A 115,343-nucleotide genomic window follows, 5' to 3' on the forward strand; every position below is an offset into this window, starting at 1 on the left:
TTCGTTTTGTAGCGGGGACAGGATTTGAACCTGCGACCTCTGGGTTATGAGCCCAGCGAGCTACCGAGCTGCTCCACCCCGCGTCGGTGTGAACCCAACATTACACACAGGTCGCCGTGGGCGCCAAATCGTGAGGTCACACGGCGTTTTCGCCTCGAACTCCACGCGCCGAGCATCAACCGTAGATCAGTGCATGTGACAGTGATCACAGCAGATGGCGACATGCCGAAGCGGTTCCGTTATTCCGTGAGCGCCATCACTATCACCCAGTGATCCCGAACACATAACGGACCAATAACAGACCGATGGTTATCTAGACATTCCCACTGGCTATGCGGTGTAAACCTCGATAAGACGGCTATTTCATTCATAGAATCTGCTCGTTATCAAGATGTGATCGGCATCGATTCATTGGTTAGCGTTCCCCCCATGACTGAGACCCGGAAATTCCGCACCCGTGCCCTTGGCGTCGCCGCCATCACCGGCGCCCTGGTTGCCGTTCCGTTCAGCCTCTCCACCGGCACTGCCGCCGCCGCCAACTACAACTGGGACGGCGTAGCCCAGTGTGAGAGCGGCGGTAACTGGGGCATCAACACCGGCAACGGCTACTACGGCGGCCTGCAGTTCTCGCAGAGCACCTGGGCGGCCAACGGCGGCCAGGGTTCGGCCCACAACGCCAGCAAGGAAGAGCAGATCCGCGTCGCGGAGAACGTGCTCGCCAGCCAGGGCGTCGGCGCGTGGCCGCACTGCGGCCAGTACCTGCAGGCAGGCGCCTCCACGCCCGAGCCCGCGCCGGTCGTGGTCGAGGAGCCCGCCGTGGAACTGCCCGTCGAGGTGCCCGCCGTGGCCAAGACCGAGGTCCAGCAGGCCGTGGAGCAGGCCAAGGCCGCGGGCCGTTCGCTCGCCGAGCAGTACGGTGTCGCGGGCCAGTACCAGGACCTGCTCGACGCCAACGCCCCGCTGATCGCCTCGATCGGCGGCTGATCCACCCGTTCCCCCTGCACGAGAAAGGCCCCGCCTCGGCGGGGCCTTTCTTGCTGTCCGAGCGGGGACCGACTACCGGCCGCCCGCGTCCTGGTACGCCTTCACCGCGGCGTCGAGCTCCTCGAGCGCCTTGCCGAAATCGGTGAAGTTGCCCGTGCGCATCGCCGTGCGCACCGCGTCGATCTTGCGCTCGAGCTCGGCCGCTGCGGCATCCTGGCCGGTCGAACCCGTGGGCGGGGTGGTCGGCGGCGGCGTGGTGCCGTCACCGGGCGGGGTGGCGGTGCCCTGATCCACCGGCGGGGTCGCCCCCGGTTTCGGCTTCACCGCCGGATCGCCACCGAACGGCGTGGCCAGCGCGCCGGCACCTGGCATCACCTGGTTCAGCGCCCCGGCCAACGTCGAGTCGTAGCCGACCTTCACGCTGCCCGCCGCGTCGCGGTAGCTCACCAGCACGCGCAGCAGCTGCGGGAACGTCGACGAACCGGTGTTGCGTTCGTTGTAGAACGGTTCGACGTAGAGGATGCCGCCGTCGGCGACCGGCAGGGTGAGCAGGTTGCCGTAGCGAATCTTGTTCGAGTTCGACAGCAGGGTCTTCTCGCGCGAGACCGCGTCGGCGGTGGTCATCGAGTTCTGGGTCTGCTGCGGACCCTGGGTTTGCGAGTCCGTCGGCAACTGCAGAATCGTGAACTTGCCGTACCCGTCGGGATCGGAGCGCACCGAGATGTAGGCCGAGAGGAACTGGCGGTTGTAGCCCACCATCGCCGAGGTCAGGTTGAACACCGGCTTGGTGGTCTTCGGATCGCCCAGCAGCACGTAGTACGGCGGCTGGTTGAACGTGCCGCCCTCGATCGTGGGATCGCTGGGCACCGACCAGAACGCGTTGTTGGTGAAGAACTCACGCGGGTTGTCCACGTGGTACTTGGTCAACATGTCGCGCTGGACCTTGAACAGGTCCTCCGGGTAGCGGAAGTGCGCGCGCAGTTCGGGCGAGATCTCGCTCTCCGGCTTCACCGCGTCGGGGAACACCCCACGCCAGGCCTTGAGGACCGGGTCCACGGAGTCGGTCTCGTACAGGGTGACGGTGCCGTCGTAGGCGTCGACGGTGGCCTTCACCGAGTTGCGGATGTAGCTGACCTCCTTGCGCGGGATCACCCGGCCGGTCTTCTTGTCGATGCTGTCCTCGACCGCGCCGTCGAGCGAGGTCGGCTGGGCGTAGGGGTACTTGTCCAGCGTGGTGTAGGCGTCGACGATCCAGATGATCCGGCCGTCGATGACCGCCGGGTAGGCGTTGCCGTCGGTGGTCAACCAGGGTGCGACCTTCTGCACCCGGTCGCGCGGACCACGGTTGAACAGGATCTTGGAGTCCTCACTGATCGCCGAGGAGAACAGGATGTTGCGCTCGGCGTACTTGGCCGCGAAGGCCAAGCGGTTGAACCAGTTGCCGATCGGCACGCCGCCGCTGCCGCTGTAGGTGTACTGGGCGGTATCGGAGTCGTACTCGCGCGGGGCCTGGCCCTCGGCGGTGCCGACGATGGCGTAGTCGGGATCGGTCTGGGCGATCAGTTCGCCGTAGTAGATGCGCGGCTGGTCGACCTTGATCTGCTGATCCTCGACCTTGGTGAACAGGTCGCTCACCATGAACAGCGGGTAGCCCGAATCCGAGCCGCCCGCCGCGCTCTGTGCCTCCGACTGCGGCTTGTTCACCCGGTTGGCGGGCGCGGCGACGAAGCCGTTGCCGTGGGTGTAGACGGTGTGCTGGTTGATCCAGTCCTTCTGGTTGCCCGACAGCGCGGCCGGGTGCAGCTCACGCGCGGCGACGATGTAGTCCTGCATGTCGCCGTTGAGGGTGTAGCGGTCGATGTCGAGCGACTCCGGGAAGCCGTAGAAGTTCTTGCGCTGCTGCAACTGGGTGAAGGTGGGCGAGAGGATGTTCGGGTCGAGCAGGCGCGCGTTGCCGATCGTCGCCGCGTCGGCGGGAACGTCGAGCGGGCTCTTGTTCGAACTGCCCCGGTAGTCCTGATACTCGACCTTGTCGTCGGTGATGCCGTATGCCTCGCGCGTGGCCATGATGTTGCGCTCGATGTACGGACTTTCCTTGTCGGCGGCGTTGGGACGCACCGAGAACTGCTCGACGACCATCGGCCACACCGCGCCGACCAGAATCGACGACAGGACGAGCAGCGCGGCCGCCATCGCGGGAACCCGCAGGTCGCGCAACACGATTCCGGCGAAGAACGCGAGCGCGCAGATCACCGCGATCGAGAGCAGGATCAGTTTGGCAGGCAGCACCGCGTTGATATCGGTGAACGAGGGACCACCGAAGGTCGGTTCCTTGCGCGTACTCGACAACAGGTCGTACCGGTCGAACCAGTACGCCACCGCCTTGAGCAGCACGAAGATGCCGGCGATCACCGCCAGCTGCACACGCGCGGCCCTGGTGAGGGTGCCCTCGCGCCCGGCCAGGCGCAGGCCGCCGAACACGTAGTGGGTCACCAGGTTCGCGAAGAACGCGATCACCACGGCCACGAACAGCCAGTTCAACACCATCCGATAGAACGGCAGATCGAAGGTGTAGAAGCCGATGTCGAGACCGAACTGCGGGTCCTGCTGGCCGAACTCGCCGCCGTGCAGGAACAACTGCACCGTGGCCCAATTCGATTGCGCCACCAGGCCGGAGAGCACGCCCAGCAGCACCGGGATGCCGATGCCGAACAGGCGCAGCTTGCTCATGACGGTGGTGCGGTAGCGCGCGATCGGGTCGTTGGGACCGGCGACCGGGACGAACACCGGCCGCGAGCGGTAGGCCAGCAGCAACGCCGCCCAGACCACCAACCCGACGAACAGTGCGACAACCAAGAACAGCAGCACCCGCGTGCGCAACACGCCGAGATACACACTGCGATAACCGACCTCACCGAACCACAACCAATTGGTATAGGCGTCGGTGAAGCGGGGCCCGAGCAACAGCAGCGCCGCGAGGACGACTGCTGTCACAAGCAGCACACGGCTGCGTCGGGACAACGAAGGTAAGCCGGTGGGGGGCCGCATGCCCACGGTGCCACTCTCCATGCTCCGGCGGCTCCGCACCGAGATCGGCGCAGACACCGCAGTCCGAATGTTGCGGGGTGATCCGGAGTCTTGCCACTCACTCGAGGAGCACCTACCGCCGGACCGTTGGCGCCCACTCTACGGAAATCGGACACTGTGCAAGCGGCTGGGCCGAAAATGATTGGATGTGCGGGTGACCGATGACGAGCACGCCGAAGTTCTCCTCGCCCGCTGTGTGCGCGAGGTCGTGGAGTTCGCCGACGCCGAGGGCTGGGGAAATCCGCCGCAGATGTTCGCGTTGGTGCCGACCGCCGACCTGGCCGCGGCCGAACCCGATCTGCAGGATCAACTCGACGACGGCAGCGAACTGACCCCCGTCGCGCAGGAAGCCTTCCCCGACGACATCACCGGCGGGTCGATGGCGCTCGACGAATTCCTGGCCACCACCACCTGGCCGCCCGCGGTGCAGGGGTGCGTGCTGGTGCAGGAGATCGTGGTGCTGCCGCCCGACGCCGAGAACGACCTCGACGAGGCCCTGGTCCCGCTGCTGGCCGACGACGAAGCCGCCGACGCGGCCGGGCGCGCCGCGGCCCTGGCCCACCCCGGCCGCCGCGACGCCCGCCTCATCGCAGGCGTCCTCCGCGAGGGCGCCGCCCTGTGCCTACTCCAAATCCGCCCCGAAGACGACGACGGCTTCGGCGACCTCGACCTACGCACCTACCCCAACCTGGCGCCTGGCCTGGTAGAGGCCTTGCACCACACCCTCGAGTAGCCCCATGCCCCCATGAACCAACCCAGTTCAAGTACCTGAGCCAGGCACACCTGGGTGTTCTCGGCGCGCCTCCGCCTCTGGACTGAGCGGAGGGTGCGACGAAGGAGTACCCGGAGCGAGGGAAGAGGCGGAGTTAAGCGCCGAGAACCGCGGCGCCAGCCGCCAAAAAACACAGCAAGTTAAGCGCCGAGAACCGCAGCGCCAGCCGTCAACATGTCACCGTCTCGCGGCCGGCGTTGATGTCGGCGAGCGAGGAGACCGCGCCGTCGAGGTTCTCGACCTTCACCAACCGCAGCCCCTCGGGAATGCGCTGGCGGGCCTCGTTGCAGTTGGCGGCGGGGACCAGGAAGGTCTCCGCGCCCGCCTCCCGTGCGGCGATCATCTTGTAGCCGATGCCGCCGATCGGGCCGACCTTGCCGTCCTCGTCGATGGTGCCGGTGCCGGCGACGAACCGGCCGCCGTTGAGTTCGCCGGGCGAGAGCTTGTCGATCAGCGCGAGGCTGAACATCAGCCCGGCCGACGGTCCGCCGATGTCGGCGAGGTTGAACTCGACGCGCAGCGGCGGGCGGCTGCCTTCGGTGGGGGTGATGCCGAGGTAGCCCTTGGCCTCGTCGTCGGGGCGGGGTCCCAGGGTGATCGGGCTGGTCTGTTCGGCATCGCCGCGACGGTAGACGACGGTGATCGTGTCGCCGGGGGCCTTGGTGCCGACGTAGTCGATCACGTCCTTCGGCTCGGTGATGGGGGTGTCGTCGATGCGGACCAACTCGTCGCCGACCTCGAGCACCTCGGCGGCGGGGGCGTCCTCGCCGATGCCGCGCACCAGCACCACCGTCGGCATCTTCAGGTAGTGCAGCGCGGCGATCTCGGCGTCGCTCTCGGAGTCCTTGAAGTCCTGCTGGTTGGACTTGTCGACTTCCTCGCGCGACACACCGGGCGGGTACACCTCGGCGCGCGGGACGAGTCCGTGGTCGCCGCTGACCCAGAAACCGAACGCCTCGAACAGATTCAGTCCGTCGCGTACCGACACCGTCGTCATATTGAGGTGCCCGGTCGTGGGATCCAGTGGCGCGCCGGTGACATCGACCACGGGCTTGTCGTCGACCTTGCCGAGGGTGTCGAAGGTCGGGCCGGGGCCGAGCGCGACGAACGGCACGGTGACCACGCTGCCGGTCACGCCGAGCACGAGAACGGGGGCGAGGGCGACGATCAGGGTGAGGATCCGACGATTCACTCCGACCACAGTAGTGATCGGCGGCCGTGACCGGCGGCAGTGGCACGCTTTTGTGGCGCGGACGATCCCGTCGCGATTTCGCGACGCGCGAACACCGGTGCCCGGGTGGTCCCGCGTAACGTAAGAGGTATGAGCGATCTCCCCTTCGGCTTCTCGACCGGCGACGACGACGAGTCCGGCAAGCGTCGCGACGAGGCGAACAGTTCCGGCGGAAACGATCCGTTCGGTTTCGGAGCGATGGGCGGGGCAGGCGGGTTCGATCCGTCCCAGTTGGGCCAGATGTTGAGCCAGCTCGGCCAGATGATCAGCGGCATGGGCCAGGGCATGGGCCCCGGCGGCGCGCAAGCGGGCCCGGTCAACTACGACGTGGCCAAGCGGCTGGCCCGCCAGCAACTCGGTTCCACGATCGCGCCGATCTCGCCGGGCACGACCACCGCGATCACCGACGCCGCCCACCTGGCCGAACTGTGGCTCGACGGCGCCACGGTGCTGCCCGCGGGCGCGACCAGGACCGTCGCGTGGACTCCCAACGACTGGATCGAGGAGACCCTGCCCACCTGGAAGCGCCTGTGCGATCCGGTGGCCGAGCAGATCTCGGGCATGTGGACCGCGCAGTTGCCCGAGGAGGCCAAGCAGTTCGCCGGTCCGATGGTCGGAATGTTGAGCCAGATGGGCGGGTTGGCGTTCGGTTCCCAGCTCGGTCAGGCGCTCGGCCAGCTGGCCAAGGAGGTGCTGACCTCCACCGATATCGGGCTGCCGCTCGGCCCGGCCGGTACCGCGGCGCTGCTGCCCACCGCGATCTCGGCGTTCAGCGCCGGACTCGAGCAGCCCGAGAGCGAGATCATCGTCTTCCTGGCCGCGCGGGAGGCCGCCCACCAGCGGCTCTTCGCGCATGTGCCGTGGTTGCGCCACCAGGTGCTCGGCGCGGTCGAGGACTACGCGCGCGGCATCAAGATGGACTTCTCCGCGATCGAGGAGGCCGCCCAGGGCATCGACCCGATGTCGCTGAGCGACCCGTCCAAGCTCGAGGAACTGCTCTCCCAGGGCACCTTCGAACCGCAGACCACGCCCGAGCAGAAGCAGGCGCTCGAGCGCTTGGAGACCCTGCTCGCGCTGATCGAGGGCTGGGTCGACGTCGTGGTCACCGATGCCGTGGGTGAGCGGCTGCCGGGCGCGAGCGCGCTGTCGGAGACGCTGCGTCGGCGGCGGGCCACCGGTGGTCCGGCCGAGCAGACCTTCGCCACGCTGGTCGGCTTGGAGTTGCGCCCGCGCAAGGTCCGTGAGGCCGCGGCGCTGTGGCGGCGGCTGACCACCGACGCGGGCATGGAGCGGCGCGACAAGGTGTGGGAGCACCCCGATCTGCTGCCCGATTCCACCGATCTGGACTCCCCCGCCGGGTTCATCGACTCCATCATCGGCGGCGGCACCGGCGCTTTCGACGACCCGCTGGCCCAGCTCGCCGAAACCGAAGCGCGCGAACGTGATGCGGCCGCGCGGGAGCACAAGGGCACCGACGAGCCGGAGACCGACCCGGATTCCGGCACCGACAAGTCCTGATCCCCACCGCCGCAAGGGGTCGCGCGAGAAATTTCGTGATCCCGGTGGCGCGACACGGACACGCGGCTGACGATCGCTCGAACACGCCGCGACGACCGGTGGAAACCGAGTTGTTCACAGTTCGAGATTCCGATTCCGACACGCCGAAAGCCTGTGGATAACCAGGCTTTCGGCACGGGTCGAGGTGGGGCCGTTGGTCGATACTTCGAACCATGACGTCCACTTCCCCGCTGCGCGGCCCGATGCTGCACCCGCGCGTGACGACCCTGGTTCGCCCGTCCGGCACGGTCCAACTCGGCTGGGACCCCGAACGCGCGCTGCTGCTCGAGACCACCGAGCACGACACCGGCACCGTGCTCGCCTTCCTTCGCCTCCTCGACGGCATGCAGTCGCGACCCCAGATCATTTGGCGCGCAGGTGAATTCGGCATCACGCCCGACCACACGATGAGTCTGCTCGCCGCGATCGACCAGGCGGGCCTGCTGCTGGAACCCGAGCGCAAACAGGGCCGGGTCCGCGGCATCACCGTGCACGGGCTCGGCCCGCTGTCGGACGCGGTGGCACTCGGGTTGCGGCGCATGGGTTTACGGCCGATCCGTTCGCGCGAATACCGGGCGGGCAAGCCGCTGGGCGCCGAGGCGGGCAGTCTGGTGGTGCTCACCGACGCCCTGATGATCGATCCCGGGTTGTCGGTCGATCTGGTACTGCGCCGGGTACCGCACCTGCAGGTGCGCGTGCGCGACGGGATCGGGGTGGTGGGTCCGCTCGTTCTGCCGGGCGAGACGAGTTGTCTGCACTGCGCCGATCTGACCCGCGTCGGCTTCGACACCGACTGGCCGCACCTGGCCGCGCAGCTGCTCGGGCGCACCGGGCACGCGTCCCCGGCCGGGATCGCGGCGACGACGGCGCTGGCGCTGGGCGAACTGGAGGCGATCGTCGCGTGCTCGCCGCGCCGCGCGCCGCGCACCCTCGACGCCACCGTGGAACTCGACCTCGACACCCACGAGCTCCAGCGTCGCCCGTGGTTGCCACACCCGGATTGTGGCTGTCGCGCCATGACCGCGCCCGCACCGGAGGCCTCGCTGTGAGAGTTCGCATCGGCCGGTGTGAGCATTCCCATGACACGGGGCCCGTGGGTTCGGCCATGATGGAGAGTGTGTCCGAGATCGTGCGCCGCAGTTCCAGCCGCAATGCCAAGCTGGCCAAGATTCCACTCGGCATCGCCGGACGAGCCGCCGTCGGTTTCGGCAAGAAGCTCGTCGGCGGTGACAAGAAGCAGATCAACGCCTCGCTGAACCAGAAGGCCGCCGAGCAGCTGTTCGCCGTGCTCGGTGAGCTCAAGGGCGGCGCGATGAAGTTCGGGCAGGCGCTGAGCGTGATGGAGGCCGCCGTCCCCGAGGAATTCGGCGAGCACTACCGCGAGGCGCTGACCAAACTGCAGGCCGCCGCGCCCCCGATGCCCACCGCCACGGTGCATCGGGTGCTCGATCAGCAGCTGGGCACCAAGTGGCGCGAGCGGTTCCAGTCCTTCGACGACACCCCGGCGGCGTCGGCCAGCATCGGCCAGGTGCACCGGGCCGTGTGGTCCGACGGCCGCGCGGTGGCGGTGAAGGTGCAGTACCCCGGCGCCGACGACGCGCTGCGCGCCGACCTGAAGACCCTCTCGCGGATGACCGGTCTGCTCGCCTCGGTGATTCCCGGCGCCGATGTGAAGCCGCTGCTCGCCGAGATCACCGAGCGCACCGAGGAAGAACTCGACTACCGCATCGAGGCCGCCAACCAGCGCCGCTTCGCCGCCGCGTTCGACGGGCACCCCACCATCACGGTGCCCAAGGTGGTGGCGGGCGCGCCGAAGGTGATCGTCACCGAATGGCTCGAGGGCACTCCGGTCTCGGCGCTGATCAAGGCAGGCGCCGAGGATCCCGAGGGGACGCGCGAGCAGCGCAACCGGATCGCCGAACTGATGGGCAGCTTCCACTTCAGCTCCCCCGAACTGGTGGGCCTGCTGCACGGCGACCCGCACCCCGGCAATTTCCTGATCCGCCCCGACGGCACCCTGGCGGTGCTCGACTTCGGCGCCTGCGCCCCCATGCCCGACGGTTTCCCCGAGGTCCTCGGCCGGATGCTGGCACTGGCCGTGGCCGACGAGCACGCGGCGCTCACCGAGCTGCTCTACGAGCACGGCTGGGTGATTCCGGGCCGCACGGTGACCCACGAGGAGATCGAGGCGTACCTGCGCCCGTTCAGCGATCCCATCCGCACCGATTCGTTCCACTTCACCCGCGCGTGGATGCAGCAGGTGGCGGGCACGGCCTCGGAGTTCTCCAGCCCGGAGATGAAAACCGCGCGCGCCCTACAGCTTCCGGCCGAGTACCTGACGGTGTTCCGGGTGCTCGGCGGGTCCGTCGGCATTCTGGCCCAGCTCGACGCCGAGCTCGGCTTCATGAAACTGGTCCGCACCTGGGTACCCGGCTTCCGCGCCGAACAGGCCTCGTGAGCACCTGAGCAGACAAAACGAACCGCTCACCAGCACGAGGTGAGCGGTTCGCTTGCGGTACAACCCTTTTCCCGGGTTCATGCCATGATCGCGACCTTGCGCGGGCGGCCACGGGGACGCTTGCGGGCGATCACGACCCCCTGGTCGAAGATCTCACCGCCCCATACGCCCCACGGCTCGGCCCGATCGATGGCCGCGGTCAGGCAGCCCTTGCGGATGGGGCAGGCCGCGCACAGTTCCTTGGCCTGCTCGAGATCGGTGGGGCTCTCGGCGAACCACAGATCGGGGTTTCCGGCGCGACAGGGCAGCGTCGAGGTGGCCTGCGCCACGGGTCGGCATGTCACGTCAGCAGTGGCCGTGGGCCAGTCCTGGGCGGTGAACACGTCGTTCTCCTTCATTTCGTATGCAGCGGTGGAATGTTCGGTGTGCGAACCCGGTGCCTACGGCTGAGGAGCCGAAACAAATATGGCCACGGGTTCGCTTCTCGCGATCCGTGGCCAGGAGGTCTGGGGAGGGAGATCCCTACCTAGCTCGACTTCTGTGTCGAGACCTGATCACGGTCGCTGGGCGGACGCGAATGCGGGTTGCGCCGAGGAATGCCGGTGCGTATCCGGCTTCATCGGCGGTTGCTGCCGGTGCCGAGACGGCGGCCGACTGCCAACCCGCGGTGGGCTTGTCCTGGAAACGGGTCGGATGTACGACGCCGACGGACAGACCGGTCCCCTGCTGAGCGAGGACCCCCCGGGAGGCGGACATGACGACAACGTTCACCAGGGCGTGATTGCTCATCGCGCCGAACATGGTGTTCGTGAACGTGGTGTTCGTGTTCATGTGACTGCCTCCCTCCTGAACTCGTATGTGAACAATGACCGCGCACCGCGATCACTCTCGGTGCGTGATGTCCACCATAGGCAATGATCGAGAACCTGCCAACCTATTTTCTACCTGGGGTTTTGTGCCGTGGCTCGCACTCGTGAGGCGACGATGGCCAAGACGTCCGCGCCGTACTGTTCGATTTTCTTCGCGCCGATCCCGGCGATGGCGGCCAGTCCGGTGTCGTCGGTGGGCAGTTGTTCGGCGATGGCGGTCAGGGTGGTGTCGGTGAACACCACGAAGTCGCGCACCCGCAGGGCCTCGGCTTTCTCGGCCCGCCACTCCTTCAGTGCGTCGAGCAGTACCGGGTCGGCTTCGCCGGGACAGCGCCTGCATCGACCGAGCATGGTGGCGTAGGTGCCGATCAGCGGCTTGAGGCAGACCCGGCACAGCGGCCGTGGCGTCTCGGCCCTACCCGGCACCTCGACCGCGATCCGCGAGGCCGCCGATTCGTCGGGAATCAGCCCGTTGAGGAACCGCGACCGGGTGACCGGGCGGTAGTCGCCACCGGCCTGGAGTCGGCGCTGGGTCCACGACAGGCTCAGATGCGTGCGGGCCCGGGTCACGCCCACGTAGAGCAGGCGCCGCTCCTCTTCCAGACCCGCTTCGTCGACCGGCGCGTTCTTGCGGCCGAGGACGTGGAAGATCGGCAGGCTGCCGTCGGTGAGCCCGGCCAGGAACACCGCGTCCCACTCGAGGCCCTTCGCGGCGTGCAGCGAGGCCAGGGTGACGCCGTCGACGGTCGGCGGGTGTTTGGCCTCGGCCCGCGTCGCCAGCTCGCGCAGCAGGGCGCTGAGGTCGAGCTCGTCGTCGTGGCTGACCAGTTCCTCGGTGAGCTGCACCAGGGCCAGCAGCGAGGACCAGCGTTCCTTGGCCTGCGCGCCTGCGGGTTCCTCGGCGGTGAGTCCGACCGGGGCCAGCACGGCGCGCACCAGCGAGATCAGCGAGGCGCCGCTGCGCGCCTCGTCGGGCAGGTCGTCGCGCGCGTCGGCCTTGCGCAGTTCCACGACGGCCTGGCGCACCTCCTGCCGCTGGAAGAAGCCCTCGCCCCCGCGCACCTGGAACGGGATCGCCCGCTCGGTCAGCACCTGTTCGAAGGGTTCCGACAGCGCGTTGGTCCGGTACAGCACCGCGATCTCGGCGGCGGGTGTGCCCTCGGCGATCAGTGTCTGGATCCGTCCCGCGACCGCGACCGCCTCCGCGTGCGCGTCGGCGTACTCGGCGAATTCCGGTTCGGGCCCGTCGGGGCGTTGGCCGATCAGGGCCAGCCGCGTGCCGGCGATCCGCCCGCGCGCCGCGCCGATCACCTGGTTGGCCAGCGCGACCACCTGCGGGGTGGAGCGGTAGTCGCGTTCGAGCCGCACCACGGTCGCGTCGGGGAAGCGTCGGGAGAAATCGAGCAGGTAGGAGGGGGTGGCGCCGGTGAACGAGTAGATGGTCTGGTTCGCGTCGCCGACCACGGTGAGATCGTCGCGATCGCCCAGCCACGCGTTGAGCACCCGCTGCTGCAGGGGCGTGACGTCCTGGTATTCGTCGACGACGAAGCTGCGATAGCGACCACGGAACTCGTCGGCGACGGAAGGGTAGTCCTCGAGCGCGGCCGCGGTGTGCAGCAGCAGATCGTCGAAGTCGAGCAGCAGCCCGTCGGCGGAGGCTTTCGCGGACTCGTAGCCCGCGTAGACCTGGGCGACCTTGTCCACCTCGCACGGCGCGTCACGGTGGTGGCGGGCCGCGGCGGCCGGATAGTCCTCCGGGGCGATCAGCGAGGCCTTGGCCCATTCGATCTCGCTGAGCAGGTCACGCACCATTTCCGTGGACGCGCGCAACCCCGCGCGCTGCGCGGCCTGCGACACCACCGGGAACTTGCTGTCGAGCAGTCGCCACGGCACATCGCCCACCACCTGCGGCCAGAAATACCGCAGCTGACGCAGCGCGGCGGCGTGGAACGTGCGCGCCTGCACCTGCCCCGCGTCGCCGCCGAGCCCCATCGAGCGCAACCGGTTGCGCATCTCCCCCGCCGCCCGCGCGGTGAACGTGACCGCGAGGACCTGGTCGGGCTTGACGTGCCCGCCGGCGATCAGATGCGCGATCCGGTGCGTGATGGTCCTGGTCTTGCCCGTTCCCGCACCGGCGAGCACGCACACCGGCCCCCGTGGTGCCCGCACCGCGGCGGCCTGTTCCGGGTCGAGGTCGGTGAGATCGAGTACTGGCACGCGCACCATCATGACAGCGCGCACCGACAAGCACCGGTGACGCCGCCCGCGCGGAACACCACGGGCCGCCGAGACGTTGCACATCGCGTGACTGACACAACCCCAGACCTGACGATGTACTCGACCACCTGGTGCGGCTACTGCCGACGCCTGCGGACCCAGCTCGACGAAGCGGGCATCACCTACTCGGTGATCGATATCGAAGACGATCCCGCCTCGGCCGAGTTCGTCGGCAGCGTCAACAACGGCAACCACGTGGTGCCCACGATCAAGTACCGCGACGGCTCGACCGCGACCAACCCGTCGCTGGCCGCGGTGAAGAAGGCATTGGCCGCCCAGCAGGTCTGATCAGGCCTCGGCCCAGGACTCGATGATCGATCGCGCGATCGAGATCGATCCTGGGACGAGCAGTCGGGCGCCGGACTGCGTCGCGGTCCAGTCGCCCGCCCCCAGGGCCGCGCGGACCTCCGCGCGGGTGAACCAGTGCGCCTCGGCGATCTCGCCGTCGGAGAACACCAGTTCCTGCTCGGGGTTGCCGATCGCGGCGAAACCGACCATCAGCGAACGCGGGAACGGCCACGGCTGGCTGCCCAGGTAGTGGATATCGCGCAGCTCCACGCCGACTTCCTCGAGCACCTCGCGTTCCACGCACCGCTCGAGCGACTCGCCCACCTCGACGAACCCGGCCAGCAGCGAGAACATCGTCTCCGGCCAGCTCTGCTGACGCGCCAGCAGCACCCGGTCGGCGCCGTCGTGCACCAGGCAGATCACCGCCGGATCGATCCGGGGGAATTCCTCCTCGCCGGCGGCGGTCAGGCGCGACCAGCCCCCGCGCGCCAACGCGGTCACCGTCCCGTCGCCACCGTGAAAGGCGGCGCGGTCGTGCCAGTTGAGCAGCGCGTACGCGGTGGAGAGCAGCTCGGCGGTGAAATCGTCCACGCCGCCGAGACCGCGCAGATCCTTCAGGGTGCCGTCGAGTTCGGCCACACGCACCGCCCACAGGTGGCTGCCGTCGACCACGCCGAGGAACACCGCCGCCTCGCCGGGCCCGTCGGCCACCGACGCGGCCGTGTCCAGGACGAGCTCGGTGCCCTCGACGCGCACCTTGCCGCGCCGGTCGACACGCAGGATCTTCGCCTTGCCCCACCCCTCGCGCAGGGCCTCGGGATCGAGGCGCACGTGCTCGGCCCGATCGATGGTGGAACGCGACAGCAGCGGAACGTCTTTCAGCCGGAATGACACATCCGCGAGCCTAGCTGGCGGTACCGACTACTTCCCGGTACGACGGATATACAGCAGCTTGTCGCCCGACTCGAGCGCGTCGACCTCGGCCTCACCGACCCGGATCAGCACACCGTCGCGCACCACCCCGAGCACGATGTCGCTCAGGTGGCGCGGCGAACCGCCCACCTCGCTGGGCTCCACTTCCCGCTCGGCCACCGCGAAACCCTGCTCGGGGGTGAGCAGGTCCTCCATCATCTCCACGACCGTGGGCGTGGTGGTGGCGATGCCGAGCAGCCGGCCCGCGGTCTCGGAGGACACCACCACGGAGTCGGCGCCGGACTGGCGCACCAGATGGGTGTTCTCGGCCTCGCGGATGGCGACCGAGATCTTGGCCGTCTTGTTCAGTTCCCGCGCGGTGAGGGTGACCAGCACGGCGGTGTCGTCGCGGTTGGTCGCCACGACCACCGCGGCGGCGCGCTGCACCCCGGCCAGGCGCTGCACATCGGACTTGGTCGCCGACCCGTGCACCGTCACCAACCCCCCGGCGGCGGCCGCCTCCAAGGCGACCGGGTCGGTGTCGACGACGACGATGTCGGACACCGAGATACCGTCACCGACCATCGCATCGATCGCGGTACGACCCTTGGTGCCGTAACCGACGACGACGGTGTGATTGCGCACGGTGTGCCTCCATCGCTGAATCTTGAACGCCTGCCGCGACCGTTCGGTCAACACACCGAGGGTCGTACCGACCAACACGATGAGGAACAGGACGCGCAGTGGGGTGATGACGATGATGTTGACCAACCGCGCCGACGGCGTCACCGGGGCGATATCGCCATAACCGGTGGTCGACAGGGACACGGTGGCGTAATACATCGCGTCGAGGAACGACAGCTCGTCGCCGGTGGTATCCCGATAACCGTCGCGGCCGAAGTAGACCACCGTCGCCGCGGTGAACAGCAGGAAGATGGCGAACAGGACGCGCCGGGTGAGCGAGGCCCACGGACTCGACTGCGCCGCCGGAATCCGCAACAGACCGACAAGGGCATAGTCGGGACTGCTGCTCAACCCAGCCGGGTTGCGCGTGTCACCGAACAAATCACCCTCCTGTGTTTATTTGCGGCTGGTGCCGCGTGTTTTCGGCCTGGGTCCCTTGATCTTCCCTCCCGCCGGGCACTCCTTCGTCGCACCCTCTGGTCAGTCCAGATCAAGGCGGCCGAAAACCGACGACTGGTGCCGCGTGTTCTCGGCCAGGTTCCCATGATCTTCCCTCCCGCCGGGCACTCCTTCGTCGCACCCTCTGGTCAGTCCAGATCAAGGCGGCCGAAAACCGACGACTGGCGCCGCGTGTTCTCGGCCTGGGGCAGCCGAAACCGGCGGCGCTCGTCAGCGTATCGGCTCAGGGGGGTTGGGGTGGATCGGTGTCGGTGTTTTCGGGGGCGGCGTCGCGGATGAGGCGTTCGAGTTCGGTGGGGCCGAGGAGGTCGGCCGGGGCGATGGTGCGGCCGGAGCGGATGTAATGGAATGCGGCGCTGATGCGTTGGAGCATGTGGGCTTCGGTGTGGCCGGTGCGGGCGGCCATGAGCCGAGCCCAGGCGAGGCGGTAGACGGCGAGCTGGACGGCGACGGCGGGTTCGTCGGCGGGGCCGGGTTCGGCGCCGGTCTTCCAGTCCACGACGAGCCAGCGGTCGCCGGGTTCGGCGAAGACGGCGTCCATGCGGCCACGAATCACGGTGCCCGCGATGGTCGTTTCGAAGGGCACCTCCACGTCTACGGGGTTGCGGTGCGCCCAGGGCGAGCGACGGAACGACGCCTGCATGGCGGCGAGTTCCTGGTCGGCGCGGCCCATTTCGGTGGTGCTGTCGGCGGCGCCGGGCAGTTCGTCGAGGCCGAGCAGCTGTTCGGTACCGAACCAGGACTGCACCCACGCGTGAAACGCCGTGCCGCGCCGGGCCATCGGGTTCGGCGGATAGGGCAGGGGGCGGCGCAGACGAGCCGCGAGTCGGGTGGGGTCGGCGCGCAGTTCGACCAGGGCGGTGGCGGGAAGTTGACCGGGCAGTTCCACCTGCTGTTCGGCGAGTTCGGCGGCGGTGAATTCGGCCAGGAGCGCGTCGACATCGTTGGCCCAGCCCTCGGGGTCGTCATCGGTCACCTCGTCAGCAGCCGCCTCGTCTGCGAGCGACTCCTCGGAATCGGTTGTGCCGCTGTGTAATTTGTCGAGGGCGGCGCGGACGAGGGCGGCGCCCTGTTCGATGGGGTCGCGGCGGTTGCCGAGGGGGTCGCGTGGCCACTGGGCGGTGGGTGGGTTGTCGGCGAAGGGGTTCACCGCGTCGGGGGCGGGGGCGTCGTCCCAGCGGGCGATGGTGGCGACACCGTAGGCGTCACTGTCGGGGTTCTCGTTGGCTTCTTTGAGTTCGAGCAGGAAGTCCGAGGGTCCCTTCTGCGAGGTGCCGGTCTCGGGCCAGTAGTAGGCCGAAACCAGCAGTACCCGTTCGGTTCTGGTGAGCGCGACGTAGAACAGGCGGCGTTCCTCGTCGAGGCGGCGGCTCTTGAGCGCGGCCTTGTGTCCGGCGATGGCGCGCTCGAGTTCGGAGCGGTCGCTCGCGGTGCTCAGGTCGAGCACGGGTACGCCTTCGGAAGCGTCCGGTTGGGCGCGGTCACCGCGCAGGGTGGTGGGCAGTTCGGTGAGGGCGCCGAGCCAGGTGCTCAGGGCGGTGGTCGACGGGAACACCGTCGCGCTCACGTGCGGCACCGCGACGACTTCCCATTCCAGCCCCTTGGCGGCGTGCACGGTGAGCACCTGCACGCGGTCACGCGCGACCTCCACTTCGCCCGGCTCCAAACCGTTTTCGACCGACTCGGCCGCGGTGAAGAAGGCGAGCAACCCGCTCAGCGAGGCACGCGAGTCGGCGGCGTACCCGGCGACGACCTCGGCGAAGGCGTCGAGGTGCTCGCGGCCGGCGCCGCCGCCGACGATGGCGCGCCGAGCCTGGGTCTCGACGCCGACCCCGATGGTGCGTTCCACATCGGCGACGAGCTCGATCAACGGTTGCCCGCTGCGTTCACGCAGTGCGGTCAGTTCCGCGCTCAGGGCGGCGATGCGCGCGTAGCCGGCGTCCGAATAGTTCTCCGGCGCACCGGGATCGGCGATGGCATCGGCCAGCCCGGCGCGCTCGGTCGGCTCCGGCGCCACCTCCCGCAGCGCCGTCGCCAGTCCCGCCGCGTCGGTGATCTCGCTCGCGTCCGGGCCCGAGGCACTGCTGATGGACAGCATCCGCGCCCGCTGCGCCAACGCCGCCAGGTCCGCCACCCCGATCCGCCACCGCGCCCCCGTGAGGATCCGCACCGCCGCACTCCCGGTCCCCGGCTCCGCGATCAACCGCAGCGTGGCGACGATATCGGCCACCTCCGGCGTCGCCAACAGCCCACCGAGCCCGACGATCTCCACCGGCAACCCCTGCTCCCGCAACGCCTCGGCCAGCGGCGCCGCGTCGGCATTACGCCGAATCAACACCGCCGAGGTCGGCGGCGGCTGATCGTTCTCCCGCGCCGCCACCCACTCCCGCGCGATCCGCTCGGCGATCCACTCCCGTTCCTGCGCAATGGTTTCGGTCACCGCGAGCTCCACCACTCCCGCACTCGCCGCGGGCTTGGCCCGCAACGCGTCCACCGTCGCCCCACCGGCGGCCCGCGCCACCCGGCGCAACGGATCGGCGACCAGGTTCGCCAACGCCAATGCCTCGGGCGGATTCCGCCAACTGGTCAGCAACGGCAGCACCGGCGCCGGAACCCCCGGCGCGACAGGGAAATCCGTCGCGAACCGAGGAAGATTCGCCGCCGATGCCCCCCGCCACCCGTAGATGGACTGCATCGGATCACCCACCGCCGTCACGGCGAGCGCCCGCGCATCAGAGCCCCCACCGCCGTCCCCCTCGGCATCGCGACCAGCAGCGGACAACGCCGCGCGCCGCCCACTTCCGGTTCCGCCGTCATCGCCGCCAGGTCTGCCGACTCGTGACCCCCCTGCCAACCCCGCGGCGTTCGCTCCGACCTCGCCCGCCGACAGTCCTTCGACCCCTTCACCGTCGACGAACGCACCAGGTCCCGCCCCGGAGCCCACTCCACCGCTACTACCGCGCGACCCATCACCCGACAGCTCCGCACCCCGGACACCGCCGAACGAATCATCTTCGAGCCCAGCACTATCCGGCACGGCACCGGTCACGGCAGCACCCGCGCCGCGCCACGACTCCCGGTCGTCCACCGCGAACAACGCATCCACCTCAGCCACCGGCGCCACCCCTCGAATCCGCACCGGCTCCCGAGGTCGATCCTGTTGCACCGCTTCCGCATTGCCGAACAGCGCCGACAACAGCACCCGCTGGGCATGTCCGGTGTCCTGATATTCGTCGAGCAGAACCAGTTTGAAGCGAGCGCGTTCGGCGGCGGCGACCTCGGGATGGTCGACGGCCAGCTGGGCGGCAAGCGACATCTGGGAGCCGAAATCCAGTGCGCCACGCCGGTTCAGGGACTCGGCGAGGCGCTGGACCAGGGGCAGCAGGGCGACGCGTTCACGTTGGGCGTTGAGCACATTGAGCAGAGCCTGACTGGGGCCGCCGCGTTGGCGGGGGCCTGGGGGCAGGGTGTAGACCAGTTTTTCCAGCTCGGCGTGGGCCTCGGCCAGCTGTTCGGGTTCCACGAGGTGTTCGGCGAGTTGGCCGGACAGGGCGAGGACCGCCTCGGTCACCGAGATGGGGGTGCGGTCGGTGTCGAGGTCGCCGTCCCACGAGCGCACCACCTCGTGCGCGAGCTGCCACAGCTGCGTCTGGGTGAGCAGCGCCGCGGACGGTTCCACGGGCAGCAGCAGCCCGTGCGCGGTGAGCAGTCGGCCCGCGTAGGAGTGGTAAGTGCTGATCTCCGGTTCGGCCCCGGCCACGATCGTGCGCAGCGCGCCACTGGGGTCGATCTCGCGCAGCAGCGGCGCGCCCGCGAGCCGGGCCAGTCGGGTGCGGATGCGAGAGGTCAACTGCTGCGCGGCTTTTCGGGTGAAGGTCAACCCGAGTACTTCGTCGGGGGCGACCAACTGGTTGGCCACCATCCACACCACGCGCGAGGCCATCGTCTCGGTCTTGCCCGCCCCGGCCCCGGCGACGACCAGGGTCGGTCCGGGTGGGGCGGCGATGACCGCGGACTGTTCCTCGGTCGGTGGGGGCAGGCCGAGCGCGTCGGCCAACCGCTGCGGGGTGACGCGCGCGGGGCTCACTCGTCGGTCACCTGCCGTCCAGTGTCCTGCACCGGACAACTGCCCGCCACCGGGCAGTGCCTGCACCCGTCGTTGCGTACCGCCAGGTACCCGGGCCCGCGCGTGGCGTCGGCCGCGTCGTGGATGGTCTCGCGCCACTGCTCGAGTCCGTCGCCGTCGAGCGCCTCCTGTGCCCGTTCGGCCGCGCCGGTCTTGGTGCTCGATTTGGCGACGTAGACCAGTCGCGCCCCGCCCGGCTCGCCGGTCTGCTCGTCCTCGTCGAGCGCGCCGTGCGCGGCCGCCACCTGGTAGGTGGCCAATTGCGCGTGCTCGGCGACCGCCTTCGCGCTGACCGGCGTCTTCCCGGTCTTCACGTCGACGATCACGAAGCGCCCCTGCGCATCTCGTTCGAGCCGGTCGATCCGACCCCGGATGCGCACGGCCCGCGCGGTGTCGGTGCGCGCGGGCAGCACGCAGTCCACCGGCACCTCGACCCCCACCTGGGTGAGTTCGCCGCGGGTGGCGCGCACCCAGGCGAGGAAGGTTTCCAGCATGGTTTCGGTGCGGCGCAGTTCCTGGCGTGAGTGCCAGCCCTCGGCCGGGTCGATCGACCGCCACGCCTGGTCCAGCGCGGCCCGCACCTGCGCCTCCGGCACCTCGCCTGCCAGGGCCTGCACGAGCGTGTGCACGAGGTTGCCCTTGACCGCGTGCGGGTTGTCGCCGTCGGTGCCGCCGTGGCGTTCCAGCGCCCACCGCAGCGGGCAGGTGCGCAGCAGTTCGACCGTCGAGGGGGACAGCCCGATCGGCGTGTCCTCGTCGTCGAAGAGTTCGCGCTCGGAGCTGAGCGCGGCGGTGCCGTACCAGTCGCCGGGGTCGGTGCCGGGCACGCCCGCGTCGGCCAGTCGCGCCAACTGGTGCGCGGCCCGTTCCCGCCGTTCGGGCGCGGTCGCCGGATCACACACCACCCCGCGCAATTCCGCGACCAGCGCGTGCATCACCAGCGCGCGTCCGGGATCGGCGACCGGCAGCGCACCGGGCTCACCGTCATCGGCCTCGGCGACGAGCTCGGTGAGAAACCGCGACGGCACCAGATCCTGTTCTCCCGCAGCCGATTCCACGGCGGTGACCAGCAGCGACCGCCGCGCCCGACTGCACGCGACCAGCAGCAGTCTGCGTTCCTCGGCCAGGATCGGCGCGGCCCGGCTCACCGTCGCCCCCGGATCGAGCCCGGCGACCAGATCGACCAGATCCTCGGTGTGCAGCAGCGTGCCCCGCGAGCGCGGGTTGGGCCAGATGCCTTCCTGCACAGCGGCAACCGCCACCACGTCCCATTCCCGACCGGCGGCGGCGTGGGCGCTGAGCAGGGTCACCGCCTCGCCCTCGACGGTCAGCGGTCGGCCCTGCTGCGGAATCTGCTGGTGCAGCAGGTATTCGACGAACCCCTCGATGCTGGCCTTGGGTAGTCGGTCCACGTAAGCCGCTGCGGCATCGAACAATTCGACGGCGGCGTCGAGGTCACGATCGGCCTGCATCCCGGACGCACCGCCGCGCCGCGACTGCCGGAACCAGCGACGTTCCAGCCGCGAACTCGTCCACAGCGTCCACAGCACGTCTTCGAGGCCCTGGCCCCTGGCCTGGGTGAGTTTCGCCTTCTCGATCGCCCGCAGCACCCGGTGCAGCGGTGCCGCTTCGACTTCGGTGAGCCCGTCGAGGAGCCGCGTCTCGCCGACGCCGACGATGAGGTCGCGCAGCACCTCGGCCGAGGACTGGTCGATCAGCGGCACCGCGGGGGTGGGCGGGCGCGCGGGTTCGACGATCGCGCTCACGGCGGGCGGGGTCTCGCTGTCGAGCAGGTCGATGTCGTCGGGCAGCCGCTCGGCGATATCCCAGTCGGATTCGGGTTCCGGGCGCAGCGGATCGTCCGGGTCCGGCGGGGGCAACCACTCGTCGTCGATCGGCTCCGGTTCGGGCTCGACGAATTCCGGTGCAGGCTCGACCTCACCCCAGAGCAGGAACTGATCGTCGCCCCCGACCGCCGGATCCCCCAGTGCCCCGGTGCGTTCCAGCTCGAGCACACTGCGCCGCACGCCACGACGCAACCGCCGCAGCGCGATCTGATCGGCCCCGCCCAGCGGACCCGACAGCAGATCCATCGCGTCGTCGGGCGAGAACATCGCGTCGATCGCCCGCCGCGACCCCGGCCGTGCCGAATCCGCCGCCGACACCACCCGCAGGGCCCCCACCATCCACGCCGCACCGCGCCGCCGCGCCAACGGCTCCGAGACCGCAGGCCGCCGCACCGGCACCCCGGCGGCGAGCAAGGCCCGCCGCAACGGCGCCAACGACAGCGGCACCGACCGCACGATCACCGCCATCCCCGACCACGGCACCCCGTCGGTGAGGTGCGCGCGCCGCAGATGATCCGCGATCAGCGCCGCTTCCTTCGCGGGCGTGGACAGCACCCGCACCCGCACACTCGACTCGTCCCCGACCGGGTCTGCCAGTGGATCCTCGGCCGAGTCCGGCAACCCGGGTGCCTGCCCGGTCGAACCGGGCGCGTGCTCCGGGATTTCGGGAGTAGGCCCCTCGCCTATCCGATGACGCGCACTACCCGGCAACCGCGCCGCGATCCGCGCGGCCGCCACCCGAATCGGCGCCCCACTGCGGTAGTTGTGCCGCAGGGTGATTCGCCGCCGCGCGTCGGTCTCGAGCTCGGTGAGGAAGTGCGAATCCGCACCGCGAAAGGTGAACACCGCCTGGTCGGGATCACCGGTGATCACCGTGCTCGCCCCACCGCCGCCGATCGCGCGCACCAGCGTGGCCGCTTGCGGATCCAGGTGCTGGGCGTCGTCGACGAGCAGGTAGCGGATCCGATCCCGTTCGGCGGCAAGCAGATTCCGGTCACCGGCCAGCGCGTCCAACGCCGCACCGACCAACTCGGCCGCGTCGAGGGCGGGCGCGGTGGCTTCCGGGGCCGCCACACCCACCGACCACCGCAGCATCGACGCCTGCTCGTAGCGCTGGAAGAACCGCCCGGCCGCCACCCACGCGTCGTTGTCGTGCTCGCGCCCGAGCGCCATCAGATCCTCGGGACCGAGCCCGCGTTCGGTGGCGCGCAGCATCAGGTCGCGCAGCTGTTCGGCGAACCCGCCCAGTGCCAGCGCGGGCTGTAGTCGCGGCGGCCACAATCCGCCCGCCCCGTTCTCGATGTCCTCGAGATCGCCGTGCAGCATCTCCCGCAGCACCGCGTCCTGCTCGGCGCCGGTGAGCAGCCGGGGCGGCGGGTTGCCGTGCAGTTCGGCGTGCCGACGCAGCACCGAGAACGCGTAGGAGTGCACCGTCCGCACCATCGGCTCGCGACTCGCGCCGGGAATCCCGCCGACCTCGGGCCCCAGCTGGTGGGTGATCGCGTCGCGCAGCGCGGCGGCGGCCTGTTTGGTGTGGGTCAGCACCAGCACCGAGCCCGCGTCGGCCCCGTCGGTGATGCGGGCGGTCACCAGGTCGATCAGCAGCGAGGTCTTACCGGTGCCGGGCCCGCCGAGGACCTGCCACGGCACCCAACCCGGCCGCGACGGCCCGAGCTGGGCCTGCTCGGCGAACAGCGCGGCGACGGGCGCACCCCAGGCCCGCGGCCGGGGCGCCCGCGTCCTGCGGCGCACGAGTCGCACCGCGGCATCCGATCGCACCACATCGGCTATTGCAACAGACCAGTACGACACTCCGCGCGCCCCCACCGCGCACCCGGGCTGCGCGAGCGCGCGCGACCGGCCAGAATGGCAGTCGTGTCCTCGCTTCATGTGCACCGGTTCGGCCCCGCCGACGGTCCCGTCGTCCTCGCCCTGCACGGTCTCACCGGTCACGGCAACCGCTGGGAAACCCTCGCCACCGAGCACCTGCCCCAGGCCCGGATCGTCGCCCCCGACCTGCGCGGACACGGCCGCTCCACCTCGCTGCCGCCGTGGGACTTCGACACGATCGTCGCCGATCTCGCGCAGCTGCTGCGCGCCGAGACCGACGCGCCCGCGGTGGTGGTCGGCCACTCGTTCGGCGGCGCGGTCGGCGTCCATCTGGCCCGGCGCCATCCCGAACTCGTGCGCGCGCTGGTCCTGCTCGATCCGGCCATCGGCCTCGACGCGACGCTGATGGAACAGATCGCGGCGGCCAATCTCGCCTCGCCCGATTACACCGATGTCGCCGAGGCCAGGTCCGACAAGCAGGCCAGCGCGTGGAGTCCCGACGAGGTCGACCCGGCCGTGCTGGAACGCGAACTGGTCGAACACCTGGTGCCCACCGAGGGCGGCCGGGTGGGTTGGCGGCTGTTCCAGCCCGCGATCACCTCGTACTGGGGTCAGCTCGCGCGCGAGTTCGTGCTGCCGCCCGCCGACCTGCCGACCGTGCTGGTCCGCGCGGCCAAGGTGAGTCCGCCGTATGTGACCCCCGAGTTCCTGGCCGCGCTCACCGCGCACCTGGCCGACCTCACCGTCGAGGTGTGGGATTGCGATCATATGGTCGCCCAGGCCCGTCCCGCCGAGACCGCCGCCTTGATCGCCGGGGTGCTGTAGCCGGTGGCCGCGACGACGGAGGAGCAGGTGGAGCGGGTCCGCGAGCTCGTCGCCGCGATTCCGCCCGGGCGGGTCAGTACCTATGGCGATATCGCCGCCGCGGCCGGGTTGTCCTCGGCGCGCACGGTGGGCTGGATCATGCGCACCGATTCCGCGGACCTGCCCTGGCATCGGGTGCTCGGTGCGAGCGGTCGCCCGGCCGCGCATCTGGCCGCCCGCCAACTGCGGTTGCTCGGCGAGGAGGGCGTGCCGATCGTCGACGGTCGGGTCGATCTGCGCGCCGCCCGACTTCGCTGACCCGCACCTGCGGCGCTCGGCCGCTGTCGGCGCGCCGCCAACTAGCATGACGCTCGTGCCGAATCCGATACCGCGCGAGCTGTTACGCACCGCCGACGCGATCGTGCTCGCCGGTGGGCGCGCCAGTCGACTGGGCGGCGTGGACAAACCGGCGATCGTGATCGGTGGTCGGTCCATGCTCGACGCGGCGCTGGACTCGGTGCGCGGGTGCGCCGAGGTGGTCGTGGTCGGCCCGCACCGCCCCGATCTCGATGCCCGGTTCGGTCAGGTCCGCGAGACTCCGCCCGGTGCCGGCCCGGTCGCCGCGATCGGCGCCGGCCTCGACGCCCTCGACACGACCAACCCGTGGGTGGTGGTCCTCGCCGCCGACATGCCCTTCCTCACCGAGAACTCGGTGGCCGAATTGCTCAGTCGCGCCACCGAATCCGATGCCGTCTTCGCGATCGACGAGTCGGGCCGCCCGCAGTATCTGGTCGGCGTCTGGCGGCGCGAGGCGCTGAAAGCCGCACTGGCGAGCCTGGATTCGCTGGTGAACCAGCCGATGAAGGCGATCGTGCCCACCGAAACAGCCCTGCTGGCACTGCCCGATATCGCCGATTGCGACACCGAGGAGGAGGTCCGGCGCGCCCGCGAAACCCTGGCGACAGACCGTGATTCGGCCCGCCTCGATCTCACCGAAGCCCGCGCGCGCATCTACGCCGGCCTGTCTCCCTTGCCCCCGCACGACGCCGCGCTGAACGAGGTCGCCGGTGCCGCGCTGGCCGCCCCGATCCTCGCCGAGGGCGCCCTGCCCCGCTTCGACGTCTCCGCGATGGACGGGTACGCGATCTGCGGTGAGGGTCCGTGGCGACTGCGCCGCGATATCGGATTCGCCGGTGGCGCAAGGCCGGTCGGCCTGCTGCCGGGCGAGGCGGTGCGCATCGCCACCGGCGCCCACGTCCCCGACGGCACCACCTCGGTCCTGCGTGACGAGTTCGCCTCGCTCGCCGACGACGAACTGTTCCGCCTGCCCGACACGCCATTACGTGGCGATGTACGAAAGCAGGGCGAGGACAGCAACGTCGGCGATCTCGTGGCCCCGGCCGGCACCAGGGTCAGCACCGCCCTGCGCTCGGCCGCCGCCTCGGTCGAGGTCACCACCGCCTCGGTGCGCGGCCCCGTGCGCGCGCGAATCGTCATGACCGGCGACGAGATTCGCAGCACCGGCCCCCTCCAGTCCGGCCAGACCCGCGATTCGATCGGCCCGGTTCTCCCGGACCTGCTCGCGGGCTGCGGTGTTCGCGTCGCCGACAGCGTGCACCTGCGCGACACGGCCAACAGCTTCGACGACATGCTCACCGACACCACCCGTTTCGACCTGCTCGTCGTGGTCGGCGCCACCGGCGGCGGGGCCGCGGACCAACTCCGCACGGCACTGGCCCGAGCCGAGGCCACGATCGTGGTCCCCCGCCTCGCCCTTCGTCCCGGCGGTTCCACGATCGTCGCCGAACTTCCCACCGGCGCAACGGTTCTCGGCCTGCCCGGCAACCCCTTCGCCGCGATCGCGGTCCTGCTGGCGCTGACCCCCACCATCGTGGCCGCCCGCACCGCCACCGCCGCCCCGCGCCGCATCCTCGGCCCGCTGCACAACGCCACCGAGATCGCCGCTCCGGTCCACCGGATCACCCCCGCCCGCTACGCCCCCGAGGGCGGTTTCCTCGGCGACGCCAGCGTGCGCACCGCGCATCTGGCCGGCCTGATCGGCCGGGACGGCCTGGTCGTCGTCGCCCCGAACACCGGCGACGGCGGCACCGTCGAATTCCTGCCCCTCGCGCACTGACACGCCGTGTTCGTGCCGGTAGAGCACCTATTTTGGGTTCAGCTCTACCGCCCCGCCGTTGGGGTGCCTATGGTTGGTCGAGTCAGGCGTGGAACGCCCCGCACGCGAGGTGGATTGCGTCGGACAGTGCGTTGAAGGCTTTTTCCTCTATCCCTCGGAAAGGACCGTGCGGAGATGGCAGAGAAGTCGAAAAAGGCGCCGAAGAAGATGCCCAAGCAGATGCCGCGTCAGCAGCAGGAACAGCGGCAGGAGCAGGGGCAGCAGGACTCGCAGGGCATGACGCGAGCAGGTCAGGACGATCGGCGCGAGCAGCAGCGCCGCCCCGGCCATCACTGATATACGTGTGTCGACGAGCCGCCGGTGTGCGCACCGGCGGCTCGTCCACGTCATGCCCCGATCGGCTGCGGCGCGCCTGCCGCGGATCCGGCCCGCCCACGACGCGCCGTCGCGGGATCGGGTGCGGGCACCGCGTCGAGCAGGCGGCGGGTGTACTCCTGAGCCGGTGCGGCGAATACCGCGCGCACCTCGCCGGTTTCGACGATCCGGCCCTGCCGCAGCACCACAACCCGGTCGGCGACCTGGTGCACCACGGCCAGATCGTGACTGATGAACAGGCTCGCGAACCCGTACTCCGCGCGCAGATCGGCGAAGAGTTCGAGCACCTGGGCCTGCACCGACACATCGAGCGCACTGGTCGGCTCGTCGGCCACCAGTAGGCGCGGGGCCAGGGCCAGCGCCCGTGCCAACGCCACCCGCTGACGCTGTCCGCCCGACAGTTCCGAGGGCCGCCGCTGCGCGTAATCCCGTGGCAGCCGCACGGATTCGAGCAGGGTCTCGACCTTGGCCCGCGCCAGCGCACCGGTGGCGACCCGATGCACCTCGAGCGGTTCGGCGATCGCGTCACCCACGCTGCGCCGCGGATCGAGCGAGGCACTCACGTCCTGATGCACCAGCGCGACATGCTTGCGCAGTCCACGCAGTTCGCGACGCGACAGCCCCTCGAGCACCACACCCTGCAATTCGACCCGACCCGTGGTGGCGGGCACGAGCCCGAGCGCGGTGCGTCCCAGCGTGCTCTTCCCGGACCCGGATTCCCCGACCAACCCGAGCACTTCGCGCGGGCCGAGGGTGAGCGAAATATCGTGCAGCGCTGGGAAAGACGCGCCGCCGTTACGTCCGGGGTACACCACCGACAGATCGTCGATGCGCAACACGTCGCGGTAGGTGGGCTCGGCCGAACCGCCGCCCTTCTCCGCCACCACGGCGGGCCCGCGCACGACCACCCGCCGCAGAATCCGCCGCACGGCGGGCTCCGAGGACGGTTCGTCCGCGTCCGCGACACCGGGCTCCACGGCGTCATCGCCACCGGCCGCCGTCGCCGAAGCGTCCGTCGTCGGGTCCGCTGTCGCCGCGGCCGCCCCTGAATCGGCGTCAGCGCGCGCACCCGCTTCCGGGGGCGTGGCGGCGTCGGAGCGATCGCCGACGCTCGCGTCCCCGTCGCGAGCGTGCTCGGCCTCGCCACGTTCGGCACCGTCGACATTCCAACCGGCACTGTCGACGCCATGGGCCCGGTCGATCTCGTCGCGTTCTCCGACCGAACGCACCCCCGCCGTCACCACGGGCAACCTGGGTACCGCCGCCAGCAGTGTCCGCGTGTACTCCGCCGACGGTTCGGCGAACAACCCGAACACCGACTGCTCCTCCACCACCTCCCCCGCCCGCATCACCACGACCCGGTCCGCGATCTCCGCGACCACCCCGAGGTTGTGGGTGATGAACAGAATGGCCGTGCCCCGCTCCCGCTGCAACGAGCGCAGCAGGTCGAGGATCTCGGCCTGGACGGTCACGTCCAGGGCCGTGGTCGGCTCGTCGGCGATGAGCAGTTCGGGCTCCCCCGACAGGGCCAGCGCGATGACCACGCGCTGTTTCTGCCCGCCGGAGAGCTGATGCGGGTACCAGTCGAGTCGTTTCGCCGGCTCGGGAATGTCCACGGCCGTGAGCAGCTCGATCGCCCTGGCCCGCGCCACCGCCTTGTCGGTGATCCCGTGCGCCCGCAGTGCCTGCGCGATCTGGGTGCCGATCTTCTGCACCGGGTTCAGCGCGGTCTGCGGTTCCTGGAACACCATCGCGGCCCTGGTGCCGCGCAACTCCCGCAACCGCGACTCGCCGGCCCCGATCACCTGCGTGCCCGTGAGCTGAATCGACCCCCGCGCCCGCGCGGTGTCGGGCAGCAGCCCGAGCACCGCGCGCGCCGTGAGCGATTTGCCCGAGCCGGATTCGCCGACCAGCGCGACGACCTCACCGCGCCGCACCTGGAAACTCACCCGGTCGACCACCGTCTTGTCCCCGAACCCGACAACCAGGTCGGCGACGTCGAGCACCGTACTCATACCGACCTCCTTGCCCGGCCCAGTGCCTGAGCGATCAACAGAAATCCGAGGGTCAGCCCGGCGACGACGACCAGCGGACCGACCGCCATGAACGGGTTGTGCTCGAGGTTGGCGATCGAATCACCGATCAGCGACCCGAGCGACGGATCCGGCGGCCGCACCCCGATGCCGATGAAACTCATCGCCGCCTCGATGAACACACCCACCGACAGCGACAGCGCGAATTGCACCACCAGCGGTTCGACCACATTGGGCAGCACGTGCTTGCGCAAGGTCCACCAGGTGTCGGCGCCGATCACCTCGGCGGCCTCCACGAACGGCTGTTCGCGCACGGCCAGCACGGCGGTGCGGATCTGGCGTCCGAAGATCGGGATCTCGGCGGCGACGATGACGATCACCACCGCGTGCCAGCCCGGCCCGGTGATCGCGGCCAGCGCGATCGCGAAGATCAGCGTCGGGAAGGCCAGGATCAGGTCGAACACCCGCTGCGCGGTCACATCCGCGATCGGATTCACCGTGGCCGCCAAGCCGACCAGCGACCCGATCAGCGCGCCCAGCGGCACCGCCGCGAACACGATCAGCAGGTTGATCCGGATGCCGGTAAGCACCCGCGAGGCCACATCGCGATTGATGTGGTCGGTGCCCAGCCAGTGGTCGGCGCTCGGCCCGACCAGGTTGGCGCCGGGAATCTGGACCAGCGGGTCGTAGGCGCTGAGCACCCCCGCGAACACCCCGGCCAGGGCGATGACACCGATCAGGATCACCCCGGCCAGGCCCTGTCCACGGCGCAATGCCTGGAGCGCACCGGCACGCGACGGCGGCACGGCGACCGGCGTTGTCGTCACCTCGAGTGTCATGACCGGCCGCCGATCCTGATCCGCGGGTCCAACCACGCGTGGGCGATATCGGTGATCAGCTGGATCACCACGAACACCGCCACCGACAGCAGGAGCAGCACCTGCACGACGGGATAGTCGCGGCGGCTGATGCCCTGTTCGATGAGCTGACCGATGCCGGGCCACACGAACGCGGCCTCCACCAGCACCGCGCCGCCGAGCAGCTGCCCGGTCTGGATGCCGAGCACGGTGAGCATGGTCGGCAGGGCATTGCGCAGCGCACCACGGGTGACGATCTCGCGATGGCTCACGCCGAGCGAACGTGCCGTCAGCACATACTGTTTCGTCAGTTCGGTGCGCAGCGACTCGGTGAGGAACCGGGTCAGCGCCGCCGCCACCGGCAGCGCCAGGCAGATCGCGGGCAGCAGCAGGTACTGCACGGCGATATCGGGGCGCGCGATGAACCCGTCCGGCGGCACGCCACCCGAGGGCAGTACCGGAATCGCGATCGCGAACACGAGCACCAGCAGCGGCCCGACCACGAAGGTCGGCAACGCCACCGCCACCGTATTCGCCGCCGCGACAACGGTATTGAGCCACTTGCTCGGCCACAGCACCGACGCCACCGAGACCAGCAGACTCAGCACCACGGCCAACACCAGCGCCGACGCGGTGAGTACCAGCGTGTTGGTCAGCCCGCGCCCGACCAGCTCGGTGATCTCACCGCCGAGGATGTAGGACCGACCCAGGTCCAGGGTGAACAGGTCGCCCAGCCAGCTCAGGTACTGCACCGGAATCGCGCGGTCCAGCCCCAATTGGTGGCGGATGGCCGCGATCGATTCCGGTGTCGCGTCGTTGCCCGCCAGGATGGTCGCCGGGTCGCCCGGTACCAGCCGCAGCAGCAGGAAGATCAGCACCGACGCCCCGAACAGCACCAGCAGCGCCGAGGGGAGCCGGTGCAGCAGGTAGCGCGTCATGACAGGAAGGTGTCGGTGAACAGGGTTTCCCTGCGCTTAGTCCAGGCCGCGCCGTGCACCTTGTTCGAGCTGGCGTACTGCTGGAACCGCACGGCGATCTCGATCAGGAACAGGCCATCGAGCAGCTGGTCGCTGAGTTCGTGGTAGGCGCGCACCGCGTCGGGGCCGGTGGTCTGCGGCAGCTTCCACGCGGTGTCGGCGGCGGCGGTGTAGGCGGGTGATTCGTAGCGCGAGGCGTTGCGGCGGGCGTTGAACGGGTAGGCGCTCACCGTCAGCGTCGAGGGCACGAACTGCGCCCACGAGTGATCGGTGACCCACAGGCCGCGGAACTGCTGGCCGGTGAGCTGCTTGACGAAGGTGGCGGGATCGACCGGGTCGAGCTCGACCTCGATGCCGACCTCGGCCAGGTTGGCCTGCACGACCTGGGCCAGTTCCTGGTGCGGGGTGGCGAAGGTCAGCGGCAGCTTCGGCGGCTTGCCCTGCTCGAGCAGCTGCTTGGCCTTGGCGATATCGCGGGTGTAGCGGGTGTTGCGCTGCTCGTCGTAGGCCGGGGAGGTCTTGGGCCACGGCACATTGAGCGGGTAGCCGGCGCCGCGCAGGACCTCGTCGACGATGCGTTCGCGGTCGATGGCGTAGGCGATGGCCTGGCGCACGCGCACATCGGCCAGCGCGGGCTCGGTGACATTGACGCCGACGTAGAACTGGAGCTCGGCGCCCTCGACATTGCGCACCTGGTAGCCGCCGGACTTGCCCAGGCTCTCGGTGTCGCGGTAGGCGAGGTCGATCGCCAGGTTGACCTGGCCGGACTTGAGCGCGTTGAGCCGCGCCTGGTTGTCGGGGATGATCGCGACCTCGACCCGGTCGAGGTAGGGCCGGTCGGGCACCCGGTAGTCGGGGTTCTTCTCGAACACGATCTGCGAGTTGGGAACTCGCTGGGTGAACCGGAACGGGCCGGTGCCGATGTAGGTTTCGCCGGTGCCGAGCTTGTCGGCGGTCTCGCTGTCGAGGATCGGCACGGTGTCGAGCAGGTCGAAGATATTGGCCAGCGGGTGCGCGAACTTCAGCACGATCCGGGTGGGCGAGACGATGTCGAAGCCGGTCACCGCCGCCGCGGTGCTGCGCAGCTGGGCCGACCACTTGGCGTCGGCGTAGGTGCGGATCGCGAATTCGACGTCCTTGGCGGTGAACTGGCGACCGGAGTGGAACTTCACGTCCGCGCGCAGGTCGAGGGTCAGCGAGGTGCCGTCGGCGGCGAGCTGCCACGACTCGGCCAGCGCGGGCTGGGGTTCGAGCTTGTCGTTCGGGTAGCGGGTCAGGGTCTCGTAGACCAGGCCGATGAGCACCGGTGCGGCGCCGGTGTTGGTGAGCAGGTTCGCGGGGACCAGGTCCTGGCTGAAGCCGACCTTCAGGGTGCCGCCCTGCACGGGAGTGGCGTCGCCGCCGCCCTCCTTCTGCTCCGAGACCGCCGAGGTGCAGGCGGCCAGCGCCGCGCCACCGAGGATAGCCGCCGCGGCGATGCCGCTGGTGCGCAGGAAGTTACGGCGATCGAAGCCGCCGGGGGTAGAGCTCATCGTGAAGATCCTCGAGGACGCGTCGACCCGCTCGGGGCCGAGAAGGGTGCCACGGCACCGCAGGGGAAGGGAACATCGGCGCGGCCGGAACGTCGGGGCGTTCGTCAGCCGCGCGGGGCGCGACACGAACGACAGCAGGGCTGATTCGTGGGCATGGGCAAGGACGCTAACAAGTTGCGGGTGCTCGGTCACCGATTCCACGCACCCTGCACATAACCCTGGTGACCAGGCGATACGTGGCCTTTACTCCGAGAATGTCTGTTCCACCCGCTGCGCGCGGTTACGAATCCTTCGGCGGCTCGGTCGGCCGCACCTCCACCGACTCCACCCCCGAATGGACCTACCGACCGACCGCGCCCGCGGACGCGCCCAACATCGTGGTCGTGCTCGTCGACGACATGGGCTACAGCGATATCGGGCCGTTCGGTTCCGAGATCGAAACACCGACCTTGGATCGCCTTGCCGCGCAGGGTGTTCGGCTGTCGAACTACCACACCACCCCGCTGTGCTCGCCCTCGCGCGCGGCGCTGCTGACCGGAATCAATTCCCACCGTGCGGGTTACGGCTTCGTCGCCAACGCCGACCCCGGCTACCCCGGCCTGCGCCTGGAACTGGCCGACGACGTCCTGACCCTGCCGGAGATCCTGCGCGACAACGGCTACGCGACCTACGCCGTGGGCAAGTGGCACCTGGTGCGCGACGCCACGATGAACCCGTCGGCCCACCGCGATTCCTGGCCGACCCAGCGCGGCTTCGACCGCTACTACGGTTCGCTCGAGGGCCTGAACTCCTTCTACTACCCGAATCAGCTGGTCTCGGACAGCTCGGTGGTCGACTTCGAGGAGTACCCGCCGGACTACTACCTGACCGACGACCTCACCGACAAGGCCCTGACCTACATCAAGGACCTGCGCGCCCACGACGCGGACAAGCCGTTCTTCCTCTACTTCGCCCACGTGGCGATGCACGGACCGCTCCAGGCCAAGGCCGAGGATCAGGCCAAATACCGGGGCCGCTACGCCGAGGGCTGGGACGAACTGCGCCGCCGTCGCTTCGCCGAGCAGTTGGCCCATGGCCTGTTCCCACCCGGCACCGAGCAAAAGCCGCGCAATACCGAGCCCGGTTACGAAGCGGCGGAGTGGGATTCGCTGTCGGCCGACGAGCAGCGCCGCTACGCCAAGTACATGGAGGTGTACGCGGGCATGGTCGACAGCATCGACCAGAGCCTGGGACGCATCGTCGATCTGCTCGAAGACCTCGGCGAACTCGACAACACCATCATCGTGTTCACCTCCGACAACGGCGGCACCGCCGAGGGCGGACCGGAGGGCACCCGCTCGTACTTCGCCGAGTTCGCCCAGATCGACGACCCGGACTGGATCGGTGACATCCCGCACGACGAGGACCTGATCGGCACCGCGAAGCTGGGCGTGCACTACCCGCGCGGGTGGGGTCAGGCCTCGAACACGCCGTTCCGGTTCTACAAGGGGCAGACCTTCGCCGGCGGGGTGCGGGTGCCGCTGGTGGTCTCGTGGCCGAAGGGGTTGCCGCGCGGGGCAGACGATTCCGGTATCCGCCACGAGTACGCCTACGTCACCGATCTCGCGCCGACGCTGCTCGAGCTGGCGGGGCTGGCGCGGCCGTCGGTGCGTAACGGGCTGCCCGCCAAGGACTTCGACGGTGTCTCGGCGGCGGAGCTGCTCCGCGATCCGGCCGCGCCGACCCGGCACACCGAGCAGTATTCGGAGATGACCGGGCATCGCGGCTTCTACCGCGACGGCTGGAAACTGTTGTCGCTGCACGAGGCCGGGACCGATCTCGACGCCCCGGACTGGCAGCTGTTCGACGTGCGCACCGATCCCACCGAGCTGCACGACCTTTCGGCACGGTATCCGGACAAGGCCGCCGAACTCGCCGCCGCCTGGGACGAATCCGCCTGGAACAACACCGTTTTCCCGCTCCTCACCCGCGCCGACCTGTTCCGCCGCCGCCCGGAGGAAGCCCGCTTCGCCGCCCCCGTGCGCCTGCTCCCCGGCACCCCCACCCTCGAGCGCTACCGCTCCCAGCGCCTGATCGCCTTCCGCGACTTCACCATCACCGCCGATCTGACGGGACCTCGCCCGGCGCGTTCGTCGGACCGGGTGGCCGACCCGTCGACCACCACGGGCGGTGCCGACTCGGCCCCCTTCGAGGAGGGCTATCGCCCCGGCGACGAGGGCGTGCTCGTCGCGCACGGCGACCCGCTGGGCGGATACCTGCTCTACATCGAGGACGGTGAGGTCGTGCTCGGCGTGAACAGCTACGGCCGCTACGCCTCGGTCGGGGTGCCGCTGCCGACGGGGACGCGCGAGATCACCGTGCGCGCCACCATCCAGCCGCACCTGCGCTGGGACTTCACCATCGAGTTCGACGGCACCCCGCTCGCCGAACTCACCGACCAGGTGCAGCTCGTCGGCATGGCGCCGTGGACCGGGATCTCGGTGGGCATCGACGCGCGCGGCCCCGTCGCGTGGGACCTGCGCGAGCGGCGCGGACCGTTCCGCTACACCGGCGGCCTGCGCGCGATCACCTACACCCCCGGCCCGGTCCAGGTCCCCCAGCGCACCATCGACGCGGTGGAGCGGGAGGCCGAGTACGCGGCCGAGTGAGCGTCGGGCGCGGGCCCCCGGGTCCGCGCCCCGACCAGGTCGGATACCGTTTACCAGCCAGAAATGCCGCGCAGACAGGACACACACCCGATGGACGACAGCTCCCTGATCTGGGACGACGGCGCGCTCGTCACCATCGACCAGCGCGGACTGCCGCACGAGGTGCGCGAACTGCGCCTGCGCACCGTGGACCAGATCATCGACGCCATCACCACCCTCGCCATCCGCGGCGCCCCCGCCATCGGCATCGCGGGGGCATTCGGCGTAGTCATCGCGACGCGAGCGCACACGCGCGGGCACGACGCTGCCGCCGCCCCGTCGAGCGAGGCCCTCGGAGAATCCGTCTCGGGCGGCGCTGCCCATGACGGTGCGACGCGGGACGCGTCCGGCTTGGTGGCCGACGAATCAGGTGGTCGCGGGCTCGTCGATGTCGCGGCGGTGCAGGCCGAGGCGGACCGGATCGCGGCGGCGCGGCCCACGGCGGTCAATCTCGCCTGGGCGGTCGAGCGGGTGCGCGGGCGGGTGGCCGAGGGCGCCGACGCGGTGTTGGCCGAGACCCTCGACATGCTCGCCGAGGACGGTCGGGTCAACCTCGCCGCCGCCACTCACGCCGCCGACCTGGTCCAGCGGCTGTGCGGGGACCGGCCGTTGCGGCTGCTCACCCACTGCAATACCGGCCGGCTGGCGACCAGCGCGGTCGGCACCGCGATCGGCGCGCTGCGGGTGCTGCACGAGCGCGGGGTGGTCGAGGACGTGATCGTCGACGAGACCCGCCCGCTGCTCCAGGGCGCCCGACTCACCGCCTGGGAGCTTGCCGAGGCCGGTATCCCGCATCGGCTGACCATCGATTCGGCCGCGGCCTGGGCGATGGCGACCGGGCAGGTCGACGCCGTGCTGGTGGGCGCCGACCGGATCACCGCCAACGGCGATGTCGCCAACAAGATCGGCACCTTCACCCTGGCCCTGGCCGCCCGCCACCACGGCATCCCCTTCATCGTGGTCGCCCCCGAGTCCACCCGCGACACCGCGATGGCCACGGGTGCCGAGATCGTGGTCGAACAGCGCGCGGCCGCCGAGGTCACCGGCTTCGGCGGCGTCGCCACCGCCCCCACCGACACCGCCGTCTTCAACCCCGCCTTCGATGTCACCCCCACCGACCTGGTCACCGCCGTGGTCACGGAAAACGGTGTCGTCTACCGCAATTCGGACTCCTTCCCCCGGCAGTCCGCCTTCGCCGCACAGGGTCGCGCCGTCGCCGACATCGCCCGCCAGCTCTACGGGCGCGGGTGGATGCCGGGCACGGCGGGCAACATCTCGGTGCGCGTGGACGCGAGCACGGGACAGGCCACCACCGCAGGCGCGGACGCGCTGATCACCGCCAGCGGACTGTCCAAAGGCGAACTGGCCGAAGGCGATACCGTCCTCGTCGCCATCGCCGACACCACCGCACGTCCCGGCCAGAGCCGTACACCGTCCGCCGAGACCAGCATTCACACCGCCGTCTACCGCACCCGGCCCGCCGGCGCGGTCGTGCACGTGCACTCGCCGTTCGCCACCGCCCTGGCCACCACCGCCGCGAAACCCGGTGACGCCCTGCGGATCAGCGGCTACGAACTCCTCAAGGGCTTCGGCCTGGCCGACCCGTCCACCGTCGACGTGCCGGTCTTCGCGAACTGGCCCGAGGTCGCCCGCATCGGCGCCGACATCGAGACCTATCTGCGCGACAACCCCGGCACCCCACCGATTCTGTTCATCGCCGCCCACGGCATCACCACCTGGGGCGACACTCTTGCTCAGGCGCGCGATCGCGCCGAATGCCTGGAAGCCCTGTGCGAGTTGATCTCTCGCACCGGAAGCACCGACGCCACCTCTCTCGAGATCGGACCGACATGACCCTGCTGCAAGTGATGGCCGCCGACAACGCCGCCGATGTCCGGGTGCGCACCACCGACCCCGCCGAGATCGGCGCGGAGCTGGCCCAGCACGGCATCGCCTACTCCCACTGGGACACCCTGGCCGGGGCGACCGCCACCGACTCCGACACCCTGCTGGCCCACTACGCCCCGCAGATCGCCGAACTCAACGCGTCGGGCCGCTACGAGCACATCGACGTCGCCCGCATCCACCCCGACGACACCAACCCCGACTGGCCCGCCACGGCCGCGGGCGCGCGCGCGAAGTTCCTCGACGAGCACCGCCACGCCGAGGACGAGGTGCGCTTCTTCGCCGCCGGCCAGGGCTGCTTCTACCTGCACGTGGGCGACGCCGTGCTCGCGACCGTGTGCGAGGCGGGCGATCTGCTCTCGGTCCCCGCGGGCACCCTGCACTGGTTCGACATGGGCACCCGCCCCGACTTCATCGCCATCCGCTTCTTCGAGGAGGCCGACGGCTGGGTCGGCGACTTCACCGGCGACAAGATCAGCGCGAACTTCCCCACCCTCGACGAACTGCTCGCATGATCCGCGCGATCGTCCTCGACATCGAAGGCACCACCAGCCCCACCGACTCGGTCCGCACCGACCTCTACGGCTACACCGAGCAGCACCTGCCGCAATGGCTGGCCGACAACGCCGCCGGCGCCGCCGAATCGGTGATCGCCCAGACCCGCGAACTCGCCGACGAACCAACCGCCGACACCGCCCGTATCGCCGACATCCTCACCGGCTGGCTGCGTTCGGACGTCAAGGCCGAACCCCTCAAGGCCGCCCAGGGCGCCATCTGCGCCGAGGGTTTCCGCGCGGGCGAACTACACGGCCGCTTCTTCGACGACGTGGTCCCCGCCCTGCGCACCTGGCACGCCGAGGGTCTGCCCCTCTACATCTACTCCTCGGGTTCGGAACGCAACCAGCGCGACTGGTTCACCTACGCCGCCCCCGGCAACCTGGCCCCCCTGATCACCGCCCACTTCGACCTCGTCACCGCGGGCCCCAAACGCGACCCGAAGTCCTACGCCCTCATCGCCGACCGCATCGCCGTCCCGCCCGAGCAGATCCTGTTCCTCTCCGACCACCCCGACGAACTCGACGCCGCCGTCACCGCGGGCTGGCAGGTCGTCGGCGTCCGTCGCCCCGACGAACCCAACCCCGCTCGACCGCCCCACCACTGGGTGAGCACCTTCGCCGACATCGAGGTCACCAACACTGCCCACCGGCCGTCCCGGGCGCGGAGTCAGTCGTCGGACCCGCGTACCCCCAGGTAGTACTGGATGCGCCCCGGGTAGGCGACCGAGTCGAGGCGGAACAGTTGCACGTCGACGGTGTAGTACTCGCCGGTGTGCAGATCGCACAGCCGCATGGCCGTGTGGTCGCGTCCGTAGGCGGTGTCGCCGTCGTCCCAGATGCGGCGGAAGTCGCGGTAGTCGGCGAGTTCGTCGAGCAGTTCGGCGGCCCAGTCGGCGCCGCCCTGCTGGCCGATCAGGCCGCGTAACCAGTGCACGGTCAGGGTGGACTCCTTCTCCCACTCGACCATCACCTTGCGTGAGAGCGGATTGCTGAAGAACCAGCGCAGGATGTTGACGTCCTCGACCAGGCCGGGGAAGGCCCGGTCGTAGCTCTCGTTTCCGGCGAGCACGTTCCAGCGGGTGTCGACATAGGCGGCCAGATTCGGTTCCTGGAGCGCGATGGTGCGGCGCATCTCGGCGGTGATCTCGGCGCGCAGATCCTCGATGGTCGGGTTGTCGACGGGGGTGAGCCCGGCCAGATCGAGCAGGTGTCGCCGTTCGATATCGGTGACCGGCGAGATCCGGTCGAGATAGCGCACGAGCGCGTCGACCACCGCGCGCGTGGGGTGATCGCGGTCGCCGCTCTCGAGGTGGGTGATGTAACTCGAGCTCACCCCGGCCGCGAAAGCGAGTTTTTCTCGGGATAACCGGCGCTCGTCACGCAGGCGCCGTAGCAAACCACCGAGCGTCGGCGCTCGCGGCGGTGCGTCCGGCCCGTCCGAGGATGTCTTCGATGTCACCAGAGCCCTCCCTACCTGCACGGGCCCATCCTGAATGACGTTCCAACCAGGTACCGACAACCGAACGGAAAAGATGCCGATTCTTTATCTTGCCGCCGGTAAATTCGGGTAGCTACCAAGGGGCAATTCGCGCACGAACCTGACCGGTGCGGCCGTGACCGCCCGTCGTGAGACCACCATAGTTGTGCCGGGGGTCACATTCGCGCTGTTCAGCGGTCGCGCCGAGTGTGTAAACAAATGTAAACCGCGGGAGAACCGGTCGTTTCCGAAGCATCACCGCCGACCGGCCGACACACCCCCCGATCACCGCATCGGGCCTGTTCGGGATCGATTCACCCTGGTGAGCCCCTGATCGCCGAGCCCGCCGCGCCCACCCCGGGTGACCACGACATTGCGCCGACCTCACAGCTCACCGAGCCCCGAAACCGGATGTGAAAAGTTCGTTTTGCCGATGGCTGCGGCCTCCCTACAGTTCCCCGCAACAGCCCGTTTTCACCTGCTCGAAGGGGGCGTCGTGGTTAATTCGCGCACGCAAGGTCCGTCGCCCGCCGATTTCGGCGACACATTGCTGAACCTCGGCAAATATTTCCAGAAGGGCGAAGTTTCACCCGACAACCGCTCGATCTACAAGGTCGGTGGTCGCGATGCCGACGAGTTCTACCGGGACCGTTGGTCGCACGACAAGGTGGTGCGCTCCACCCACGGCGTGAACTGCACCGGCTCGTGCTCCTGGAAGATCTACGTCAAGGACGGCGTGATCACCTGGGAGTCGCAGCAGACCGATTACCCGAGCGTGGGGTCGGACAAGCCCGAGTACGAGCCGCGCGGCTGCCCCCGCGGCGCCTCGTTCTCCTGGTACACCTACTCCCCCGCCCGCGTGCGCTACCCGTATGTGCGCGGCACGCTGCTGGATCTGTACCGCAAGGCCAAGGCCGAGCTCAAGGATCCGGTGCTGGCCTGGGAGTCCATCGTCGAGGACCCGGCCAAGGCCAAGGCCTACAAGCGGGCACGCGGCAAGGGCGGCTTCGTTCGGGCCGAGTGGTGGGAAGCGGCCGAGATCGCCGCTGCCGCACACGTTTACACGATCAAGCAGTACGGCCCCGACCGGGTGGCCGGCTTCTCGCCGATTCCGGCGATGTCGATGGTCAGCCATGCCACCGGCGCGCGGTTCGTGTCGCTGATCGGCGGCTACATGCTCTCGTTCTACGACTGGTACGCCGACCTGCCGGTGGCCTCGCCGCAGGTGTTCGGCGACCAGACCGACGTGCCGGAATCGGCCGACTGGTTCGACGCGGGCTACCTGATCATGTGGGGCTCCAACGTCCCGGTGACGCGAACCCCCGACGCGCACTACATGACCGAGGCGCGCTATCGCGGCCAGAAGGTCGTGGTGGTCTCCCCCGACTACGCCGACAACACCAAGTTCGCCGACGAGTGGGTGGCCGCGCGGCCGGGAACCGATGCGGCACTGGCGATGTCGATGGGGCACGTGGTGCTCAAGGAGTTCTTCATCGAGAAGCAGACTCCGATGTTCACCGACTACATCAAGTCCTACACCGACCTGCCGTACCTGATCTGCCTCGACGACAACGACGGTCAGGCCACCCCCGGCAAGTTCCTCACCGCCGCCGACCTCGGCCACACCGGCGAGGGCGTCGAGCACAAGCCGGTGCTGCTGGATCAGGCCGGAAACCCGGTGGTGCCCAACGGATCTCTGGGTCACCGCTTCGGCGAGGACGGCACCGGCAAGTGGAACCTCGACCTCGAGGGTGTCGACCCGCTGCTCACCCTGCTCGGCCACTGCGCCGACGCGCCCGCGACCATCGCCCTGCCGCGCTTCGACACCGATGTCGCCGGAACCATCACGCGCGGCGTACCCACCACAGTCATTGCGGGCAAACGTGTCACGACGGTTTTCGACCTGCTGCTCGCGCAGTACGGCGTCGGCCGCGACGGCCTGCCGGGCGAGTGGGCCACCGGCTACGACGACGCCTCCTCGCCCTACACCCCGGCTTGGCAGGAAGCCATCACCGGCGTGCCTGCCGTGCAGGCCGCGCGCATCGGTCGCGAATTCGCCGACAACGCAGAGCGTTCCGGCGGTCGCTCGATGATCCTGATGGGCGCGGGCACCAACCACTGGTTCCACTCCGACCAGATCTACCGTGCCTTCTTCACCCTCACGCTGCTCACCGGCTGCCAGGGCAAGAACGGCGGCGGCTGGGCCCACTACGTCGGCCAGGAGAAGTGCCGTCCCGTCACCGGTTGGGCCACACTGGCTTCGGCGAGCGACTGGCAGCGCCCGCCGCGCCAGATGCAGGGCACCGTGTTCTGGTACCTCACCAACGACCAGTGGCGCTACGACCCCTTCACCTCGGACTCGTTCGCGTCGCCCCTCGGTAAGGGCACCTTCGCCGGTCGCACCGCCGCCGACAACATCGCCCTGGCCAGCCGGCTGGGCTGGATGCCCAGCTACCCGACGTTCAACCGCAACCCCCTCGACCTCGCCGACGAGGCCGCCGAAGCCGGCAAGACCCCGGCCGAGCACGTCGTCGACGGGTTGAAGTCCGGTGACCTGCGGTTCGCCTGCGAGGACCCCGACGCCCCGGAGAACTTCCCGCGCGTGCTCACCGTGTGGCGCGCGAACCTGCTCGGTTCCTCGGGCAAGGGCAACGAGTACTTCCAGAAGCACCTGCTGGGCTGCGGCTCCAATCTCCAGACCACCGACGCCACCGGGGTGCGCCCGCAGGAACTGGAATGGCGCGAGGACGGTGCCGAGGGCAAGCTGGATCTGCTTCTCGCACTGGACTTCCGGATGACCAGCACCACCCTGTTCGCCGACATCGTGCTGCCCGCCGCGACCTGGTACGAGAAGCACGACCTGTCCTCCACCGACATGCACCCCTTCGTGCACGCCTTCTCCCCCGCCATCTCCCCGCCGTGGGAGGCCAAGACCGACTTCGAGGCGTTCCACCGGATCGCGCGCGGTTTCTCCTGGTTGGCCGAAAAGCACCTGGGCACCCGAAAAGACATCGTCGCGGTGCCGTTGCAGCACGACTCCCCCGATGCGCTGGCGCAGGCCGGCGGCAAGGTGCTGGACTGGAAATACGGTGAGTGCGAACCGATTCCGGGCAAGACCATGCCCAAGATCGTGGAGATCGAACGCGACTACACCCAGATCGCGGACAAGCTCGCCGCACTCGGCCCACTGGTGGAGAAGCTGGGCCTGACCACCAAGGGCATCACCACCTTCCCCGATGAGGAAGTGGCCTACCTGGCCGGACAGAACGGCACCATCGTCTCCGGCGTCGCCGCGGGTCGACCGTCGCTGGCCAAGGACACCCACTCGGCCGAGGCCATCCTGTCGCTGTCGGGCACCACCAACGGCCGTCTCGCGGTCGAGGGGTTCGAGGCGCTCGAGCGACGGACCGGCACCGAACTGGCCGACCTCGCGAAAGAGGCCGAGGGCAAACGGATTACGTTCGCCGACACCCAGGCGCGGCCGGTGCCGGTGATCACCTCGCCGGAGTGGTCGGGCAGCGAGTCCGGTGGCCGCCGGTACAGCCCGTTCACCATCAATGTCGAGCGGCTCAAGCCCTGGCACACCCTCACCGGTCGCCAGCACTTCTACCTCGACCACGACTGGATGATCGAACTCGGCGAGCAACTGCCGATCTTCCGTCCGCCCCTTGATATGTCGGCGCTGTTCGCGGAGCCGAGCATCGGCAATGTGAGCGGCAACGGGCTGACCGTGCGCTACCTGACCCCGCACTCCAAGTGGTCGATCCACTCCGCCTACCAGGACAACCTGCACATGCTCACGCTCTCGCGTGGCGGTCAGACGATCTGGATGTCGGATGTCGACGCGAAGAAAATCGGTGTGGCGGACAACGATTGGATCGAGGCCATCAACCGCAACGGTGTGGTCGTGGCCCGCGCGATCGTGTCGCACCGCATGCCCGAGGGCACGGTCTTCATGTACCACGCCCAGGACCGCGCGGTCGACGTGCCGCGCATCGAAGGCGCCGAGGACACGACCTCCGAAGCCAAGGGCAAGCGCGGCGGTATCCACAACGCGCTCACCCGGGTGCTGATCAAGCCCTCGCACCTCATCGGCGGCTACGCCCAGCAGTCCTTCGCCCTGAACTACCACGGCCCCACCGGAAACCAGCGTGACGAAGTCACGACGATCCGCCGACGCAACCAGAACGTGGAGTACTAACCATGCGCGTAATGGCTCAACTTGCGATGGTCATGAACCTGGACAAGTGCATCGGCTGCCACACCTGCTCGGTCACCTGCAAGCAGGCCTGGACCAACCGTGGCGGCACCGAGTACGTGTGGTTCAACAACGTGGAAACCCGTCCCGGACAGGGGTATCCGCGCCAGTACGAGGACCAGGAGAAGTGGAAGGGTGGCTGGACGCTCAACAAGCGCGGCAAGCTCACCCTGAAGTCCGGCTCGCGGTTCAAGCGCCTGATGAACATCTTCGCCAACCCCGACCTGCCCACGGTCGACGACTACTACGAGCCGTGGAGCTACGACTACGACAACCTGCTGTCGTCGCCGCCCATGGACACCACCCCGGTCGCGCGGCCCAAGTCGCTGATCACCGGCGAGGACACCAAGGTCACCTGGGGTGCGAACTGGGACGACGACCTGGGTTCGGGCCCGGAGCAGGTCGGCAAGGACCCGATCCTCGGCAAGCTCGAGACCAAGGTGAAGCTGGAGTTCGAAGAGACCTTCATGTTCTACCTGCCGCGCATCTGCGAGCACTGCCTGAACCCCTCGTGCGCCGCCTCGTGCCCCTCCGGCGCGATCTACAAGCGCGAGGAAGACGGCATCGTGCTCGTCGACCAGGACAAATGCCGTGGTTGGCGCCAGTGCATCACCGGTTGCCCGTACAAGAAGATCTACTTCAACCACAAGACGGGCAAGGCGGAGAAGTGCACGTTCTGCTACCCGCGCGTCGAGGTCGGTATTCCGACCGTGTGCTCGGAGACCTGTGTCGGGCGGCTGCGCTACATCGGTGTGATGCTCTACGACGCCGACGCGGTACAGGAAGCTGCCCAGGTCACCGACCCGCAGGACCTCTACACCTCGCAGCTGGGCGTGTTCCTCAACCCGCACGACCCGCGCGTGATCGCCGAAGCCGAGAAGGCGGGCATCTCCTCGGATTGGATTCAGGCCGCCCAGGATTCGCCGGTCTACAAGCTGATCGTCGACTACCAGCTGGCGCTGCCGCTGCACCCGGAATACCGCACGATGCCGATGGTCTGGTACGTGCCGCCGCTGTCGCCGGTGGTCGATGTGCTGACCGAGACCGGGCACGACGGCGAGGACGTGCGCAACCTGTTCGGCGCCATCGACGCGCTGCGCATTCCCCTGGAATATCTGGCCGAGCTGTTCACGGCCGGTGAGATCGGGCCGGTGCGCTCGTCGTTGCAGCGGCTGGCCGGGATGCGCTCGTTCATGCGCTCGGTCAACCTGGGTGAGGAGCCGGAGCCGCACATCGCGCCGTCGATCGGGCTCGAGCCCGAGGAGATCGAGGCGATGTACCGGCTGCTCGCCATCGCCAAGTACGAGCACCGCTACGTGATCCCGATGGGCGCGACTTCCAAAGCGCACGAACTCGATTCGCTGGCCACCGGGTGCAGTCTCGACACCGACGGCGGACCCGGCATGACCGCGTTCGACCAGGTCGTCGAGAAGTTCTCGCTCTCCGATGTGAATCAGGCCGCGCCCGAGGAGAAGTCGGGCCGGATCAACCTGCTCAACTGGGACGGGCGCAGCACCAGCGGACTCCTGCCGAACACCAACGGCGACAAGACCGGCAACGGCGCCGGTCACGGTAACGGCAGCAACGGCGCTGCCGTTACCGACACACCCGTCAGCGGTGTCGCGCCATGAGCCTGCTCTCCATTCGCAAACGGCCCCAACCGGTTACCGAGATGCCCGAGCGCGATCGCCTGGTCGTGTGGCGGCTGGCGGCGTTCCTGCTCGACTACCCGGGCGAGCAGACCCTGGCCATGCTCGACCAATTGTCCGACGCCGCAGCGCGATTGCCCGACGACGTGCGGGCGCACTTCGCCGAGATCCTCGCCTACCTGCGCGACACCCCGGCGATCGAGGTGGCCCAGAGCTACGTCGAAACCTTCGACATGCGCCGCCGCGCCAGCCTGCACCTGACCTTCTACGCCTTCGGCGACACCCGCAAACGCGGCATGGCGCTGCTGCGGTTCAAGCACGCCTACCGCCAGGGCGGCGTCGAACTCGGCGACGAGGAACTGCCCGACCACCTGCCCGTCCTGCTGGAATTCGCCGCCACCATCGATCCCATCGGCGGCGAACGCCTGCTCGGCGAACACGTGCCGGTGATGGAGCTGCTGCGACTGTCGCTGGGCGACAACAACTCTCCCTACAGCGGCGTGCTGGCCGCGGTGCTCACCACGCTGCCCCCGGTGACCACCGCCGACCGCCGTCGCATCGCCGAACTCGCCGCCCAGGGTCCGCCCGAGGAAGAAGTCGGCCTCGAGCCCTACGCCATGGACCCCGCCCTCTTCGAAGCAACAGAAGGCCGCCGATGAACGCAACCATCCCCCTGCCCGAAGGCCTGTGGCTGATCCTGCCCTACATCGCGGCGACTTCCTTTGTGCTGGGCCATGTCTGGCGCTACCGCTTCGACCAGTTCGGCTGGACCACCCGCTCCTCGCAGATCTACGAATCCAAGCTGCTGCAACTGGGCAGCCCGCTGTTCCACTTCGGCATGCTCGGGGTGTTCTTCGGGCACGTGATGGGCCTGCTGATCCCCGAATCCTGGACTGCCGCGGTCGGTATCTCCGAACACGCCTACCACCTGGTCGCCGTCGGCGCGGGCTCGATCGCCGGCCTGATGGTCGTCGCGGGCGTAGCGATCCTGTGCTACCGCCGCATCGTCATCCCCGCCGTGCGCAAGAACACCAGCCGCAACGACATCATGATGTACACCCTGCTCACCCTGGCCCTGGTCACCGGCCTGCTCAACACCTGGGGCTCCAACCTGCTGTGGGGCACCTACAACTACCGCACCACCGTCTCCCCCTGGTTCCGCAGCCTGTTCTCCATCAACCCCGAACCCGGCCTCATGGTCGGCGTCCCCTGGACCTTCCAACTCCACGGCCTGGTAGTCCTCGCCCTGGTCTTCGCCTGGCCCTACACCCGCCTGGTCCACATGTTCAGCGCCCCCATCGGCTACCTCACCCGCCCCTACATCGTCTACCGCCGCAAGGAAGTAGACACCAAGGACAAAACCCGCTTCGCCAAAGCCTGGGACGCCCCGGTCACCCCGGATCGGTGGTAGTGCGGACAGCTGGGCTACCGACACCGGATCGGTGTCGAAGCGCATCAGCTCGTTGCGCACGCTAGCGACCTCCGTCGCCAAGTCGATGACGAGTTCCGTAGCTGGGCGGCGCTGTGGGCACGTGGGATGCGAGAAAGCGGGCCGCCGGAGCGTGGTGATCAGCTGTCCAAGGCTGTGCGGATGGTGGTGAACCAGGCTTGGGTGGCGGGGAGGCCTGCTTCGATGTCTTTGCGGGACTTGGTGAAGCCGAAGAGGTCGGCGGCGTAGCGGGTGAGGACGGTGCCTTCGGTTTCGTCGAGTTCGGTCAGGACGGCGGTGTCGCCCAGGACGTAGGCAACCACGGCGATCTGGCCGGGCGACCACTCGGTGCGGTGGTCGGCCCAGCCGTCGGCGCGGACCGCGCGAGCTCGGGTGAGCAGGTCCTCGCGCAGGGCGGCGCGGTCGGTGTCGGTGGGGTGGCGTGGGGCGCCCCAGGTGATCCGTTTCGCGTCCGACATGTCGAGTCCTCTCGCTGGTGTGGTCCTATTCGGCGCGCAGGAACTCCCCCACCCGCTCGGTGCCGAGCGCAGGGTCGGCCTCGCCCTCGCCGAAGACGTAGCGGCCGTTGACGAAGACCGCGGTGACGGTGGCGTCGTTGCGGTTGACCATGCGCGAGAGGTTACCGAACGACTCGATCGGGTTCTCGGCGTAGGCGTCGAGCGTCTCGTCCAGGTGGGCCGGGTCGATCACGACGGCGTCGGCGCGGTCACCGACGCGGAGGTGGCCGGTGTCGAGGCCGTACCAGTCGGCGAGTTCGCCGGTGAGCCGGTGGATCGCGTGTTCGACTGTCATGAACGGCTTTTCGGTACCCGCGGCGTCATTGACCCGGCGCAGCAGGCGAAGGCCGAAGTTGTAGAAGGCCATATTGCGCAGGTGCGCGCCCGCGTCGGAGAAGCCGAGCTGCACCGACGGGTCGGCGGCCAGCACGTCGGCCACCTCGGGGCGATGGTTGGAAATGGTGGTGCGCCACCGCAACTTGTCGCCGTGCTCGACGACCAGGTCGAGGAAGGCGTCGACCGGGTGCAGCCCACCACGGTCGACCCCCACCTCACCGAAGGTCTTGCCGAGCACGCTCTCGTCGGGGCAGGCCACGATGTCGGCGTCGAAGAAGTCGCGGTGCCAGGCGCGCGGCCCGTACTTGTTGTCGTAGTCCTTGCGGAACGAGCGACGGTATTCCTCGTCCTGGAGCAGATGGCGCTGCTCCTCGATCTGATCCGCCAGGTGCAGCGCCGCCGCGCCGGACCCGAATTCCTCGAACACCGGCAGCGAGATGCCGTCGGAGTAGACCTCGAACGGCACCGGCAGATGCTGCCAGCGGAAATTGCCGTTGAGCCCGTTGATGATCTTGCCGACCACCGGGAACATCTTCGACGCCCCCGGCACCGCCTTCACATCGGCGGCCGAGAGCAGACTCACCTTGAGCGGCTTGCGCAGCACACCGATGCCCGACACCGCCATCGACACCAGACTCGTCGGACTCCCGATATCGGGACCACCCTGCAACGCGCGACGGCGCTTGCGCAGGATCTTGTTGAGCCGGTGGCGCTCCTTGCTCGGAGCGTAGGTCGAGGGCAGCGTGCGCGAACGGCAGGTCACCCCGTCGAGCTTGTCGAAAAGCAGCTGCTGGGAAGACATTCCGACGAAGCCGGCGTCGAGGGCCTCGGTGAGCAGGCGCTCGATCTCGGCGAGCTCCTCACGGGTCGGCTTGACCTCCTTGCGGGTGGCGCGGTCCAGACCCATCACCGCGGCGCGGATATCGGAGTGCCCGATGAACCCGGCCACGTTCGGACCCAGCGGCAACCGCTCGAGCGCGTCGATGTATTCGCTTGCCGCACTCCACGTTCGGTCCGCGTTCAGCGCGCTGACCACGTACTCGCGCGGGATCGCCTCGACGCGCCCGAACAGGTCACCGGCGGTCTCACCGTCGACGTGCACGGTCGACAGCGAGCAGGACCCGACCAGGATGGTGGTGACGCCGTGGCGCACCGACTCCGACAGCGCGGGCTCGAGCAGCACCTCCACGTCGTAATGGGTGTGGATGTCGATCATGCCGGGCATGACCCACTTGCCCTCGGCGTCGACCACACGGGCACACCCGGTTTCGTCGAGCGGGGTCTCCGAGACCTCGGCGATCTTCCCGTCGCGGATGCCGAGATGGCGAACGGCGGACGGGGCGCCGGTGCCGTCGAACCACCGGCCGCCCTTGATGATGCTGTCGAACATTGACTGACTCCTCTTACATCACGAGCTCGCGCCGTGTGACCTTACCGGTTGCGTTGCGTGGCAGCTCGTCGGAAGTGATCCGCCACCGGGTGGGAACTTTGAAATAGGCGAGCCGGGCCGCGACGAACGCGCGCAGCTCCTCGATGTCGAGGGTGTCGGGCTCGGCGACGACCAGCGCCGCCACCTCCTGACCGAGGTCGGCGTGGGCGACCCCGAACACCGCGCAGTCGGCGACCGCCGGGTGGGTGGCCAGGACGTTCTCGATCTCGGTGGGGTACACGTTCTCGCCCCCGCGCAGGATCAGATCGGTGCGCCTACCGGACACGGTCAGCCTACCCTCGCGGACCGTGCCGAAATCGCCGGAGCGCAACCACCTTTCGTCATCGATCGCGGCCGTGGTCGCCGCCGGGTCGTCCCAGTAGCCGAGCATCACATACGGGCTGCGGATACAGATCTCGCCCTCCTCGCCGTCGGGGACCACCTTGCCCTCGGCATCGCGGATCCGCACCTCCGCCGCGAGGATCGGCCGCCCGACCGAGGCGTCGTCGACCGCGAGGTCGAGCGGGGTGGCCACGGTCGCGGCGGTACCACTCTCGGTCAGCCCGTAGCTGGTGGTCAGCGAGAACTGGAGCGCCGGGATCTTCGCGCGCAGGGCGGCGAGCAGCGCGGGCGAGGTGGGCGCGGAGTTCAGCGACAGCGCGGTCAGCGAGGACAGATCATGCTGTGCCACATCGTGTTCCAGAAGTCGGGCCGCCATGGTCGGCACCGCCGCCCAGTTGGTCACCTTCTCGCGTTCGACCAGGCTCAACACCCGGCCCACCTCGAAGGCGCCGTGCGGGAACACCGCCGCCGCCCCGGTCGCCAACCGGGGGATGACCAGGTTGTGCAGGCTGGCGATGTGGAACAGCGGCGCGGTGACCAGGTAGCGGCGGTCACTGGGGGCGTCACCGACCTCCTGCCCGAGGAAGGTGGCGAGCATGGCATCGGTGAAGCGGTGATAGTCGCTGATGGCCACCAGGTTCCGCTGGGAGTGGACGACGCCCTTGGGCCTGCCGCTGGTGCCGCTGGTGTAGAGGATGACGGCCGGGTCGTCTTCGGCGATCGGCGTGCTGGGGATCTCGCCGCCCCCGAACTCGGCGATCAGGGCGGGCAGCTCCGCGGTGGTGAGCACGGGCAGCTCGGTGCCCGTTTCCGCCAGCAGCGCAGCTCTTTTCGCGTCCGCGATCACCACGGTCGGGGTGGTGTGCGCCAGGCCGTAGGCGATCTCCGGGGGCGCCCACCAGGCGTTGTAGCCGACCGGGATCGCGCCGAGACACTGCGCGGCCCAGAACGCGATCACCCAGTCCGGGCCGTTGGCGGCCAGGATGCCCACGCGGTCGCCCTTGCGCACGCCGTAGTCGGCGGCCAGCGCGGTGGCCAGCGCGCCCGCGGCGGCGGCGTGTTCGGCGAAGGAGATCCGGCGGTCCTCGGTGACGAGGTAATCCCGATCGCCCCACTTGCGCGAGTCCTCCAGCAGTTCACGCAGGGTGGTACGACGGCGCGCGAGCACCGGAATGGGCACGCCCAGAACGGGTTCGACGGTCAGCTCGAACGGTGCGCCGGGCGCGGTGAGGCCCGCGGCGACCTTGGCCACGAATTCCTGGGGGTCTACAGCTTCGGTCATGTTCTTCTCCATCAGGGAATGAGGACGGCGCGTCCGCGGATCGCGCCGGAGTCGAGTCGGTCGAAGGCGGTGCGGGCGTCGGCGAGGTCGAACAGTTCGACCTCGGCGCGGACCTTGCCCGCGGCGGCGAGCGCCACCACATCGATCAGGTCGGTTCTGGTGCCGCCGTAGGACTTTCGCACCGTCGCACCCCACGGCAGGCCGGGTCCACCGGCCGGGCCGGAGTCGATGCCGGGGTGTCCGCCCGCGAGCCCGACCATCCGGTAGGCGCCGTTCGGGGCGACGGTCTCGACGGCCAGCTGCGCGGTGGCGTCGGCGCCGACGAAGTCGAACACCGCCTCCGCGCCGCGTCCGCCGGTGAGTTCCAGCAGGGTGGCCGCGATGTTCTCGTCGACCTTCAGCGCGAGATCGGCGCCGCATTCGGTGGCGAGGGCGAGCTTGTCGGGGTCCACGTCGACCGCGATCACCGTGGTGTCGGTGAGCGCCTTCAACAGTTGGATCGCGACGTGGCCGAGTCCGCCGATGCCGATGGCGACCGCGGTGGCGCCGGGCCACAGCTGGTCCATCGCGCCACGGATGGCGTGCATGGGCGTCAGGGCCGCGTCGGCCAGCGGTGCGGCGTGCGCGAAGTCCAGGTCGTCGGCGATCGGCACGAACGAGCGCGCCGTGATGCGCACGTACTCGGCCATCCCGCCGTCGGGCCCGAGGCCGGGACACGGCGGCATCGCGGTGCGACCGGCGGCCAGACACACATTCTCGTTGCCGCGCAAGCACTCTCGGCATGCACCGCACGACCAGCAGAGATACACGATGCCCCGCTCACCGACCCGACGGCCGTCCACCGCCGCGCCGAGCGCCTCGACGGTGCCGGCGATCTCGTGGCCCAGCGTGAGCGGCCGCTCGCTCAGCGGGAACGGCAGGGCGAGCACGAACGAATCCGAATGGCAGATCCCGGCCGCGCCGACCCGCAGCAGCAGATCGTCGGGCCCGAGCTCGGGGATGGGCACGGTGCGCACCTCGAGGGTGCCGGGAGCGGTCAACTGCACCGCACGCATGGTCATCGAACCTGCCCTACCGTGTCGAAGGTGGCCGCGAGATAGCTGTCGCACCGATCGGAGCCGATCAGGCCGGTGGCCATCCGATTCATGGTGTAGGCGAAGGTGATTCGACGATCGAGGTCGTTGACCACCATCGAGCCGCCGTACCCGGCCCACCAGCAGACCCGCCCCTGCGGAATGTGCGGGAAGGTCGACGGGCGCGGCAAGCCGTAGCCGATGCCGAAGCGCAGCGGGACGAGCAGGGCCAGGTCGAGACCGTCGGCCTGTTCGCGGAAGATCAGCTCGATCGTGGCGGGCGAGAGGAACCGCCTGCCGCCCAGTTCGCCCCCGTTGGCGATCAGCGACTGCACGCGGGCCACCGAGCGGGCGTTGCCGTGCCCGTTGATGGCGCCGATCTCGGCGGCTCGCCAGGCAGGCGTGACCGTTTCGGAAACCTCGAGCCAGGGGCTGGTGAGGGTCTTGATCAGCACGCTGTCCTGGTCGAGAGCCGACAGATCGAAGTCGGGCAGCTCCGGCGCGACCAGGGTGGCGATCCGGTCGGCGTGCTCCGGGCCGGTGCCGATGTGGAAATCGGCGCCGAGCGGTCCGGCCAGTTCGTCGGCGAAGAACCGGCCGAGCGACCGGCCGGTGATGCGGCGCACCAGCTCACCGATGAGGTGGCCGTAGTTGATGGCGTGATAGCCCGAGGCGGTGCCGGGCTCCCACCATGGCGCCTGCGTGGCCAGGCGGGCCGCGGCGGCTTCGGTGTCGTAGATGTCGGCCAGCTCGATCGGCTTGTCCCAGCCCGACACACCCGAGGTGTGCGAGAGCAGGTGCCGGACTTCGATGTCGGCCTTGCCGTTCGCCGCGAACTCGGGCCAGTAGTGGGCGACCCGGCGGTCGAGGTCGAGTTCACCGCGGTCGACCAGCAGCAGGGCACACAGCGCCGTCATCGTCTTGGTGACCGAGAAGACGTTGACCAGGGTGTCGGCCGCCCACGGAATCGTCTGCGCGGGGTCGGCGTAACCACCCCACAGATCGAGAACGGGGTCGCCGTCGACGGTCACGCACAGGGCCGCGCCCAGTTCCGCGCCGGAAGCGAAGTGTTCGTCGAAGACCGCACGCACACCGGCGAATTCGTCCCGACAGAATCCCGAGGAGGTGCTCATCGCGCCACCCCCGCCTTCGCCCGCGCGGGGACCGGCAGGGTATTGCCTACGGCCGCAGCTCGTTTCGCCCCGCGCGCCAGCTCCTTGGTCAGCTCGCGCACGTACGGCTCGAACTCGGTCTGAATCGTGTGGCGGGGCGAATCGTAATAGCGCCCAGCACGTTCGGCCTCCTGCGCCGCCAGCACCTCGTCGATCCGCGTGCGCGACGGCAGGTGGTAGCGGCCGGTCAGATACGCGGCGACGAGCTTGCTCTGCTGCTCGGCGAAGTTCACCAGTGTCGGCATCGGCTGCGCCAGACCCAGATAGAACAGGTTGTCCACCCCGGGCTTCACCATCAGCTGGAACAGCGGGAACCGGTTGGCCGCGTCCGGCACGAGTTCGGAGTCGGTGAAGAACGGGAAGCTGATGTGATAGCCGGTGGCACAGACGATCACGTCGATCCGCTCGCTGCTGCCGTCGGCGAAATGCACTGTCTCACCGTCGAGTCGGGTGATCGCGGGCTTGAACGCGATATCGCCGCAGCCCGCGCGGTGCAGGAACTCCTCGCTGGCCGACGGGTGCGCCTCGAACGGTTCGTGATCGGGTTTCGGCAGGCCGTAGTTCGTCATCTCGCCCCGGTTCTTGCGCACGAACCGCTGCTTGAGCTTGAGCGCCAGCTTGGCAGGCATCCAGGACGGCACCGACTGACGGTCGCCCACTTGGCCGTTCACGTACTTGGGCAGCACCCACACGCCCCGTCGCGCCGAGACGAACAGCTTCTCGGCGATGAACCGCTGCGACAGTTCCGAGGCGATATCGAGGCCCGAGTTGCCCATCCCGACCACGACGATCCGCTTGCCGCGCAGGTCGATCGGATCGAACGGGTCGTTGTAGGTGTGGCTGTGCAGGAGCACGCCGTCGAATTCGCCCGGGTAGTCGGGGAATCGGGGATTCCAGTGGTGGCCGTTGCAGACGATGAGCGCGTCGTAGACCTCGGTGCGGCCGGTGTCGGTGCGCACCCGCCACAGTCCGTCGGCGTCGCGGTCGGCACCGATCACCATGGTGTTGAACGTGATTCGATCGCGCAGGCCGAAGTGGTCGACGTAGTCCTTGAAGTACCGCAGCAGCTGGGAGTGATGCGGGAAATCCGGCCAGTCCGCAGGCGCCGGGAAGTCCTCGAATTGCAGGCGATACTTCGAGGTGTCGATATGCAGGCTCTGATAGCAGGCCGACATACCGTTGGGATTCTTGTAGTACCAGTTGCCGCCCACCTCGTCGGAGGCTTCATAGCAATCGAACGGGATTCCGTTCTCGGCCAGCCGTTTCGCGGCGGTGATACCCGATGGTCCGGCGCCGATGACGCACACCCTGGGCAATTCCGGTGTATCCATGCACAACTCCTGAGCGGCCCGATCGTCGATGACCGGAACCAGGTGACGTAGGACACAGCGTAGCGGCTCGCTAGACATCATGTCTAGTGAATGAGCGGATCGTCTAAACTGAGCCCATGACGACCGAACCCGCCCGCCGCGGATCGCTGCGCGAGGAACAGAAGCGCCTGACGAAGGCGCGGATCGTCGAGACCGCGCGCACCCTGTTCGAGACCCAGGGCTACTCAGATGTCCGCGTCGACGACATCGCCGCCGCCGTCGGGTGCAGCCGCGCCACCTTCTACCTGCACTTCACGAGCAAGGGCGAGGTGCTGCGCGCCATCGCCGAGGAAGGCACCCTCGCCAGCGTGCGTGACTTCTACGCCGACCTGGACCGAGTCCTCACCATCGGCTCGCGAGAAGCGTTCGCGGACTGGATGTCTCGCGCGATCGACTGGTTCTTCGCCAACAAGGACATGCTCCCGGCCTGGGACGAGGCCACCGCGCTCGAACCCGAATTCCGCGCCGTCGCCCGCGAGGGCATCATGACCCTGGCCGACAGCATGCCCGCGTTCCTGGCGCGCTGGCCCGAGGATCGCCGCGACGAGGGCAGGCTGCGGATCGAACTACTGGTCGCTCAGCTCGAGCGCTTCTTCACCCGCTGGGCGACGCACGGCACCATCGAGGTGTCCGCGCAGCAGGCGGCCGCGGTGCTCACCGACGTCTGGTTCCCGGCCCTGCGCACGCCGGACTGAGCTCACAGCAGCCCGTGCGTGCGGGCGGCGGCGATGGCCTCGGCGCGGGCGTTGACGGCCAGCTTCTGATAGATGCCGCGCAGGTGGGTCTTGACGGTGTTCACCGAGACACCGAGGTCGGCGGCGATATTGGCGGCGGTCATGCCGGACGGAAGTTGGCGCAGCACAACGTGTTCGGCATCGGTGAGCGGTGGGGTGCCGGTGACGGTGGCGCGGTGGGCGCGGATGCGGTCGACGAGCACGTCGTAGCGGCCGAAGCGCGCGCCGAGCCGGTCGAGAAGTTCGGCGGCGGCGGGGATATCGAGGAACGGGCGGGTCAGTTCCTCGGCCTGCGCGCACGCGAGCGCCTGCTCGCACGCCTCGTCGGCCTTGCGGGGGCGATCGAGGTGGTCGGCGGCGACGGCGACCAGCAGCCACGCGGTCACCCTGGTACTCGCCACGAGCCCGCCTGCGCGCGCCAGCAGCGGTTCGAGCAGGGTCAAGGCCACGGCGGGGCGATGCGCGTGCAGCGCCAACCCGGCTTCGGCGACGGTCGTCTCCGGGGTCGGACCGAGCAACCGGATCGCATGGTCGACCAGCTGTTGCGCATCGGTTTTCGCGTGCAGGCGCAGCAGCAGCCACACCACATCGGTGACCAGTTCCTCGGTCCCGACCAGCGCCGGCGCCTCGTCGAGCAGGCGGTGCAGTTGCTTGCACAGGGCGATCGCGGTGCCCGCCCGATCGGGATCCTCGGCGACGGTCAGCAGCCCGGCCATGATGCTCATCCGGCGCACCGGCGCGGGCACCATCGTCTCGTCGGCCGCGATACAGGACAGGCTCGGCACCGGCCGTTCGGCCTCGATGCCCTGCCGGTAGGCGCCGAAGGCCGCGATCACCCTGGCGTGGACGGCATCCGGCGAACCGGTCAGCTCGTGACGTTCGGCGCACTCGATGGCCTGACCGGCCAGCGCGCACAGCTCACCGAGTCGACCCGACATCCCCGCCGCCACCGCCGCCGCCGTGCGCGCGCGGACCGCGACCCGACCCAACCCGCCGCGCTCGGCGTGCACCAGGGCGTGGCGCACCGCCGAGATGCCGGAATCGAGGTGACCACCGTAGATCTCGGCGCTGCCGCACTGCAGCGCCGCGTAGCAGTCGAGATCGGACTGCCCGGTCGCGGGCGGCAACGGCCAGCGCATCGAGGACGAATCCCCCGCCAGCACAGCGACTCCCGCGCTCACCGCGTGATCCAGCACCGAGGACCACTCGACCGGCACCAGCGGCGCGCCCGCGTCGGGGCCGACGTGCGCGGCCTCGAGATAGACCTCCGCGGCGGCGATGTCGCCCGCTTCCACGGCCACGGCGGCCCGCAGCAATCGCACGAAAGCGTCCTGCTCGGTGAGGTTTTCGAGCGCGGCGACCAGGATGTGCCCGGTGCCGTCGAGCACCATGCGCAGGCCCCAGTCCCGCAGGAACGCCACCAGACCGGGGGCGCCGGGTTCGGCCAGGACGTGCTCGAGCGCGGGCGCGGGCATCGCGGCGGCGGTGAACCAGGCCGCCACCCGGCGATGGCCGTCGGGCAGGCGCTCGGGCCTGGTGTGGGCGCTCTCGGCGAGCAGGTAGGCGCGCAGCAGCGGGTGGTAGGTGTGCCAGAGCCGACCCGCGTGCGCGACGGTGTGCAGGGGGAAGTTGACGCGCAGGAGTTCGTCGAGGATCCGCGGCGCGTCCGCACCCACCAGGTCCTCGGCCATCGGCAGGCAGAACCGCGTGGGAATCGCGGTGGCGAGCAGGAATTCGAGGGTCGGCGCCGGGAGCGCGGCGAGCAGTTCGGCGACCAGGAAATCGGCCACGGCGTGCGCGGGCCGGGCCAGGGCCGTCAGCGCGGTGTCGCGGTCGGTGCCGGTGGTCGACAGGCAGATCGCCGCGATCCGCACCAGCGCGGGCCACCCCCTGGTCAGGTTCTGCACGATCGCGAGCTCGGCGTCGTCGAGGCGGCACCCGTGCTGGGACAGCAACTGGGCGACGCGTTCCGGGGACAGGGCCAGATCGGGCGCGCCGATCCGGCTCAGCCTGCCCGCCAGGTCGAGGGCGTGCCAGCGCAGCGGCGGATCGAAACGGCCCGCGATCAGCGCGGTGACGTGCGCGGGCAGGTGCGTGAGCAGCACTTCCACGGCCGCGAGCTGCAACGGGTCGGTGAGCAGATGGGCGTCGTCGAGCACCAGCACCGTCGGTTCGCCCTCGCTCAGCGCCGCGACGAGATCGACCGCGCGATCCATCGGCGTGCGCAGTCCGGCGGCGGTCACGAAATCGGCTGCGGGGTCGAGGATTCGCAGGATCTCGGCCGGCAGGTCGAGCTGGTCGGTGGCGGTCAGCCAGACGACGCGGGCCGGGCCACGGCGGCGCGTCCAGTCGACCAGCGCCACGGTCTTGCCGCTGCCGGCCGGACCGCACAGCAGCACGGTGTGTCCGCCGGCGGCGTGCGCGCGATCCAGTCGGGCGAGGACCTCGAGGCAGCGCACCGGCGCGAAGGACAGCTCGGGCAGACCGGCGCCAGCAACCACCGAGCCGCCACCGGAAACATCAAGGGAACGCGACGACAAAGCCATCTTCACCCTCCTGAGCACGCTGTTCACCGCCCGGTGGCCGACCTCCACACCCACCTGACGGTAGGCCAAGCGACGGCTGCGCGGTTGCTGGTGGGACGCGGGCAGCGGGCTCGTTATCAGATCGTCGTCGTCTCGTCGGCGAACGCTCAGTCGGGCAACTGGGACATGCTCAGCAGGGTGAGGCCGAGGGTGTCGATGCGGGCCATCACCCCGCGCATGGCGGTGCTGTCGGCGACCAGGCCGTAGAGGGTGGTGGTGCCGGTGGGCGAATGCGCGCTGGGGCGCAGCTCGGGAAACGCGGCGAGCACACGCTCGGACAGTTCGCCCTCGATGACGAACTGATAGCGCAGCGGGCCCGGCGTCGACATGTGCCAAGTGTCGCGGCCGCGCACCGGCGGGCGCCTCATCCGCTCCGGGTGAAATCGCCCGCCACCTGCGGTGAAACCACTCGTCCTGATTTTAAACATCACTATTTCAATTTCCGGGACACGGACGTTTCAGTTGTCTAATCTCACATCCACCATCAGCGTGAACAGGAGAACATCATGAAGACCTTCCAGGCCCGGCGTGCCGGTTTCGGAGTTTCCGCCTTCACCGCGGTCGCCGCGGCCGTCGTGCTGGCAGCACCGCAGGCCTCGGCACTCGTGCAGGGGGTCACGGTCAGCGGCAGCGCGCACACCGTCGGCACCTCCTACACCGTCACCGCCGATGTCACCTCCACCTCGTTCCTGTTCAAGGTGACCTTCACCGACAACGGCACCCAGATCGGCGACCCGGTCTCGGTGTCCAACGGCAAGGCCACCATCACCTGGACCCCCACCACCGCGGGCTCCCACGAGATCAAGGCCGTCCAGGAGATCGTCAGCTCCAAGACCGTCACCATCCAGGTCGCCGAGAAGCCCACCAACCCCGGCGGCGGCGCGTCCTCCGGTTCCGCCGATCTGGGTGGGCTGCTGACCGGCTCGGCCGGCTAGCCCCACCCGCACGACGGCCGCCGCATCTCCCAGCGGCGGCCGTTTCGCGTTTCTAGACGCCCAGCGCGGCGGCGAACATCGGCCAGGAATCGTGCACGTCGTCCTGCCAGTACGGCCACGCGTGGGTGCCCGCGGGACGGAACCGCACGTCGGCCGGGATGCCGAGCTGGGCGAGACGGCCCGCCAGCGGCGCCGAGCAACTCCCGACCACGGCCTCCATCACACCGCCGACCAGCAGTCGGTCAAGCAGGACGCCCACATTGCCACCGATGCTCGGGGCGTTGATGGCCTCGTGCGGGCCGGGCAGGCCGTTGCCGGAGGACAGGTAGATGGCGGTGCCGCGCAGACGTTCGGCGTGCAGCATCGGATCATTGGCCGCCCAGGCCGGGTCGCCGGGCAGGCCCCACATATTGGTGGCGTCGGCGCCGAAGGTGGCCAACTGCGAGCGGACCAGGGTTTCGGCGAGGACGTTGCTGGTCTGGGTGCACCCGCTGAACGCGCCCACCGCGCGGTACAGGCCGGGCGCGGCGATCGCCAGATTCAGGGCCGAGGTGGCCGACATCGACAGGCCCGCCACACCGTTGGCACCCGACATCCCGAAGCGGTCGTTGAGCAGCGGGGGCAGTTCGGCGGTGAGGAACGTGGACCACTTGTTGCGGCCCAGGGCGCCGTCGTCACGCTGCCAGTCGGTGTACATGCTCGCGCGACCACCGATCGGCACGATCACATTGACGCGCTTGTCGGCGAAGAAATCGACCACATCGGTGCGGCGCATCCACGGCCCACCGTTCTCGCCGCCGTCGACCGCGTTGAGCAGATACAGCGCGGGCGCACCGGCCCCCGGATGCGACATCCACAGGGTGATCGGGCGATTCATCGCCGCCGAGTACACCACCACCTCGAACTGCCTGCCCCCGAGCGAGCGAACATCGAGGATTCCCGATTGCGCCGACGCCGGGGGCGAGACGACGAATCCACAGCCGAGCAGCACGAGCAGACAGCACACAAGCCGACGCATGCGACGTAGTGTGCCGCATGACCCCGCAAATATCCGGCATTACCCCGATCGTGTCCCTAATGTGCGAGTTCATCCGAGAAATGCGCGCGCAATTCGGTGATCGACAGGGGGCCCGCCTCGGGGACGTGCATCCGCTCGGCAATCGCGGCACGCAATGTCCGGGGCAGGCCGGGGGCGTAGCGGGCCAGGTAGGCGGCGAGCCATTCCGGGCTGCCCACCAGGAACGGGAAATCGGTGTTCATCATCGGGCGGATCACCAGCATCGGCAGCGGGGCGTGCAGCGGGCGGTAGTCGCGATTCCACAGGCCCGCCACCGGGCAACCCGGATAGAACTGGCCCAGCATGGCGCCTTCACGCACGATCGCGCTCTTGCGGGCGGCATGGGCGGCATCGATGCGGTCGGTGTCGTCGAGGTCGGGGAAGACGGTGATCACGGCCGCGGTCTGGTCGAGGGTGCGGCACAGGTCGAAGGCGTCATCGACGGCCACGGGGATGTCGGTGGCCGAGGGCAGTTCGGCGATCCACAGGTTGTGTTGGGCCACAGCGGGTTTGACGAATGGGCAGATCGGGCCCGGACGACCGAGGTCGGGGTCGGGGAGCATGAGAGTGTCGGTAAACCAGTCGAGCAGGGGTGCGGTGCGCGGATGTTCGGCCGACCAGCGGACGGGGTCGTCGTAGACGGACCACCAGGTCGCGCCGGTGCGTTCACCCCGTGCGCTGCGCAGGGTGCTCATCGCGGGACCGCCACGGTTTCGACGGTGCGCAGGTGGTGATCGAGGATCGGGCCGATGCGCGCGACGACATCGGGGTTGGTGAGTTGGGCGTGGGTGGTGTGGACCCGGTGTTCGGTGAGGTGGCCGGTGACGTAGGGGCGCCACATGCTCGCGTCGAGGAAGGCGGTCTGACCCTCGGTGGCGCAGAAGTACAGCAGGTCGCCGTCGAACAGGTCGGGGCGGTAGCCGTGGGACAGGCGGACACCGTCGGCGTAGGCGGCGTGCAGGTCGGTGAGCTGTTCGGGGGTGAGACCCTGGCCGAGAGTTGGTCCGGCGGCAGCCAATTCGGTTGCTGCCTCGTCTGCGGAGAGGTCGGGTAGGGCGTCGGCGTCGCCGGGTTCGTCGCCGAGGAGGTGGGTGAGCAGGTCGCGCATGCGGGGGCGCGGGGGTGGGTCGGCGTGGTCCGGGAGCACGACGCTGTCGAGCATGGCGAGGGTGGTGACGTCGCGGCCCTCGGCGCGCAGGCGGATGGCTGTCGCGTGGGCGAGTTGGCCGCCGAGGGACCAGCCGAGGAGGTGGACGGGGCCGGTGGGATGCAGGCGGTTGATCTCGGTGGCGTAGGTGTCGGCGAGGAAGTCGACCGTGAGGTTTCTCGCTGTGCCCGACGGACTTTCGCCTGCATGTGCGGGGTCCGAACGAGAGGTTGAGCACGTCGCCGCTGTTCGCTCATCCGAGTGCGAGGTGAGCGTCGGCGCTTGCAAGCCGTAGACGGGGCGGTCGGTGATGTGCTGGGCCAGGCCCGTGTAGCACCAAGCGAGCGGGACGGCCGAGTGGACACAGAACAGGGGTGGACGGGTGCCGGTGGTGCGCAGCGGGAGCACGGTGGCGAGGGCGTCGGCGCCGGGATCGGTGTCGGCGCAATGGGTTTGGATGCGATGGGCCATGGTAGCGACGGTAGGTGCGGTATAGAGCCAGCGCACCGTGATCGGAATGTTCGTCGCTTCGGCCAGCTCCGCTGAAACACCCACTCCGGTAAGGGAATTGCCGCCGATGGCGAAGAAGTCGTCATCGATGCCGACGAGGTCGAGTTCGCAGGCGGCGGCGAAGGTCGCGGCGATCAGGTGCTCGAGCGGGGTGCGCGGTGCGCGATACGGGGTGATGTCGGGCGCGGGAAGTGCGGCGCGGTCGAGCTTTCCGTTCGCGGTGAGGGGGAGTTCGTCGAGGGTGATCAGGGTGGCCGGGACCAAGGCTGCGGGGAGGATGGTGCGTAGGCGGGCCATGGCTGCGGCGCTGTCGAACGCGGCGGCCATATCTGGCACTGCGGATGCCGAATCGGCATCGGATTCCGTTGTAGCCGAATCTGACTCGGCAGCTCCACTGCCCGGCGTCTCGCTCTCGCCGGTCATCGCAGTGGCGTGGACGGTGGGGACCACACGGATTGATTCCGCTGCTGGTGAGCGCTCGGGGAACGGCGTCCCGAATTCATCGGTCGGCGCGATGGAGCCGGGTACCGCACCGATCAATTCCGTGACCGGCAAGGCCTCGGAACCCGGTATCCCGAACTCATCGGCGGACGCGGTGGGGGTTGGGACGATGTAGGCGATGAGGCGGGCGGTGGGGGTGTTGGGGGTGGTGATGTGGACGGCGGCCTGGGCGATGGTGGGGTCGGTGAGGAGGGCTGCTTCGATTTCGGCGGGTTCTATGCGGCGGCCACGGAGAGACAGTTGGGTGTCGATGCGGCCCAGGAATTCGTAGCCGCCGTCGGGGCGGGGGCCGACGAGGTCGCCGGTGCGGTAGAGGCGGGTGCCGGTGCCTGTGGGGTCGGCGATGAAATGGGTTGCGGTGGTGGCGGGGTCGTCGCGGTAACCCTGGGCGAGGCAGGGGCCGCCCAGGTACAGCTCGGCGCGGGCGCCTTCCAAGACCGGGCGTAGGCGTGAATCCAGCAGGCATGTAACCACTTCCGGTAGCGGGCAGCCGATGGTCACCGGCTCCCCCGCCCGCAGCGGTGCCGACTGCGTCGCCATCACGGTGGCCTCGGTGGGGCCGTAGCCATTGTGCAAGTTCACCCGTGAGGCCCAGGTGCAGACCAGTTCCGGTGGGCAGGATTCGCCGCCGACGACCACCGTGGTCAGGGTCGGCACCGCATCGGGGCGCAGGGTCGCCAGGACGGCCGGGGTGGTGAGCAGGTGGGTCACTCGATGTTCGGCGAGCAGGGCGGTGAGCTCGGCGCCAGCGACGACCTCGGGCGGTTCGATCACCAGCCGTGCACCGGCGGCGAAGGCGGCGAGCAGTTCGAGGAGGTGGGCGTCGAATGCTGGTGAATGTGCGTGCAGCACCGTCGAATCCGGTGTGGTGGCGTACCGGTCGAGCAGATGGCGGGTCAGTGCGCCGAGACCACTGTGGGTGACAACCACACCTTTGGGCGCCCCGGTCGTGCCGGAAGTGTGGATCAGGTAGGCCGGGTGCGCGGGCATCAGCCGCCCGGCACGATCCGCGTCGGTCACCGGAGCGCTCGACTCCGCAGCCGCGCGCGCCACCATCGCCAGATCATCCAGCACCAACCAGCTGATCCCCTTTCCCACACCCACCCCCGACAACACCGCCGCCCGCGTGGTCAACCCCACCACCGCCCCCACCCCCGCGACGATCCGCCCCACCCGCTCCCCCGGATCCGCCACATCGACCGGCACGAAACAACCCCCCGCCGCCGCGACAGCCCGCACCGCCACCACCGACTCGAGCGACCGAGGCACCGCACTCACCACCGAACTCCCCGGCCCGACCCCACACGCGAGCAACACCCTCGCCCACCGCGCCACCACCTCCCCCAACTCCCGATAGGTCATCGCCCGCCCACCCTCCACCACCGCAATCGCGTCGACACCATCGAACCTGCCGAACAATTCCCCCAGCATCGCGCCGTCCGTGGAGTCCGCACCGTTGGCACCGACCACGCCGCCCGCGCCCATGCCGACCACTGCGTTCACGGCGGCGGTGGTGTCCGTCGCGACTGTCGCCTCGGTGCCGACTGTGGCGTTAGTGGCATCCGAGGTATTCGCGCCGACCACGTCGTTCACGCCGACAGCGGTGTCCGCGCCAACCACGGCGTTCGTGGCAGTCACGCCGTTCGTGCTGGTCGTGCAGGTCGTGGCGGTCACGCCGTTCACACCGACAGCGGTGTCCGCGCCAACCACGGCGTTCGTGGCAGTCACGCCGTTCGTGCAGGTCGTGGCAGTCGTGCCGATCGTGGCGGTCACGCCGTTCACGCCGACAGCAGCGTCCGCGCCAACCACGGCGTTCGTGGCAGTCACGCCGGTCGCGGCGTTCGAGGCGTTCGAGGCGTTCGAGGCAGCCGCACCGGCCATGGCGGTCACGCTGTTCGCAGCGGTCGCAGCAGTCGCGGCGTTCGAGGCGGCCGCGCTGGCCGTGGCGGTCACCCCGTTGGCGGCAGACACGCTGTTCGCAGCGGTCGCAGCGGTCACGCAGTTCGCAGTGGTCGCAGCGGTCGCAGCGGTCACGCTGTTCGCAGCGGTCGCAGCAGTCACGCTGTTCGCAGCAGTCGCAGCGGTCGCAGCGGTCGCAGCAGTCGCAGCGGTCACGCTGTTCGCAGCGGTCGCAGCGGTCGCAGCAGTCGCGGCGTTCGAGGCGGCCGCGCTGGCCGTGGCAGTCAGCCCGTTGGCGGCAGACACGCTGTTCGCAGCGGTCGCGGCGTTCGAGTCGGCCGCGCTGGCCGTGGCGGTCAACCCGTTGGCGGCAGACACGCTGTTCGCAGTGGTCGCGGCGTTCGAGTCGGCCGTGGCGGTCAACCCGTTCGCGGTGACCACCCCGTTCGCGGCGGTGTTGGCGGACTTGGCGATCGTGGCGGGCGTGGCGGGCGTGGCGGGCGCGGAAGGCGTGGCGGTCGCGGAGGGCGTGGCGGTCGCGGAGGGCGTGGCGGTCGCGGAGGGCGTGGCGGTCGCGGAGGGCGTGGTTGGGGATAGGTCGGTGATGAGGGTGGTGGGGTGGGTGGTGAGGAAGGTGGTGTACCAGGTGAGGAAGAGGTGGTGGTACCAGGTGAGGGTGGTGGGGGTGTAGCGGGTGGGGTTGGCGTGGAATTCGATGGTGGCGGTGGTGTGGTCGGGGCCCAGTTGGTAGGCGTTGACAAGGAGGTCTTCGACGGGGCCGAGGCTGAGGAGGTGGGCGTGGCCGGTGGCGGGGCCGAGGGTGAGGGGGGCGGTGAAGCCGAGGAGGTTGAGGACGGGGCCGAATCCGCCTCGGGCGAGCTGGGTTTCGCCGCGGTCGCGCTGGATGTCCTCGTAGCGGTAGCGCTGGTGGCGCAGGGCGGCGATCACGCGCAGGCGGACCTGGGTGATCAGATCCTCGACCGTCATGGTGGTGAGGCCGCGTAGGCGCAGGGGGACGACGTTGGAGACCGAGCCTGCGGAACGGCGAAGGGCGGCGGTGGGACGGGCGGCCACCGGGAGCGAGACCACGATGTCGTCGGCGCCCGACATTCTGGCGAGGAAGGCGATGAAGGCGGCGGCGGTCAGCTCGGGAAACGTTGCGCCGTAACGGCTTCTGGCTTCGGTGAGCAGTTTCGCCGTGTGCTCGTCGAGCCTCGCGGACACACGGTGCGGTCGCGCGGAGGCAGCAGCGGCGACTCCCGCGAGCCCGACCGGATCACCCAGACCGACAACCTCTTCCGCCCAGAACTCCCGATCCGCCGCAGCACGAGGCGAACCTCGGTAGACACGATCCTCGTCGACCAGCTCACCAATCGACAGCGGCACGCCCCGATCGAAACCCACACCACCCGAATAGATCTCGGCCGCACGCCACATCAACGCGGCGGCCCCGACCCCATCGAGCACCAGATGATGACTCCGCAGGTACAGCAGATACCGATCCCCCTCGACCCGGTACAGCACCGCGACGGTGATCGAATCCGCGCACAGATCCAACGGCGCCAACCGATCGGCCTCCATCAGCGAAAGCGCCTCGGCCACCGGACCTGAACGCCCACCCTCGGTCGGCGCGGACCCGTCGGCACACCCACGACCGATTTCGGCTGACACTCCTGCCACCGGGTGCCCAACAGTGAGATCGACCTCGACGAGCTCGCCGAAAGCATTCGGGTCGAGATACTGCTGTGGTTGTCCCTCGACCAATCGCAGTCGCACATACGGTGATTGCAGTCGTGTGCCGGCTCGGCGGATCGCCGCTCCGAGTCGTGGCGCGTCGACCGGGCCACGCAGGTCCAGGTACAGGGCGATGGTGGCGGGGACCTCGGGGGCTAGTTGATGGGCGACCCACCAGCGTAATTGGCTGGCGGACAGGGGAATCGGCGCAGATTCCGACACGGTCGCGGGGTCGCCCGCGTGCACACCACTCTCGTCTCGCCGCACCGGGCCTCCCGGGATTCGCGCAACCGTTGACTGGTTTCCTCGGCAAACCTACGGCATCGGCACCGCGTACAGCACGATTACCGGCACGGCCACGTCGGATCGCGCCGGGGGCGGATCAGTACGGTGCGACGGGCGGATAGCCGGGGTAGGGCTGGTATCCGGGCGGCACCGGCGGCGCGAAGAACGCCCGAGACTTGCTGCTCCACAGCAGGATCACCGCAGCCAGCCCGATCATCAGGACGACCGTGCTGAACACCAACTCCAGCCCGGCCGTGGACGCGATCAGCGCCGCCAGCAAGGCGAAGACGTAGAACAGCGCGTTGATCCCGAAGAACACCGTGCCCGTGATCCGGCCCCAGTTCTTGCCCGCCCGGCACACGAACGCCATCCAGATCCACAACCCGGCCGAGATCAGGGCACCGGCCGCCGCACCACCCATGGTGCCCGCGACGAGCAAATCCAGGCTCTCCCCCCGGAACTCACCGTTGGACGCGTCGAGCGCGTTGCTGCGAATCCGATCGATCGTGGTGAACGTGTACGCGAGGCCGAGCAGCGTGGCCGCCGCACCCGCCAACATGAGATAGAAAGCGTTCTGCACGGTCTGCGGAAGAACGCGCGGCCCCGACGCGGTCGGCGGCGGAAACCCACCTGCCGAATAACCACCCGGGTACGGCTGCGGCGCCATCCCGGACTCCGGCACCGCCCCAACCGGCTGTCCCGGTGCCTGTCCACCTGGCTGCCCATAACCCGGCGCCTGCCCACCGGCCTGCCCATAACCCGGCGCCTGCCCACCTGGCTGCTCATATCCCGGCGCCTGCCCATAACCGGGCGACTGCCCGCCCGGCTGCCCATAACCCGGCACCTGCCCGCCCGGCTGCCCGAATCCCGGCACCTGCCCATAACCAGGCACCTGCCCACCCACCGCCCCGCCCCCGAACTCCTGCCCAGTCGGCGGCTGCGGAATCGGCGTGACCTCTCCGGGATACGCCGTCACCCCATCATCCTGCGACGAATACCCGTGACCATCAGCGGAACCGGACAAAACACTCCCCTTCGTTCGAGATATCAACCCTAACCCTCGAACACCCCGACCCCCATGCCTACGACGTCCGTCACCGCCCACGCACCCGAATTCCGGGCTGGAGCACAGGACCCCGGCACCTACCGAGCCCGAGCCCCCACCAGTTCTCGAGCCGCACTCCGATACCGCTGCGCGATCAACCGCACCACCCCGGGATGCACCCCGATCGGTTCGGCCACCCCGTCGGCACCCGCGTCGTGCAGTCGCTGATGGAACAGCCCGTGCGCCAACAGGTACGAGGCGATGAACACCCGCTCGGCACCCGATTCACGCAGCGAGGCAACGACTTCGGGCACGCGCGGCGTTCCGGTCGCCACGTAGGCGATCCGCACCGGCGCACCGAGTTCCTCGGCCAACATCCCGGCCGCGCGCCGAACATCGTGGCGCGCACGCGAATCCGAGGATCCGGCGGCGGCGAAGACGACCGCGTCGCCGGGCCGCCAGCCGGCGGCCCGCAATCGCACGGCCATGATCGCGGCCAAGACCGGATCCGGCCCCATCGCGGCCGTCACCGCGACAGCGGGATGACCGCTCTCGGCGACTTCGCGCGGAACATCCTGGTACACGTGATACCCCGAGGCGAGAAACGCGGGAACGACGACCGCGGGCCCGTCGAGATCGCGCAGGACCTCCGAGGGCGAGGGCCCGAGCACATCGACGAACGCGGTGCGCAGCGCGGCGTTCGGCGCCGCGGACACCGCGACCCCGAGCTCGACGGCGACGGCCTCGGCCAGCGCCGCGATCATCTCCACACCACGCGCGCTGCGGGTGCCGTGCGCGACCAACACCAGCGCCGGATCACCCGGCCGCGGCGTACTCACCACACTCCGATCGCGCGAGCGGGCCGGGGCGAGCGAGCGGGCGTCCCGATCCCCGAGGTCGGCGGGGCCTGGACGGCACCACGGATGGGGGTGTCGGAGCAGTCGGCGGCGTCCAGCGCCAGCCGGTACCCGCGCTTGACCACGGTCTGGATCGCCTTGGGCGTGCCGAGACCGGCCCGCAGTCGCGCGATCGCGGTCTCCACGGCGTGGGTGTCGTCGCCGCCACCGGGCAGCGCGGCCAGCAGGTCCTCGCGCGAGACGACCCGGCCGGGCTGGCGGGCCAGCGACCGCATCAGCGCCATCGGCGCGGGCGCCAACTGACGCACCTCGTTGTCGACGACCACGCAGCCGCCGCGCACGCTGATCAGGTGACCAGCCGCGTAGATCCGATTGGCCCGACGCGGCAGTTCCTCGGCCACATGGCGAGCCAACGCGCCGAGTCGCGCGCGACCGGGCATCGTGGTGGGCACGCCGAGTTCTTCCAGCGGGGCCGCGGTGATCGGGCCGACGCAGGCCGCGAGCACGCGCCCACGGAAGGCGTGCAGCACCGACTCGAGCAGCCCGGTTTCCTTGGCGCGCATCAACATCGACGCCACCGCGGGCGCACTGGTGAAGGTGACGCAGTCGAGGCTGCCGGAGATGATCGACTCGATCATCGCGTCCATCGGGCCGCGATCGGCGGGCGGTTCCCACCGGTACACCGGCACCGGGACCACATCGGCGCCCGCGCAGCGCAGCACCTCGCAGAAGTCGGGAACCGGCTCCCACTCGGTGGTGGCGCCGTGCAGCTGCACCGCGATCCGCACGCCTTCGACGCCCTCGGCGAGCAGGTGATCGAGCACCTCGGCCGAGGACTCCGAGGCCGGTGACCATTCCTCGCGCAGTTCGGCGGCGCGGATGGCGCCCTTGGCCTTGGGGCCGCGGGCCAGCATCCGGGTCGAGGCGAGGGTGTCGCGCAGGACCTCGGCCAGCCCCCAGCCCTCGGCCGCTTCCATCCAGCCGCGGAAACCGATGCCGGTGGTGGCGACGGTGATCTGCGGCGGATCGGCGATCAGCTGTTCGGTGACCCGTTCGAGCTCGGTGTCATCGGCGAGCGGGATGATACGAATGGCCGGGGCCGAGGACACCGTGGCGCCCCTGCGGGTGAGCAGCGTGCTGAATTCCTCGGCACGACGAGCCGCGGTGACGCCGATGGTGAAGCCGGCCAGGCACGGGCCGGAATCGGTCGGAGAAGTCATGTGGTCTGCACCGGTTCGTTCGAGACCGCGACGATGCCGCCGTCGAGTCGTACAGCGTACACCGGGAGCGTTTTGGTCTCGTCGTCCAGGCAGTGACCGTCCAGCAGCGAGAACGCCTGCTTGAGCAGCGGCGACGCGACGACCGGAACGCCGCCGCGATCGCCGACGAGCCCCCGCGACATCACCGCGGCCATGCCGAACGGGTCGATATTGCCCACCGCGGCCAGCGTGCCGTCGGTGAGTCGGAACAGGGCCGCCTGCTTGCCGCCCGCCAGGAGGACGGCGACGCCGCGTCCCGGGATGAGGAAGTCGAGACGACAGGCCTGAGTCCAGGTCAAGGTCTCCGTGGTGATGGTAGGTGTATCGATAACAGTCATCGGTTCTCCTCCGAACGCCCTACCTATTGGTACAGGCGCCCTGTTTCCGCAGGGTTAAGTGCTTATTTCCCGACCGCTGCTGTGTCGGCGCCGACACCGGCTCCGACCTGCGGCAAGCCCAACAGCACTGGTACCTTGCGTTCTCCGCTGTCGTCGAAGGCGATCGTGGGATCGGCTTGGTCAGGGGCATTGACGAAGGAGACGAAGCGCGACAGCTTGTTCTCGTCCTCGAGCACGGCGGCCCACTCGTCCTTGTAACCCTCGACGTGCTTGGCCATCGCGGCCTCGAGGTCGGCGGCGATGCCGAGGCTGTCCTCGCACACGACGGCCTTGAGGTAGTCGAAACCGCCCTCGAGGGCCTCCTGCCACGGCGCGGTGCGCTGCAGACGGTCGGCGGTGCGGATGTAGAACATCAGGTAGCGGTCGATGTAGCGGATCAGGGTCTCGTCGTCGAGCTCACCGGCCAGCAGCACCGCGTGCTTGGGGACGAGGCCGCCGTTGCCGCCGACGTAGAGGTTCCAGCCGTTCTCGGTGGCGATCACGCCGACGTCCTTGCCGCGGGCCTCGGCGCACTCGCGCGCGCACCCCGACACCGCCAGCTTGATCTTGTGCGGCGAACGCAGACCCCGGTAGCGCTTCTCCAGCAGCACGGCCATGCCGACCGAGTCCTGCTGGCCGTAGCGGCACCAGGTCGAACCGACGCAGCTCTTCACCGTGCGCAGCGACTTGCCGTAGGCGTGGCCGGACTCCATGCCGACATCGACCAGGCGCTTCCAGATCAGCGGCAGCTGCTCCACGCGCGCGCCGAACAGGTCGATGCGCTGACCACCGGTGACCTTGACGTAGAGGCCGAACTCCTTGGCGACCTCGCCGATCACGATCAGCTGATCGGCGGTCACCTCACCGCCGGGCATGCGCGGCACGACCGAGTAGGTGCCGTTCTTCTGCAGGTTGGCCAGGAAGTGGTCGTTGGTGTCCTGCAGCGCGGCCTGCTCGCCCTCGAGAATGTGGTCGCTCGAGGTCGAGGCCAGGATCGAGGCGACGGTCGGCTTGCAGATATCGCAGCCCGAGCCCTTGCCGTGCTTGGCGATGAGCTCGGAGAAGGTGCGGATGCCGGTGACGGCGACGATGTCGAACAGCTCGGCGCGCGACTGCCCGAAGTGCTCGCACAGCGCCTTCGACATCACCACACCGGACTGCTCGAGCAGCTTCTTGATCATCGGCACACAGCCACCGCACGAGGTGCCGGCGTTGGTGCAGCCCTTGACCTGGGCGATATCGCAGGCGCCCTCGGCGATCGCCCCGCAGATCGAGGCCTTGTCGACGTTGTTGCAGGAGCAGATCTGGGCGTCGTCGGGCAGCGCGTCGGCGCCGAGCTCGGCACCGGCCGGGGAGATCAGCGAGGCCGGATCGGCGGGCAGCGGGCGACCGACCAGCGGGCGCAGTGCCGCGTAGGCGGTGGCGTCGCCGACCAGGATGCCGCCGAGCAGGATCTTGGCGTCGTCGGAGACGACCAGCTTGGCGTAGGTGCCCTTGGCCGCGTCGTGCAGGACCACCGACAGCGCGCCCTCGGTGGTCGCGTGCGCGTCACCGAAGGAGGCCACGTCCACGCCCATCAGCTTCAGCTTGGTGGACATGTCGGCGCCGGGGAACTCGCCCTCCCCGCCCAGCAGGCGGTCGGCGACGATCTCGGCGGTGGTGTAGCCGGGGGCCACCAGGCCGTAGCAGACGCCCTCGATGGCCGCGCACTCGCCGACGGCGTAGATGTCGGGGTCGGAGGTGACCATGGACAGGTCGGTGAGGATGCCACCGCGCGCGCCGAGGTCGAGGCCTGCGTCCTTGGCGACCGCGTCGTGCGGGCGGACACCGGCGGAGAACACCAGCAGCGAGGCGTCGATCACGGACTCGTCGGACAGGGTGACCTTCAGCCCGCCGTCGGCCTGCTCGATATTGGCGGTGCCGACGCCGGTGTGCACGTTCAGGCCGAGGTCGGTGACGAGCTTCTCCAGCACCGAGCTGCCGCCGTCGTCGATCTGGGCGGGCATCAGGCGGGGCGCGAACTCGACCACGTGCGGGGTCATGCCCAGCAGGCGCAGCGCGTTGGCGGCCTCCAGACCGAGCAGACCACCGCCGACGACCACGCCGTGCGCGCCGGGTCCGGCGGCCTCGGCCGCGGCCCGGATGCCGTCGAGATCCTCGATGGTGCGGTAGACGAAGCACTCGGGCAGGTCGTGGCCGGGCACCGGCGGCACGAAGGCGTAGGAGCCGGTCGCCATGACCAGCGCGTCGTAGGCGATGACCTCGCCGGTGGAGCTGGTGACGGTCTTGGCCGCGCGGTCGATCGCGGCGCCGCGCTGGCCCAGTCGCAGCTCGACCAGGTCGTCACCGACATACTCGTTGCCGGGCAGGGCCAGCGCGGCGGGGTCCCAGGCGCCGACGTAGTAGGACAGCCCGACGCGGTCGTAGGCGGGCAGCTTCTCCTCGGACAGGATGATGATCTGCCACTGGCCTGCCTCGTCGCGCGAGCGAAGGGCTTCGACGAAACGGTGTCCGACCATGCCGTGGCCGACCACGACCACTGTCTTACGGGTGCTGTTCATGAGAGTGACCTCCTTGGTTGTGGTCGGTTGTCAGCGAGCCGACGACGTGGTGGTGTGCTCGGCCTCGAGGACCAGGGATTCGGCTTCGACCACGACAGCGGAGTCGGAGGTGACGCGGGGACGGCGCAGGAACACCGTCCAGGTGACCGCGGCGCAGACCACGTAGAAGGCCAGGAAGACCCAGAACGCGGTGGTGGCCGAGGCGGTGTTGGCGTAGGAGCTGCGCAGGACCATGTTGATGCCGACGCCGCCGAGGGCGCCGATCGCGCCGACGAAGCCGATCAGCGCGCCCGCGGTGTTCTGCGACCAGGCCGCCTGTTCGGTCCGCGAACCCGGCATCGACTTGGACTTGGCCTCGAACACCGACGGGATGATCTTGGTGACGGCGCCGTTGCCGAAACCGGACAGGATGAACAGGGCGATGAAGCCGAGCACCAGCAGGGTCATGGTGGAACCGGTGGCGACGCCGTTGTTGCGGTCGGCCAGCGAGGAGGCGGTGATCACGATCAGCGCCGCGCCCATCATCGCGCCGAAGGTGGCAATGGTGACCTTGCTGCCGCCGATCCGGTCGGCCATCTTGCCGCCGTAGGGGCGGGCCAGTGAACCGAGCAGCGGGCCGATGAAGGCGATCGAGGCGGCGTGGATGGCGGCCTGGGCGGCGGTGTCGCCACCGGCCTTGAAGCTGATCTGCAGGATCTGGGCGAAGGCGAAGCTGTAGCCGATGAACGAACCGAAGGTGCCGATGTAGAGGAAGGCGATGGCCCAGGACTGCGGCACGCGCAGGGCCTTGACCATGTAGGACATGTCGGCCTTCTGGTTGGTCAGGTTGTCCATGTAGAAGGCCGCGCCGACCGCGGTCAGACCGACCAGGACCAGGTAGACCGCGCAGATCACCGAGGCGTAGTCACCGCCGAGGGTGACCAGCACCAGCAGCCCGAGCAGCTGGATCACCGGCACGCCGATATTGCCGCCACCGGCGTTCATGCCCAGAGCCCAGCCCTTGAGCCGCTGCGGGTAGAAGGCGTTGATATTGGTCATCGAGGAGGCGAAGTTGCCGCCACCGAAGCCGGCGAACGCGGCCACGATCAGGAAGGTCGTGTAGGAGGTGCCGGGCTGGTTGACGAAGTACAGGGTCAGCAGCAGCGGGATCAGCAGCAGGAACGCGGAGAAGATCGTCCAGTTGCGACCGCCGAAGCGGGCCGTGGCCACGGTGTAGGGGATGCGAAGGAACGCGCCGACCAGCGTGGGCATGGCGACGAGGAAGAACTTGCCCGCCGGGTCGATGCCGAACTTGTCGGTGGGCATGAACAGCACCATCACCGACCAGATAGACCACACGGAGAACCCGATGTGCTCGGCGATCACCGACCAGATCAGATTGCGCTTGGCTACGTCCTTGCCGCCGGCCTCCCAGGCCGCGACATCTTCGGCATCCCAGTGCTCGATGTCGTGGTTCCGCTTCAGCGTGCTCAACTCAGGGCCTCCCAAAAGTGCGATGGCCCAACGGTAGGAAATGGGTATTGCCGAAATGCTGCGGGAAATGTCGCGCGAATCAACGGTTTCTCACCTGCCGCGCTCGGGGTAGGTGAGATCAGCCCCTTTGTTTCGGGCATGTGTCACAACGATTTCCGCAGGTAAGCAACCAGCGAGAATTCGGTGGAAACCCTCGTGAGGGTGTGACGTGCGCCGCTCGTTCGTCATTTTATGACAGAGTCACGCGCATCGCACTTCGTCGAGAAAGGGGCTGTGAGATTTACGTCTCGGCGATTACCAGGTGTCTTCGAGCATGCGCGGTTTGCAGGCTTGCCAGGCACCGGCCAGCAGCACGCCGATGGCGAGGAACAGCAGCCCGAACGGGGCCAGCCAGCCGCCGGTCGCGGAGTGCAGCACGCCGAACAGCAGCGGGCCGACGCACGCGACCGCGTAACCCACGCCCTGGGTGAAGCCCGACAGCGCGGCCGAACCCTGGGGTGTGCGGGTGCGCAAATTGATCAGGGTCAGCGCCATCGGGAAGGTCGCCGGGCCGAGGCCGAGCAGCAGCACCCACAGCACGGTCAGGTGCATCGGCGCCACGAGCAGGCCGACGAACGCGATCGCGAACAGCACCATGCAGCCCACGACGACGGGGAACGGATTGCGCATCCGGGCGACGACGGTCGGCGCGCCCAGCGCGGGCACGAGCCCGATCAGCGCGAACAGCCCGACCATGGTGCCGGCGAACGCGGCGCTCGCGCCCGCGTCGGACAGGATCGTGGGCAGCCAGGCGAACATCGCGTAGGTGGTCAGCGAGGTCATGCCGAACATGCCCGCCATCCCCCACGCCACCGGCGAACGCCAGACCTTGCCGGTCTGGGGTGTCGAGGCGGGCAGCGCGGTGGTGTCGACGGTGTCGCGACCTCGACGATCGCGCAGCACGACCAGCCACGGCACCGCCGCGGCGAACCCGAACAGCGCCCACACACCCATCGAGATCCGCCAGCCGTGGGCCTGGGCCAACGGCACCGCGACGAACGCCGGAATGACGGTGCTGAGCTGCACCATGACGATATAGAGGGAGCTGATCGAGGCCAGGTGATCCCCGAAATACCGCTTGACCAACGGCGGAATCACCACATTGCCGATCCCCATGCCCAGCAGCGCCACACCCGACAACGCCAGCAGCTCACCGGTCCCGGACGAGAACACCCGCGCCAGCGACCCCGCACCGGCCGCGAGCATCGCCATCAGCACCGTCCGCTCGAGCCCGAACCGACGCACCAGCACCGGCCCGACCAGCCCGGCCAGCCCGAACATCGCCGTCGGCAACATCCCGAACACCCCGAGCGTGGCGGTGCCGTACCCGATATCGGCCCCGATCGTCTCGGCCAACGGACTGAACGCGGTCACCGCCGCCCGCAACGTCAACGCCGACATGACAATGGCCGCCAGCACGAGCAGGCGACCCTCGATCAACGACCGCCGAGTGATCTCCGGAGTACTGACGGGACCAACATCGTCCCGCCGGTCGCCGACAAGGGTCGACCCCGCACTCGGGTCTGACCCGAGATCACGGAGAGGCAGCTCAGCGCCTGGCTGAAATTCGCGGAGTGGTGGCACCGGAGAATCATAGGATGACCCGATGACTATGCCAAGCGGGTGTGACCAACCTCCAAACGCAGGGACATGGGTAACTCACCGGGTACGGGCTGACGGAACCGAGATCGTCCCGCCGGCCGCCCACCCGACATCGACCCCGCACCCTGGTCTGGCCCGAGAACACGGAGAGGCGGACCAGTACTCTTGCTGGGTGCAACCCGTCCGGCGAACCAGCCTCATCGCTCAGGTCACCGAGCAGCTTCGGGCCGAGATCCGTTCCGGCCGTTGGCCCGTAGGTCAGCGGATTCCCACCGAACCCGAGCTCACCGAGCTCACCGGGACCGGCCGCAACACCGTGCGCGAGGCTGTTCAGGCCCTCGTGCACGCGGGCATGCTCGAACGCCGCCAGGGTTCGGGGACCTATGTGATCGCCACCTCCGAGGTCGGCGGCACCCTGGGCAAGTACTTCGCCGACGCGCGCGAACGCGACATCCTCGAACTGCGCCAGGCCCTCGACGCCACCGCGGCCAGCCTGGCCGCGCGCCGCCGCGACGAGACCGATATCGCCACCCTGCGCCGCCTGCTGGCCGAGCGCAGCAACCGCAATTGGGCCCAGGCCGACCCGGTCGCCATCGCCGCCGATGTCGAATTGCACCGCGCGATCGTCGTCGCCAGCCACAACGCGGTATATCTGGAGTTCTACGATTCGCTGCTGCCGATCATCGAGCAGGTGATCCACGCGCGGACCGCGAAATCCGACGACGCCTACGACACCGAGCACGAGGAACTGGTGCAAGCTGTCATCGATGGTGACTCGGAACGAGCCGTGCAGGCGGCCAATTGCTTCCTCAGCTCGCTCATCGCGGAATATCCGGACCGCTGAGCAGCCGAAATCCGCGGTTCCTAAATCCAGGTAACCGCGGGGTCACCGCACGGGAATTCGCACGGTGAGCCCTAGTTGGCTCGAACGTCACCTGAAGCCATTGTCACGCAACAACCGGCTCCTACCTTTAGCTCGACACCGCATACGCGCTCGATCGAGAGGAAGCCGATGACCGCAATCGCCGCCACCGGCCAGGCGACGGAATCCCCGTCGTTCGAATATCAGAAGAAGGGCCGCTGGCTCACCCAGTGGGAGCCCGACAATCAGAAGTTCTGGGAATCGGGCGGTGAGCGCACCGCCAAGAAGAACCTGTGGTTCTCCGTGTTCGCCGAGAATCTGGGCTTCAGTGTCTGGGTGCTGTTCGGCTCCATCGTGACCGCGATGGGCGCGGCGGGCTTCACCTTCCTGGAGGGGCTCGGCAAGGGCAACCCCACCGCCGTGGCCAACGCGCTGCTGTTGACCTCGGTGCCGACGCTGGTCGGCGCCACCCTGCGCATCCCCTACACCTTCGCGGTGCCCAAGTTCGGCGGTCGAGCCTTCACCGTCTTCAGCGCGGCGATGCTGCTGATCCCGACCCTGGGCCTGGCGTTCTTCATCAACCAGCCCGGCACACCGATGTGGGTCTTCCTGCTGCTGGCCGCGCTCGCCGGCGTCGGTGGCGGTAACTTCTCGTCCTCGATGGCCAATATCTCGTTCTTCTTCCCCGAGGGTAAGAAGGGCGCGGCACTGGGCATCAACGCCGCGGGCGGCAATCTCGGTGTGGCCCAGACCCAGTTGGCCGCGCCGCTGCTGATCACCCTCGGCACGCACCTGTTGGCCAAGGACGCCGCGGGCTACCGCTTCGGCCTGACCCTGGCCATCCTGGTCTGGGTGCCGTTCATCCTGATCGCCGCGTTCGGCGCGCTGCGCTACATGGACTCGATCGTCTCGGCCAAGGCCGACGGCAAGTCCTACAAGCTGGCCCTGACCAACCCGCACACCTGGATCATGTCGTTCCTCTACATCGGCACGTTCGGTTCGTTCATCGGCTTCTCGTTCGCCTTCCCGACCCTGATCAAGGCCAACTTCCCGCACCTGGCCTCGATCGGCTGGATCAGCATGGTCGGCAACCTGGCCTTCCTCGGCGCGTTCGTCGGTTCGTTCAGTCGTCCGGTGGGTGGCTGGATCTCCGACAAGGTCGGCGGCGCCAAGATCACCGTGTGCGTGTTCACCGGCATGGCGGTGGCGGTGGCGCTGATCATGGCGGCGCTGTCGCTCAAGAGCTTCCCGCTCTATCTGGCCGCGTTCCTGCTGCTGTTCGTGCTCACCGGCGTCGGTAACGGCTCCACCTACCGGATGATCCCCTCGATCTTCGGCGCCACGGCCAAGAAGTACGCCGCCGAGCACGGCATGGAGATCACCGAGGCCCAGGCCTCGGCCCGGCGCCAGGCCGGTGCCGCGATCGGTGTGATCGGCGCGGTCGGCGCCTTCGGCGGCTTCATCCTCCAGCAGGCACTTCGCCTGTCCAACATCAACTTCGGCACCATGGCCCCCGCCTTCTGGGCCTACGCCGGCGCCTTCCTGCTGATGGCGGGCGTGACCTGGTGGTTCTACCTGCGCTCCTCCTTCGCCACCGACAAGCTCCCGTCGCTGGCCTACGCCAACGTCTGATCGACACCGGAAGACCACGTTCGGAACTCAGGTTCCGGACGTGGTCTTCTGCTGTGTACCAACACGTTTCGATACGGTTGTCGACCACGCGCACCGCCGCGACCGCTACTGTCGAGGGCGGACTTGCACCGGGGCGGGGAGGTGGACGCGAGATGTACGACGGCCACGACCGACCGGGTGAGTTCGTCGCCTCCAAGACCACCCTCATCCGCAGGCACGCCGATGCCTACGCCGACGAGATCGACGAGTTCCAGCGCGGGCACAGCAGCCGCGACGAGTACCAACTGCTCGACGATCTCAATCACCGGGTCGAGCAGTTCCTCGCCGACTACGTCCCGCCCTCGACGCGCCGGGTCGGCGACAGCCTGGTGTTCGCGCCGCTCTACCGTGACGCCGACCCCGACCTGCCCGCCAACGCCGGCCGCCAGTTCTCCAGCGAGACGGTGCTGACCGCGCTGTTCGCCGCCGAGGTGGAGTTCCGTGGCCCGCTGAGCCTGAGCCGCACCCAGTCGACCCTGCTCGCCGAGGTCTACGAGGAACTGGGCGAACTGCTCTCGGCGCACGGGCTGCCCGCGCACGCGGCGCTGGCCTACCGGCAGGCGTATCGGCTGCACACCATCACCGAGAACCCGCGCGGCCAGGATCGCTGCGGGTTGCACATGGCGCGGGCGCGTACCAGGGCCCGCACGCCGCGCTGGCGGCGACTGCCCGGCGTCGCCTCGGATCTGTTGTGCGGCTACGGGTATCGACCGTTTCTGCTGCTGGCCTGGATCGCCGCGGAGATCGCGGTGTTCGTCGTGGTGTTCTACGTAGCCAGTTCCGGGATCGGCTTCGAGACGGCGCTGCGGGTGTGCCTGGTCAACTTCCTCGACCCCGCCGACACCGACGAGTTCGGCCCGCTCGGCGCGCTGGCGCGGTACACGCTGATCGTGGAGTCGTACGCGGGCATCGTCTCGACATCGGTGTTCTTCGCGCTGCTGGTGCGCCAACTGTTCCGGCTGTGATCACCAGCGCGACTGGGTGCGGTTGAGCGCGCCGAGCGTGGCCACCGAGATCCGGTCGCGCAGCTGACCGACGCGCGCGTTCCACTGCGTGCTGAAGCCCGGATCGGCCTCGAGCCCCGTCCACAGTCCGCGCAGTACCGGGGGCGTGAACGCGCCGGGCAACCACAGGTGGACGAGGTGTTCGAGCAGCGGGGTGAGCACCTGGGCGGGCGAGCTGTGCGAGAGCTGCGCCATCTCGGCCTCGTCGATCACCTCGGTGAGCACCGTGAGCAACCAGTCGTGCGTCGCGAGGTCTTCGCAGAAGCGTTGCACCGCACGCAGTTCGGTCTCGTCGCCGACCACGACCGAGGCCAGCCGCGTCTCGTCGTCGAGCAGGACGAACGACATGCTCGGCGCCTGCCCCGCCCGGATCCGCGCGGCCCAGCGCAGCCCGCACGCGGCGGTCTGGATCGGCGGGCGCTGGTCGAGTATCGGGTCGGTGCGCACGCGGGTGTGCAGGCGCGCCGCGATGGCGCCGGGGTCGAGGGTGGGGGCCACGAGATCGGGCGGCCCGAGGAACCCTTCGACCAGGTGACTGCCGAGGTTCGCCGTGGTGCGCGTGAGGATTTCGACCACCCCGATTCGCCCGAGGTAATGGCCCCACCCGCGACGGTGATTGCCCTGCGCGGGCACCACCGTGGCCTGCGCCGAGCTCTGGAGGATCCGCCCGCCGCGCACCACGGCGTGGGTGGCGACGGTGCCGACGCCGCGCACCCTGGCCCGCTGGGGCGTGGCCAGCCGACAGTCGACGCCCTCGGGGATCACCGGCGACTGAGCCCAGCTCAGTGGCCGCTCGCGCGACTGCACGTGCCGACCGCGGACCAGGGTGAGCAGTTCCGCCGCCGAACCCCTGCTCAGGGCCGCGGATTCGGGAAGCAGTCCGGTGCGCACCTCGCCGAGAAGCGCCAACGGTGCACCGCGCAAAGGCATTTCGTCAGCGTATCGGGTCACACGCCACTGAGGAAGTAGTGCGAGAGCCGGTCGGTGACGAACTCGGTCATCGGCACGCCCTGCTGCCGCGCCCGCGCCGTGATCATGCCGACCACCACCTCGTCGAGCGCCACGTGCTCGACGATCGTGCGCACCGCGTGCTCGATGCCGAGGTAGCGCTGCGGCAGCAGCGACAGCGAACGGAACGCGGCGAACGGGGCCGCGTGCTCCTGCACCCGGATCACGCTCGGGAACTGCTCCCAGCGCGCAGGCCACTCCTGCGCTGGATCCCAGTAGTCCGCTCGCACAACGGCTTTACCCTCATCGCGCAACATCCCCAGGCGCAGCAGCTGCCACACCGAGGCCAGGAACGGGCACGACCACAGCACGTCGCGCTGCTCACGCGCACGCCACATCTCGATATCGAGGAAGATCGAATGGTTGTGCGCCGAGAACTCCACCGGCGGACGGTAATTGACCTCCATCGCGTGGCCGGGCTCGTGGTCGCTGGAACGGCTGCCGTTGCACAACCACCCCGACTCCGCCGTCGGCGGGCGACGGCCGGTGCTGCCCGGCGCCGGTTCGGCCACGATCGAGTCGGCGACCATCTGCGCCAACGGAACCCGCACCTCGTCGTGCAGGCCGCGCAGGTGCTTGTCACAGCCGGCTTCGCTGGCGAGGTAGTCGATCCGCACCCCGCACTCGGCGGCGATGCGCAGCAGCTCGGGCACGACCTCGCGGGGGTCGCCCTCGTTCTGGAAGTAGTCGTCGAGCAGCAAGCAGGTACTCACCCGCACCTTCGACGCCCCGCCCGCCGCCTCGGCGAACTCCTGGCGCGCCAACTCGGTGAACGCGGTGAGAAGCGGTGCGACCCGGCGGAATTGGGCGGCGATCGCCTCCTCGCCCGCGAGCAGGTCGGACATGTAGAAATGCCCGACCTCGATCGACACGTGCGACAGCGCGACATCCTCGACCCGCGTCGAAGCCGTCGCCTCGGTGTAGGCACTGGTCACCTCGGGCACCCTACACACGCACCCAGGTCGAGCGGTCCCACAGGCGCCGCGCCAATTCCTCGAACGCCTCCACCGTGGCCCGATTCGCGATGCCCGCGTTGACATCGGCGTCGAGCACGATCTGCTCGCGCCACTGCAACACCGGTTCCACCGGGGTCTCCCCCAGCAGCGCGCCCGCGCCGAGCCGGAATTCCGCGGCCAGCGACCGCAGCGTGTCGTTCTGGCGGATCAGCCAGGCCGCCTGCGGTCCGCCGCTGGCCGCGAACTCGTCGGTGACCCGGGGAACGGCGGTGCGCACGTAGCGAATTCGCGCGAGCATGTCCTCGGGCGCGTACCCGAGTTCGGCGCCGGTCTCCACCAGCCCCTTCGGTCCGTGCACCAGGCCGTGGGCGGCCATCAGGTGCTGGCGGGTCCAGCGGTGATACACCAGCCAGCTCACCTGCTTGCCCGGCATGTCCTGGGGCCGAGTCGCTTCCAGCGCGAGCTGCATCGCCACCGAGCGCCCCGCGCTGAGGTCGACGATCACCACCTTGAAGGTGCTGTCCAGGTCGAGCAGCAACTCCCGACAGCGCCGCACCACCTGCTGATCATTGGCCGACATCGCCTCCCCGCCGCCCTCGTCACCGGGCAGCAGCACCAGCTTGCCGCCCCGGGATCGCTGGCGGCGCAACCCTTCCCGGTTCGTGCTCGCCCGCACATCGACGCGCAGCGGCACACTGTCGTGGCCGCGCAGATACGAGTGCAGGCCGTTGCCCGCGCGGGTGCCGCGTTCGACCGAACCGATTTCGAACAGCGCCCCCGCGGTGGGCGAGCCGAAGTCGAAATCGAGGTAGGCCGTGCTGATTCCGCGCATGCCGAGCCGGTAGGCGAGATTGCAACTGGTCACCGACCGGCCCGTTCCGCCCTTGTCGGAAGTGGCGAACACGATCATCGGCTCAGCTGCTCCTTGTCGCGTCGAGGCGCGCGTAGGCGAGCCGGTCGAGTTCGATCAGCGCGGCCGAGGCCAGGGTGAACGCGGTGCCCGGTTGGACATTGACCACCTGCCTGGCCCTGGCCAGCTGTCCCTCGACGCCGTCGAGGGTGATGCGGTTGGCCGAAGTGTCGGCGATGCTGACATTGAGCATCTCCTGATTGAGCAGGTGCTCGGCCTCGTTGAGCAGTTCCACCGCGCGCCCGACCATCGCCGGGGAGCGCAACGGCACCTCGCGGAAGGTGCGATCGGCGGTCACCAGGCATTCGATCACCCGCTCGGTCATGTACCAGGACGGCCGCACCTCGTCGGAGGTGGAACCGCCGAACACCGCGCCGGGCACGTCCCACAGGCCCGCGGCGGTGCCGTCGGTGATCATCCGCCGGTCCAGGTGATCCATCACCTCCTTGGCCAGCTCCATGAGCCGGTCACGGGCGGGGATGGTGTTCGACAGGCGCGCGGCCTGCAAGCTGCGCTTGAGCAGCACGGGGGCGAAGTCGGAGGCGATCCACGCCAATCGTGTTCCGCCGTCGACGTTCTCGCTGCCGTGCAGGCTGATCCGCACGCCGGGGTGGTGCAGGGCGGCGGCCGGGTCGTCCATGGTCGGCCGTCGCACGATCCGGCCGCGTCGGGCGAGTTCGTCGAAGATGCCGATCGCGCGGGTCAGGTCGTCATCGGAGGCCGTGCGCGCCACCAGTTCCTGGATCAGCACCGCCGAGACGAGCAGGCTGAAGTAGTCCGATTCCTCGCCGTCGGTGGTGCGCCACGGAATGTCCTCGAGCGGCCAGGTTCCGGTGCCGAATCGCGCGACGGTGGCCCAGTAGCGCTGGGTGATGTCCCAGCGCACGCGCAACGCCTCGGCCAGGCGGTACTGGGTGTCGTCGAGCAGGTCGAGGTCCCTGGTGCGCTGGGAGAGCACGTCGTTGATGCCGTCGAGGGCGACGATGGTGAAGTACAGGTACGGGCGCGGATCGGCGTAGCCGACGCCGGTGCCGAGCTCGGGGGCCACGTAGTCGACCTCGTCGGCGCCCGCCACCACGCCCCAGCTCCACCCGCATTCGAACAGCAGGTCCTCGTCGTCGAGTTCGGATTCGGCGGTGTGGCCCAGCGAGACGTCGTCGCGCAGTCTGGCCCGCACGCGTTCGAGGCTGCGGGCCACCGAGTCGGCGACCACCCGGTCGGGTTGGCCCGACTGGTTGAGCATGCCGATCAGCACCTCACCCTCGGGCGAACGCGCCGACATGGTGTTGACCACGAAGCTGCGCACCAGCCCGGTCATGGCCGCGGTCAACCGGGCGCTCATCCCCTCGTTCAGCACGGCGATGCGGGCGCTGATGTCCTTGCGCCGTTCGGTGCGCGCCCAGCGGTCGAAGACCCGGGCGAAGCCGAGCGCGGCGATGCACAGGGTCACCGACATCGAGTAGCCGTCGACCACTTCCAGTCGCTGCTGCGCGGGGGTGGGCGGGTGGTCACCGCGCAGGTAGCTGCCCGCGTCGAAGCGGGGCAGGCCGACCTCGTCGGTGTTGCGTTCGAGGTATTCCTCGAGCAGGCCGAGCACGGTGATCCCGATCCTGGTCTGCCCGCCGAAGGCCTCGAGTACCGCCATGACGTCGTCGGACATCGCCTCCGGGCGGTCCAGTGCGAAGCTCTCGATCTCGGTGGCCGGATACAGCAGGCACAGCAGCTGTTCGGAGTCGCTGATCGAATTGGCGGCGAGCACGCCGTCCCAGTGCCACTTCTCGTCCCGGTAGCAGGCCGAGAGCATGGCGCCCCAGATGTCCAGGATCTGTTGTCTCGGCTGGATTCTCACCCGCAGCAGTCCTCACCACTCGTGACGAGCCGCGCTGGTTCCCCCGGTCCGGCGCAGGACACATGGCGGCGATGCCCGACGAACATAGCACGGGACTACCTCGAGAAAGGTTGAGTCCCAATGCCTTTGGTCAGGCAGCGACTAGAGCGAGAGACGGACCATATCGGCGGTGCGGGCCAGGCCGGGGAAGGCTTCCGGGGTGGAGCGGGGGTGGAGCGCGTGGACCGCTAGTCGGAAGATCAAGGCGCGCAACAACATCTGCGGCCATTCCGGCAGCGTGGACCAGCGGTCGAGCAGACCGTCGTCACCGCCACCCCACGCCAGCGCGTCGACGACCACCACACCGGCGGCCCAGACGGCGGGGCGCCAGTAGGGGGTGATGTCGGTCAGGCCGGGGGTGTGGGCGCCGGTGAACAGGACGGTGCCGAACAGGTCGCCGTGCACGAGCTGGTCGGGGCTGCGCACGGGTTTGCGCAGGGTGGAGAGCTGGCCGATCAGTTCCAGGGAACGCTGACCGTCGGGGGTCGTGGCGATCGGGGCGCCGCCCGCGCGCAACGTCCGCAGCGGGATCGATTCCCAGGCGGCACGATCGGCCGCGACGAACACGTCCACGTCCACCCAGGGCGCGACCGGCGGCTGAACCAGGAAGCGGGGCCGATCCAGTTCGGCGGTGGCCTTGTGCAGGCGCAGCGACACCGAGACGACTTCGTCGTGGCGCGGCTCGGGCGCACCGTCGACATAGGTGTCGGCCCGCCACCCGGACACCACATACCGGCCGTCGGTGGCCCGCACCGGACGGGCCACCCGCAGCCCGTCGACGGCGAGGTGTTCGCGGATCTTGGCCGACCACGCGGCCCGCGCGTGATCGGCCACGGGGCTGAGCACCACATCACCCATGCGCCAGCCACCGTCCCAGTCACCGAGCGGGACCGGTGTCACTTCGCGAAGCCCGAATGTGGCTCGCACATGCTCGGGAGGTTCGACTGAGGTCACGGGCCGTACCGTAACCCCGCGATCACCGATGACGGCCCGAGGCACGCTGTGACTGTCCACTTCGCGACCTCACCGCAATCTACGGCGCGCGCGGATCAGTAGATCGGCAGCGACGGGTCGACCTGCTTGGCCCACGCGACCACGCCGCCCTGCAGATGCGTGGCGTCGGCGAACCCGGCCCGCTTGAGCGCGGCCAACGCCTCGGCCGAGCGGATGCCGGTCTTGCAGTGCAGCACGATCGGCTTGTGCTGGGGCAGTTCGGCCAGCGCCTCACCGGACAGGATGCGGTCCTTGGGGATCAGCGTCGCGCCCGCGATGTGGACGATGTCCCACTCCACCGGTTCGCGCACGTCGATCAGTTCGACCTTGTCCGCGTCGAGCAGGTCCTTGAGCTCGGCGGCGGTGACGGTCGACCCGGCCGCGGCGGCCATGCCCTCCTCCGACACCACCCCGCAGAACGCGTCGTAGTCGATCAGTTCGGTGATCGGCTGACGCTGCGGGTCGCGACGCAGCTTGATGGTGCGGTAGTTCATGTCGAGTGCGTCGTAAACCATCAGGCGGCCCAGCAGTGTCTCGCCGATGCCGGTGATGAGCTTGATCGCCTCGGTCACCATGATCGACCCGATCGAGGCGCACAGCACGCCCAGCACGCCGCCCTCGGCGCAGGACGGGACCATGCCCGGCGGCGGGGCCTCCGGGTACAGGTCGCGGTAGTTGATGCCGCGACCGTCGGGGGCGTCCTCCCAGAACACCGACACCTGACCCTCGAAGCGGTAGATCGAGCCCCACACATAGGGCTTGCCCGCGAGCACGGCGGCGTCGTTGACCAGGTAGCGGGTGGCGAAGTTGTCGGTGCCGTCGACGATCAGGTCGTACTCGGCGAACAGTTCGACCGCGTTCTCGGGTTCGAGGCGGATCTTGTGCAGGTTGACCGTGAGCCCGGAGTTGATCTCCAGGATGGAATCGCGCGCACTGTCGGCCTTGGGGCGACCGATATCGGATTCGCCGTGGATGATCTGGCGCTGCAGGTTGGACGCGTCGACCTCGTCGAACTCGACGATGCCGAGCGTGCCGACCCCGGCCGCGGCCAGGTACAGCAGGGCGGGCGAGCCGAGGCCGCCCGCGCCGATCACGAGCACCTTGGCGTTCTTCAACCGCTTCTGACCGTCGACGCCCAGATCGGGGATGATCAGGTGCCTGCTGTAGCGGGCGATCTCGTCCTTGGTCAGTTCCGCCGCCGGCTCTACGAGCGGCGGCAACGTCCCATGGGAAGTCACGTAGGAACTCCTGTGTTCATTGGCGGCTGGCGCCGCAAACCGATGGTCGTTCTGCTGACTACAACCAGACCCGCCGCGCTGTTCTTCCCGCCCATGGTCCCGCATGGGCCACGCCACTACCCGCGCGGGTAGGGCCAGGGGTTGAACCGGCAGCTCTTGCCGTCGGCGGGGACCACACCGTGCGGGTCGAGCGCGGCGATGTCGTTGTTGTCGGTGCCGAAGGTCTGCTGCATCATCACCGGGGCCAGGCCGCCGTCGTTCTCGCACGGCTGGTGGCCGTGGTAGCCGATGGCGTGGCCGACCTCGTGGTTGATCTGGTACTGCCGGTAGGAGCCGATGTCGCCGTCGAAGGCCAGCGCTCCGCGCACCCAGCGGACCTCCGAGAGCACCACGCGGTCGAGGTCGGCGTTGTAGCAGGAGGAGTCGATCGGGATCTCGAAGCCGCACGAGGCGCGGGTGGTGTCGCGGGAGGTGAGCGAGAGGCGGAAGTCGACCGGGCCCGCGTCCACCCGCTGGAAACCGAACTTGGGGTCGTTGGTCCAGCTCTTCGGGTTGGCCAGGGTGGTCTCCACCATCTTCGCCACGGCGATGTCGCCGCCGAACGGGGTGGTGTCGATCCCGTCCTCGACCTCGACGGTGTAGCGGAACACGCGTTCACGGCCGAGCCCGACCTGCGCGGTGGTGCCGGGCACGATATGCCAGGTCCCCGCGGCCCGTTCGACGAACTCGCCGCCCTCCGGCAGCGCGCCCAACGGCAGATTCGCCGGGAACTTCCCGTCGCCGGGCGGTGCGCCGATGATGCCCGACTGGGCCACCTTCGGACTCAGCGTGCCGAAGCCGGGATCCAGCGGCGCGGTCAGCGGACCGGTGCGCACCGCGTCCACGACCACGATCGCGGTGATGGCCAACAGCACCGGCAGCGCGTAGGCCCGCCACCCGTAGGCGGAGACGAATCGACCCAGCGCGCTCTGCTTCTTGGCGTCGCGCTGCGGGCTGCGTGGGCGCCCGTTGTCGCTGTCGGTGGGGTCCCAGCGGGCACGGAGGGGCTGGCGAGAGCGGTCCGCGGGCTGATACAGCCCGAGCGGGTCATAGACCTGCACTTCCCGACCCTGCGGCGCCGAGGAGTCGGCACCGGATTCGGAGGGTTGCGTGGGACGAGCGACATCGCGCCCGCCGCCGGGATGGTCGTCCGCGCGGTCGGTCACCGCACCAGATTCTCACAGTGGGCAAATCGACCGTGCGGGCGGTGCGAGGTAGTTCCCCCGGTTACGGCCCGGCGAACTCCCGGGCCTGGTAGGACATTTCCAGGGCGAGACGCAGGGTGAACACGTTGCGAGTATCGTTCTTGGGATACCCGAGGCCCACATCGGCGGCCGCGGGAAACGACTAAGAGAGCAGAGATGACTGACCTCGTGGACCGCATGCCCTCGCGCCGATCGGTGCCGGAGACGGTCCCGGCCAAGCGCGGCACCCGCCTGCCCCGTGACGAACGCCGCCAGCAGCTCCTGCTCGCCGCCAGCGAGGTCTTCGTCCAGCGCGGGTACCACTCGGCCGGTATGGACGAGATCTCCCAGGTGGCCGGCGTCAGCAAGCCGGTGCTGTACCAACACTTCGCCAGCAAGCTCGAGCTGTACCTGGCGGTGCTGCAGAACTACGTCGACATCCTGGTGTCGAGCGTGCGCCAGGCGCTGCGCTCCACCACCGACAACAAGCAGCGCGTGCGCGCCGCCGTCGCCGCCTACTTCGATTTCGTCGACAACGAGATGCAGGGCTTCCGCCTGGTCTTCGAGTCCGACCTCACCAGCGAACCGCAGGTCCAGCGCCGCGTAGAACAGGCCACCGAGGCCTGCGTCGACGCGGTCTTCGACCTGGTAGCCCACGACTCGGGCCTCGACCCCTACCGCGCCCGCATCCTGGCCGTGAGTCTCGTTGGCGCCAGCCAGTTCTCGGCCCGCTACTGGCTCGAAGCCGACCGCCCCGTCCCCAAGGACGAAGCCGTCGACACCACCGTCTCCCTCGCCTGGGGCGGCCTCAAGCACGTGCCGATCCGCCTCTCCGGGGATTCTGCCGACAGCTGAGAGCCGCACCACGTTCCCGATCGGTGCTGCGGTATCGCGCGGGTCACGTTCTGGGCGTACCCGGCGAGTTACCCATGTTCGTATGGAATCAGTTGTCGCGTACCGGGAGCGACAGCGGCCGCGTCGGCTGAGTCTGGCTGTTCACATGCCCGGCAACCCGGCGTCCGCCGCGCCCTGATGCTTTCCACAGCGACCCCCGCCGGTGGCGACGCCGCAGCGCTTGCCCTTGGCATTCAGCGCACCACATTGCAGCGCGGGATCGTGCAGGTGGCACAGGCCGGACGGGTTGGCCCCGATCCCGCAGGGCGCACCCCTTCTGGTGACCGCACCGCACGAACCGGATGACGGGGTACCCGCCGCGGGTTTCGGCGTCTTCGGGCGGTCGTTGCGGGGCGCGCGGCCCGGCTGCTCCGCGGAGCCTCCCGCTTCGACGGAACCGCGGACAGCGAGGCGGTCGGCGTGTTCGTTGCCGGGATCTCCGGCGTGGCCTTTGACCCAGCGCCATTCCACGTCGTGCTCGGCGCATACGGCGACGAGTTCGCGCCACAGATCGGCGTTCTTCACCGGTGCGCGCGCGGAGGTCATCCAGCCGTTGCGCTGCCAGCCGTGCACCCATTTGGTGATGCCGTCGCGCACGTAGGTGCTGTCGGTGTAGATGATCACCGTCGAGCGGCGTTTCAGTGCCCGCAGCGCTCGCAGCGGGGCGGTGAGTTCCATCCGGTTGTTGGTGGTGGGCCCGGGGTCGGAGCCGTAGAGCTCCTTCTCGTGCTCGCCGTGACGCAGGACGGCGCCCCATCCGCCGGGGCCGGGGTTCGGGCTGCACGCCCCGTCGGTGTAGATCACCACATCCACCGCACGAGGATAACGCCCGTGCGAAATCCGTTGGCGCGACGGCAGAGAGAACTGTGCCCCGTCATCGCGGTCGATGACGGGGCACAGTCGACGCTCGGGTATTACACCGTGGCGAAGCCCACGCGGCCGGTGGCCGGGGAACCGATCTCCACGTAGGCGACCTTCGCGGCCTGGATCAGGAACTTGCGACCCTTCTCGTCGGTGAGCGACACGACGCCGGCGGAGCCACTCAGCGCATCGGAAACCAGCGCCTCGATCTCGTCAGGGGTCTGCGCACTGTTGATGACGAGCTCTCGCGGGCTATCCGAAATACCGATCTTGACCTCCACGGCCAACCTCCGAACGTAAGAGTCCTGTGTTGTCGACTCCCAGGTTAGTGCAGGGGTCCGAAGCCGGTGTGAGAGCCGCCTGCGCTGTGAGCGAACGAGATCACGCGGGCTCGATCAGTTCGATCTCCAATTCGATCTTCACGGTGTCCGACAGCATGCCCGGCATGGGAACGCCGACGCCGAAGTCGGAGCGCTTGATGGCGCCGGTGGCGGAGAAGCCGGCGTGGCGGGTGCCGTCGGCGAAGTCGGCGACGCCGCCCCATTCGACGTCGAGGGTCAGCTGCTTGGTGATGTCGCCGAGGGTGGCCTCACCGGTGACGGTGAAGGTCTCCGCGACCCGAACCGGTTGGGTCGCACGGAAACTCAGGGTCGGGCGGTTGGCGACGTCGAGGAAGTCGGCCTGGCGGATGTGGGCGTCGCGGTCGGGGTTGGCGGTGTCGAAGGAGTCGAGGTCGATGGTGGCGCCGAGGGTGGCCGCGCCGGTCTCGTCGACGACGAACTCGGTCTCGAACCGGGTGAACCCGCCGCGCACCTTCGCGATGCCGAGGTGGCGCACGGTGAACGAGACCGAGGAGTGGGCGGCGTCGAGCGCCCAGGATCCGGCCGCGAGCTGCTGGGTCTGTGTCGAGGAAGTCATGACTCCACCCTGACCGGACCGCGGTCCGTTAGCCAGACCGCGACTATCCTGGTCCTGGCAGGGCGTGGCTGGCAGCGGCCGCGACGGGCACTATCGAAGCATGGCAGGCGAGGACATGACGGATCGGACAGCGGCTCGTTCGGCGTTCGCGGAACTGCTCATCGCGCGCCGGGCCGAACTGACCCCCGACGAGGTCGGCCTACCCGGCGGCGGCAGGCGACGCACGCCCGGCCTGCGGCGCGAGGAGGTCGCGGTGCTGGCCGGGGTGAGCGCGGACTACCTGGCCCGCCTCGAACAGGGCCGCGACACCAATCCGTCGATGTCGGTCGTGGACGCCCTGGCAGGCGCCCTGCGTTTCAACGACACCGAACGCGCCCATTTCGGGTGGCTCGCACTGACCAGCAGTTGCGAAGCACGCTGCCCCAGTACGGCTTTCGACCCCGAACTCGATCGGGTCCCCGCTGCCATCCGCGGCGTCCTCGACTCACTCACCCCCACCCCCGCCTTCGCGCTGGGCCCCCGCGCCAACGTCCTCGCCTGGAACAGCGCGTGGGCCGACCTGGCCACCCCACTGGGCCTGCTCGACAACCCCGACCAGGTCAACCTGGCCGTCTGGACCTTCCGCCACCCCCTGGCCCGCACCACCGTCACCGACTGGCCCCAGTTCGCCGACCACCTCGCCGACCAACTGGCCCGCACCCGCCTACGCCGCCCCGACGACGAACGCGTAGCCGACGTCATCACCACCCTGCTCACCGAACCCGAATTCGCCCACCGCTGGCAACCCCACCGCCTGGCCGAAGACACCCCCACCCTCCTCGGCTTCGAACACCCCACCCGAGGCACCCTCACCTACACCGTCCAAACCCTCGCCGCCGAAAAAGACCAACAGGTAGTAATCTGGCTCCCCCGCGAAACCGCCGCCCGCACAACGGAATTGCGCCTGATCCACCACCGCGCCTCGGGCGAGTAGTCCGCGCGAGGTCGAGGCAGAAACAGCACGGACCGCTGCGCACGTGAATTCTCACGTGGGCAGCGGTCCGTGGTTGCGCGATGGCGCCGGAGTGACGACTCAGGCGTCGACGGTGGCCGTGGACTCGGCGGTGGCGGAGTCGGCGGGCTTGCGGCGACGGCGGCGGCGGGCCGGTTTGGGCTGGTCGTCGCCTTCGGCGGGGGCCTGCTCGGGTGCGTCGGTCGAGGCCTCGGTGGCGCCCGATTCGCCGTTCTCGGCGGGCTTGCGGCGGCGTGAACGCCTGCGGCGGGCGGGCTTGTCGCCGTCGGCCGTGTCGTCGGAGGTTTCCACCGTGTCGGTGGTCGACTCCGCACCCTCGGTGATCGGGGTGCCCGCGCGGGTGCGACGGCGGCTGCGGGTGGACTTGGGGCGCTCGGTGCGCTCCTCGACCACGGCGTCCTCGTCCCGGGCGGGGGCCTTCTTGCGGATCACGCCGGTGATGCCCTCGGGGATGCCGAGGTCGCTGTAGAGGTGCGGCGAGCGCGAGTAGGTCTCGGCGGGGTCGGACATGTTCAGTCCGAGCGCCTTGTTGATCGACTCCCAGCGGTGCAGCTCGTCCCAGTCGATGAGGGTGATCGCGACACCCGTGCGGCCCGCGCGACCGGTGCGGCCGATGCGGTGCACGTAGGTCTTCTCGTCCTCGGGGCACTGGTAGTTGATGACGTGGGTGACGTCGTCGATGTCGATACCGCGCGCGGCCACATCGGTGGCGACGAGCACGTCGATGCCGCCCTTGCGGAACTTGGTCAGCGCCTTCTCCCGGGCGATCTGGCCGAGGTCGCCGTGCACGGCGCCGACATTGAACCCGCGCTCGGCGAGATCGTCGGCCACCTTCTGCGCGGTGCGCTTGGTGCGGGTGAAGATCATCGTCGCGCCACGCGACTCGGCCTGCAACACGCGCGCGACCAGTTCGGCCTTGTCCATCGCGTGGGCGCGGTAGACGAACTGCTCGGTGCGGTCGTGCACCGCGGAGTCGTTGGCCAGCTCGGCGCGGATGTGCGTCGGCTTGGTCAGGAAGGTGCGGGCCAGGGTGATGATCGGGCCCGGCATGGTGGCCGAGAACAGCATCGTCTGACGCTTGTCGGGCACCATCGACAGGATGCGCTCGATATCGGGCAGGAAGCCGAGGTCGAGCATCTCGTCGGCTTCGTCGAGGACGAGCACGCCGATCTTGCCGAGGATGAGGTGGTTCTGGTTGGCCAGGTCCAGCAGGCGTCCCGGGGTGCCGACGACCACGTCGACGCCGTCGCGCAGGGCGGCGATCTGGGTGTCGTAGGGGCGCCCACCGTAGATGGCGGCGACCTTGAGCGGGCCCTTGTGGTTGGTCAGGTACTTGCTCGCGTTCTCCAGGTCCTTGCTGACCTGGATGCACAGCTCACGGGTGGGCACGATGACCAGCGCGCGGGGGGTGCCGTCGAGCGGGGTGGTGCCGGTGTCGGCGGTGGCGACGCGGTGCAGCAGCGGCACGCCGAACCCGAAGGTCTTGCCCATGCCGGTGCGGGCCTGGCCGATGAGATCCTCGCCGGCCAGCGCCAGCGGCAGGGTGAGTTCCTGAATCGCGAAGGTGCGTTCGATCCCGATCTCGCCGAGCGCGCGCACGATTTCTTCGCGCACGCCCAATTCGGCGAAACTCGGCGGGATATGAGTGGTGTCCAGTTCGGCCGTCAGGAGTGTGTCGGCCACGCCGGGTTCCTGTTCGACAGTGATCTTGCTCAGTGTTCGTGCCTTCCTCGTCATTGCATCTCGCACGCACGAGGTGGGGCGGGCCGGTCGGCCCGCGACGACCACATATCCGCCTGTGATATTCACCGGGCCTGCGCCGGATAACCATCGCCGACCAGGGGTTATAGGTGGTCGGTCCGACGGTGTCATCGGCGCGGCGCTGCGGTGATGCGGATCCGTTGCGCGCACATTTTCTGCGACATTGCTGTCTGCGGACTACGCCTCGGTCCGCCTGCGGGTTATGCCCACGGCGACGAAACTAGCGTTGTCCATGGAGATTGTAGCGTGATAATGTGCGCAATCCGAATTTCGACGTGGCTCGATGTCACCCGAAATCCGCTGCGCCGGACAAATGCCTGCGCACGGGCGGTGTCGCGCAGCACAATTCATGATCGGCGATTTCTCCAGCCCGGCCGGGGTGTAATCGAGCTCACTGGGAACCGGCGGTACCGGATGTGAGACATTTCTAGGTGTGAGCATCACCGACACCGTCACCACTGCCGCGCGCAACGCGTGGGCGCTGAGCTTCGGCGCGGGCATCGAGCCCGTCGACCCGGCGCCCTCGACCGTGCTGTGGGATGAGCCGCACCGCCTGCTGCGTCGCTACGACACCGAATTCCAGTCCGCCGCAAGCGATTCCGCTGTGCTATTGGTGCCGCCGTTGGCCGCTCCCGCCACCTGCTTCGACCTGCGTCGCGATCAGAGTCTGGCCCGCTACCTGGTGGAGACCGGCCGCTCGCCCTACCTGGTCGACTACGGCGAGATCTCCTTCGCCGACCGCCGGATGGGCTTCGAGGACTGGGTCACCGACATCCTGCCCGAGGCGATTCTGCGGGTGAGCGCCGATCGCGGCGGGGTGCCGGTGGATCTGATCGGCTGGTCGGTCGGTGGCATGTTCTCGTTGCTCACCGCCGCCGCCAACCCCGAATTGCCGATCCGTTCGGTCACCGGCGTCGGCCCGCCGCTGGACTACGACAAGATGCTGGGCATCCCGCAGTTGCGCGCGGTCGCCAAGTTGACCGGCGGCCGGGCCTCGACCGCGCTGGTCCGCGCCGTCGGCGGCATTCCCGCGCCGCTGACCAAGCTCGGCTACCGGCTCGCCGCCTACGACCGCGAACTGGCGCGTCCGCGCTTCATCGCCCGCAACATCACCAACACCGAGACCCTGGCCAAGATGGAATCGATCGACCGTTTCCAGGCCGCCATGCCCGGTTACCCCGGCCGTTTCTACAACCAGCTGTGGGGTCGGATGATGCTGGCCAACGACATCGGCAAGGGCAAGCTCGAACTCGCCGATCGCACCATCGAGCTCGCCGACGTGCGGGTGCCGGTGCTGCTGATCGGCGGCAAGTCCGACGTGATCACGCCCAAGGCCGCCGTCGAGGCGGGTTTGCGCACGCTGTCGGGTTCGCCGTCGGTCACCTACGAGGTCGTGCCGGGCAGCCACCTCGGCATTCTCACCGGACCCGAGGCCCGCGAGACCACCTGGGCGCACCTGGACAAATTCCTGGCCGAACGCGACTGACCGTCGATCAGGACTAGAGTTGACAGTCATGGGAGCCCAGACCTCTGCGCCGGAATTCTTCACCACCACGCCGCTCGCCGCGGACCACCCGGGAGTGACCGAGCTGTTCGCGGTCCTCGCCTACGGTGAGCTCTCCGCGTTCTATCGGCTCGCCGAGGAGGCCAAGCAGGCGCCGTCGTTGCGTGGGCGGATCGGGGTCGCCAAGATGGCCGCCGCCGAACTCGCGCACTTCGAGACCCTCGAGGCGGCGCTCACCGAGCGCGGCGCCGACGCCGAGGCCGCGATGGCCCAGTACCAGGGCGCGCTGGACTCCTACCACGCCTCCACCGACCCCTCGACCTGGCTCGAGTCGATGGTGAAGTTCTACGTCGCCGACGGTTTGGCCGCCGACTTCTACACCGAGATCGCCGGCGCCCTGCCCGCGGAGGTCTCCGACGTGGTCCGTGACGTCCTCGCCGAGACCGGCCACTCCCAGTTCGTCGTCGACGAGGTCCGCAGCGCCGTCGCCGCCAGCCGCTCCGAACGCGACCGCCTCACCCTCTGGGGCCGCCGCCTGCTCGGCGAGGCCATCACCCAGGCCCAGTTCGTCATGGCCCAGCGCGACGAACTCGCCGAACTCGTCCTCGCCGCCACCGGCGACCTCAACGGCATCGCCACCCTCTTCGACCGCATGCAGGAACGCCACGCCGCCCGCATGGCCGAACTGGGCCTCTGACCTCGACTTTCACCAGGAAACCGGCTCGTTCTCCGCACTGAACGGGCCGGATTCCAGCAGTCGATACGACAGCAGCCGATCGACCGCGCGCTCGTCACCCAGCTCGGGACGCAGTGCCGGGTGCTCGTGATAGAAGCGCAGGAGTTGAAAGGTCGCGGCGGCGCCGACCGAGAACCGTTCGGCGTAGACCGCCCGCCGCACATTCCGCTGCCCGCGCGGTCGCCGGACCTCCACCCGGATCACCGCACCCGCCAGCGTCGACTGCCCCACCTCCACGCTCCGCACATCCACCCAGCGAATCCTGCGCTGCAGGAACATCGGGCCGGGCAGGATCAGCAGTCGCGGGGTGAGGGTGAGCGAGCGGGTTCGCCGCGTCCCGGCGTGGACCGCGATGGCCCCACCCGCCCACACCGCCACCGGCAGACCGAAGATCGTCGGCGTACATGTCCCACCGTGCCCCCATCCCCACCATCTATTCCGTAGCACCCGACGCACTCTCGCGAGGCCGGTACGCCGCCCGGATCGATGGTAGTCGCTGCCGGGCACACCGCCCCAGCCGTGCCGTCCGGTCGCCGGTTACATACACTCGCCCTCGTGCTCGCACCCGAACGGCGGACGCGCGCCGACATCGTCGTAGCCGGAGTCATCGCCGCCACCCTGGTTGTGGCGGCGTTCGTTATCTGGGCCAGGGCCGATGCGACCGGGACCGATTCGGTCACCGCCGCGACGCCGGCCGCCACCATCACCGCGGCTACCGAGCTGCCCACCTCGCTGCAGGAGAAGTGGCATGCGGCCGATTCGTCGAGTCGGCGGGCGTTGACCTCGGGGAATGTGGTGGTGACCGGGGATTCGGGGACGGTCAGTGGGCGGGATCCGGTGACCGGGAATCAGCTGTGGTGGTATCGACGGGATATGCCGTTGTGCGCGGTGGAGTCGCAGTACGGGACCGTGATCGCCACCTTCCGGGATCAGCGTGGGTGCAGTCAGTCGGTGATGCTCGAGGCCGATACGGGGCAGCGGCGGGTGGCCAGGACCAGCTATATGGACGACGAGATCCGGGTCTCCGGGGACGGCACGTATCTGCTGGCGCTCGGGCCGCAGCGGCTCGAGGTGTGGCGTTCGGATCTGGTGCGCACGCTCGAGTACGGGTACGTGGATGCCCCGGTGAATCCGAACACGCAGCCGCGCAAGGGATGTGAGTTGCGGTCGGCGGCGTCGAGTTCGTCGCGGCTGGCGGTGCTGGAGCGGTGTCCCGGCGACGCCACCAACCGGTTGACGGTCCTCAACCCGGCCCCGAAGGAGTCGACGGCCCCGGAGGAACACGGTTCGCGGGTGCTCACCTCGCCGGGCGCGGAGTCCGGTGCGGTGCGGGTGATCGCGGTGTCGGACAACAAGATCGCCGTCTACTACCCGCCGACCGAACCCACCGCCACCGAACCCGGCCTGCCCGCCCGGCTGATCGTGCACGACGGCACCGGCAACGAGCTCGCGACCTACCCGCTCCCCGGCGAATGGGACAACCGCGCCACGGTGACCCGACTCGGTTCGGCCATCTACGCCTTCACCGGCACCAGCCTGATCGCGTTGAGCGCCAACACCTTGGAACCGGCCTGGACCGTGCCCGGCGCGCTGGGCACCCCGGCGCTGATGGCGGGCAGGCTGCTGGTCCCGGTCGCGACGGGCCTGGCGGCGGTGGACAGCGGCAACGGCTCGACCGTCGCGCAGATTCCCGTGCAGCGCACCGACTATCAGGGCGACACCATCTCCACCGCCGTCCTCGGCGAGACCGTGTTCGAGCGACGCGGCGGCCAGCTCTACGCGCTCGACTGAGACCGCACTGCCATGATGGACCCATGTCCACACCCGACGCCCGTCTGGTCCTGCTGCGCCACGGGGAAACCGAGTGGTCGAGCCGGCGCAAGCACACCAGTTTCACCGACCTGCCCCTGACCGAACTGGGCCGGGCGCAGGCCCTCGACGCCGGGCTGGTGCTGCGCTCGCTCGAGCTGCGCGATCCGCTCTGCTTCACCAGTCCGCGCCTGCGGGCCCGCCAGACCGCCGAGTTGGCGGGCCTGTCCCCCGTCGAGGTCGACGACGATCTGGTCGAGTGGAACTACGGGCAGTACGAGGGCATCACAACCGCCCAGATCCGCGAGACCGTGCCGGGGTGGACGGTGTGGACCGCGCCCGTGCCCGGCGGTGAGACGGCCGAGCAGGTGGGCGCGCGGGCCGACCGGGTGCTGGCCGGGGTCGAGCCGGAACTGCCGCGTCGCGATGTGGTGCTGGTCGGGCACGGGCACTTCTCGCGCGTGCTGATCGCGCGCTGGGCGGAGTTCGCGGTGCGGGAGGGTCGCCGATTCGCGATGTCGACCGGCGCGGTCAGCGTGCTCGGCTTCGACCACGACGCGCACACCATCTGGGGCCACAATCTGACCGTCCGCACCGAGCCCGCCGAAGGAGCCGCCCGATGAGTGTCCGCCGCGCCACCCCCGCCGATGTGCCCGCGCTGGTCGGGCTCGTGCACGACCTGGCCGAGTACGAGAAGGCGCCCGCCGAGTGCACGCTGACCGTCGAGCAGTTGCGCTCTTCGCTGTTCGGCCCCGCTCCCGCGCTCTTCGCGCATGTCGCCGAGCACGAGGGTCGGGTGGTGGGTTGCGCGATCTGGTTCCTCAACTACTCGACCTGGGACGGCGTGCACGGGATCTGGCTCGAGGACCTCTACGTGCGCCCGGAGGCACGGGGCACCGGCCTTGGCCGCGCGCTGATCGCCGCACTGGCCGCCGAGGCCGTCGAGCACGGCTACAGCCGGGTGGCGTGGTCGGTTCTCACCTGGAACACCCCGTCGATCGCGTTCTACGAGTCCCTCGGCGCCGCCCGGCAGGACGAGTGGGTCGGCTACCGACTCTCGGGCCCCGAACTGACCGCCATGGCGCTGAACTGACCTTCATGCGGATCGAGTTGCCGTATGAGTGGCCGCGCACACCCGAGCAGGCCGTCGCCCTCCAGGACGAACTCCACCCGCTCGTCTCCACGGAAAACCTTGTGCCGCCGCCATTTTCGACAGCGGCCGGAATTGATTCGGCCTATGCCGAAGACGGCACTGTCGCGACCGCCGCCGTAATTCTCGACATGGTGACGATGGAAACGCGGGAATCCGTCGTCGCTCATAGCAATTCGCAATTTCCTTATGTGCCGGGACTTCTCGCGTTCCGCGAACTTCCCGCCACGGTCGCCGCATTGGAGAAACTCACTGCCACACCGGATCTGCTGGTGTGCGATGCACAGGGTCGCGCGCATCCGCGTCGATTCGGACTGGCGTGTCATGTCGGATTGCTCACCGGAATTCCGACGATCGGGGTCGCCAAATCGGTGTGGGGTGATTACGCCGAACCCGGTCCGAGTCGGGGTGCGGGCAGCGATGTCACGATCGACGGCGAGGTCGTCGGACGCGCGCTGCGCACCCGTGACGAGGTCAAACCGCTGTTCGTCTCGGTCGGCCACCACATCGACCTCGACACCGCGTGCGCGCAGGTCCTTGCCCTCACGCAGGGGTTCCGACAGCCCGAGACCACCCGCCGCGCCGACCGCCTGTGCCGGGAAGCTTTACGCGCGGTGACCGGCTGATCAGGAATTCCGCCGTATTCCCGCCCTGACAGCCGATAGTGCTCCGAATCACTTTCGACGCCGTCTGTGCCCGGCAGCTATCAGTACTTGTCTTCTCCGGGAATCTCGCCATAGTCCTGGGCCATGAACTGGCTGGTCGCCGGGGCGAACAACGTGCCGAGACCGGCCACCGCCACGATCCCCACCACGGTGCCCCACAGCGGCTGATGCGAGTCGGTCAGCAACGACCAGGCGACCGGCAGCAACAGCACGTTCGCGATCACGGCGATGGCCCGTCCCCAGCGTTTGCCACGCAGCAACCCGACCCCCGCGGCGAGCACGCCACCGAACAGCACGCCGAACCACAGCGCCGTCCCGACCCCGCTGGCCTCGGACTGGTCGTGCCCGGTCAGCGCCCGCACGATCAGCACGATCGCGATCACCACGCCGACGAGTCCCTCGAACGAGACGAGCCCGCCGGCGACCCGCACCGTCATCGGGATGCCGGTCGACCCCTGGTCGTCGCTCGCGCGCTGTTCATCGCCTGTCACGTCCTGCTCTGCCACGTACCCCAGCCTACGACGAAGCGTCGTGGTCGCGGCGGGCGCCGGTTGTTCGCCGGTGCGCACTAGGCTCGACCCGGTGCGGACGCTGCTCATTGTCAACCCCAATGCCACCTCGACGACCCCGGCCACCCGGGATCTGCTCGCCCACGCGTTGGAGAGCCGAACGCAGCTGACCGTTGCGCACACCCAGCATCGCGGTCACGCCGCCGAACTGGCCCAGTGGGCATCGACGCAGGAAATGGACCTGATCGTCGTGCACGGTGGCGATGGGACGGTCAACGAGACCATCAACGGCTTCCTGCCGCTGCCCCAGGTCGGCGACGACCAGGTGTGGCGCCCGCGCCTCGGCATCATCCCCGGCGGCTCGGCCAACGTGTTCGCGCGCGCCCTCGGCATCTCCCCCGACCCGGTGACCGCGACCAACCAGCTCATCGACCTGCTGGCCAGAGACGCCGACCGCCGCATCGGCCTCGGCCTGGCCGACGACCGCTGGTTCACCTTCAGCGCCGGCGTCGGCCTGGACGCCGATGTGTGCGAGGCCATCGACGCCGCCCGCGCCAAGGGCCGCAAGGCGACTCCCGCGCGCTATCTGCGCACCACGGTGCGCCAGTTCTTCCGGGCCAGGCGCCAGGATCCGCGCGTCACTGTCCAGACCCCAGGACGAGATCCCGTAGAGGAGGTCTATTACGCCTTCGTCACGAATTCGAGTCCGTGGACCTACCTGGAGGATCGTCCGGTTCGTACCAATCCCACGACGACCTTCGAATCGGGCCTCGGGGTGTTCGCGACGAAGTCGATGAGCGTGACCCGCACCCTGCTGCTTGCTCGACAGTTGCTGGCGGAGAACGGAAACCCCAAGTCACCGATACTTTTCCGAGCCGACGACGTCCCGTCGGTGCGCGTGGAGACCGACTCGGAGATCGGCCTGCAAATCGACGGCGACTTCATCGGAAAACGCAAGATGGTGCATTTCACATCTGTACCCAGCGTCTTGGACGTGGTGGCTCCCAAGCCCTCCTGAGTCCGCTGACACGAAGAAAAATCTCCCGGTTGGGGTGCGAAAACCCCCGGACGCGAGTACAAAGGACCGGGCAGGTCCCCCATGCGGGGACCTAGAGCGTGATCTCCCCCACGGTGCGCCGGAGACCTATTGACATCTACGGTGATCGTGAAAGCATTCACAAGCAACCGTGCGGAAACATTCGAGTCGCACAAGTGAACGATCCACTAACTAAGGCGCCCTTTGTGGCGCCCTCGCAAAGGAGCAGAGGAATGGACTGGCGCCACAAGGCCATCTGTCGCGATGAGGACCCTGAACTGTTCTTCCCGGTGGGTAACAGTGGTCCTGCGCTCGCGCAGATTGCCGATGCCAAGCTGGTCTGCGCCCGCTGCCCCGTCACCGCCGATTGCCTGTCGTGGGCCCTGAAGTCCGGTCAGGATGCCGGCGTGTGGGGTGGAATGAGCGAAGACGAGCGTCGCGCGCTCAAGCGTCGCAACGCGCGCACCCGTACGCGTACCTCCGTCTAGTAGACGGCTTCGGCGTTGCCGGGCCATCAGCCCCCGGCCCGGTAACGCTTGTGTGAGAGCCCGGCACCTGACAGGTGCCGGGTTTATTGTTGCCCCACAGCGGAATTCAGTGTCCGACGCGCGAATCTCAGCGTCCGGCACGGCGTCCGAGCGGCACCCGCAGCACCGCGTCGGTGCCCACATCGGCGCCCGGGTGCAACCCGATCGAACCACCCAGTTCCGAGGTCACCAGGGTGCGAACGATCTGCAGCCCCAACCGATCCGAGCTCTCCAGGCTGAACCCGTTCGGCAGTCCACGCCCGTCGTCGCTGATGATCACGTCGAGCCAGCGGGCCGAACGTTCCGAGCGAATCGTCACGGTGCCGTTCTCGCCCGCGTCGAAGGCGTGCTCGATGGCGTTCTGCACCAACTCGGTCAGCACCATCACCAGCGGAGTCGCGCGCTCGGCGGAGAACACCCCCAGCGAACCCGCGCGACGCACCTTGATCCGCGCGGTGTGCACGGTGGCCACATCGGCCATGATCGGCAGCAGCCGGTCGATGACCTCGTCGAGGTCGACTTCCTCGTCCACCGACATCGACAGCATCTCGTGCACCGAGGCGATCGAGGTGACCCGGCGCACCGATTCCGTCAGCGCCACTTGGGCTTCCGGGTTCTCCGTGCGGCGGGCCTGCAGCCGCAGCAGCGCGGCCACGGTCTGCAGGTTGTTCTTCACCCGGTGGTGGATCTCGCGGATCGTGGCGTCCTTGCTCAGCAGCGCGCGGTCGCGCCGCTTCACTTCGGTGACATCGCGCACCAGCACCGCGGGCCCGGCCAGTTCGCCGCCGGGGCGCAGCACCAGCGTGCGCAGCAGCACCGTCGCCCCGCGCGCCTCGACCTCCATCCGACGTCCGGTGCGCCCGGCCAGGGCGGCCTGGATATCGGCCACCACCTCCTGGGCGTCGAACGGGTCGGTGATCAGCGAGCGGGTGGTCACCGCGAGGTCCTGGCCGACCAGGTCGGCCTGCATCCCCATCCGGTGATAGGCCGACAGCGCGTTCGGGCTCGCGTAGACGACGGTGCCGTCGGTGTCGAGCCGGATGAAACCGTCACCGGCGCGCGGGCTGGAATGGGTGGCCGCGCGGTCCTCCGGGGTCGGGAAGCTGCCGTCGGCGATCATCTGGCACAGGTCGTCGGCGCACGAGACGTAGGCCGTCTCGAGCGTGCTGCGCACCCGCGAGCGCGCCAGATCGGAATCGCGGCTCAGCACGGCGATCACGTCGTCGCCGCAGCGCACCGGAATGGCCTCGCGCACCGCGTGGACGGGGCTGGGGTGGTAGACCCCACTCACCTCGACCTCGGTGTCGGTGCGCACGGTGTTGCCGGTGAGCAGGGCGTCGAAGACCTGGGGGAAGTCCGCGCGCGAGGCGGTGGTGTCGACCTTGTCGTCGAGGTGCACCGTCGGCGCGGTGGTGGGCCGGATCTGGGCGACGCACACCACATCGGCGCCGTTGTCGACCGGGCCCGCCCCCACCCACAGCAGCAGATCCGAGAACGACAGGTCGGCGAGCAACTGCCAGTCGCCCACCACCCGCTGTAGATGGTCCACGGCGATGCCGGGGAGGTCGGTGTGTTCGGCCAGGAGCTCGCTCAGTGTTGCCACGCTGGATCTACCGCTTCGTTTCTTCGGATCTACGCGATGGTGGCGATGAGGTCGCCCGCCTGCAGTACCTGGCCGGGACTCACGTCGACCGAGGTGAGTACACCTTCGACCTCGGTCAGCACCGGGATCTCCATCTTCATCGATTCGAGCAGCACCAGTGTCTGGTCCACCTGGACGTGTTCGCCCACGCTGACCTCGACAGCGAGCACGGTCGAGACCATCTCCGCGCGCACTTCTTCAGGCATGGCACCCCGTTCCTAGTCGTGCGGCCACCCCGTCGACGGCGGTGGCCGGTATCCGCCGAAGATACAGCCAACCACACATGAAACAATGGCTCTCGACCAGTCGAAGAAGGGAGCTACCCCATGGGTAAGCGTGGACGTAAGAAGCGCAGCCGTAAGGGCAACGCCGCAAACCACGGCAAGCGTCCTAACGCTTGAGTCGTGCCACGGCACAGACACAACAGCACGCCCTCGAACGAGAGCGTGCTGTTGTCGTCTTCGGGGGCTGATCAGCCCTCGGTGGTCTCGATCCTGGTGACGGTGATCGAGCGGGAGATCTCGAGCTTCAACCGGTCACGCAGGCCCTCGGGCGCGTGCTCGCCACCGCACTTGCGGCTGAGCAGGCCCTTGATCTTCTCCTCGATGCCGTAGGCCTCGATGCAGGGGCTGCAGTGGTCCATGTGTTCCTGGAGGCGTTCACGGGTGGCGCTGTCGCACTCGTTGTCGAGCATGAGCCACACATCCGCGAGGACCGCGGTGCAGTCCATGTCCAGATCCGGATCGTCACTCACTTCGAAACCTCCTGGCGTTCCCCACGGTCGAATCCACGTTCGCGCGCCACGTCGGCGAGCAGGCCCTTGAGCTGCTTGCGACCGCGGTGCAGCCGAGACATCACGGTACCGATGGGGGTGCCCATGATGTCGGCGATTTCCTTGTACGGGAAGCCCTCGACATCGGCGTAGTACACCGCCATCCGGAATTCCTCGGGCAGCTGCTGCAGCGCGGACTTGATCTCGTCGTCGGGCAGGGCGTCCAGTGCCTCCACCTCGGCCGAGCGCAGACCCACCGAGGAGTGTTCGGCGGTGGCCGCCAGCTGCCAGTCGGTGATCTCGTCGGTCGGGTACTGCGCGGGCTGGCGCTGCTTCTTGCGGTAGGAGTTGATGTAGGTGTTGGTCAGGATCCGGTACAGCCAGGCACGCAGATTGGTGCCCTCGCGGAAGGACTTGAATCCCTGGAACGCCTTCACGAACGTCTCCTGCACCAGGTCCTCGGCGTCGGCCGGGTTCCTGGTCATGCGCAGCGCGGCGCCGTAGAGCTGGTCGATCATCGGGAGCGCGTCGCGCTCGAACCGGGCCGCCAGCTCGGCTTCGTCGACTTCCGCGCCGGACTGCGCAGGCACCACGTCGTCGTCGCTCGTCACACCAATCCCTTCGATCGCCGTAGTCACCGAATCTACCGGCACGGCGGAATCGAGAGGCACTCGCGCACCCTGTGGCAGAAGAGGACGCTCCTCGAGCAGCAGTGTCACTATCTCTCCTCTCCCTGTCGTGGCGTGTCAACTGTGTGCAACAGGGGGCCGGGCACCGGTGTTCCCGGACCGTGGGAAAAGTGGTTGCCGACCCGGGCGTGGTGGCCGTTAGGGTCGGGCGCATGTCGACTCCCGCGATCAAGGCACTCGGCGATATCGCGCACCGGGTGCACGCCTACGCCCACGACCCGCGCGCGGAGTCCTATGGCGACGAGGCGGTCGACGCGCTCGGCGCCGAGCTGGGTGTGGTGGCCGAGCAGATCTTCAAGACGTTGGTGATCGAACTGTCGACGGGCGCGCTGGCGGTCGCGGTGCTGCCGGTGCCCGCGCGGTTGTCGTTGAAGGCGGCGGCCGCGGCGCTGGGTGCGCCGAAGGCGAGCATGGCCGACAAGACCAAGGCCCAACGCACCACCGGCTACGTCCTGGGCGGAGTGTCGCCGCTGGGCCAGCGCAAGAAGCTGCCCACGGTGATCGACGCCTCGGCGCTGGAATGGGATCGGGTGCTGTGCAGCGCGGGCAAGCGCGGGCTGGAGATCGAGGTGGCGCCGGCGGATCTGGTGCGCGCGTGCGGGGCCGTGACCGCCGAGATCACCGGCTGAGTCCATCCGATCCGCGCGCGGCTCCGAATTCCCTGCGACGCATTCCGCGCCCGGTACGACCGATTCGACCCGAGGATGTGATGCGAAGATGTCCGCTCGCTCGACGATCGCCGCCCTGTCCGGCGCCGTGCTGATCTCGCTCGGCGCTCCCGTCGCCGTCGCGGCGCCCCAGATCATTCCGCCGTCGCAGGCCGAACCCGGCGACTATCCGCTCAACGGTCCCGGCACCGCCCCGCGCACCGGACCCGGCGTCGACGATCAGGCCGACAAGGCCGAGCGCTTCGGCGGCGGGCTGGCCACCGAGTTGATCGATCTGGCCACCGGGATCATCAAGTGCGGTCTGAACCTGGCCACCGATACGGTGCCCTGCCCGCTCTGAGCTCCCGGTCCGGGCGAACCGGGTGGCCGGGTGTGGGCGGTCCCGGTACGGTCGGGTGGGGTAACGCACGGTGGCCTCGGCCTGCTGCGGTTGTAGTCAAGCCTATACTTTGTGAACGTCAACACAGTATGGCAGCAGAAGAGGTTGGTGAGAGAGCTGTCCACGTTCCCCCTCAGCGGTGCGACTCGGTTGTCGTGGCTCGACGTTCTCCCCTGGCTCGACGAACACCGCTCCGGCCCACCGCTTCTCGGCGAGGGTGAACTCACCGCCAATGCCTGGATGTCGACCTCGGCGAACGGCTCGGTGCCCGCCGAGCACCTCGGCGAGGTGTGTCGGCGCCTGGCCACCGTGTTCGCCCGCGACCACCGCGACCTGCCGCTGGCCACCGCCTTCCCGTACGCGCCGCGTCCCGGCGCCGACGATCGGTCGGGACTCTCGGATCGGATCTCGGCGCTGCTGCGAACCGCGGGCGTGACCGATCTGGGCGCGCTCACCGTCACCGATCTGGGCGGGCTGCGCGGGGTCGGTCCGGCTTCGGTCGCCGAGATCGTGGCGGCCCTGATCCGCGCGAGCGCCACCGTCGAGGCCGAGGATTCGCACGCCGCGGCGGAGTTCGACGAGCTGGTCGCCGCCCTCGGCGAGCGCGACCGCTACCTGCTGACCGCCCGCATCCTCACCGACCAGCGCACCACCCTCGCCGATTGTGGTGCGGCACTGGGCATTTCCCGCGAGCGGGTGAACCAGCTCGACAATCGACTGCGCGATCGCGTGCACGCCGGGTTCCATTCCTCGCCGCACCTGCGCGCCGCCGCCGACCGGCTCGCCGACGCCGCGCATCCGGTCGCGGCCCTCGACCGCTTGATCGCCGCCCGGCCCGAGCTGGCCACCCCGGTCGGCGAGACGCAGGCCCCGCTGTGGTTCGTGCTGGCCCGGCTCGACGGCCGTTTCGACGTGATCGACGGCTGGGTCGTGGTCGAGACCATGGACAGCGCCCGCAACCGGGTCCGCGCGGTGCTGGCCCGGCTCGCCAGCGACGAGGGCCTGGTGAGCCTGCCGGTCGTGGCCGCCGAACTCGACCTGCCCGAGGCCGAGACGGCGACCTGGCTGCGCTACGCCGGCTACCGGGTGCTCGACGGTCACGTGCTGGTGCGTTCGACCTCGGTGCACGACAACATCGCCGCGGTGCTCGCCCTGTCCGGGGAACCGATGACGATCGACGACATCCACGCCGCGATCGTGCCGACGCGGTCGCTGTCGAGCGTGCGCAACGCGATGGTCGCCGACGACCGGTTCGTCAAAACCGACCGGGCGCGCTGGGCCCTGGCCCGCTGGGGCGCCTCGCGCTATGTGCCGATCCACCGGCAGATCGGCGAGGTGCTCGACGCCACCGGCGGCAGCATCGGGATCGAGGAGTTGGTGGCGCGACTCACCGGGGCCTTCGATGTCAAAGAGTTCAGCGTGCGCACCTATGCCGCGTCCGGTGAGTACATGACCGTGGACGGAAAGGTGTCCCGCCGCAAGCAGACTCAGCGCGCGCGCAAGTCGCCCGGCAAGACCCGTCACCTCTACCGCGACGGCGCGGTGCTGCGCCTGCGCACGACGATCGTCGCACCGCACATGAAGGGTTCGGCGTTCAATCTGCCTGCGGCACTGGCGGGTCTGGTCGGCGCGGGCCCCAACAGGTCGGTGGAGTTGACCAGCAGGCTGGGTCCGCAGTCGATCCTGTGGGTGGCGGTGCAGGCCCGCTCGGGCACCATCAAACGGTTCATCGACGATCTCGGGCTGGTGCCGGGCGAGGAGGTGTTCCTCGAATTCGCTCCCGAGGCCACCGATCGACCGCAGTTCGATGTCGTGCGCGCCGCGTCGGACGCCGAGGGTAGTGCGCCGCGTCGGGTGCTGGCGGCGACCGGCGATCCGAGGGCCGCCGCGCTCGACGAAAAGGACCTCACACCGGCACTGGCCCAGGCACTGTGGTTGCCCGCCGACGCCGACACCGCGACTGTCGCCGCCACCTTGCGCGCCCGCAAAGAGGACGCGCTGGCCGACCTGCTCGAGTCCGCCTGATCCTCGCTCAGTCGCTGTCCCGAGTGGCACACGCCGAGGCCCGTCGCCCCGAACGCGCCGGACGTGATCGGGCGGCGTCACTGCCACCGCGCGGTCGACACAGCGGCGCTTCGGCAACCGGGACAGCGGGCGTGGGAGCTTCGGGCGAAAGGGCAAGTACCCGAACCGCACTCGGCACTCCGAGCCCGGCGGCGCGCAGGGCGCACAGTGCCTCCGACGAGCACGCCAGCACCGTGGCATCGTCCTCGCCCAACTGCTCGGCGACCAGCACCGGATCCACCCCCGAGTAGCGGCGCAGCGACAGACACGCGCCCGCCCGCACGGCCGCGAGCACAGCGGTGATGGCGGCGCGTTCGGTGAGCGGCGCGGTGACCGCGACGACGTCCTCGGCCGTGATCGGCAGGTCGGCGCACAGTTCACCGGCGGCCGCGGCCAATGTCGTGCTGCCCACGGTCATGGCACCGGCGCTGCCGGGCAGGCAGAACGCGAAGCCGCCCTCGCGATGGGAGGGTGCCACCCGCTGGGAGCGCCACAGCCGGATCAGGGTGTAGTCGTCGGCGACCGTCACCACGCTGGCGCCGGTGGCGACCGGGTCCTCGGCGAGTTCCTCGACGAGGTCACCGTCGCCGACGTGCCCGATCAGGTGGTCGGCGCCGGTGGCGTGCAGGGTGCGCACGGCGTGCTCGACCGGGCCGAAGATGTCCAGCGGCACCGCGACCGCGCCGAGGTGTTCCACCGCGAGCAGGGTGAGCAGCGATTCGTAGCCGGAGCCGATGTAGACCGCGACCCGCTGACCGGCCCGCACGCCCGCGGCGTCGAGTTCGGCCGCGAAGAGCCCGACAGCTTCCCACAGCGTCGCGTAGTCGTGCAGGCAGTCGCCGTCGAGCACCGCGACCCGATCCGCGAACACCGACGCCGTCGACTCGACGGACCAGGACACATCCGAAATGCGCATACCCGCACCCTCCCAACATCCATTGCCTACGGCAACGAGTTCCGCGGCATCGCCATCCTGTCACAAAGGAAAGGCAAACCTAACTTCTATGTCGGGGTGGGCTGGGTCACATCTGTTCGTCAGGCCACCCGCACCTGGCGAAGTTCGTGCTCGATCGCGTCGGTCGTGGTGACCACACCGCAGCGTCGCGCCGCGTAGTCCATCGCCATGAGGTGCTCCTCGCGGCTGAAATCGGCGGTAGCGTCGAGCACCACGAAGGGGCGCACATCGCTCATGAAAGCCTCTGCCGCGCTGAGCATCACGCCCATGTGCGCGTACACACCCGTGACGATCAGCTGATCGCGGTTGTAATGACTGAGCAGTTCGCGCAGGTCGGTGCGCTGGAACGCCGAGTAGCGCCACTTGGTGACCTGGATGTCGCCGCGCTGCGGGGCGAGCTCGGGCACCACCTCGGTGTCGATGCCGGTCTCCAGACCGGTGCCCCAGAAGTCGGCGAGGATGCCGCGCCGCGAGGGGTGCTGGTCGCCGGGCTGCATCGTGTAGATCACCGGAATGCCCGCCCCGGTGCAGATCCGGCGGATGCGCGCGATATTGGCCAGTGTCGAGGAGATCGGTTCCTGTTCTCGCTCATAGGCATTGATGAAGTAGCGCTGCATGTCGTGGATCAGCAGGGCGGCGCGACCCGGATCGATCGACCACGACACCCGGTTCTCGGCGACCTCCTCGGGCGCGGGAATCGAATACGGTGCGATCGGCGGAATTGCCACGGTGATCTCCAGCTCAGGGGGTTGGGACAGACAGGAACGGTCGGCGGCGAGCGCCTCACATATCGAGGGTGGCGCCGCCGTCGACGCGCAGGTCGTGCAGCGTGATGTGCCGCGCGGCGTCGGAGGCCAGGAACAGCACGGCCTCGGCGACATCGGCGGAGTCGGCGACCCGGCGCAGCGGGATACCGAGTTTGTAGCTGCCGGGATCGCCCGCGACGATCCGGTCACGGGCGTCGGCGGCGAGGGCCCCCGAAGCCGCGGACCACATCACGCGCAGCATCGGGGTGTCGGTGGAGCCGGGCGAGACCAGGTTCACCCGCACGCCACGGCCCGCCACCTCCAATCCCAGCGCTCGCGCGAACGACGCGGCGGCCGCCTTGGAGGCGCCGTAGGCCGCCATGCCCGCGCGCGGGGTCGCGCCCGCGTTGGAGGTGACCACGACGATGGCGCCGCCGCCCGCGTTCACCAGTTCGGTGGCGGCGCGGCGGGTGACGTTGACGGTGCCGGTGGCGTTCACCGCGAGGCACCGATTCCATTGCGCCTCAGTGAGTTCCGCGACCGGTCCGGTCTCGAGCACCCCGGCCGCGTGTACGACGACGGCGGGTGCGCCCAGCGCGGCGACGGCCTCGTCGAAGACGCGGTCGACCGCGTCGCGATCGGTGACATCCACCACCCCGGCGTACCCGTCGACGCCGAGCTCGGCCAATACCTTGTGCACCGCGGGGTCGTGGTCGAGCAGCGCGATCGGTGCGCCGCGGTGGGCGAACGCCGCCGCGACCGCGGCACCGATACCCCCTGCGGCACCGGTGATCACGACCGGCCCGAATTCTTCCGCGACAACTGGCATGCTGTTTAGCCTAAACTAACCTAACTGACGATTACAACGCCAATTGGAAGGTTCGATGTTGGACACCCACCTGCCCGGCTTCACCCCGTGGCCCGCCGCCGAGGCGCGTAAGTACCGCGAGCTCGGACTGTGGACCGGCGAGACCTTCGATGATGTGTTGCGGGCCCGCACCGCCGAGAATCCGACCGCGCTCGCCGTGGTCGATCAGGCGCGACGTTGGACCTATGCCGACCTCGACGCGCGCGTGGACGAATCCGCCTGTGGCCTGGCCGAACTCGGCATCGCGGCCGGTGACCGGGTGCTGGTACAACTGCCCAATATCGCCGAGTTCGTCGAGGTGATCTTCGCGCTGTTCCGGCTCGGCGCACTGCCGGTGTTCTGTCTGCCCGCGCATCGTCGAGCCGAGTTGGTGCCGATCGCGCGGGCCGGCCGTGCGGTCGCGATGATCACCTGCCATCACCATCAGCTCTTCGATCACGCGGCGCTGGCGGCCGAGGTTCGCGCCGAGGTTCCCGCGCTCACCCGGCTCATCGTGCTGCCCGATCGGGACGGGACCGCCGTGCCCGAGTATGCGATCAACTTCTCCGAACTTCGCGGAGCACCAAGGAATTTCCCGCGCGCCGACCCCTCCGATGTGGCGTTCCTCCAGCTGTCGGGTGGTTCCACCGGCATCCCGAAGCTGATTCCGCGCACGCACGACGACTACCTGTTCAGCGTGCGTCGCAGTGCCGAGCTCTGCGAACTCGACACCAGCACTGTGTATTTGGCCGCGCTGCCGGTCGCGCACAACTTTCCGATGAGTTCGCCGGGGATCCTCGGCGCGCTGTGGGCGGGCGGGACCGTGGCGATGGCGGCCGATCCGACCCCGGCGACGGCCTTCGCGGCGATCGAGGCGTTCGGTGCGACCATCACCGGCCTGGTGCCGCCGCTGGCCCGCCTGTGGGCCGAACGCGCCGAAGCCGGTGGGACGCCGGATATCTCGTCGCTGCGGGTGCTGCTGGTGGGCGGGGCCCGCTGCCCCGACGAGTTGGCCGCGCGGCTGGGTCCGGCACTGGGGGTGACGTTGCAGCAGGTGTTCGGGATGGCCGAGGGGCTGGTCTGCTACACCCGGCTCGATGATCCGGCCGAGGTGATCATGTCCACCCAGGGCAGGCCGATGTCGGAGCACGATCTCGTCGCGGTGGTCGACGAAGAAGGCGAGCCGGTACCGCCGGGCACCGACGGACTCCTCCGGACCAAGGGCCCCTACACAATTCGGGGCTACTACGACAATCCTGCCGCCAACGAGCGCTCGTTCACCGCCGACGGCTGGTACCGCACCGGTGATGTGGTGTGCCTGCGCCCGGACGGCAATCTGGTGGTCAAGGGTCGCCAGGACGATCGGGTCAATCGCGGTGGCGAGAAGGTCTCCGCCGAGGAGCTCGAGGAGCATCTGCTGGCGCATCCGGCGGTGCGCGACGCGATCATCGTCTCGGTGCCCGATTCCCATCTGGGCGAGCGGACCTGCGCGTTCGTGCTGGCCACCGATCCCGCCTTGCCGCCGACGCTGCTCAGTGTGCGCAAGTTCGTGCGGGAGCGCGGGGTGGCGGCGTGGAAGCTACCGGACCTGGTGGAAGTGGTGGACAGCTTCCCCGAGACCGGGGTCGGCAAGACCAGCAGGCGCGCGCTGCGTGCGGCTCTGCTGACCGCCTCGAACCACGGAAACGCCTCGTGAGCGCGCCGCGGCGCAGCCGGATCAGCGACATCATGCCGCTGACCCCATTGCAGCAGGGTCTGCTGTTCGTCTCCGGGCTCGGCACCGAGGTCGACGTCTACACCGTGCAGGCGACCATCGAGATCACCGGCCCGCTCGACGGTGACCGGTTGCGGTCGGCCGCCCACGCGGTGCTCGAGCGGCACCCGAACCTGCGGGCCTGCTTCCGCACCCGCAAGACGGGCGAACCGGTCGCGATCATTCCGTCGAGTGTCGAGATACCCTGGCGCACGGTCGATCTCACCGAGCTCGCCGATGCTGCGCTGGCGCAGCGTTGGTCGGCGGTGCTCGACGCGGACCGCGCCGACCGGTTCGATCCGGCCACCCCGCCGCTGCTGCGCTTCACCCTGGCCACGCTCGGCCCCGACCGATTCCGGTTGCTGCTCACCAATCACCACCTGCTGCTCGACGGGTGGTCCTCACCGCTGTTCGTGCGCGAATTGTTCGCCCTGTACCCGGATCCCGATCCGGCGGCGCTGCCCCCGGTGCGCCCCTTCCGCGATTTCCTGCGCTGGCTCGACGACCGCGACGACACCGCCGCCGTCGCCGCGTGGCGCACGGCGCTGGCCGGTATCCCCGGCCCGACGCTGCTTGCCCCGACCGGCGCCACCCGCAATGCTGTTCGGCCACAACGCCATACGCTGCCGTTGAGCGCTGCGGTCGGTGCCCGACTCGGAGAGCGGGCGCGGGAATTCGGCGTCACCGTCAATGCCATCGTGTCGGCGGTGTGGGGCCTCACGCTGGGTCAGGCGGTCGATTCCGGCGATGTGCTGTTCGGTTCCACGGTGTCCGGGCGCAGTCCCGAACTCGAGGGCGTCGAGTCGATGATCGGCATGTTCCTCGGCACCTCGGTCGTGCGGGTCCGACAGGAGGCGGGCGACGATCTGGTCGAGGTGGTGCGGCGCGCGCACGAGTCACAGACCGCGACCATGGACCACCAGCACCTGGGCCTGCCCGCCATCCAACAGGCGGGCGGCCACGGCGAATTGTTCGACACTCTGCTCGTTTTCGAGAGCTACCCCGATGCGCGCGAGGCGATGCGAGCGGTCACCGAAGCCGCCGGCCTGACCATCGAATCGGTGCAGCCGCGCGACTCCACGCACTACCCGCTCACGGTCACGGTCATCCTGGAACCGACCCTCACCGTGCACCTCTTCTACCACGACACGGTGTTCACCCCAGCCGATATCGACACGCTCGCAAGGCATTTCACGACCCTGCTCACGCTCGTGGCCGACGAGCCGAAAACCCGCCTGGCCGAGCTGGACCTGCGCACCCCCGCCGAGCGCGCCGACCTCACCCGCTGGGGCCGGGGCGCGTCCCGCACCACCCGTCCCGCCGATGTCGCCACGGTCATCACCGCCCGCACCGACGACGCCGTGGCGATCCGCAGCGCGGGCACCGACTGGACCTACGCGCAACTCGCCGACGCCACCCGCCGCCTCACCGCCGAACTCCACCGCCGTGGCATCACCGCCGAGGACCGCGTGGTCGTCGCCCTCCCCCGAGGCTTCGCCTTCGCCGCCGCCCTCCTGGCGATCCTGCGCACCGGCGCCACCTACGTCCCCCTCGACCTCGCCTACCCCGCCGACCGCCTCGACTACATCCTCACCGACGCCGCCCCCACCCTGGTCATCGGCGACGTCGACGCCACAGCCCCACACCTACCCGTGGACCGACTGACGACCCTCCTCGCCTCGAGTCACCCCGGCGACCACCCGACGCCCCCCGTCGCCCTCGAACAAACCAGCGCCCCTGGCCGACTCGACACCCTGACACCCGGCCCTCCTGCGGACCAGCCCAGCGACACGCAGACACCCGGTACCACCACGGGACTGCCCAGCGACTCGCCGACGCCCCCGTTCACCACGCGCCACGGGTCGGACACCGCGACCATCGACCCGAACCACCCCGCCTACCTCGTCTACACCTCCGGCTCCACGGGCCGCCCCAAGGGCGTGCTCGGCACCCGCGCGGCGCTCAACGGCCGGATCGCCTGGGCTGTCGAGGACTGGCAGCCGGGGACCCCGGATGTGCGCCTGTCGAAGAGTTCCTTCGCGTTCATCGACGGCACCACCGAGCTGCTCGCGGGACTGGCGGCGGGCGCGCTGGTGGTGATCGCCACCGACACCGAGCTGCGCGATGTCTCGGCGCTGGCCGCCCTGATCGACGCCGAGAACATCACCCAGCTCACCGCCGTACCGACCCTGGCCACCGAACTGATCACGCACGCCCCCGCCCTGCGCGACCGGATCACCACCTGGATTCTCAGTGGCGAGCGCACCAATCCCGCGCTACTCGAACAACTTCGATCCGCCGACAGCCGAATCATCAACTCCTACGGCTCCTCCGAGGTCGCGGGCGATGTGACTTGGCAGCGGATGCGCGGCGATGATGTCGCGATCGGCCGTCCCGTCCCCGATGTCGAGCTGGAAGTGCTCGACCGGTTCCTGCGCCCGGTGGCCCCCGGCGCGGTCGGCGAACTGTACGTGCGCGGCACCCAGCTGGCCCGTGGCTACCACGGCAACCCGGCCGCCACCGCGACCCGTTTCGTCGCGGGCCCCGGCGGTGAACGCCGTTATGCCACCGGCGATGTGGTGCGCTGGCGGCGCGACGGTGTGCTCGACTACCTGGGTCGCGGCGACCAGCAGGTCAAGATTCGCGGTAACCGGGTCGAACCCGGCGAGGTCGATGCCGCGCTCAGCGCACTCCCTGGCGTCCACGGCGCCGCGACGGTGGCCGTGCCCGACGGAGTCGGCGCGATGATGTTGCGTTCCTTCGTCATTGGGCCCGACCTGGACGCGGGTGCGCTACGCCGCGCCCTCGCCCAGACCCTTCCCTCGTACCTGGTTCCCGCCATCGAGCTCGTGGCCGAGATCCCCCGCCTGCCCGGCGGCAAGGTCGACAAGCGCGCCCTCGCCGCACACACCGGCCCCACCACGGGGTCCCGCGCGGCGAACACCGAACTCGAGTCCGACCTTGTCACGATCATCGCCGAGGTCCTCGGACTCCCCGAGTTCGGCGTCGAGGACGACTTCTTCGCTCGCGGCGGCCATTCACTACTGGCGGCCCGCGTCGCCATCCGAGTCCAGGCCGAACTGGGACACCCCCTCTCCGTACGCGACCTCTTCGACCACCCGACCGTCGCCGACCTGGCCTCCGGTCTGGAATCCCACACCCTCACCACCATCGCGCTCCCCCCGATCACCCCCACCGAACACGGTGGCGCCGTTCCCCTTTCCCACGCCCAGCACCGCCTGTGGGCGGTGGAGCAGATCGCGGGCGCCACCGGCGCCTACAACCTGCCCTTCGTCCTCGAACTCCACGGCACCCTCGAGATCGACAGCCTCCGCGCGGCTCTCACCGACCTCGCCAACCACCACCCCGCCCTCCGCACCCTCCTCACCGACACCGACGGCGAACTCACCCAGCGCGTCCTCGCACCGGGCCAACAGATCCCGTGCACCATCGCCGACCTACACGACGTTCCCACCGGCCACCCACCGGTGCGGCACTCTCCAACTACCGGGACCATCGGCGAACACACCGAAGAGATTCCCGCCGCTGCCCACGAGGAGCTCACCGACTCCGATGCCGTGTCCAGCGAACTCCCGAGCATCGCGGTGATGGCCGAGATCGAACGCCTGGGCGCCCTCCCGTTCCGCCTCGACACCGAGCTGCCGATCCGCGCCGCCCTCCTGCGCACCAGCCCGGATTCCGCCCTGCTCCAGGTCTGCCTGCACCACCTCGCCGGTGACGAGTGGTCCACCCCGATCCTGTTCCGCGACTTGTCCATCGCCTACCGCAGCCGCGTCCTCGGCAGTGCCCCGACCTGGTCACCCCCGCGCCTGACCTACGCCGACTACGCCAGCTGGCAGCGAACAACAGGTGACGCCCTGGCCCCGCACCGCGAGTTCTGGTCGAACACCCTGCGAGGCGCACCGGAAGAACTCGCACTCCCCTACGACCGCCCGCGCCCAGCCCAACCCGATTTCACCGGCGCGGCAGTCGATTTCACCATCGCCCCGATCCACACCATGGCCCTCGCCGAGCTGGCACGCCAGACAGGCACCACCGGCTTCATGTTGGTCCACGCCCTGGTCGCCACCCTGTTGGCGAAACTGTCCGGCAGCCGCGACATCGTCGTCGGCACCCCGGTCTCCGGCCGCACCGTGGCCGGGGTCGAGGACATCGTCGGCCTGTTCACCAACACCGTGGCCCTGCGCACCGACCTGTCCGGCGACCTCGATTTCACCGAACTCCTCCGCCGCGTCCGCACCACCGACCTGGCCGCCTTCCAACACCAGGACCTCCCGTTCGACGTTCTTGTGGAACTCGCGGACCAGGAGCGCGTCACCGGCCGTACCCCGCTGTTCCAGACCATGGTCCAGTACCGCACCCCCATCACCGCCCCGGATTTCGCCGGTCTGCGCGCCGAGATCCGCCACCCGAACGTCACCTCCGCCAAGTTCGACCTGACCTTCGACTTCCTGGAACACCAGGGCGGCGGCATCGCGGCCCGCATCGAATATTCCTCGGCCCTCTTCGACCGCTCGACCGTCGAGACGATCGCCCAGCGTCTGCGCCACCTCATCGACACCGTCACCGCCGACCCGTCGATCCCCCTGCGGACGCTGTCGATCCTCGATCCGTCCGAACACGACCAGCTCCGCCACTGGAACGACACCACCGCCCCCTTCGACCCCCACCTCGACCTATCGGCCCTGATCGCCGACACGTGCCGCACCCACCCCGACCGAACCGCCCTGATCCTGGGCGACCGCACCATGACCTACCGCGACCTCGATCGCGCCGCCACCGTGCTGGCCACCGAACTCGACGCCCGAGGGGTGGGCACCGACGACATCGTCGCGATCGCCCTGGACCGCTCGTTCGCCCTGCTGGTGGCGGTACTCGCCATCCACCGGGTCGGCGCCGCCTACCTGCCCGTCGATCGCGGCTACCCGGCCGACCGCATCGAGTACATGCTCACCGACGCCCGCCCGTCGGTCCTGATCGACGATCGCCCACACACCGCGATCGAGGGCGTGGCGTCCCTGCTCGTCGACGAGAACGGCGCACCGGCGGTCCCGACCACCACCGGCCGCACCCTGCCCGCGCGCACCCTCCCGGCCGCACGCGCGGCCTACGTCATCTATACATCAGGTTCGACCGGCCGCCCCAAGGGTGTGGTCGTCGCGCACGACGCCATCGTCAACCGCCTGCGCTGGATGCAGCACGAATACGCGCTGACCCCCGACGAACGCGTCCTGCACAAGACCCCGATCAGCTTCGACGTCTCGGTGTGGGAACTGTTCTGGCCCTTGACCATCGGCGCCACCCTCGTCCTCGCCGCCTCCGACGGCCACCGCGACCCCGCGTATCTGGCCGAGCTGATCCGCCGTGCCGAGGTCACCACGGTGCATTTCGTGCCGTCCATGCTGAGCGCGTTCCTCGCCGAACCGAGCCTGGGCGGGCTGCCCGGTTTGCGCCGAATCCTGTGCAGCGGTGAGGCTCTCACGCCCGCGCAA

General features: G+C 69.2%; 91 protein-coding genes, 1 tRNA gene and 2 pseudogenes (1 of these 94 cut by a window edge). 41 read left to right on the forward strand and 53 right to left on the reverse strand.

Annotated elements, in window-relative coordinates; all coding sequences use genetic code 11:
* Positions 1-9 precede the first annotated feature (9 nt).
* Positions 10-83: transfer RNA gene (locus ACFP3H_RS09035), tRNA-Met, on the reverse strand.
* Between the two features lie 346 nt (positions 84-429).
* On the opposite strand from ACFP3H_RS09035, the gene ACFP3H_RS09040 reads away from it, so the two are divergent.
* Positions 430-984 (forward strand): transglycosylase family protein, encoded by a 555-nt coding sequence (locus ACFP3H_RS09040; protein ID WP_378602377.1) that lies wholly within the window; start codon positions 430-432, stop codon positions 982-984.
* Between the two features lie 72 nt (positions 985-1,056).
* Here ACFP3H_RS09040 and ACFP3H_RS09045 read toward each other — a convergent pair whose 3' ends face one another.
* A complete protein-coding gene (locus ACFP3H_RS09045; RefSeq protein WP_378602380.1) occupies positions 1,057-4,038 on the reverse strand; it encodes a UPF0182 family protein in 2,982 nt (993 codons plus the stop codon).
* A 187-nt stretch (positions 4,039-4,225) separates the two neighbouring features.
* Here ACFP3H_RS09045 and ACFP3H_RS09050 point away from each other — a divergent pair, with 187 nt between their 5' ends.
* Positions 4,226-4,804, forward strand: coding sequence for a PPA1309 family protein (locus ACFP3H_RS09050; RefSeq protein WP_378602383.1), 579 nt, complete (start codon positions 4,226-4,228; stop codon positions 4,802-4,804).
* 208 nt (positions 4,805-5,012) lie between these two features.
* On the opposite strand, the gene ACFP3H_RS09055 is transcribed toward ACFP3H_RS09050, so the two are convergent.
* Positions 5,013-6,035 carry a YlbL family protein gene (locus tag ACFP3H_RS09055; RefSeq protein ID WP_378602385.1) on the reverse strand — a complete coding sequence of 341 codons (1,023 nt, stop codon included), beginning with the start codon at positions 6,033-6,035 and terminating at the stop codon, positions 5,013-5,015.
* A gap of 129 nt (positions 6,036-6,164) precedes the next feature.
* Here ACFP3H_RS09055 and ACFP3H_RS09060 point away from each other — a divergent pair, with 129 nt between their 5' ends.
* The 3 genes from ACFP3H_RS09060 to ACFP3H_RS09070 all read left to right on the forward strand — a co-directional run bounded on the left by ACFP3H_RS09060 (position 6,165) and on the right by ACFP3H_RS09070 (position 10,089).
* Positions 6,165-7,592: a zinc-dependent metalloprotease gene (locus tag ACFP3H_RS09060; RefSeq protein ID WP_378602387.1), complete on the forward strand. Its 1,428-nt coding sequence runs from the start codon at positions 6,165-6,167 to the stop codon at positions 7,590-7,592.
* Between the two features lie 212 nt (positions 7,593-7,804).
* Entirely contained in the window at positions 7,805-8,680 is an 876-nt protein-coding gene (locus ACFP3H_RS09065; protein ID WP_378602389.1) for a TOMM precursor leader peptide-binding protein, read from the forward strand.
* A gap of 59 nt (positions 8,681-8,739) precedes the next feature.
* Entirely contained in the window at positions 8,740-10,089 is a 1,350-nt protein-coding gene (locus tag ACFP3H_RS09070; protein WP_465263756.1) for an ABC1 kinase family protein, read from the forward strand.
* Between the two features lie 77 nt (positions 10,090-10,166).
* Here ACFP3H_RS09070 and ACFP3H_RS09075 read toward each other — a convergent pair whose 3' ends face one another.
* Positions 10,167-10,487 carry a WhiB family transcriptional regulator gene (locus ACFP3H_RS09075; RefSeq protein ID WP_378602393.1) on the reverse strand — a complete coding sequence of 107 codons (321 nt, stop codon included), beginning with the start codon at positions 10,485-10,487 and terminating at the stop codon, positions 10,167-10,169.
* A 543-nt stretch (positions 10,488-11,030) separates the two neighbouring features.
* Positions 11,031-13,187, reverse strand: a complete 2,157-nt coding sequence (locus tag ACFP3H_RS09080; RefSeq protein ID WP_378602625.1) for an ATP-dependent DNA helicase UvrD2 — start codon at positions 13,185-13,187, stop codon at positions 11,031-11,033.
* 75 nt (positions 13,188-13,262) lie between these two features.
* On the opposite strand from ACFP3H_RS09080, the gene ACFP3H_RS09085 reads away from it, so the two are divergent.
* On the forward strand, positions 13,263-13,523 hold the full coding sequence (locus tag ACFP3H_RS09085) for a mycoredoxin (protein WP_378602395.1): 261 nt from the start codon (positions 13,263-13,265) through the stop codon (positions 13,521-13,523).
* Here the strand turns inward: ACFP3H_RS09085 and nudC are convergent, their stop codons facing one another.
* The 4 genes from nudC to ACFP3H_RS09105 all read right to left on the reverse strand — a co-directional run bounded on the left by nudC (position 13,524) and on the right by ACFP3H_RS09105 (position 23,330).
* Entirely contained in the window at positions 13,524-14,417 is an 894-nt protein-coding gene (gene nudC, locus ACFP3H_RS09090) for an NAD(+) diphosphatase (RefSeq protein WP_378602397.1), read from the reverse strand.
* 27 nt (positions 14,418-14,444) lie between these two features.
* On the reverse strand, positions 14,445-15,470 hold the full coding sequence (locus ACFP3H_RS09095; protein ID WP_378602400.1) for a potassium channel family protein: 1,026 nt from the start codon (positions 15,468-15,470) through the stop codon (positions 14,445-14,447).
* 331 nt (positions 15,471-15,801) lie between these two features.
* Positions 15,802-19,665, reverse strand: coding sequence for a UvrD-helicase domain-containing protein (locus ACFP3H_RS09100; RefSeq protein ID WP_378602403.1), 3,864 nt, complete (start codon positions 19,663-19,665; stop codon positions 15,802-15,804).
* Complete coding sequence (locus tag ACFP3H_RS09105) at positions 19,662-23,330, reverse strand: ATP-dependent helicase (RefSeq protein ID WP_378602628.1); 3,669 nt, start codon at positions 23,328-23,330, stop codon at positions 19,662-19,664. The genes ACFP3H_RS09100 and ACFP3H_RS09105 overlap by 4 nt, the downstream gene beginning before the upstream one ends.
* Before the next feature lie 87 nt (positions 23,331-23,417).
* Here ACFP3H_RS09105 and ACFP3H_RS09110 point away from each other — a divergent pair, with 87 nt between their 5' ends.
* The 4 genes from ACFP3H_RS09110 (at position 23,418) to ACFP3H_RS09125 (ending at position 26,658) form a co-directional block, all read left to right on the forward strand.
* Entirely contained in the window at positions 23,418-24,206 is a 789-nt protein-coding gene (locus tag ACFP3H_RS09110) for an alpha/beta fold hydrolase (protein ID WP_378602406.1), read from the forward strand.
* A 3-nt stretch (positions 24,207-24,209) separates the two neighbouring features.
* The gene (locus ACFP3H_RS09115; protein WP_378602409.1) at positions 24,210-24,503 is read left to right on the forward strand and encodes an MGMT family protein; all 294 of its coding nucleotides are present in this window, start codon (positions 24,210-24,212) and stop codon (positions 24,501-24,503) included.
* 55 nt (positions 24,504-24,558) lie between these two features.
* Entirely contained in the window at positions 24,559-26,322 is a 1,764-nt protein-coding gene (locus ACFP3H_RS09120; RefSeq protein ID WP_378602412.1) for an NTP transferase domain-containing protein, read from the forward strand.
* A gap of 174 nt (positions 26,323-26,496) precedes the next feature.
* Positions 26,497-26,658 (forward strand): hypothetical protein, encoded by a 162-nt coding sequence (locus tag ACFP3H_RS09125; RefSeq protein ID WP_378602415.1) that lies wholly within the window; start codon positions 26,497-26,499, stop codon positions 26,656-26,658.
* Positions 26,659-26,708: 50 nt separating this feature from the next.
* On the opposite strand, the gene ACFP3H_RS09130 is transcribed toward ACFP3H_RS09125, so the two are convergent.
* Genes ACFP3H_RS09130 through ACFP3H_RS09145 form a run of 4 tightly spaced genes read right to left on the reverse strand, consistent with a single transcriptional unit; the run spans position 26,709 to position 32,096 of the window.
* Positions 26,709-28,712 carry a dipeptide ABC transporter ATP-binding protein gene (locus ACFP3H_RS09130; RefSeq protein ID WP_378602418.1) on the reverse strand — a complete coding sequence of 668 codons (2,004 nt, stop codon included), beginning with the start codon at positions 28,710-28,712 and terminating at the stop codon, positions 26,709-26,711.
* On the reverse strand, positions 28,709-29,569 hold the full coding sequence (locus ACFP3H_RS09135) for an ABC transporter permease (RefSeq protein WP_378602419.1): 861 nt from the start codon (positions 29,567-29,569) through the stop codon (positions 28,709-28,711). The genes ACFP3H_RS09130 and ACFP3H_RS09135 overlap by 4 nt, the downstream gene beginning before the upstream one ends.
* Positions 29,566-30,525 carry an ABC transporter permease gene (locus ACFP3H_RS09140; RefSeq protein WP_378602421.1) on the reverse strand — a complete coding sequence of 320 codons (960 nt, stop codon included), beginning with the start codon at positions 30,523-30,525 and terminating at the stop codon, positions 29,566-29,568. Before ACFP3H_RS09140 ends, ACFP3H_RS09135 begins: the two co-directional genes overlap by 4 nt.
* Positions 30,522-32,096, reverse strand: coding sequence for an ABC transporter substrate-binding protein (locus tag ACFP3H_RS09145; RefSeq protein ID WP_378602424.1), 1,575 nt, complete (start codon positions 32,094-32,096; stop codon positions 30,522-30,524). Before ACFP3H_RS09145 ends, ACFP3H_RS09140 begins: the two co-directional genes overlap by 4 nt.
* Positions 32,097-32,350: 254 nt before the next feature.
* Here ACFP3H_RS09145 and ACFP3H_RS09150 point away from each other — a divergent pair, with 254 nt between their 5' ends.
* The 4 genes from ACFP3H_RS09150 (at position 32,351) to mtnC (ending at position 37,943) form a co-directional block, all read left to right on the forward strand.
* Positions 32,351-34,744 carry an arylsulfatase gene (locus tag ACFP3H_RS09150; RefSeq protein WP_378602427.1) on the forward strand — a complete coding sequence of 798 codons (2,394 nt, stop codon included), beginning with the start codon at positions 32,351-32,353 and terminating at the stop codon, positions 34,742-34,744.
* Positions 34,745-34,834: 90 nt separating this feature from the next.
* Entirely contained in the window at positions 34,835-36,637 is a 1,803-nt protein-coding gene (gene mtnA / locus ACFP3H_RS09155; protein WP_378602430.1) for an S-methyl-5-thioribose-1-phosphate isomerase, read from the forward strand.
* Positions 36,634-37,203, forward strand: a complete 570-nt coding sequence (locus ACFP3H_RS09160) for a 1,2-dihydroxy-3-keto-5-methylthiopentene dioxygenase (protein ID WP_378602433.1) — start codon at positions 36,634-36,636, stop codon at positions 37,201-37,203. Before mtnA ends, ACFP3H_RS09160 begins: the two co-directional genes overlap by 4 nt.
* A complete protein-coding gene (gene mtnC, locus ACFP3H_RS09165) occupies positions 37,200-37,943 on the forward strand; it encodes an acireductone synthase (RefSeq protein ID WP_378602436.1) in 744 nt (247 codons plus the stop codon). The genes ACFP3H_RS09160 and mtnC overlap by 4 nt, the downstream gene beginning before the upstream one ends.
* On the opposite strand, the gene ACFP3H_RS09170 is transcribed toward mtnC, so the two are convergent.
* On the reverse strand, positions 37,913-38,725 hold the full coding sequence (locus tag ACFP3H_RS09170) for an MmyB family transcriptional regulator (RefSeq protein ID WP_378602439.1): 813 nt from the start codon (positions 38,723-38,725) through the stop codon (positions 37,913-37,915). The two genes, mtnC and ACFP3H_RS09170, sit on opposite strands and share 31 nt — an antisense overlap.
* A gap of 493 nt (positions 38,726-39,218) precedes the next feature.
* On the opposite strand from ACFP3H_RS09170, the gene ACFP3H_RS09175 reads away from it, so the two are divergent.
* The 4 genes from ACFP3H_RS09175 to narI are packed head-to-tail and all read left to right on the forward strand — an operon-like array spanning position 39,219 to position 46,040.
* Positions 39,219-42,923 carry a nitrate reductase subunit alpha gene (locus ACFP3H_RS09175; RefSeq protein ID WP_378602442.1) on the forward strand — a complete coding sequence of 1,235 codons (3,705 nt, stop codon included), beginning with the start codon at positions 39,219-39,221 and terminating at the stop codon, positions 42,921-42,923.
* An 11-nt stretch (positions 42,924-42,934) separates the two neighbouring features.
* Positions 42,935-44,611: a nitrate reductase subunit beta gene (gene narH, locus ACFP3H_RS09180; protein ID WP_378602445.1), complete on the forward strand. Its 1,677-nt coding sequence runs from the start codon at positions 42,935-42,937 to the stop codon at positions 44,609-44,611.
* Positions 44,608-45,288, forward strand: coding sequence for a nitrate reductase molybdenum cofactor assembly chaperone (gene narJ / locus ACFP3H_RS09185; protein WP_378602448.1), 681 nt, complete (start codon positions 44,608-44,610; stop codon positions 45,286-45,288). The genes narH and narJ overlap by 4 nt, the downstream gene beginning before the upstream one ends.
* A complete protein-coding gene (gene narI, locus ACFP3H_RS09190; protein WP_378602451.1) occupies positions 45,285-46,040 on the forward strand; it encodes a respiratory nitrate reductase subunit gamma in 756 nt (251 codons plus the stop codon). Before narJ ends, narI begins: the two co-directional genes overlap by 4 nt.
* Positions 46,041-46,198: 158 nt before the next feature.
* Here the strand turns inward: narI and ACFP3H_RS09195 are convergent, their stop codons facing one another.
* Genes ACFP3H_RS09195 through ACFP3H_RS09220 form a run of 6 tightly spaced genes read right to left on the reverse strand, consistent with a single transcriptional unit; the run spans position 46,199 to position 53,541 of the window.
* A complete protein-coding gene (locus ACFP3H_RS09195; protein WP_378602454.1) occupies positions 46,199-46,537 on the reverse strand; it encodes a hypothetical protein in 339 nt (112 codons plus the stop codon).
* A 25-nt stretch (positions 46,538-46,562) separates the two neighbouring features.
* The gene (locus tag ACFP3H_RS09200) at positions 46,563-48,302 is read right to left on the reverse strand and encodes an N-acyl-D-amino-acid deacylase family protein (protein ID WP_378602457.1); all 1,740 of its coding nucleotides are present in this window, start codon (positions 48,300-48,302) and stop codon (positions 46,563-46,565) included.
* Positions 48,303-48,315: 13 nt separating this feature from the next.
* A complete protein-coding gene (gene casG / locus ACFP3H_RS09205) occupies positions 48,316-49,965 on the reverse strand; it encodes a steroid-24-oyl-CoA synthetase (RefSeq protein WP_378602460.1) in 1,650 nt (549 codons plus the stop codon).
* Between the two features lie 11 nt (positions 49,966-49,976).
* Positions 49,977-51,020 (reverse strand): NAD(P)-dependent alcohol dehydrogenase, encoded by a 1,044-nt coding sequence (locus ACFP3H_RS09210; RefSeq protein WP_378602631.1) that lies wholly within the window; start codon positions 51,018-51,020, stop codon positions 49,977-49,979.
* 2 nt (positions 51,021-51,022) lie between these two features.
* Positions 51,023-52,171 carry a serine hydrolase domain-containing protein gene (locus ACFP3H_RS09215; protein WP_378602463.1) on the reverse strand — a complete coding sequence of 383 codons (1,149 nt, stop codon included), beginning with the start codon at positions 52,169-52,171 and terminating at the stop codon, positions 51,023-51,025.
* A complete protein-coding gene (locus ACFP3H_RS09220; RefSeq protein ID WP_378602466.1) occupies positions 52,168-53,541 on the reverse strand; it encodes a flavin-containing monooxygenase in 1,374 nt (457 codons plus the stop codon). The genes ACFP3H_RS09215 and ACFP3H_RS09220 overlap by 4 nt, the downstream gene beginning before the upstream one ends.
* Positions 53,542-53,657: 116 nt before the next feature.
* Between ACFP3H_RS09220 and ACFP3H_RS09225 the strand changes: the two genes are divergently transcribed.
* Positions 53,658-54,275, forward strand: a complete 618-nt coding sequence (locus ACFP3H_RS09225; RefSeq protein ID WP_378602469.1) for a TetR/AcrR family transcriptional regulator — start codon at positions 53,658-53,660, stop codon at positions 54,273-54,275.
* 2 nt (positions 54,276-54,277) lie between these two features.
* On the opposite strand, the gene ACFP3H_RS09230 is transcribed toward ACFP3H_RS09225, so the two are convergent.
* Together ACFP3H_RS09230 and ACFP3H_RS09235 are read right to left on the reverse strand one after the other, a co-directional pair.
* Positions 54,278-56,860, reverse strand: coding sequence for a winged helix-turn-helix domain-containing protein (locus ACFP3H_RS09230; protein WP_378602472.1), 2,583 nt, complete (start codon positions 56,858-56,860; stop codon positions 54,278-54,280).
* Between the two features lie 146 nt (positions 56,861-57,006).
* On the reverse strand, positions 57,007-57,228 hold the full coding sequence (locus ACFP3H_RS09235; protein WP_378602475.1) for a hypothetical protein: 222 nt from the start codon (positions 57,226-57,228) through the stop codon (positions 57,007-57,009).
* Between the two features lie 177 nt (positions 57,229-57,405).
* Between ACFP3H_RS09235 and ACFP3H_RS09240 the strand changes: the two genes are divergently transcribed.
* The gene (locus tag ACFP3H_RS09240; RefSeq protein ID WP_378602478.1) at positions 57,406-57,834 is read left to right on the forward strand and encodes an Ig-like domain-containing protein; all 429 of its coding nucleotides are present in this window, start codon (positions 57,406-57,408) and stop codon (positions 57,832-57,834) included.
* A gap of 52 nt (positions 57,835-57,886) precedes the next feature.
* Here ACFP3H_RS09240 and ACFP3H_RS09245 read toward each other — a convergent pair whose 3' ends face one another.
* Genes ACFP3H_RS09245 through ACFP3H_RS09255 form a run of 3 tightly spaced genes read right to left on the reverse strand, consistent with a single transcriptional unit; the run spans position 57,887 to position 62,552 of the window.
* Positions 57,887-58,852: an alpha/beta hydrolase gene (locus ACFP3H_RS09245; protein ID WP_378602481.1), complete on the reverse strand. Its 966-nt coding sequence runs from the start codon at positions 58,850-58,852 to the stop codon at positions 57,887-57,889.
* 56 nt (positions 58,853-58,908) lie between these two features.
* On the reverse strand, positions 58,909-59,586 hold the full coding sequence (locus tag ACFP3H_RS09250; protein WP_378602483.1) for a DUF6875 domain-containing protein: 678 nt from the start codon (positions 59,584-59,586) through the stop codon (positions 58,909-58,911).
* On the reverse strand, positions 59,583-62,552 hold the full coding sequence (locus ACFP3H_RS09255; protein WP_378602634.1) for an amino acid adenylation domain-containing protein: 2,970 nt from the start codon (positions 62,550-62,552) through the stop codon (positions 59,583-59,585). The genes ACFP3H_RS09250 and ACFP3H_RS09255 overlap by 4 nt, the downstream gene beginning before the upstream one ends.
* Between ACFP3H_RS09255 and ACFP3H_RS09260 the strand changes: the two genes are divergently transcribed.
* Both ACFP3H_RS09260 and ACFP3H_RS09265 read left to right on the forward strand, forming a co-directional pair.
* Positions 62,533-63,639: a hypothetical protein gene (locus ACFP3H_RS09260; RefSeq protein WP_378602649.1), complete on the forward strand. Its 1,107-nt coding sequence runs from the start codon at positions 62,533-62,535 to the stop codon at positions 63,637-63,639. The genes ACFP3H_RS09255 and ACFP3H_RS09260 overlap by 20 nt on opposite strands.
* Before the next feature lie 14 nt (positions 63,640-63,653).
* The gene (locus tag ACFP3H_RS09265) at positions 63,654-63,953 is read left to right on the forward strand and encodes a hypothetical protein (protein WP_378602652.1); all 300 of its coding nucleotides are present in this window, start codon (positions 63,654-63,656) and stop codon (positions 63,951-63,953) included.
* Here ACFP3H_RS09265 and ACFP3H_RS09270 read toward each other — a convergent pair.
* The 8 genes and pseudogenes from ACFP3H_RS09270 to ACFP3H_RS09305 form a co-directional block, all read right to left on the reverse strand.
* Positions 63,885-64,949, reverse strand: a pseudogene (locus ACFP3H_RS09270) (condensation domain-containing protein); the annotation flags it as partial. The gene ACFP3H_RS09265 and the pseudogene ACFP3H_RS09270 overlap by 69 nt on opposite strands.
* A 115-nt stretch (positions 64,950-65,064) precedes the next feature.
* Positions 65,065-65,943, reverse strand: a complete 879-nt coding sequence (locus ACFP3H_RS09275; protein ID WP_378602486.1) for a hypothetical protein — start codon at positions 65,941-65,943, stop codon at positions 65,065-65,067.
* Positions 65,944-66,110: 167 nt separating this feature from the next.
* Positions 66,111-66,851, reverse strand: a complete 741-nt coding sequence (locus ACFP3H_RS09280; protein WP_465263754.1) for a sirohydrochlorin chelatase — start codon at positions 66,849-66,851, stop codon at positions 66,111-66,113.
* Complete coding sequence (locus tag ACFP3H_RS09285) at positions 66,848-68,089, reverse strand: uroporphyrinogen-III synthase (protein WP_378602492.1); 1,242 nt, start codon at positions 68,087-68,089, stop codon at positions 66,848-66,850. Before ACFP3H_RS09285 ends, ACFP3H_RS09280 begins: the two co-directional genes overlap by 4 nt.
* Entirely contained in the window at positions 68,086-68,466 is a 381-nt protein-coding gene (gene nirD / locus ACFP3H_RS09290) for a nitrite reductase small subunit NirD (protein ID WP_378602495.1), read from the reverse strand. Before nirD ends, ACFP3H_RS09285 begins: the two co-directional genes overlap by 4 nt.
* 62 nt (positions 68,467-68,528) lie before the next feature.
* Positions 68,529-71,066 carry a nitrite reductase large subunit NirB gene (gene nirB, locus ACFP3H_RS09295; protein WP_378602498.1) on the reverse strand — a complete coding sequence of 846 codons (2,538 nt, stop codon included), beginning with the start codon at positions 71,064-71,066 and terminating at the stop codon, positions 68,529-68,531.
* A gap of 30 nt (positions 71,067-71,096) precedes the next feature.
* Positions 71,097-72,539: a nitrate/nitrite transporter gene (locus ACFP3H_RS09300; protein WP_378602501.1), complete on the reverse strand. Its 1,443-nt coding sequence runs from the start codon at positions 72,537-72,539 to the stop codon at positions 71,097-71,099.
* A gap of 294 nt (positions 72,540-72,833) precedes the next feature.
* Positions 72,834-73,979, reverse strand: coding sequence for an MFS transporter (locus ACFP3H_RS09305; protein ID WP_378602637.1), 1,146 nt, complete (start codon positions 73,977-73,979; stop codon positions 72,834-72,836).
* 373 nt (positions 73,980-74,352) lie between these two features.
* On the opposite strand from ACFP3H_RS09305, the gene ACFP3H_RS09310 reads away from it, so the two are divergent.
* The 3 genes from ACFP3H_RS09310 (at position 74,353) to ACFP3H_RS09320 (ending at position 77,678) form a co-directional block, all read left to right on the forward strand.
* On the forward strand, positions 74,353-75,024 hold the full coding sequence (locus ACFP3H_RS09310) for a FadR/GntR family transcriptional regulator (RefSeq protein ID WP_378602504.1): 672 nt from the start codon (positions 74,353-74,355) through the stop codon (positions 75,022-75,024).
* Between the two features lie 168 nt (positions 75,025-75,192).
* On the forward strand, positions 75,193-76,674 hold the full coding sequence (locus ACFP3H_RS09315) for an MFS transporter (protein WP_378602507.1): 1,482 nt from the start codon (positions 75,193-75,195) through the stop codon (positions 76,672-76,674).
* A gap of 152 nt (positions 76,675-76,826) precedes the next feature.
* Positions 76,827-77,678, forward strand: coding sequence for a hypothetical protein (locus tag ACFP3H_RS09320; RefSeq protein WP_378602510.1), 852 nt, complete (start codon positions 76,827-76,829; stop codon positions 77,676-77,678).
* On the opposite strand, the gene ACFP3H_RS09325 is transcribed toward ACFP3H_RS09320, so the two are convergent.
* The 7 genes from ACFP3H_RS09325 to ACFP3H_RS09355 form a co-directional block, all read right to left on the reverse strand.
* Positions 77,679-78,647, reverse strand: coding sequence for an SCO2521 family protein (locus tag ACFP3H_RS09325; RefSeq protein ID WP_378602513.1), 969 nt, complete (start codon positions 78,645-78,647; stop codon positions 77,679-77,681).
* Positions 78,648-78,664: 17 nt separating this feature from the next.
* The gene (locus tag ACFP3H_RS09330; RefSeq protein ID WP_378602516.1) at positions 78,665-79,660 is read right to left on the reverse strand and encodes an SCO2522 family protein; all 996 of its coding nucleotides are present in this window, start codon (positions 79,658-79,660) and stop codon (positions 78,665-78,667) included.
* A 10-nt stretch (positions 79,661-79,670) separates the two neighbouring features.
* Complete coding sequence (locus ACFP3H_RS09335) at positions 79,671-80,591, reverse strand: SCO2523 family variant P-loop protein (RefSeq protein ID WP_378602519.1); 921 nt, start codon at positions 80,589-80,591, stop codon at positions 79,671-79,673.
* Between the two features lie 4 nt (positions 80,592-80,595).
* On the reverse strand, positions 80,596-82,440 hold the full coding sequence (locus ACFP3H_RS09340) for an SCO2524 family protein (protein WP_378602522.1): 1,845 nt from the start codon (positions 82,438-82,440) through the stop codon (positions 80,596-80,598).
* A 141-nt stretch (positions 82,441-82,581) separates the two neighbouring features.
* Positions 82,582-83,433, reverse strand: coding sequence for a TIGR02569 family protein (locus tag ACFP3H_RS09345; RefSeq protein ID WP_378602525.1), 852 nt, complete (start codon positions 83,431-83,433; stop codon positions 82,582-82,584).
* Between the two features lie 95 nt (positions 83,434-83,528).
* Positions 83,529-84,710 (reverse strand): adenylyltransferase/sulfurtransferase MoeZ, encoded by a 1,182-nt coding sequence (moeZ, locus tag ACFP3H_RS09350; RefSeq protein WP_378602528.1) that lies wholly within the window; start codon positions 84,708-84,710, stop codon positions 83,529-83,531.
* A gap of 116 nt (positions 84,711-84,826) precedes the next feature.
* Positions 84,827-85,915 (reverse strand): DUF3152 domain-containing protein, encoded by a 1,089-nt coding sequence (locus ACFP3H_RS09355; protein WP_378602531.1) that lies wholly within the window; start codon positions 85,913-85,915, stop codon positions 84,827-84,829.
* Between the two features lie 195 nt (positions 85,916-86,110).
* Here ACFP3H_RS09355 and ACFP3H_RS09360 point away from each other — a divergent pair, with 195 nt between their 5' ends.
* Entirely contained in the window at positions 86,111-86,788 is a 678-nt protein-coding gene (locus ACFP3H_RS09360) for a TetR/AcrR family transcriptional regulator (RefSeq protein WP_378602534.1), read from the forward strand.
* Between the two features lie 417 nt (positions 86,789-87,205).
* On the opposite strand, the pseudogene rnhA reads toward ACFP3H_RS09360, so the two are convergent.
* The 3 genes and pseudogenes from rnhA to ACFP3H_RS09375 form a co-directional block, all read right to left on the reverse strand.
* Positions 87,206-87,634: pseudogene (gene rnhA / locus ACFP3H_RS09365) on the reverse strand (ribonuclease HI); the annotation flags it as partial.
* Positions 87,635-87,741: 107 nt separating this feature from the next.
* Positions 87,742-87,969 (reverse strand): DUF3107 domain-containing protein, encoded by a 228-nt coding sequence (locus ACFP3H_RS09370; RefSeq protein WP_378602537.1) that lies wholly within the window; start codon positions 87,967-87,969, stop codon positions 87,742-87,744.
* Positions 87,970-88,069: 100 nt separating this feature from the next.
* Entirely contained in the window at positions 88,070-88,606 is a 537-nt protein-coding gene (locus ACFP3H_RS09375; RefSeq protein WP_378602540.1) for a YceI family protein, read from the reverse strand.
* Positions 88,607-88,706: 100 nt separating this feature from the next.
* Here ACFP3H_RS09375 and ACFP3H_RS09380 point away from each other — a divergent pair, with 100 nt between their 5' ends.
* Positions 88,707-89,579, forward strand: coding sequence for a helix-turn-helix transcriptional regulator (locus tag ACFP3H_RS09380; RefSeq protein WP_378602543.1), 873 nt, complete (start codon positions 88,707-88,709; stop codon positions 89,577-89,579).
* A gap of 99 nt (positions 89,580-89,678) precedes the next feature.
* On the opposite strand, the gene ACFP3H_RS09385 is transcribed toward ACFP3H_RS09380, so the two are convergent.
* Entirely contained in the window at positions 89,679-91,355 is a 1,677-nt protein-coding gene (locus ACFP3H_RS09385) for a DEAD/DEAH box helicase (RefSeq protein ID WP_378602546.1), read from the reverse strand.
* Between the two features lie 457 nt (positions 91,356-91,812).
* On the opposite strand from ACFP3H_RS09385, the gene ACFP3H_RS09390 reads away from it, so the two are divergent.
* Both ACFP3H_RS09390 and ACFP3H_RS09395 read left to right on the forward strand, forming a co-directional pair.
* Positions 91,813-92,865, forward strand: coding sequence for an alpha/beta fold hydrolase (locus tag ACFP3H_RS09390; protein WP_378602548.1), 1,053 nt, complete (start codon positions 91,813-91,815; stop codon positions 92,863-92,865).
* Positions 92,866-92,893: 28 nt separating this feature from the next.
* The gene (locus ACFP3H_RS09395) at positions 92,894-93,580 is read left to right on the forward strand and encodes a ferritin-like fold-containing protein (RefSeq protein ID WP_378602551.1); all 687 of its coding nucleotides are present in this window, start codon (positions 92,894-92,896) and stop codon (positions 93,578-93,580) included.
* Positions 93,581-93,589: 9 nt separating this feature from the next.
* Here ACFP3H_RS09395 and ACFP3H_RS09400 read toward each other — a convergent pair whose 3' ends face one another.
* Positions 93,590-93,997, reverse strand: a complete 408-nt coding sequence (locus ACFP3H_RS09400) for a hypothetical protein (RefSeq protein ID WP_378602554.1) — start codon at positions 93,995-93,997, stop codon at positions 93,590-93,592.
* 177 nt (positions 93,998-94,174) lie between these two features.
* Between ACFP3H_RS09400 and ACFP3H_RS09405 the strand changes: the two genes are divergently transcribed.
* Genes ACFP3H_RS09405 through ACFP3H_RS09420 form a run of 4 tightly spaced genes read left to right on the forward strand, consistent with a single transcriptional unit; the run spans position 94,175 to position 97,204 of the window.
* Positions 94,175-95,410, forward strand: a complete 1,236-nt coding sequence (locus ACFP3H_RS09405; protein ID WP_378602557.1) for an Rv3212 family protein — start codon at positions 94,175-94,177, stop codon at positions 95,408-95,410.
* A gap of 23 nt (positions 95,411-95,433) precedes the next feature.
* Positions 95,434-96,051 (forward strand): acid phosphatase, encoded by a 618-nt coding sequence (locus tag ACFP3H_RS09410; RefSeq protein ID WP_378602560.1) that lies wholly within the window; start codon positions 95,434-95,436, stop codon positions 96,049-96,051.
* Positions 96,048-96,521, forward strand: a complete 474-nt coding sequence (locus ACFP3H_RS09415) for a GNAT family N-acetyltransferase (RefSeq protein WP_378602563.1) — start codon at positions 96,048-96,050, stop codon at positions 96,519-96,521. The genes ACFP3H_RS09410 and ACFP3H_RS09415 overlap by 4 nt, the downstream gene beginning before the upstream one ends.
* Positions 96,522-96,526: 5 nt before the next feature.
* Positions 96,527-97,204, forward strand: a complete 678-nt coding sequence (locus tag ACFP3H_RS09420; protein WP_378602566.1) for an endonuclease V — start codon at positions 96,527-96,529, stop codon at positions 97,202-97,204.
* 80 nt (positions 97,205-97,284) lie between these two features.
* On the opposite strand, the gene ACFP3H_RS09425 is transcribed toward ACFP3H_RS09420, so the two are convergent.
* Complete coding sequence (locus ACFP3H_RS09425) at positions 97,285-97,680, reverse strand: hypothetical protein (protein ID WP_378602640.1); 396 nt, start codon at positions 97,678-97,680, stop codon at positions 97,285-97,287.
* A gap of 145 nt (positions 97,681-97,825) precedes the next feature.
* On the opposite strand from ACFP3H_RS09425, the gene ACFP3H_RS09430 reads away from it, so the two are divergent.
* Together ACFP3H_RS09430 and ACFP3H_RS09435 are read left to right on the forward strand one after the other, a co-directional pair.
* Positions 97,826-98,770 (forward strand): diacylglycerol/lipid kinase family protein, encoded by a 945-nt coding sequence (locus ACFP3H_RS09430; RefSeq protein ID WP_378602569.1) that lies wholly within the window; start codon positions 97,826-97,828, stop codon positions 98,768-98,770.
* Positions 98,771-99,021: 251 nt separating this feature from the next.
* Positions 99,022-99,276, forward strand: a complete 255-nt coding sequence (locus tag ACFP3H_RS09435) for a WhiB family transcriptional regulator (RefSeq protein WP_022567051.1) — start codon at positions 99,022-99,024, stop codon at positions 99,274-99,276.
* Positions 99,277-99,403: 127 nt separating this feature from the next.
* Here the strand turns inward: ACFP3H_RS09435 and ACFP3H_RS09440 are convergent, their stop codons facing one another.
* Together ACFP3H_RS09440 and ACFP3H_RS09445 are read right to left on the reverse strand one after the other, a co-directional pair.
* Complete coding sequence (locus ACFP3H_RS09440) at positions 99,404-100,918, reverse strand: sensor histidine kinase (RefSeq protein ID WP_378602572.1); 1,515 nt, start codon at positions 100,916-100,918, stop codon at positions 99,404-99,406.
* A 29-nt stretch (positions 100,919-100,947) separates the two neighbouring features.
* Complete coding sequence (locus ACFP3H_RS09445) at positions 100,948-101,163, reverse strand: biotin/lipoyl-binding carrier protein (RefSeq protein WP_378602575.1); 216 nt, start codon at positions 101,161-101,163, stop codon at positions 100,948-100,950.
* A gap of 120 nt (positions 101,164-101,283) precedes the next feature.
* Here ACFP3H_RS09445 and ACFP3H_RS09450 point away from each other — a divergent pair, with 120 nt between their 5' ends.
* Positions 101,284-101,358: a 50S ribosomal protein bL37 gene (locus tag ACFP3H_RS09450; RefSeq protein ID WP_022597109.1), complete on the forward strand. Its 75-nt coding sequence runs from the start codon at positions 101,284-101,286 to the stop codon at positions 101,356-101,358.
* 71 nt (positions 101,359-101,429) lie between these two features.
* On the opposite strand, the gene rsrA is transcribed toward ACFP3H_RS09450, so the two are convergent.
* Both rsrA and ACFP3H_RS09460 read right to left on the reverse strand, forming a co-directional pair.
* A complete protein-coding gene (rsrA, locus tag ACFP3H_RS09455; protein ID WP_378602643.1) occupies positions 101,430-101,687 on the reverse strand; it encodes a mycothiol system anti-sigma-R factor in 258 nt (85 codons plus the stop codon).
* Positions 101,688-101,707: 20 nt separating this feature from the next.
* A complete protein-coding gene (locus ACFP3H_RS09460; RefSeq protein WP_378602646.1) occupies positions 101,708-102,418 on the reverse strand; it encodes a sigma-70 family RNA polymerase sigma factor in 711 nt (236 codons plus the stop codon).
* 152 nt (positions 102,419-102,570) lie between these two features.
* Between ACFP3H_RS09460 and ACFP3H_RS09465 the strand changes: the two genes are divergently transcribed.
* The 3 genes from ACFP3H_RS09465 to ACFP3H_RS09475 all read left to right on the forward strand — a co-directional run bounded on the left by ACFP3H_RS09465 (position 102,571) and on the right by ACFP3H_RS09475 (position 105,490).
* The gene (locus ACFP3H_RS09465) at positions 102,571-103,047 is read left to right on the forward strand and encodes an aminoacyl-tRNA deacylase (RefSeq protein WP_378602578.1); all 477 of its coding nucleotides are present in this window, start codon (positions 102,571-102,573) and stop codon (positions 103,045-103,047) included.
* 88 nt (positions 103,048-103,135) lie between these two features.
* Positions 103,136-103,426, forward strand: a complete 291-nt coding sequence (locus ACFP3H_RS09470; RefSeq protein WP_378602581.1) for a hypothetical protein — start codon at positions 103,136-103,138, stop codon at positions 103,424-103,426.
* Positions 103,427-103,573: 147 nt separating this feature from the next.
* Positions 103,574-105,490 carry a sigma factor-like helix-turn-helix DNA-binding protein gene (locus tag ACFP3H_RS09475; protein ID WP_378602584.1) on the forward strand — a complete coding sequence of 639 codons (1,917 nt, stop codon included), beginning with the start codon at positions 103,574-103,576 and terminating at the stop codon, positions 105,488-105,490.
* A gap of 7 nt (positions 105,491-105,497) precedes the next feature.
* Here the strand turns inward: ACFP3H_RS09475 and ACFP3H_RS09480 are convergent, their stop codons facing one another.
* The 3 genes from ACFP3H_RS09480 to ACFP3H_RS09490 form a co-directional block, all read right to left on the reverse strand.
* Positions 105,498-106,445 carry an AMP-binding protein gene (locus ACFP3H_RS09480; RefSeq protein WP_378602587.1) on the reverse strand — a complete coding sequence of 316 codons (948 nt, stop codon included), beginning with the start codon at positions 106,443-106,445 and terminating at the stop codon, positions 105,498-105,500.
* A gap of 119 nt (positions 106,446-106,564) precedes the next feature.
* Positions 106,565-107,212, reverse strand: a complete 648-nt coding sequence (locus tag ACFP3H_RS09485) for an isochorismatase family protein (protein WP_378602590.1) — start codon at positions 107,210-107,212, stop codon at positions 106,565-106,567.
* Positions 107,213-107,267: 55 nt separating this feature from the next.
* Positions 107,268-108,059 carry an SDR family oxidoreductase gene (locus ACFP3H_RS09490; protein ID WP_378602593.1) on the reverse strand — a complete coding sequence of 264 codons (792 nt, stop codon included), beginning with the start codon at positions 108,057-108,059 and terminating at the stop codon, positions 107,268-107,270.
* A gap of 55 nt (positions 108,060-108,114) precedes the next feature.
* Here ACFP3H_RS09490 and ACFP3H_RS09495 point away from each other — a divergent pair, with 55 nt between their 5' ends.
* Positions 108,115-109,773 (forward strand): (2,3-dihydroxybenzoyl)adenylate synthase, encoded by a 1,659-nt coding sequence (locus tag ACFP3H_RS09495; protein ID WP_378602596.1) that lies wholly within the window; start codon positions 108,115-108,117, stop codon positions 109,771-109,773.
* A protein-coding gene (locus ACFP3H_RS09500; protein ID WP_378602599.1) for an amino acid adenylation domain-containing protein crosses the window boundary here: on the forward strand, positions 109,770-115,343 show its 5' portion. It continues 2,238 nt past the right edge of the window; 5,574 of the gene's 7,812 nt are visible here — the first part of the coding sequence; the start codon lies at positions 109,770-109,772; the stop codon falls past the right edge of the window. Before ACFP3H_RS09495 ends, ACFP3H_RS09500 begins: the two co-directional genes overlap by 4 nt.

Origin of the sequence: Nocardia lasii (assembly GCF_042658545.1) — a bacterium.
Taxonomy (GTDB): domain Bacteria; phylum Actinomycetota; class Actinomycetes; order Mycobacteriales; family Mycobacteriaceae; genus Nocardia; species Nocardia lasii.

Excerpts from the sequence above, each read along its gene's own strand:
- ACFP3H_RS09040 (WP_378602377.1), top strand. The coding sequence starts at position 430 with ATGACTGAGACCCGGAAATTCCGCACCCGTGCCCTTGGCGTCGCCGCC.
- ACFP3H_RS09060 (WP_378602387.1), top strand. The coding sequence starts at position 6,165 with ATGAGCGATCTCCCCTTCGGCTTCTCGACCGGCGACGACGACGAGTCC.
- ACFP3H_RS09065 (WP_378602389.1), top strand. The coding sequence starts at position 7,805 with ATGACGTCCACTTCCCCGCTGCGCGGCCCGATGCTGCACCCGCGCGTG.
- ACFP3H_RS09070 (WP_465263756.1), top strand. The coding sequence starts at position 8,740 with ATGGAGAGTGTGTCCGAGATCGTGCGCCGCAGTTCCAGCCGCAATGCC.
- ACFP3H_RS09075 (WP_378602393.1), bottom strand. The coding sequence starts at position 10,487 with ATGAAGGAGAACGACGTGTTCACCGCCCAGGACTGGCCCACGGCCACT.
- ACFP3H_RS09080 (WP_378602625.1), bottom strand. The coding sequence starts at position 13,187 with ATGATGGTGCGCGTGCCAGTACTCGATCTCACCGACCTCGACCCGGAA.
- ACFP3H_RS09110 (WP_378602406.1), top strand. The coding sequence starts at position 23,418 with ATGGCAGTCGTGTCCTCGCTTCATGTGCACCGGTTCGGCCCCGCCGAC.
- ACFP3H_RS09125 (WP_378602415.1), top strand. The coding sequence starts at position 26,497 with ATGGCAGAGAAGTCGAAAAAGGCGCCGAAGAAGATGCCCAAGCAGATG.
- ACFP3H_RS09130 (WP_378602418.1), bottom strand. The coding sequence starts at position 28,712 with ATGAGTACGGTGCTCGACGTCGCCGACCTGGTTGTCGGGTTCGGGGAC.
- ACFP3H_RS09135 (WP_378602419.1), bottom strand. The coding sequence starts at position 29,569 with ATGACACTCGAGGTGACGACAACGCCGGTCGCCGTGCCGCCGTCGCGT.
- ACFP3H_RS09140 (WP_378602421.1), bottom strand. The coding sequence starts at position 30,525 with ATGACGCGCTACCTGCTGCACCGGCTCCCCTCGGCGCTGCTGGTGCTG.
- ACFP3H_RS09145 (WP_378602424.1), bottom strand. The coding sequence starts at position 32,096 with ATGAGCTCTACCCCCGGCGGCTTCGATCGCCGTAACTTCCTGCGCACC.
- ACFP3H_RS09150 (WP_378602427.1), top strand. The coding sequence starts at position 32,351 with ATGTCTGTTCCACCCGCTGCGCGCGGTTACGAATCCTTCGGCGGCTCG.
- mtnA (WP_378602430.1), top strand. The coding sequence starts at position 34,835 with ATGGACGACAGCTCCCTGATCTGGGACGACGGCGCGCTCGTCACCATC.
- ACFP3H_RS09160 (WP_378602433.1), top strand. The coding sequence starts at position 36,634 with ATGACCCTGCTGCAAGTGATGGCCGCCGACAACGCCGCCGATGTCCGG.
- mtnC (WP_378602436.1), top strand. The coding sequence starts at position 37,200 with ATGATCCGCGCGATCGTCCTCGACATCGAAGGCACCACCAGCCCCACC.
- narH (WP_378602445.1), top strand. The coding sequence starts at position 42,935 with ATGGCTCAACTTGCGATGGTCATGAACCTGGACAAGTGCATCGGCTGC.
- narJ (WP_378602448.1), top strand. The coding sequence starts at position 44,608 with ATGAGCCTGCTCTCCATTCGCAAACGGCCCCAACCGGTTACCGAGATG.
- narI (WP_378602451.1), top strand. The coding sequence starts at position 45,285 with ATGAACGCAACCATCCCCCTGCCCGAAGGCCTGTGGCTGATCCTGCCC.
- ACFP3H_RS09195 (WP_378602454.1), bottom strand. The coding sequence starts at position 46,537 with ATGTCGGACGCGAAACGGATCACCTGGGGCGCCCCACGCCACCCCACC.
- ACFP3H_RS09200 (WP_378602457.1), bottom strand. The coding sequence starts at position 48,302 with ATGTTCGACAGCATCATCAAGGGCGGCCGGTGGTTCGACGGCACCGGC.
- casG (WP_378602460.1), bottom strand. The coding sequence starts at position 49,965 with ATGACCGAAGCTGTAGACCCCCAGGAATTCGTGGCCAAGGTCGCCGCG.
- ACFP3H_RS09210 (WP_378602631.1), bottom strand. The coding sequence starts at position 51,020 with ATGCGTGCGGTGCAGTTGACCGCTCCCGGCACCCTCGAGGTGCGCACC.
- ACFP3H_RS09215 (WP_378602463.1), bottom strand. The coding sequence starts at position 52,171 with ATGAGCACCTCCTCGGGATTCTGTCGGGACGAATTCGCCGGTGTGCGT.
- ACFP3H_RS09220 (WP_378602466.1), bottom strand. The coding sequence starts at position 53,541 with ATGGATACACCGGAATTGCCCAGGGTGTGCGTCATCGGCGCCGGACCA.
- ACFP3H_RS09225 (WP_378602469.1), top strand. The coding sequence starts at position 53,658 with ATGACGACCGAACCCGCCCGCCGCGGATCGCTGCGCGAGGAACAGAAG.
- ACFP3H_RS09230 (WP_378602472.1), bottom strand. The coding sequence starts at position 56,860 with ATGGCTTTGTCGTCGCGTTCCCTTGATGTTTCCGGTGGCGGCTCGGTG.
- ACFP3H_RS09235 (WP_378602475.1), bottom strand. The coding sequence starts at position 57,228 with ATGTCGACGCCGGGCCCGCTGCGCTATCAGTTCGTCATCGAGGGCGAA.
- ACFP3H_RS09240 (WP_378602478.1), top strand. The coding sequence starts at position 57,406 with ATGAAGACCTTCCAGGCCCGGCGTGCCGGTTTCGGAGTTTCCGCCTTC.
- ACFP3H_RS09245 (WP_378602481.1), bottom strand. The coding sequence starts at position 58,852 with ATGCGTCGGCTTGTGTGCTGTCTGCTCGTGCTGCTCGGCTGTGGATTC.
- ACFP3H_RS09250 (WP_378602483.1), bottom strand. The coding sequence starts at position 59,586 with ATGAGCACCCTGCGCAGCGCACGGGGTGAACGCACCGGCGCGACCTGG.
- ACFP3H_RS09260 (WP_378602649.1), top strand. The coding sequence starts at position 62,533 with ATGCCGACCACTGCGTTCACGGCGGCGGTGGTGTCCGTCGCGACTGTC.
- ACFP3H_RS09285 (WP_378602492.1), bottom strand. The coding sequence starts at position 68,089 with ATGACTTCTCCGACCGATTCCGGCCCGTGCCTGGCCGGCTTCACCATC.
- nirD (WP_378602495.1), bottom strand. The coding sequence starts at position 68,466 with ATGACTGTTATCGATACACCTACCATCACCACGGAGACCTTGACCTGG.
- nirB (WP_378602498.1), bottom strand. The coding sequence starts at position 71,066 with ATGAACAGCACCCGTAAGACAGTGGTCGTGGTCGGCCACGGCATGGTC.
- ACFP3H_RS09305 (WP_378602637.1), bottom strand. The coding sequence starts at position 73,979 with ATGTCGGCGTTGACGTTGCGGGCGGCGGTGACCGCGTTCAGTCCGTTG.
- ACFP3H_RS09315 (WP_378602507.1), top strand. The coding sequence starts at position 75,193 with ATGACCGCAATCGCCGCCACCGGCCAGGCGACGGAATCCCCGTCGTTC.
- ACFP3H_RS09320 (WP_378602510.1), top strand. The coding sequence starts at position 76,827 with ATGTACGACGGCCACGACCGACCGGGTGAGTTCGTCGCCTCCAAGACC.
- ACFP3H_RS09325 (WP_378602513.1), bottom strand. The coding sequence starts at position 78,647 with ATGCCTTTGCGCGGTGCACCGTTGGCGCTTCTCGGCGAGGTGCGCACC.
- ACFP3H_RS09335 (WP_378602519.1), bottom strand. The coding sequence starts at position 80,591 with ATGATCGTGTTCGCCACTTCCGACAAGGGCGGAACGGGCCGGTCGGTG.
- ACFP3H_RS09360 (WP_378602534.1), top strand. The coding sequence starts at position 86,111 with ATGACTGACCTCGTGGACCGCATGCCCTCGCGCCGATCGGTGCCGGAG.
- ACFP3H_RS09375 (WP_378602540.1), bottom strand. The coding sequence starts at position 88,606 with ATGACTTCCTCGACACAGACCCAGCAGCTCGCGGCCGGATCCTGGGCG.
- ACFP3H_RS09380 (WP_378602543.1), top strand. The coding sequence starts at position 88,707 with ATGGCAGGCGAGGACATGACGGATCGGACAGCGGCTCGTTCGGCGTTC.
- ACFP3H_RS09385 (WP_378602546.1), bottom strand. The coding sequence starts at position 91,355 with ATGACGAGGAAGGCACGAACACTGAGCAAGATCACTGTCGAACAGGAA.
- ACFP3H_RS09395 (WP_378602551.1), top strand. The coding sequence starts at position 92,894 with ATGGGAGCCCAGACCTCTGCGCCGGAATTCTTCACCACCACGCCGCTC.
- ACFP3H_RS09410 (WP_378602560.1), top strand. The coding sequence starts at position 95,434 with ATGTCCACACCCGACGCCCGTCTGGTCCTGCTGCGCCACGGGGAAACC.
- ACFP3H_RS09415 (WP_378602563.1), top strand. The coding sequence starts at position 96,048 with ATGAGTGTCCGCCGCGCCACCCCCGCCGATGTGCCCGCGCTGGTCGGG.
- ACFP3H_RS09420 (WP_378602566.1), top strand. The coding sequence starts at position 96,527 with ATGCGGATCGAGTTGCCGTATGAGTGGCCGCGCACACCCGAGCAGGCC.
- ACFP3H_RS09425 (WP_378602640.1), bottom strand. The coding sequence starts at position 97,680 with ATGACGGTGCGGGTCGCCGGCGGGCTCGTCTCGTTCGAGGGACTCGTC.
- ACFP3H_RS09435 (WP_022567051.1), top strand. The coding sequence starts at position 99,022 with ATGGACTGGCGCCACAAGGCCATCTGTCGCGATGAGGACCCTGAACTG.
- ACFP3H_RS09445 (WP_378602575.1), bottom strand. The coding sequence starts at position 101,163 with ATGCCTGAAGAAGTGCGCGCGGAGATGGTCTCGACCGTGCTCGCTGTC.
- rsrA (WP_378602643.1), bottom strand. The coding sequence starts at position 101,687 with ATGGACTGCACCGCGGTCCTCGCGGATGTGTGGCTCATGCTCGACAAC.
- ACFP3H_RS09465 (WP_378602578.1), top strand. The coding sequence starts at position 102,571 with ATGTCGACTCCCGCGATCAAGGCACTCGGCGATATCGCGCACCGGGTG.
- ACFP3H_RS09470 (WP_378602581.1), top strand. The coding sequence starts at position 103,136 with ATGTCCGCTCGCTCGACGATCGCCGCCCTGTCCGGCGCCGTGCTGATC.
- ACFP3H_RS09480 (WP_378602587.1), bottom strand. The coding sequence starts at position 106,445 with ATGCGCATTTCGGATGTGTCCTGGTCCGTCGAGTCGACGGCGTCGGTG.
- ACFP3H_RS09490 (WP_378602593.1), bottom strand. The coding sequence starts at position 108,059 with ATGCCAGTTGTCGCGGAAGAATTCGGGCCGGTCGTGATCACCGGTGCC.
- ACFP3H_RS09495 (WP_378602596.1), top strand. The coding sequence starts at position 108,115 with ATGTTGGACACCCACCTGCCCGGCTTCACCCCGTGGCCCGCCGCCGAG.